Origin of the sequence: Ramlibacter sp. (assembly GCF_036676645.1) — a bacterium.
Classification (GTDB): domain Bacteria; phylum Pseudomonadota; class Gammaproteobacteria; order Burkholderiales; family Burkholderiaceae_C; genus Ramlibacter.
Genome location: NZ_JAKFCM010000099.1, coordinates 1 through 98,909, shown reverse-complemented (window position 1 = coordinate 98,909; position 98,909 = coordinate 1). Strand labels below are relative to the sequence as shown.

General features: G+C 71.2%; 86 protein-coding genes and 1 pseudogene. 44 read left to right on the top strand and 43 right to left on the bottom strand.

Going from position 1 to position 98,909, the window contains the following annotated elements:
* On the top strand, positions 1-1,081 hold a 1,081-nt coding region (locus tag V6M57_RS15115), incomplete at its 5' end, for a DUF3482 domain-containing protein (RefSeq protein ID WP_332815825.1).
* 18 nt (positions 1,082-1,099) lie between these two features.
* On the opposite strand, the gene V6M57_RS15110 is transcribed toward V6M57_RS15115, so the two are convergent.
* The 5 genes from V6M57_RS15110 to V6M57_RS15090 form a co-directional block, all read right to left on the bottom strand.
* Positions 1,100-1,285, bottom strand: coding sequence for a CsbD family protein (locus V6M57_RS15110; protein ID WP_332815824.1), 186 nt, complete (start codon positions 1,283-1,285; stop codon positions 1,100-1,102).
* Positions 1,286-1,392: 107 nt separating this feature from the next.
* Entirely contained in the window at positions 1,393-2,211 is an 819-nt protein-coding gene (locus tag V6M57_RS15105) for an alpha/beta hydrolase (protein ID WP_332815823.1), read from the bottom strand.
* Positions 2,212-2,330: 119 nt separating this feature from the next.
* Positions 2,331-3,503, bottom strand: a complete 1,173-nt coding sequence (locus tag V6M57_RS15100; RefSeq protein ID WP_332815822.1) for a hypothetical protein — start codon at positions 3,501-3,503, stop codon at positions 2,331-2,333.
* A gap of 20 nt (positions 3,504-3,523) precedes the next feature.
* The gene (locus tag V6M57_RS15095) at positions 3,524-4,336 is read right to left on the bottom strand and encodes a ferritin-like domain-containing protein (RefSeq protein WP_332815821.1); all 813 of its coding nucleotides are present in this window, start codon (positions 4,334-4,336) and stop codon (positions 3,524-3,526) included.
* 110 nt (positions 4,337-4,446) lie between these two features.
* A complete protein-coding gene (locus V6M57_RS15090) occupies positions 4,447-6,711 on the bottom strand; it encodes an ATP-dependent DNA helicase (protein WP_332815820.1) in 2,265 nt (754 codons plus the stop codon).
* A 104-nt stretch (positions 6,712-6,815) separates the two neighbouring features.
* Between V6M57_RS15090 and V6M57_RS15085 the strand changes: the two genes are divergently transcribed.
* The 7 genes from V6M57_RS15085 to V6M57_RS15055 all read left to right on the top strand — a co-directional run bounded on the left by V6M57_RS15085 (position 6,816) and on the right by V6M57_RS15055 (position 13,920).
* A complete protein-coding gene (locus V6M57_RS15085) occupies positions 6,816-9,722 on the top strand; it encodes a monovalent cation/H+ antiporter subunit A (protein WP_332815819.1) in 2,907 nt (968 codons plus the stop codon).
* The gene (locus V6M57_RS15080) at positions 9,722-10,066 is read left to right on the top strand and encodes a Na+/H+ antiporter subunit C (RefSeq protein ID WP_332815818.1); all 345 of its coding nucleotides are present in this window, start codon (positions 9,722-9,724) and stop codon (positions 10,064-10,066) included. The genes V6M57_RS15085 and V6M57_RS15080 overlap by 1 nt, the downstream gene beginning before the upstream one ends.
* Positions 10,067-10,124: 58 nt before the next feature.
* On the top strand, positions 10,125-11,828 hold the full coding sequence (locus V6M57_RS15075; RefSeq protein WP_332815817.1) for a monovalent cation/H+ antiporter subunit D: 1,704 nt from the start codon (positions 10,125-10,127) through the stop codon (positions 11,826-11,828).
* Positions 11,825-12,313, top strand: a complete 489-nt coding sequence (locus tag V6M57_RS15070) for a Na+/H+ antiporter subunit E (RefSeq protein WP_332815816.1) — start codon at positions 11,825-11,827, stop codon at positions 12,311-12,313. Before V6M57_RS15075 ends, V6M57_RS15070 begins: the two co-directional genes overlap by 4 nt.
* The gene (locus tag V6M57_RS15065; RefSeq protein WP_332815815.1) at positions 12,310-12,588 is read left to right on the top strand and encodes a K+/H+ antiporter subunit F; all 279 of its coding nucleotides are present in this window, start codon (positions 12,310-12,312) and stop codon (positions 12,586-12,588) included. The genes V6M57_RS15070 and V6M57_RS15065 overlap by 4 nt, the downstream gene beginning before the upstream one ends.
* Complete coding sequence (gene mnhG / locus V6M57_RS15060; protein ID WP_332815814.1) at positions 12,585-12,926, top strand: monovalent cation/H(+) antiporter subunit G; 342 nt, start codon at positions 12,585-12,587, stop codon at positions 12,924-12,926. Before V6M57_RS15065 ends, mnhG begins: the two co-directional genes overlap by 4 nt.
* Positions 12,927-13,029: 103 nt before the next feature.
* Positions 13,030-13,920 (top strand): universal stress protein, encoded by an 891-nt coding sequence (locus V6M57_RS15055; protein ID WP_332815813.1) that lies wholly within the window; start codon positions 13,030-13,032, stop codon positions 13,918-13,920.
* Between the two features lie 39 nt (positions 13,921-13,959).
* Here V6M57_RS15055 and V6M57_RS15050 read toward each other — a convergent pair whose 3' ends face one another.
* The 3 genes from V6M57_RS15050 to V6M57_RS15040 all read right to left on the bottom strand — a co-directional run bounded on the left by V6M57_RS15050 (position 13,960) and on the right by V6M57_RS15040 (position 14,968).
* Positions 13,960-14,205: a DUF6139 family protein gene (locus tag V6M57_RS15050; RefSeq protein WP_332815812.1), complete on the bottom strand. Its 246-nt coding sequence runs from the start codon at positions 14,203-14,205 to the stop codon at positions 13,960-13,962.
* Positions 14,206-14,231: 26 nt separating this feature from the next.
* Entirely contained in the window at positions 14,232-14,402 is a 171-nt protein-coding gene (locus tag V6M57_RS15045; RefSeq protein WP_332815811.1) for a hypothetical protein, read from the bottom strand.
* A 107-nt stretch (positions 14,403-14,509) separates the two neighbouring features.
* Positions 14,510-14,968: a hypothetical protein gene (locus tag V6M57_RS15040; protein WP_332815810.1), complete on the bottom strand. Its 459-nt coding sequence runs from the start codon at positions 14,966-14,968 to the stop codon at positions 14,510-14,512.
* Positions 14,969-15,078: 110 nt separating this feature from the next.
* On the opposite strand from V6M57_RS15040, the gene V6M57_RS15035 reads away from it, so the two are divergent.
* Positions 15,079-15,312, top strand: coding sequence for a hypothetical protein (locus V6M57_RS15035; protein WP_332815809.1), 234 nt, complete (start codon positions 15,079-15,081; stop codon positions 15,310-15,312).
* A gap of 28 nt (positions 15,313-15,340) precedes the next feature.
* On the opposite strand, the gene V6M57_RS15030 is transcribed toward V6M57_RS15035, so the two are convergent.
* Positions 15,341-15,592: a hypothetical protein gene (locus V6M57_RS15030; protein ID WP_332815808.1), complete on the bottom strand. Its 252-nt coding sequence runs from the start codon at positions 15,590-15,592 to the stop codon at positions 15,341-15,343.
* Between the two features lie 128 nt (positions 15,593-15,720).
* On the opposite strand from V6M57_RS15030, the gene V6M57_RS15025 reads away from it, so the two are divergent.
* The gene (locus tag V6M57_RS15025; RefSeq protein WP_332815807.1) at positions 15,721-16,533 is read left to right on the top strand and encodes an exodeoxyribonuclease III; all 813 of its coding nucleotides are present in this window, start codon (positions 15,721-15,723) and stop codon (positions 16,531-16,533) included.
* A 15-nt stretch (positions 16,534-16,548) separates the two neighbouring features.
* A complete protein-coding gene (locus tag V6M57_RS15020) occupies positions 16,549-16,923 on the top strand; it encodes a hypothetical protein (protein ID WP_332815806.1) in 375 nt (124 codons plus the stop codon).
* A gap of 31 nt (positions 16,924-16,954) precedes the next feature.
* Here V6M57_RS15020 and V6M57_RS15015 read toward each other — a convergent pair whose 3' ends face one another.
* Positions 16,955-17,518 carry a DUF924 family protein gene (locus V6M57_RS15015; protein WP_332815805.1) on the bottom strand — a complete coding sequence of 188 codons (564 nt, stop codon included), beginning with the start codon at positions 17,516-17,518 and terminating at the stop codon, positions 16,955-16,957.
* 75 nt (positions 17,519-17,593) lie between these two features.
* Between V6M57_RS15015 and V6M57_RS15010 the strand changes: the two genes are divergently transcribed.
* Entirely contained in the window at positions 17,594-17,878 is a 285-nt protein-coding gene (locus V6M57_RS15010) for a hypothetical protein (RefSeq protein WP_332815804.1), read from the top strand.
* 424 nt (positions 17,879-18,302) lie between these two features.
* Here V6M57_RS15010 and V6M57_RS15005 read toward each other — a convergent pair whose 3' ends face one another.
* Entirely contained in the window at positions 18,303-19,199 is an 897-nt protein-coding gene (locus V6M57_RS15005; protein WP_332815803.1) for a CoA transferase, read from the bottom strand.
* A gap of 37 nt (positions 19,200-19,236) precedes the next feature.
* Positions 19,237-20,427, bottom strand: coding sequence for a 4-hydroxybenzoate 3-monooxygenase (gene pobA / locus V6M57_RS15000; RefSeq protein WP_332815802.1), 1,191 nt, complete (start codon positions 20,425-20,427; stop codon positions 19,237-19,239).
* 135 nt (positions 20,428-20,562) lie between these two features.
* Here pobA and V6M57_RS14995 point away from each other — a divergent pair, with 135 nt between their 5' ends.
* The 7 genes from V6M57_RS14995 (at position 20,563) to V6M57_RS14965 (ending at position 26,679) form a co-directional block, all read left to right on the top strand.
* On the top strand, positions 20,563-21,318 hold the full coding sequence (locus V6M57_RS14995) for an IclR family transcriptional regulator domain-containing protein (protein ID WP_332815801.1): 756 nt from the start codon (positions 20,563-20,565) through the stop codon (positions 21,316-21,318).
* 120 nt (positions 21,319-21,438) lie between these two features.
* On the top strand, positions 21,439-22,080 hold the full coding sequence (locus tag V6M57_RS14990) for a peroxiredoxin (protein ID WP_332815800.1): 642 nt from the start codon (positions 21,439-21,441) through the stop codon (positions 22,078-22,080).
* 53 nt (positions 22,081-22,133) lie between these two features.
* A complete protein-coding gene (locus V6M57_RS14985; RefSeq protein WP_332815799.1) occupies positions 22,134-23,126 on the top strand; it encodes a sulfate ABC transporter substrate-binding protein in 993 nt (330 codons plus the stop codon).
* A gap of 29 nt (positions 23,127-23,155) precedes the next feature.
* Positions 23,156-24,049 carry a sulfate ABC transporter permease subunit CysT gene (gene cysT, locus V6M57_RS14980; protein ID WP_332815827.1) on the top strand — a complete coding sequence of 298 codons (894 nt, stop codon included), beginning with the start codon at positions 23,156-23,158 and terminating at the stop codon, positions 24,047-24,049.
* A 1-nt stretch (position 24,050) separates the two neighbouring features.
* Complete coding sequence (gene cysW / locus V6M57_RS14975; protein ID WP_332815798.1) at positions 24,051-24,932, top strand: sulfate ABC transporter permease subunit CysW; 882 nt, start codon at positions 24,051-24,053, stop codon at positions 24,930-24,932.
* Between the two features lie 97 nt (positions 24,933-25,029).
* A complete protein-coding gene (locus V6M57_RS14970) occupies positions 25,030-26,124 on the top strand; it encodes a sulfate/molybdate ABC transporter ATP-binding protein (RefSeq protein ID WP_332815797.1) in 1,095 nt (364 codons plus the stop codon).
* Positions 26,125-26,160: 36 nt separating this feature from the next.
* Positions 26,161-26,679: a disulfide bond formation protein B gene (locus tag V6M57_RS14965; RefSeq protein WP_332815796.1), complete on the top strand. Its 519-nt coding sequence runs from the start codon at positions 26,161-26,163 to the stop codon at positions 26,677-26,679.
* A gap of 16 nt (positions 26,680-26,695) precedes the next feature.
* Here V6M57_RS14965 and argA read toward each other — a convergent pair whose 3' ends face one another.
* A complete protein-coding gene (argA, locus tag V6M57_RS14960; RefSeq protein ID WP_332815795.1) occupies positions 26,696-28,045 on the bottom strand; it encodes an amino-acid N-acetyltransferase in 1,350 nt (449 codons plus the stop codon).
* A 98-nt stretch (positions 28,046-28,143) separates the two neighbouring features.
* On the opposite strand from argA, the gene hrpA reads away from it, so the two are divergent.
* From hrpA to V6M57_RS14940, 4 genes and pseudogenes are all read left to right on the top strand, one after another.
* Entirely contained in the window at positions 28,144-32,166 is a 4,023-nt protein-coding gene (hrpA, locus tag V6M57_RS14955; protein ID WP_442968835.1) for an ATP-dependent RNA helicase HrpA, read from the top strand.
* On the top strand, positions 32,166-33,383 hold the full coding sequence (locus V6M57_RS14950; protein WP_332815793.1) for an MFS transporter: 1,218 nt from the start codon (positions 32,166-32,168) through the stop codon (positions 33,381-33,383). The genes hrpA and V6M57_RS14950 overlap by 1 nt, the downstream gene beginning before the upstream one ends.
* A 102-nt stretch (positions 33,384-33,485) precedes the next feature.
* Positions 33,486-33,728, top strand: coding sequence for a hypothetical protein (locus tag V6M57_RS14945; protein ID WP_332815792.1), 243 nt, complete (start codon positions 33,486-33,488; stop codon positions 33,726-33,728).
* 105 nt (positions 33,729-33,833) lie between these two features.
* Positions 33,834-34,903 (top strand): annotated as a pseudogene (locus V6M57_RS14940) (3'-5' exonuclease).
* A 322-nt stretch (positions 34,904-35,225) separates the two neighbouring features.
* Here V6M57_RS14940 and V6M57_RS14935 read toward each other — a convergent pair.
* The 7 genes from V6M57_RS14935 to V6M57_RS14905 all read right to left on the bottom strand — a co-directional run bounded on the left by V6M57_RS14935 (position 35,226) and on the right by V6M57_RS14905 (position 43,710).
* Positions 35,226-35,654: a DUF1850 domain-containing protein gene (locus tag V6M57_RS14935; protein ID WP_332815791.1), complete on the bottom strand. Its 429-nt coding sequence runs from the start codon at positions 35,652-35,654 to the stop codon at positions 35,226-35,228.
* On the bottom strand, positions 35,654-37,690 hold the full coding sequence (locus V6M57_RS14930) for a TRAP transporter permease (protein ID WP_332815790.1): 2,037 nt from the start codon (positions 37,688-37,690) through the stop codon (positions 35,654-35,656). Before V6M57_RS14930 ends, V6M57_RS14935 begins: the two co-directional genes overlap by 1 nt.
* Positions 37,691-37,705: 15 nt before the next feature.
* Positions 37,706-38,665: a TAXI family TRAP transporter solute-binding subunit gene (locus V6M57_RS14925; RefSeq protein WP_332815789.1), complete on the bottom strand. Its 960-nt coding sequence runs from the start codon at positions 38,663-38,665 to the stop codon at positions 37,706-37,708.
* 181 nt (positions 38,666-38,846) lie between these two features.
* The gene (upp, locus tag V6M57_RS14920) at positions 38,847-39,476 is read right to left on the bottom strand and encodes a uracil phosphoribosyltransferase (RefSeq protein WP_332815788.1); all 630 of its coding nucleotides are present in this window, start codon (positions 39,474-39,476) and stop codon (positions 38,847-38,849) included.
* Positions 39,477-39,582: 106 nt separating this feature from the next.
* Positions 39,583-40,851, bottom strand: coding sequence for a URC4/urg3 family protein (locus tag V6M57_RS14915; RefSeq protein WP_332815787.1), 1,269 nt, complete (start codon positions 40,849-40,851; stop codon positions 39,583-39,585).
* Positions 40,848-42,116 (bottom strand): GTP cyclohydrolase II, encoded by a 1,269-nt coding sequence (locus tag V6M57_RS14910; RefSeq protein ID WP_332815786.1) that lies wholly within the window; start codon positions 42,114-42,116, stop codon positions 40,848-40,850. The genes V6M57_RS14915 and V6M57_RS14910 overlap by 4 nt, the downstream gene beginning before the upstream one ends.
* An 85-nt stretch (positions 42,117-42,201) precedes the next feature.
* Entirely contained in the window at positions 42,202-43,710 is a 1,509-nt protein-coding gene (locus V6M57_RS14905; protein ID WP_332815785.1) for a helicase HerA-like domain-containing protein, read from the bottom strand.
* A gap of 76 nt (positions 43,711-43,786) precedes the next feature.
* Here V6M57_RS14905 and V6M57_RS14900 point away from each other — a divergent pair, with 76 nt between their 5' ends.
* The 8 genes from V6M57_RS14900 (at position 43,787) to rng (ending at position 50,831) form a co-directional block, all read left to right on the top strand.
* Positions 43,787-44,515, top strand: coding sequence for a YebC/PmpR family DNA-binding transcriptional regulator (locus V6M57_RS14900; RefSeq protein WP_332815784.1), 729 nt, complete (start codon positions 43,787-43,789; stop codon positions 44,513-44,515).
* On the top strand, positions 44,512-45,792 hold the full coding sequence (gene purD, locus V6M57_RS14895; RefSeq protein WP_332815783.1) for a phosphoribosylamine--glycine ligase: 1,281 nt from the start codon (positions 44,512-44,514) through the stop codon (positions 45,790-45,792). The genes V6M57_RS14900 and purD overlap by 4 nt, the downstream gene beginning before the upstream one ends.
* Positions 45,792-46,703: an oxygen-dependent coproporphyrinogen oxidase gene (gene hemF / locus V6M57_RS14890; protein WP_332815782.1), complete on the top strand. Its 912-nt coding sequence runs from the start codon at positions 45,792-45,794 to the stop codon at positions 46,701-46,703. Before purD ends, hemF begins: the two co-directional genes overlap by 1 nt.
* Complete coding sequence (nadD, locus tag V6M57_RS14885; RefSeq protein WP_332815781.1) at positions 46,700-47,308, top strand: nicotinate-nucleotide adenylyltransferase; 609 nt, start codon at positions 46,700-46,702, stop codon at positions 47,306-47,308. Before hemF ends, nadD begins: the two co-directional genes overlap by 4 nt.
* The gene (gene rsfS, locus V6M57_RS14880; protein ID WP_332815780.1) at positions 47,308-48,039 is read left to right on the top strand and encodes a ribosome silencing factor; all 732 of its coding nucleotides are present in this window, start codon (positions 47,308-47,310) and stop codon (positions 48,037-48,039) included. Before nadD ends, rsfS begins: the two co-directional genes overlap by 1 nt.
* Entirely contained in the window at positions 48,036-48,503 is a 468-nt protein-coding gene (gene rlmH / locus V6M57_RS14875; protein ID WP_332815779.1) for a 23S rRNA (pseudouridine(1915)-N(3))-methyltransferase RlmH, read from the top strand. Before rsfS ends, rlmH begins: the two co-directional genes overlap by 4 nt.
* Positions 48,504-48,714: 211 nt before the next feature.
* A complete protein-coding gene (locus V6M57_RS14870; protein ID WP_332815778.1) occupies positions 48,715-49,317 on the top strand; it encodes a Maf family protein in 603 nt (200 codons plus the stop codon).
* Positions 49,318-49,346: 29 nt separating this feature from the next.
* Positions 49,347-50,831, top strand: coding sequence for a ribonuclease G (gene rng, locus V6M57_RS14865; RefSeq protein ID WP_332815777.1), 1,485 nt, complete (start codon positions 49,347-49,349; stop codon positions 50,829-50,831).
* A gap of 21 nt (positions 50,832-50,852) precedes the next feature.
* Here rng and V6M57_RS14860 read toward each other — a convergent pair whose 3' ends face one another.
* The 5 genes from V6M57_RS14860 to galE are packed head-to-tail and all read right to left on the bottom strand — an operon-like array spanning position 50,853 to position 56,841.
* A complete protein-coding gene (locus V6M57_RS14860) occupies positions 50,853-51,677 on the bottom strand; it encodes a glycosyltransferase family 2 protein (RefSeq protein WP_332815776.1) in 825 nt (274 codons plus the stop codon).
* Complete coding sequence (locus V6M57_RS14855; protein WP_332815775.1) at positions 51,674-52,981, bottom strand: O-antigen ligase family protein; 1,308 nt, start codon at positions 52,979-52,981, stop codon at positions 51,674-51,676. Before V6M57_RS14855 ends, V6M57_RS14860 begins: the two co-directional genes overlap by 4 nt.
* A gap of 29 nt (positions 52,982-53,010) precedes the next feature.
* Positions 53,011-54,105, bottom strand: coding sequence for a glycosyltransferase family 9 protein (locus tag V6M57_RS14850; protein WP_332815774.1), 1,095 nt, complete (start codon positions 54,103-54,105; stop codon positions 53,011-53,013).
* 10 nt (positions 54,106-54,115) lie between these two features.
* On the bottom strand, positions 54,116-55,879 hold the full coding sequence (gene msbA / locus V6M57_RS14845; RefSeq protein ID WP_442968833.1) for a lipid A export permease/ATP-binding protein MsbA: 1,764 nt from the start codon (positions 55,877-55,879) through the stop codon (positions 54,116-54,118).
* Entirely contained in the window at positions 55,843-56,841 is a 999-nt protein-coding gene (galE, locus tag V6M57_RS14840) for a UDP-glucose 4-epimerase GalE (RefSeq protein WP_332815772.1), read from the bottom strand. The genes msbA and galE overlap by 37 nt, the downstream gene beginning before the upstream one ends.
* A gap of 77 nt (positions 56,842-56,918) precedes the next feature.
* On the opposite strand from galE, the gene V6M57_RS14835 reads away from it, so the two are divergent.
* From V6M57_RS14835 to V6M57_RS14815, 5 genes are all read left to right on the top strand, one after another.
* Positions 56,919-57,743: a glycosyltransferase family 2 protein gene (locus V6M57_RS14835; RefSeq protein ID WP_332815771.1), complete on the top strand. Its 825-nt coding sequence runs from the start codon at positions 56,919-56,921 to the stop codon at positions 57,741-57,743.
* On the top strand, positions 57,733-59,016 hold the full coding sequence (tolB, locus tag V6M57_RS14830) for a Tol-Pal system beta propeller repeat protein TolB (protein ID WP_332815770.1): 1,284 nt from the start codon (positions 57,733-57,735) through the stop codon (positions 59,014-59,016). Before V6M57_RS14835 ends, tolB begins: the two co-directional genes overlap by 11 nt.
* 33 nt (positions 59,017-59,049) lie before the next feature.
* Positions 59,050-59,586 (top strand): peptidoglycan-associated lipoprotein Pal, encoded by a 537-nt coding sequence (gene pal, locus V6M57_RS14825; RefSeq protein ID WP_332815769.1) that lies wholly within the window; start codon positions 59,050-59,052, stop codon positions 59,584-59,586.
* Between the two features lie 89 nt (positions 59,587-59,675).
* The gene (ybgF, locus tag V6M57_RS14820; RefSeq protein WP_332815768.1) at positions 59,676-60,446 is read left to right on the top strand and encodes a tol-pal system protein YbgF; all 771 of its coding nucleotides are present in this window, start codon (positions 59,676-59,678) and stop codon (positions 60,444-60,446) included.
* Positions 60,446-61,240 (top strand): tRNA threonylcarbamoyladenosine dehydratase, encoded by a 795-nt coding sequence (locus tag V6M57_RS14815; RefSeq protein WP_332815767.1) that lies wholly within the window; start codon positions 60,446-60,448, stop codon positions 61,238-61,240. The genes ybgF and V6M57_RS14815 overlap by 1 nt, the downstream gene beginning before the upstream one ends.
* Before the next feature lie 43 nt (positions 61,241-61,283).
* On the opposite strand, the gene V6M57_RS14810 is transcribed toward V6M57_RS14815, so the two are convergent.
* Together V6M57_RS14810 and prmB are read right to left on the bottom strand one after the other, a co-directional pair.
* Complete coding sequence (locus tag V6M57_RS14810; RefSeq protein ID WP_332815766.1) at positions 61,284-63,224, bottom strand: ABC-F family ATP-binding cassette domain-containing protein; 1,941 nt, start codon at positions 63,222-63,224, stop codon at positions 61,284-61,286.
* A 77-nt stretch (positions 63,225-63,301) separates the two neighbouring features.
* A complete protein-coding gene (prmB, locus tag V6M57_RS14805; protein WP_332815765.1) occupies positions 63,302-64,168 on the bottom strand; it encodes a 50S ribosomal protein L3 N(5)-glutamine methyltransferase in 867 nt (288 codons plus the stop codon).
* 128 nt (positions 64,169-64,296) lie between these two features.
* On the opposite strand from prmB, the gene V6M57_RS14800 reads away from it, so the two are divergent.
* Positions 64,297-65,862 carry a methyl-accepting chemotaxis protein gene (locus tag V6M57_RS14800; RefSeq protein ID WP_332815764.1) on the top strand — a complete coding sequence of 522 codons (1,566 nt, stop codon included), beginning with the start codon at positions 64,297-64,299 and terminating at the stop codon, positions 65,860-65,862.
* A gap of 89 nt (positions 65,863-65,951) precedes the next feature.
* Here the strand turns inward: V6M57_RS14800 and dapE are convergent, their stop codons facing one another.
* The 4 genes from dapE to dapC are packed head-to-tail and all read right to left on the bottom strand — an operon-like array spanning position 65,952 to position 70,366.
* Positions 65,952-67,133 carry a succinyl-diaminopimelate desuccinylase gene (gene dapE, locus V6M57_RS14795; protein ID WP_332815763.1) on the bottom strand — a complete coding sequence of 394 codons (1,182 nt, stop codon included), beginning with the start codon at positions 67,131-67,133 and terminating at the stop codon, positions 65,952-65,954.
* Between the two features lies 1 nt (position 67,134).
* The gene (locus V6M57_RS14790; RefSeq protein ID WP_332815762.1) at positions 67,135-68,295 is read right to left on the bottom strand and encodes a PilT/PilU family type 4a pilus ATPase; all 1,161 of its coding nucleotides are present in this window, start codon (positions 68,293-68,295) and stop codon (positions 67,135-67,137) included.
* A 38-nt stretch (positions 68,296-68,333) separates the two neighbouring features.
* Positions 68,334-69,158 carry a 2,3,4,5-tetrahydropyridine-2,6-dicarboxylate N-succinyltransferase gene (gene dapD / locus V6M57_RS14785; RefSeq protein ID WP_332815761.1) on the bottom strand — a complete coding sequence of 275 codons (825 nt, stop codon included), beginning with the start codon at positions 69,156-69,158 and terminating at the stop codon, positions 68,334-68,336.
* Complete coding sequence (gene dapC, locus V6M57_RS14780) at positions 69,155-70,366, bottom strand: succinyldiaminopimelate transaminase (protein ID WP_332815760.1); 1,212 nt, start codon at positions 70,364-70,366, stop codon at positions 69,155-69,157. The genes dapD and dapC overlap by 4 nt, the downstream gene beginning before the upstream one ends.
* Before the next feature lie 195 nt (positions 70,367-70,561).
* On the opposite strand from dapC, the gene smc reads away from it, so the two are divergent.
* The 3 genes from smc to ligA all read left to right on the top strand — a co-directional run bounded on the left by smc (position 70,562) and on the right by ligA (position 77,413).
* Positions 70,562-74,077 carry a chromosome segregation protein SMC gene (gene smc, locus V6M57_RS14775; RefSeq protein ID WP_332815759.1) on the top strand — a complete coding sequence of 1,172 codons (3,516 nt, stop codon included), beginning with the start codon at positions 70,562-70,564 and terminating at the stop codon, positions 74,075-74,077.
* A gap of 205 nt (positions 74,078-74,282) precedes the next feature.
* Entirely contained in the window at positions 74,283-75,329 is a 1,047-nt protein-coding gene (locus tag V6M57_RS14770; RefSeq protein WP_332815758.1) for a cell division protein ZipA C-terminal FtsZ-binding domain-containing protein, read from the top strand.
* Between the two features lie 26 nt (positions 75,330-75,355).
* Complete coding sequence (gene ligA / locus V6M57_RS14765; RefSeq protein ID WP_332815757.1) at positions 75,356-77,413, top strand: NAD-dependent DNA ligase LigA; 2,058 nt, start codon at positions 75,356-75,358, stop codon at positions 77,411-77,413.
* Between the two features lie 52 nt (positions 77,414-77,465).
* On the opposite strand, the gene V6M57_RS14760 is transcribed toward ligA, so the two are convergent.
* The 10 genes from V6M57_RS14760 to V6M57_RS14715 form a co-directional block, all read right to left on the bottom strand.
* Positions 77,466-78,104, bottom strand: a complete 639-nt coding sequence (locus tag V6M57_RS14760) for a hypothetical protein (RefSeq protein WP_332815756.1) — start codon at positions 78,102-78,104, stop codon at positions 77,466-77,468.
* A gap of 112 nt (positions 78,105-78,216) precedes the next feature.
* Positions 78,217-78,861 carry a response regulator transcription factor gene (locus V6M57_RS14755; RefSeq protein ID WP_332815755.1) on the bottom strand — a complete coding sequence of 215 codons (645 nt, stop codon included), beginning with the start codon at positions 78,859-78,861 and terminating at the stop codon, positions 78,217-78,219.
* Between the two features lie 37 nt (positions 78,862-78,898).
* A complete protein-coding gene (locus V6M57_RS14750; protein WP_332815754.1) occupies positions 78,899-80,209 on the bottom strand; it encodes a sensor histidine kinase in 1,311 nt (436 codons plus the stop codon).
* A gap of 2 nt (positions 80,210-80,211) precedes the next feature.
* The gene (locus tag V6M57_RS14745; protein WP_332815826.1) at positions 80,212-81,312 is read right to left on the bottom strand and encodes a chemotaxis protein CheB; all 1,101 of its coding nucleotides are present in this window, start codon (positions 81,310-81,312) and stop codon (positions 80,212-80,214) included.
* Between the two features lie 10 nt (positions 81,313-81,322).
* Positions 81,323-83,470, bottom strand: coding sequence for a hybrid sensor histidine kinase/response regulator (locus V6M57_RS14740; RefSeq protein WP_332815753.1), 2,148 nt, complete (start codon positions 83,468-83,470; stop codon positions 81,323-81,325).
* 26 nt (positions 83,471-83,496) lie between these two features.
* A complete protein-coding gene (locus V6M57_RS14735) occupies positions 83,497-85,134 on the bottom strand; it encodes a methyl-accepting chemotaxis protein (protein WP_332815752.1) in 1,638 nt (545 codons plus the stop codon).
* 14 nt (positions 85,135-85,148) lie between these two features.
* On the bottom strand, positions 85,149-85,700 hold the full coding sequence (locus tag V6M57_RS14730) for a chemotaxis protein CheW (protein WP_332815751.1): 552 nt from the start codon (positions 85,698-85,700) through the stop codon (positions 85,149-85,151).
* Positions 85,697-87,073, bottom strand: a complete 1,377-nt coding sequence (locus V6M57_RS14725) for a CheR family methyltransferase (RefSeq protein WP_332815750.1) — start codon at positions 87,071-87,073, stop codon at positions 85,697-85,699. The genes V6M57_RS14730 and V6M57_RS14725 overlap by 4 nt, the downstream gene beginning before the upstream one ends.
* Complete coding sequence (locus V6M57_RS14720; RefSeq protein ID WP_332815749.1) at positions 87,066-87,506, bottom strand: chemotaxis protein CheW; 441 nt, start codon at positions 87,504-87,506, stop codon at positions 87,066-87,068. The genes V6M57_RS14725 and V6M57_RS14720 overlap by 8 nt, the downstream gene beginning before the upstream one ends.
* Positions 87,507-87,662: 156 nt before the next feature.
* Positions 87,663-88,076, bottom strand: a complete 414-nt coding sequence (locus V6M57_RS14715; protein WP_332815748.1) for a YbaN family protein — start codon at positions 88,074-88,076, stop codon at positions 87,663-87,665.
* A 134-nt stretch (positions 88,077-88,210) separates the two neighbouring features.
* Here V6M57_RS14715 and V6M57_RS14710 point away from each other — a divergent pair, with 134 nt between their 5' ends.
* Both V6M57_RS14710 and def read left to right on the top strand, forming a co-directional pair.
* On the top strand, positions 88,211-90,379 hold the full coding sequence (locus V6M57_RS14710) for an FUSC family protein (protein ID WP_332815747.1): 2,169 nt from the start codon (positions 88,211-88,213) through the stop codon (positions 90,377-90,379).
* Entirely contained in the window at positions 90,376-90,915 is a 540-nt protein-coding gene (def, locus tag V6M57_RS14705; protein ID WP_332815746.1) for a peptide deformylase, read from the top strand. Before V6M57_RS14710 ends, def begins: the two co-directional genes overlap by 4 nt.
* Positions 90,916-90,939: 24 nt before the next feature.
* Here def and V6M57_RS14700 read toward each other — a convergent pair whose 3' ends face one another.
* The gene (locus V6M57_RS14700) at positions 90,940-93,576 is read right to left on the bottom strand and encodes a [protein-PII] uridylyltransferase (RefSeq protein ID WP_332815745.1); all 2,637 of its coding nucleotides are present in this window, start codon (positions 93,574-93,576) and stop codon (positions 90,940-90,942) included.
* A 3-nt stretch (positions 93,577-93,579) separates the two neighbouring features.
* On the bottom strand, positions 93,580-94,383 hold the full coding sequence (gene map, locus V6M57_RS14695) for a type I methionyl aminopeptidase (protein ID WP_332815744.1): 804 nt from the start codon (positions 94,381-94,383) through the stop codon (positions 93,580-93,582).
* Positions 94,384-94,506: 123 nt separating this feature from the next.
* On the opposite strand from map, the gene purL reads away from it, so the two are divergent.
* Both purL and V6M57_RS14685 read left to right on the top strand, forming a co-directional pair.
* Positions 94,507-98,499 (top strand): phosphoribosylformylglycinamidine synthase, encoded by a 3,993-nt coding sequence (purL, locus tag V6M57_RS14690; protein WP_332815743.1) that lies wholly within the window; start codon positions 94,507-94,509, stop codon positions 98,497-98,499.
* A 75-nt stretch (positions 98,500-98,574) separates the two neighbouring features.
* Complete coding sequence (locus V6M57_RS14685) at positions 98,575-98,823, top strand: hypothetical protein (protein WP_442968832.1); 249 nt, start codon at positions 98,575-98,577, stop codon at positions 98,821-98,823.
* Positions 98,824-98,909: the final 86 nt, after the last annotated feature.

Genomic DNA, 98,909 nt, shown 5'->3' with positions numbered 1-98,909 from the left:
GCAGGCCGCCCTGGTGCTGGCGGGCGCCCCGGCGGCGACACGCGCGGACGTGCTGCTGCTGGCCTGCGGGCAGCCCGGCGAGCTGGACGCGTGGACCGCCTGGCTGCAGCACGGCTCGTCGCCGGCGCTGCTGCTGGCCGCCGAGGGCTGCGAGTCGGCCTGTGCCGCGCTGCTGCGCCGCGCCCCCGCCGGCGGCGAGACGCTGCCGCTGGCGGCCCTGCCCACCTGGCGCGAGGACGCCCGGCTGCGGGCCGCGATCGAGCGGCTGCTGCCGCCCTGGAAGGCGGCCGGCGCGCAGCGGCTGTGGGTGGTGTGGGAAGAGCGCGCCCATGCGAGGCTGGTCGAATCCATGCGCCTGCTGGCGGCGGAAGTCGCACAGGCCGCGCGCGACAGCGAGGAACTGGGCACGCGGCCGACGGGCGTGCGCCAGCTGGTGGTGCGGGAGGAGCGCGAAGCCGGGCAGGCGGCCCGCCGGCAGGCGATGGCCGCGCTGCTGGCGCGGGTGCGCGAACGGCAGGCGGGCGGCGACGCGCGCCTGCGCGAGCTGCACGGGGTGGACGCCGCAGGCGCATCGTCGCCGGAGCCGCACGAGTTGCCGGAGCGTTTTCGCATCGAGCAACCCGTGCACGAACCCCAGGCCGGCCTGGCCGGCGCCGCCAGCGGCGCCGCGATGGGCGCCGCGGTGGACCTGATGACGGGCGGGCTGACCCTGGGCGCGGCCAGCGCGCTCGGCGCGCTCGTGGGCGGCGGCGCCGCGCTGGTGGCGGCCGCGTGGAAGAACCGAGGTGCGCAGGCGCCCGGGCAGTCCACGGTGGCCCTGAGCGACGAGATGCTGCAGGCCCTGGCCAGGGCCGTGCTGCTGCGCTACCTGGACGTGGCGCACCGCGGCCGCGCGGCGGCCGAGCCGGATCTCTGGCGCACCAAGGTCGACGCGGCGGTGGGCGCCGAGCAGCAGGCGCTGCAGGCGTTGTGGCCACGGCTGCGCGTCGAGGGCAGCGAAGCCGACGCCACCGCCGCCCTCGCCGGGCTGCTGGAGCGGCTCGGCCTGCGCGTGCTGGGCGAACTCGGCGGCGCCGTGTAGGGGCTGTGCCGGCGTGCCCTAGGGCTTGCGCACGATCTGGTCGACGCCTTCCTTCAGGTCGCCGACCTTCTTCTGGACCTTGCCTTCCTGTTCGCGCGCATGGCCGCGCGCTTCCTGCTCGCGGTCGCCGCGCAGGCGCCCGGCCTGCTCCTGGGTTTCACCGGCCGCTTCCTTCAGCTTGCCCTTGACCTGGTCCTTCTTCATGGCGGACTCCTTCCGTGCAGTGGAGGCCAGCACGGTAAGCCGACCAGGGCGCGGCGCAAGCAAGAGCAGGGCGGGCGAACGCGTCCGTGCAGGCCTACAACGGCCGCTCAGCGGACCGCCGCGGCCTCGACCGTCGCCCGGATCCAGCGCACCGCTTCGTCCGCGCAGGCCATGGGCGCGCCCAGGTGGTCGGCGCGCGGCTCGTACAGGCGGTTGGCCGGATGCGGCGGCAAGCCTTCCCACAGTTCACGCTTGACCTTGCGCAGGTTGGCCAGGTCGCGCGTGGGGACCGCCAGCAGCACCGGCGTGCCCGGCCGCAGGCGCCGCCAGACGGCACGCCAGTTCATCGCACCCTCCGGGTCGAACCAGCTGACGTAGGCGGACGGCACGGCGTGCGGCAGGTCGTAGCGGGCCGGGCTCACCACGTCCGAGTCCTGCAGCACCATCGGCTCGTCGCCGCGCCCGGCGGCGATCCGTTCGCGGGCCCGGGCCAGCTGGTCGGCGAGCGGCTTCATGTCGCTGCCGCCATTGGGCGCGATCGCCACCAGGGCGTCGACCGGCACGCGTCCCGCCATGTGGGCCGCGAAGAAGCCGCCCAGGCTGAAGCCGGCCACGACCAGCCGGGTGGCGCCGTCGCGCCGCAGTGATTCCAGCGCGTCCTGTACGGTGCGCTCGGCGGCCGCCACCGGCCGGCTGAACGCACGCGGTCCGCCGTAGGGCAGGTCGGGCGTGAGCACGCGCCAGCCGGGCTGGCGCAGCCGCGCGGCCAGCGCCGCCATGCTCTCGCCGGTGGCGCCGATCCCGTGCAGCAGCACGATGCCGATCCGGTGGGCCGGATCGGCGACGGCGGTCGGCTGCGCGGGCACGGCCGGGGCGCGACCGAAAAGGCCGGAGAGCAGCAGGGCGGTGAGGGTGCGACGGGGCATGTCCACGGCAGGGTGTCCGGCAAGAACCCGCCCGCGCAGCCGGGGCGGCGCGGGCCGTTCCGCAACCTTACCCTGGCCTGCACCACCGTGGCCGCGCCGCCGATGGCCCGATCAGGCCATCACGTCCCGACCGGTTCGCGCATCAGCTCGGTGCCCGGCGTCCAGCTCCAGGTCGCCGCCACCGTCTCGGAGGGCGACCCGCCCGCATTCACCGCCTTGCGGTAGTCGAGCGAGGAGCGGCCCTCCTGCGATTCGTCGACGAATTCGGTGCCGCGCTTGCGCAGCTGGGTCTCGCTCTCGACCACCTGCCGCACGAATTCGCGCTGGCTGCTGAACTGGATGAAGGGCGGCAGCCGGCCGTCGCGCAGCAGTTCGGCGGCGTCGCGCCGCTCGGTGTCCTCGAACAGGCGCAGTGCCGCCTGCAGGTGGCCCAGCTCGTAGTCCAGGAACCGCTCCCACAGCGCCTTGACGCGCGGATTGCCCTCCTGCTGCAGGCAGGCGGCGTAGTTCCAGACTTCGCAGACTTCGCCCAGCACCAGCTTCTCCAGCGGCGTTTCGTTCGGGTTCAGCATGGAGCCGTAGTGGGTGATGTGCTGCGACTCCACGCTGGCGATCTCGGCATAGAGCTGGCGCGCCAGCGGATCGGCGAACACCGGCCCGATGTTCATGTAGTAGTCGTGGGTCTGGTACTCGCCGCCGGTGAGGGTCAGCGCGTGCAGCTTGGTCGCCAGTTCCGCGTCGGCGCCATAGGGCTCCAGCAGCTCGTGCTCGGGCGCGCGGTGGTGGAACAGCGTCGCGCGCGCCGGCACGATGTCGGTGTAGCCCTGGGTGATGTTGTTGGCGTCCTTGCCCTCCAGCCGGTCCAGCAGGGCGCTGTAGCGGTACAGGTGGTCGAAGTCCTCCAGCAGTGCGTAGCGGTAGCCCTGGGCCAGGTAGGGGTCCGGCTCCAGCTGGGCCACCGAGGCCGTGACCTCGATCGCGGTCTGCTCGTAGCCGATGGTGGTCTCGATCGGCGAGTGGTCGGCGCCGATCAGCCAGTTGATGGTGGTGGCCTGGTGCTGCTCCACCCGCATCAGCTCGGCCAGCAGTGGCCGCGCGGCGCCGTCCTGGCAGCGGATGCCGACCTGCTTGGTGCGCAGCGAATCCAGCTCCAGCCCGTTCATCAGGATGATGCGCACGCGGGTGAATGCGTCGTCGTCCAGCTTGCTGATCGGCTGGCCGACCATGTCTTTCCAGCTCATTCGCTGGCGCTGCAGCGGCGTGCCCTTGTCCTTCAGGAGGTCGATGGCCATGGCGAATCCTTTCCTGCCCGTCAAACGGCCGGTGTCCCGGCACCTTCGGCCAGCAGGGAGGCCAGCCAGCCGCGGATCGTGACCAGGTGCTCCTGCTCCTGCGCCAGCGCGCCCAGGAAGCGGCCGGCCAGCTCCGACTGGCCGGTCTGCTCGGCCAGCTGGATCAGCAGTTCCCAGCCGGCGTTGTCGGTCAGCTCCGCGCTGAGCATCGCGTTCAGGCACTGCGCCAGCGTCGTGCGCGGGTCGGTCATCACCTGCATCAGCCCCATCGAAGCCGTGGCGATCACGTCGGCGCACGGTGTCTGCGCCGTCGGGTCGCCGCCGATCTCCTGCATCGCGACGCACAGCAGCCGGAAATGCTCCAGCTCCTCGGAGCGGATGCGCTGCAGCGTCTGCGCCGGCGCTTCGCCCAGGACCGGCGCGAGCACCGCCATGCCCTGCGCATGGGCGACCTCGTGCACCTTCTCGGCCGGAGGCAGGACATCGCCGGCCTGCTGTGCAGCCGCTTCGTACTTGGCCAGCAGCGCCTCGTACAGGCGCACGCCGGCGCGCTCGAACGCGATGCGTTCCCCCACCTTGTCCATCAGCAGGCCGGGCGACCCGCCCTTGAGCCGTCCCAGCGCCGCCTTCGGCTTGCCGTCCAGGCCCACCGGCGGCGGGATCGATCCCAGCGGCTCCGACTGGTGGATGTACAACAGGCGCTCGGCCTCGGCCGCGCCGGTGTCGATCGGCACCGGCGGCATCAGTTCATTGACGGCATCGGTCATCGCCTGGGTGCCTTGCGCCGAAGCGGTGGCGCCGGTGCGATTGAGTCCGGGGAGGGTGGCTTGCATGGAGGGAATCCTTGGGGTCCGGCAAAGCCACGATCTTTGGCCGGGCTGCCGCGCCGGCCTGTAGGACGGCTGCCTTGTTTCCCATCGCCGATCGCGGCGGCCCGGCAACCTCAGGCGGGCTCGAGCGACACCCGCCACCACGCCGGCAGCAGGGCGCGCACTTCCGGCCGGGCGAAGCGATCGTCGATCAGCACCACGGTCCCGCGGTCCTCGCGGGTGCGGATCACGCGGCCGGCGGCCTGCACCACCTTGCGCAAGCCGGGGTACAGGTAGGCGTAGTCCCAGCCGGCGCCGAAGCGGCGTTGCATGCGGCGGCGCATCTCTTCGTTGACCGGATTCACCTGCGGCAAGCCCAGCGTGGCGATGAAGGCGCCGACCAGCCGGTCGCCGGGCAGGTCGATGCCCTCGCCGAAGCTGCCGCCCAGCACCGCGAAGCCCAGCGCCTGCCCGCCCGGCACGAAGCGATCCAGGAACTCGCGCCGCTGCGCTTCGGGCATGGACGGCGACTGCTCGAACAGCGGCCAGCGCGGCTGCCGTTCGCGCACCGCCGCGGCTACCCGGCCCATGTAGTCGAAGCTGCTGAAGAAGGCCAGCCAGTTGCCGGGCTGGGCCAGCCATTGGCGCGCGATCAGGTCGGCGATCGGCTCCACCGAGCGCTCGCGGTGCTGCCAGCGGGTGGAGATGCCGCGCACCAGCCGCACGCTCAGCTGCTCGGCCGCGAAGGGCGAGGGCACGTCGATCCAGGCGGCCGTGTCGGGCAGGCCGAGCATGTCGCGATAGAAGGCGTCCGGCGCGAGGGTGGCCGAGAACAGCACGGCCGACTGGGCGTCGCGAAAGCGGGGGCCGAGGAAGGGTGCCGGCACCAGGTTGCGGATGCAGGGCAGGGCCTGCGGCCCGCGCGGTCCGGGCCGCAGCGTCAGGTCGAACACCGAGTGCTCGCCGAACGTCTCGGCCAGCCGCAGCATCGCGAGCGCATCGAACCAGAACTGCTGCAGGCGCGGCGCCGGCTCATGCGGCGCCTCGGCCAGGTGGTCGGCGATCGCGGCCGAAGTGTCCTGCAGCGCATCGAACCAGTCGTCCGGCAGCGCCTCGTGCACCGCATAGGGCTCCTGCTGCGAACTGGCGAGGGCATCCCATGCGCGCGCCAGCCGGCCGAGCGCGCGCCTGACCCTCGGCGGCGCCTTCGGCCGCAACGCCTGCAGGTCGGCCGGGTCCATCCGGGCGGAATACATCTCGCGCCCGCGCTCGACCAGGTTGTGCGCCTCGTCGACCAGCAGCGCGGCCCGCCAGCCCTGCTCCTGCGCCAGGGCATGCAGCAGCGCGGACCCGTCGAACCAGTAGTTGTAGTCGCCCACCACCACGTCGGCCCAGCGCGCCAGCTCCTGCGAGAGGTAGTAGGGGCACACCGAGTGGGCCAGGGCGAGCTCGCGCAGCGGCGGGTGCGCCATCGGGCCGCCGGCCAGTGCCGCGGCCCGCGCGGCCGGCAGCCGGTCGTAGAAACCCCGGGCCAGCGGACACGATTCGCCGTGGCAGGCCTTGTCCGGGTGCTCGCAGGCCTTGTCGCGCGCGACCAGTTCCAGCACGCGCAGGGGCGCCCCCGCACCCGTGCCGGCGATGCCCTCCAGCGCGTGCAGGGCCAGTTGCCGGCCCGGTGTCTTGGCCGCCAGGAAGAACAGCTTGTCGATGCGCGCACCCGGCATCGCCTTGAGCACGGGGAACAGGGTGCCCACGGTCTTGCCGATGCCGGTCGGCGCCTGCGCCAGCAGGCAGCGGCCGTTCGTGGCCACGCGGTAGGCGGCTTCGGCCAGCTCGCGCTGGCCGGGTCGGAACACCTCGTGCGGGAAGGCGAGGGCGGCCAGGGCGGCATCGCGGCCTTCGCGGTGCGCCACTTCCTGGTCGGCCCAGGCCAGGAAGCGCGCGCACAGGTCCTCGGCGAAGGCGCGCAGCTCATCGCGGTGGTGCCGCGCCTCGATTCGCGTTTCCTGCTGCCGCCCCACGTCGTAATAGACCAGCGCGATGTCCAGCGATTCGATGCCGCGCGCCTCGCACAGCAGCCAGCCGTAGACGCGTGCCTGCGCCCAGTGCAGTTGCCGGTGGTTGGCCGGCTGGCGCGCCAGGTCGCCGCGGCAGGTCTTGATTTCCTCCAGCCGGTTGCGCGCCGGGTCGTAGCCGTCGGCGCGGCCGCGCACCCGCAGCCGGGCGAACGAGCCCTCCAGCGCGACCTCCCGCTCGTAGCCGGCGCCGCGCGCGCGGGTGACCGCCGCATGGCCGGCGATGCCCTCCAGCGCGGTCGGCGCCGGCGTGAACCGCAGGTCCAGGTCGCCCGCCTTGGCCGTGAACTCGCACAGGGTCCGGACCGCGACGGTGTACTGCATGGGAGCCGGATGGTAGCAATCGGTGGCCATGCCCATGGCCCGCCATCCACCGTGCCTCGCGGCCGCTCCCGGCGCCATCACCACCGTCCACTACACTCGAATGGATGTCCTTGGGGTGGGTGCTTCTGCTTCCGTTCGTCGGCAGTGCGGTGGCCGCCGTGCTGCCCACCCGCGCGCGCAACCAGGAGTCGCTGCTCGCCGCCGCGGTGGCGCTGGCCACCGCATTGCCGCTGGCGATGCTGTTCCCGCAGGTGGCCGACGGCGGCGTCGTCAGCCAGCGGATCGCCTGGATCCCCAGCCTCGGGATGGACCTGCTGATCCGGGTCGACGGCTTCGCCTGGATGTTCGCGATGCTGGTCACCGTCATCGGCGCGCTGGTGGTGGTGTATGCGCGCTACTACCTCTCGGCCGACGATCCGGCGGCCCGCTTCTATTCGCTGCTGCTCGCCTTCATGGGCTCCATGCTGGGCGTGGTGCTCTCGGGCAACCTGGTGCAGCTGGTGGTGTTCTGGGAGCTGACCAGCCTGTTCTCCTTCCTGCTGATCGGCTACTGGCACCACCGCAAGGAGGCGCGGCGCGGCGCGCGCATCGCGTTCGTGGTCACCGCCACCGGCGGGCTGGCGCTGCTGGCCGGCGTGCTGCTGATCGGGCAGGTCGTCGGCAGCTACGAGCTGGACGAGGTGCTGCTGGCCGGCGAGCGGATCCGCGCGCACGAGTGGTACCCGCTTGCGGTCACCCTGGTCCTGCTGGGTGCGCTGACCAAGAGCGCGCAGTTCCCCTTCCACTTCTGGCTGCCGCACGCGATGGCGGCGCCCACGCCCGTGTCGGCCTACCTGCACTCGGCCACGATGGTGAAGGCCGGCGTGTTCCTGATGGCCCGGTTGTGGCCGGTGCTCGCCGGGACCGACACGTGGTTCTGGATCGTGGGCGGCGCCGGCGTCGTCACCCTGCTGCTGGGCGCGTATGCGGCCATGTTCCAGAACGACCTGAAGGGATTGCTGGCCTACTCGACCATCAGCCACCTGGGCCTGATCACGCTGCTGCTCGGCCTCAACAGCACCCTGGCAGCCGTCGCGGCGGTGTTCCACATGATGAACCACGCCACCTTCAAGGCCTCGCTGTTCATGGCCGTGGGCATCATCGACCACGAGACCGGCACCCGCGACATGCGCCGGCTGGACGGCCTGTACCGCTACATGCCGGGCACCGCCACGCTGGCCATGGTGGCCTGTGCCGCGATGGCCGGCGTCCCGCTGCTCAACGGCTTCCTGTCCAAGGAGATGTTCTTCGCCGAGACCGTGTTCGTCCAGGGCCAGCCCTGGGTCGAGAGCGCGCTGCCGGTCGCGGCCACCCTCTACGGCGTGTTCGCGGTGGTCTATTCGCTGCGCTTCGGCCACGACGTGTTCTTCGGGCCGCCGCCGAACTGCCCGCGGGTGCCGGAGGAGCCGGTGCGCTGGATGCGGGCGCCGATCGAGCTGCTGGTGCTGGCCTGCCTGACGGTGGGCATCCTGCCCAACTGGGCCATCGGCGACGTGCTGCGCGCGGCGGCCGACCCGGTGGTGGGCGGCAAGCTGCCCGCCTTCAGCCTGGCGATCTGGCACGGCTTCACGGCGCCGCTGGCCATGAGCCTGGCGGCCATGCTGGGCGGCATCGCGGTGTACCTGGCGTTCGCCCAGCGCTTCAAGCAGCGTGGCTCGCGCCGGGCGCCGCTGATCGGCGCGCTGGACGGCAAGCGCCTGTTCGAGGTGGTGCTGGCCCAGCTCACCCAGGCGGCGCGGCGCGCGATCCGGCTGACCAGCAGCCGCCACCTGCAGACGCAGGTGCTCTGGATGCTGGTGATCGCAGGCGCCGCCGGCCTGGGGTCCACCCTGCTGGTGCCGCTGGAGTGGGGCTTTCGCGAGCGCGTGCCGGCCACGCCGGAGTTCGTCGTGCTGTGGTCCATCGGCGCCGCGGCCGCGGTGGGCGCGGCCTGGCAGGCCAAGTTCCACCGGCTGGTCGCGCTGATGCTGCTCAGCCTGGTGGGCCTGGTGCTGTGCCTGACCTTCGCGTGGTTCTCCGCGCCCGACCTCGCGCTCACGCAGCTGGCGGTGGAGGCGGTCACCGCGGTGCTGTTCCTGCTCGGCCTGCGCTGGATGCCCAAGCGCATCGCGCTGGACGACCCGCGCACGCGCTGGCGCGCCCAGTGGCGGCGCCGGCGCGACTTCGTGCTGGCGGTGCTGGCCGGCGCGGGCCTGGCGGCCCTGTCGTATGCCATGCTCACGCGCAGCGCCCCGCAGAGCATCTCGCCCTTCTTCCTCGCCCGGTCGCTGCCGGAAGGCGGCGGCACCAACGTGGTCAACGTGATGCTGGTGGACTTCCGCGCCTTCGACACGCTGGGCGAGATCACCGTGCTGGGCATCGTCGGGCTGACGGTGTTCGCGCTGCTGCGGCGGTTCCGGCCCCCGCGCGAGGTCAGCGAGCTGCCGCCGCAGCAGCAGGCGGCGCGGGCGGCGCCGGCCACCGACCTGCACGTGGCGCCGCCCGACGAGGACGGCAACCCGCACGGCTACCTGCTGGTGCCCGCGGTGCTGGTGCGGCTGGTGCTGCCGATCGCCATCGTGGTGGCGGTGCACCTGTTCCTGCGCGGGCACAACCAGCCGGGCGGGGGGTTCGTCGCCGGCCTGGTGGTGGCCATCGCCTTCATCGTGCAGTACATGGTCGGCGGCACCCAGTGGGTCGAGGAGCGCGTCAACCTGCGGCCGCCGCGCTGGATCGCGTGGGGACTGCTGCTGGCCGTCGCGACCGGGCTGGGCTCGCTCGGCTTCGGCTACCCGTTCCTGACCACGCACACTGCGCACGTGCACCTGCCGCTGGTGGGCGAGGTGCATTTCCCCAGCGCGACGCTGTTCGACCTGGGCGTGCTGGCCGTGGTGGTCGGCTCGACCCTGCTGCTGCTCACGGCGCTGGCCCACCAGTCGCTGCGCGCGCGGCGCCGGCCGGCCCGCGCCGCCGACCGGGAGGAGGCCGCCTGATGGAAGTCGTCGTCTCGCTGGCCATCGGCGTGCTGGTCTCGGCCGGCGTCTGGCTGGTGCTGCGCCCGCGCACCTACCAGGTGCTGATCGGGCTGTCGCTGCTGTCCTATGCCACCAACCTGTTCATCTTCAGCGTGGGCAGCCTGTCGCTCGACCGGGAGCCGATCGTCAAGCCGGGCGTGCCGGCCGACCTGCTGCACTACACCGACCCGGTGCCGCAGGCGCTGGTGCTCACGGCGATCGTGATCGGTTTCGCCACCACCGCGCTGTTCCTGGTGGTGCTGCTGGCGCTGCGCGGGCTGACCGACAGCGACCATGTCGACGGGCAGGAGGAGCGCCCATGACCGCCCGGCCGCCCGGCGGAGGCGCCCGCGCCGCGGTGCGCGGCTCGGAGGCTTCCCGATGAACCTGCCGGAGCCGGCCCACCTGGTGGCAGCGCCGATCCTGCTGCCGCTGCTGACGGCGGCGCTGATGGTGGGCATCGGCGAGCGCCGCTGGATGTTCAAGGCCGGGCTCAACGTCGTCTCGATGCTGGCCAGCCTCGGGCTGGCGGTCTGGCTGCTGGCGTGGCTGCACGCCGACGGCCGGCCCGGCGCGTCCGGCGTGTACCTGCCCGGTAACTGGCCGGTGCCCTTCGGCATCGTGCTGATGCTGGACCGCCTGTCCGGCCTGCTGCTGGTGCTGGCCGCCTGCGCGGGGCTGGCGTCGCTGCTGTTTTCGCTGGCGCGCTGGCACCGCGCCGGCGTCTGGTTCCACCCACTGCTGCAACTGCAGCTGATGGGCCTGAACGGGGCCTTCCTGACCGCCGACCTGTTCAACCTGTTCGTGTTCTTCGAGGTGCTGCTGGCCGCCTCCTATGGCCTGCTGCTGCACGGCGGCGGCGGCCTGCGCGTGCGCGCCGGGCTGCATTACATCGCCGTCAACCTGCTGGCCTCGCTGCTGTTCCTGGTCGGGGTGGCGCTGGTCTACGGCGTGACCGGCACGCTGAACATGGCCGACATCGCCAGCAAGCTGCCCTCGGTGCCGGCATCCGACCGCGGACTGCTGCATGCCGGCGCTGCGCTGCTGGCGGTGGCCTTCCTGGCCAAGGCCGCCCAGTGGCCCCTGAACTTCTGGCTGCCGCCGGCCTATTCCGCGGCCAGTGCGCCGGCCGCGGCCATGTTCGCCATCCTCACCAAGGTCGGCGTGTACGCGGTGCTGCGGCTGTGGACGCTGTGCTTCCCGGCCGGCGCGGGCGAGTCGGCCCACTTCGGCGGCAGCGTGCTGATCTGGGGCGGACTGGCGACCGTCGGCTTCGGTGCGTTCGGCATGCTGGCCTCGCACCAGCTCGGCCGGCTGGCCGGCTACTCGGTGGTCGCGTCGTCCGGCACGGTGCTGGCGGCGATCGGCTTCGACCGGCCGGCGCTGACCGGCGGCGCCCTGTTCTACCTGGCCAGTTCGGTGCTGGCCGGCGCCGCCTTGTTCCTGCTGGGCGAGCTGGTCGAACGGGCGCGCGAGGCCGAGGTCGATCCCCCCCGCGCCGACACCCTGGTGGGGCGGCTGCCCATGTTCGGGGCCGAGCCGCCCCAGGACGTCAACCTGGACGACGAACAGGTGGCGCTGATCGGCCGCGTGATGCCGGCTGCCGTGGCGTTCCTCGGCCTGGCCTTCCTGCTGTGCACCCTGGCGCTGGCCGGACTGCCGCCCCTGTCCGGCTTCGTCGGCAAGATGGCGATGCTGTCCGCGCTGCTGGAGGACGGTCCGGTCGTGGGCTCCGGCCCGGCGGCCGGCTGGACGCTGTTCGGCCTGCTGTTCGTCTCGGGACTGTTCGCCGCGATCGCGCTGACCCGAGCCTTCATCGGCCACCTCTGGGCACCGCAGGGGCGCCGGCCACCGCAGCTGCGGCTGGCCGAGGCGCTGCCGGTCGCGCTGCTGCTGGGCGGCGCCGTCGCGCTGGTGGTGCGCGCCGAGCCCGCACTGGCCTACATGCGCGCCACGGCGGCCGACCTGCACGAGCCGCAGCGCTACATCTCGGCGGTGCAGTCGGCGCGCCAGGTGCGAGGCCCCGGCGAACCGCTCGGGTGGCAGTCGCGGCGTCCGGCGCCGGCGCGGGAGGGCGGCTCGTGAGGCGCTGGTTCCCGTCGCTGCTGCTGTCCGCGGCGCTGTGGGCGCTCTGGCTGGTGCTCAACGAGAGCGCCGGCCCGGGACACCTGCTGCTCGGGCTGGTCATCGGGCTCGCCGTGCCGGTGCTGGTGGCGCCGCTCAAGCCCGCCGGCGGTCCGCTGCGCAAGCCGCTGGTGCTTGCCCGGCTGATCCTCACCGTCGGCCACGACGTGGTCCGGTCGGCGCTGGAGGTGGCCGGCGGCGTGCTGCGATCGCGCCGGCGGCCGCCGCGCGGCGGCTTCGCGACGATTCCGCTGGACCTGCGCGACCCGTTCGGGCTGGCGGCGCTGTCCATGATCACCACCGTGGTGCCCGGGACCGTGTGGTCGGAACTGGCCTCCGACAACAGGACCCTGCGCCTGCACGTCTTCGACCTGCCCGACGAGGCCGAATTCGTCGCGTTCTACAAGGACCGCTACGAGCGCCCGCTCAAGGAGATCTTCGGATGAGCAGCCTGTTTGCACTGGCGATCGGCGCGACCCTGGTCCTGTACGCGCTGGCCATCGTGGTCGCTTCGCTGCGCCTGGCCCGCGGCCCGCGCGCGCAGGACCGGGTGCTGGCACTGGACTTCATCTACGTGGTGGCGACGCTGGCCATGCTGGTGCTGGCCATCCGCTACGACAGCAGCATGTACTTCGAGGCCGCGCTGCTGATGGCCCTGTTCGGCTTCGCCAGCTCGGCCGCGATGGCCAAGTTCCTGCTGCGCGGGGAGGTGATCGAATGAGCGTGATCGAGGCCCTCGTGGCCCTGCTGCTGCTGGCCAGCGGCGCGGTGACGCTGGTCGGCGCGCTGGGCCTGCTGCGGCTGCGCGACTGCTTCCTGCGCATGCACGCGCCGTCGCTGGCCTACACGCTGGGCAGCTGGGCGGTGGCGCTGGCCTGCGTCCTGCACTTCAGCTTCGGCGAAGGGCGCCTGTCGCTGCACGTCTGGGTGGTGGTCATCCTGTTGTCGATCACGGCGCCGGTCACCACCGTGCTGCTGGCCCGCGCGTCGCTGTTCCGGCAGCGGCGCGCCGGTGACGACCTGCCGCCGCCGCTGGGCCAGCGCGAGGACGCGCCCTGACCGGCGCCGGCCCCGGCCGGGTCCTTTGCGGGAACAATCGGCAGCGGTGCGTCGACGCGGCGGCATGCGGCCTGCCCGGCACCCCTCACCGGAGAACCGAATCATGGATGCCATCGCCCAGGTGCTGGCCGCAACCGACTTCTCGCACGACAGCCGGCTGGCGGCCCGGCGCGCGGCCCGGATCGCCGCGGCGCAGGGTGCCGCGTTCGGACTGCTGCACGTGGTGGATACCGGCATCTGGAGCGGGCTGCGCGACCTGCTGGCGATGAAGCGCGATCTGCACGAAGCCGTGGTCGAGCAGGCGCGGATCCAGCTGGCCGTGCAAGCCGGGCAGATCGTGGACGAGGGGCACGGCGTGGCGGTTCACCAGCACCTGCGCGAAGGCGATCCGCTCCAGGAGGTGAAGCAGCAGGCCGCGGCAGCCGACCTGCTGGCGGTCGGCGCCCGCGGCAGCCATGCCTTCCGCGAACTGGCGCTCGGCACCCTGGCGGACCGCCTGTCGCGCGGCGCCGAGCGGCCGCTGCTGGTGGTGCGCAACGAGCCCGCCGCCGACTACGCCGACGTGCTGGTACCGGTGGACTTCTCCGAGTCCTCGCGCGAGGCCGTGCGGGCTGCGCAGCGTTTCGCGCCCGGCGCCACCTTGCACCTGCTGCATGCCTTCGACCTGGCGGAAGAAGGCAAGCTGCTGACGGCCGGCGTCAGCGACGACGCGATCGTCGCGCACCGGGCACGTGCCCGCGACGAGGCCCAGGCAGCCATGGATGTCCTGCAGCTCGAACTGGGCAGCGCCACGCGCACCACCACCGCCGTGTGCCCCGGCGACATCCGCGTGGTGATGCTGGACGCGGCCCGCGACCACGGCTGCGAAGTGATCGCGCTGGGCAAGCAGGGGCAGTCGCGGCTCGGTGACCTGTTCCTGGGCAGCGTCACGGCGTGGGCACTGGCGCACGCGCAAGCCGACGTGCTGGTCGTGCCCCGGGCGGCCTGGGCGTAACGCCGCCTGCGTCGGGCTGGCCCCGGCTGCTGCGGGGCCTCAGTCGCTGGCTTCCAGCTGGTGCTGGACGCTGGTGATCGCGTAGCCTTTCTCGCGGATCTGCCGGCCCGGGTGCTCGATCTGGTACTCGGCGATGCAGGACGACTCGGCATCCAGTTCCAGGTTGTTGGCCACCACGCGCCAGTCCACGTTGGTGACTTCCTGCGGGATCATCTGCCCCGCCGGCACGGCCATGAAGGAAAGCTTGTGCTCCGGCTCGGGCCGGCGGTAGATGTCCAGTTTCATGGGGTCTCCTTCTCGCTGTCGACGGCTCAGCCGCCCTGGTGCGGCCGCTTGCCGGGATTCTTCTTGTTGCGCGTGCGGGTGCCGCGCTCCAGGCTGACCTTCTGGCCGATCCCCCGTTTGGGCGGCGTGTAGCCGGCGCTGGCGGGCGGCGGCGGCGTGGCGCGGCGGTCGGCTTCGGTCACGATCTTCTTTCCCATGGATGGGCTCCTTGGCGGGCGCAACGCTCCCATTGCGCCATGCCGGCCGCGCTTTGCGCGTAGGCCTGTTCTTGCGATCGCTGTCAGCCGCCGCTGCCGTGCGCCGCTCAGGGGCAGCGCACCACGTGGCCGCTGGTGACGCAGGCGCCCCCCGGTCCGATCAGCAGCGGACCGGACCGGTTCAGCCGGGTGCCCTCGCTGGTCCAGCAGCCCGCCGCATCGCAGGAGGTCACCACCGGCGGCTGCTCGATGGCCACTGGTGGCGGCGCTGGCGCGGCAACGGCTGCGGGGGGCGGCACGGGCGGCTCGACCACGGGTGGCGGCACCACCAGGGGCGGCTGGGCCGTCGGCGCCGGTCGCTGCGCCTCGCCCTGGCCGCCCAGGCAGGCCTGCGCGGCCTCGCGCCGGATCGCTTCCACGTCGTCCCGGCCCGCGGTGGCACGCGCTGCCTGCAGGGCCGCCAGGCTGCGGCCGCAGGCAAACGATTTGAGCGGATCGGCGGCCAAGGCGGCCCCCGCGCCCGGAAAGGCGAGGGCGGCCAGGGCCAGCAGCAGGACGGGGCTCACGGTCCGGATTGGAGCGCGCGCCGTGCCGGTGGGTTCTGCCGCACCCTCCTACGCGAGGGCGCTGGCGCTGCCTACTGCCTTGTCGTGGCCCGGCGTGCACCATGGCCGGCATGCGATGGTTTCGCCGCAAGGACACCAGCCCCACGCGCGCCAAGCTGGGCAGCCGCGGCTGCGACACGCCGCCGGCCCGGCCGGACGCCGGCGAGAACAGTGCCAGCACCCTCATCGAAGCGCCACAGGGGCCGGACCGCAACCGCCTCGATCCTCACGACTTCCCGGACGGCGGCGGCAGCGGTGGCGCCGAGGCGTACCGGCGCGGCCAGCGCAAGCCGGCCGTGCGCTGAAGGCCTCCCGGCGCCTCGGCCGCCGCGCTCACGGCCGGGAGCGCTGGTCCGGATCCTTGACGAAGCCCGCCTGGTTCTCGTCCTTGCCGGGGCGCGCTTCGCCTTCGGCCGTGGCGCGATCCGTGGCGGGTCGGTCCGGGTCCGAGCGGTCGCGCGGGGTGCCGTCGGCGCCCACTCGCGGGTCCAGCCCTTCCATCGTGCCGTCGTTGCGGGCCGCTTCGCCGAGCAGGTCGTCCTGCGCCGAAGGGACGCTTTCGCGCGGTTGCTTGGGTTCAGCCATGGGTGTCTCCCGTAGTCGCCGCCACTCTAGGCCGAGGCGCTGCGGCGCGCAGTAGGACGCCGCCCTTCCTCAAGGCGCGGTCCTACGGCCGCGCAGGGGCCTGCGCGCCATCATCGCAAGCCCTTGCGATGAAGATCGCCACGTACAACGTCAACGGCATCAAGAGCCGGCTGGCCAACCTGCTGGAGTGGCTGGACCGTGAACGGCCCGACGTGGCCTGCCTGCAGGAACTCAAGGCGCCGGACGAAGCGTTTCCCGCGGCCGCCGTCCGGGAGGCCGGCTACCACGCCCTGTGGAGGGGGCAGCGTTCGTGGAACGGCGTGGCCATCCTCAGCCGCACGCCGGCGCTGGAGATCCGCCGCGAGCTCCCGGGCGACCCCGCCGATGAACAGAGCCGCTACCTGGAAGCGGCCGTGGACGGGCTGGTGATCGCCTGCCTGTACCTGCCCAACGGCAACCCGCAGCCCGGCCCCAAGTTCGACTACAAGCTGGCCTGGTTCGAGCGGCTGATCGCGCATGCCGCCGGCCTGGTGGGCGGCGAACACCCGGTGCTGGTCGCGGGCGACTACAACGTGGTGCCGACCGACTTCGACATCTACGACCCGCGCTCCTGGCGCAAGGATGCGCTGCTGCAGCCGCAGACGCGGGCCTGCTACGAGCGCCTGCTGGGCCAGGGCTGGACCGATGCGATCCGGCACCGGCACCCCGGCCAGCCGGTGTTCACGTTCTGGGACTATTTTCGCCAGCACTGGGAACGCAACGCCGGCCTGCGCATCGACCACCTGTTGCTCAATCGCGTGCTGGCGCCGGCGCTGGCCGAAGCCGGCGTGGACACCTGGGTGCGCGGCCGCCCGCGCGCGAGCGACCACGCGCCGGCCTGGGTGCGGCTGGACCTCGTGCCGACCGCGCCGGGTGCGCGCCAGGACGACCGATCCCCCTGAGCCAAGGAGATTCGCATGCCGACCATCCTCGCAGCCTTCGACGACCGTCATTCCGCGCAGCTCGCCCTGCACGAACTCGCGCGCCATGGCATCGCCCGCGACGACATCCACATCGAGCACGACCTGGAGCGCCTGAAGACGGCCGAGCGCGCCCACAAGGAAGGCGACGAGTCCTTCCTCAAGGCGCTGGGCGGGGTATTCGCGGACCTGGTGCGCAACACCGTGAACCACCACCAGATGGATGTCGTGACCGAGGCGATGGAGCGCGGCGCGACGGTGCTGGTGGCACGCACCCCCGACGCGGACCTGGCCGAGCGGGCCGCCGTGCTGGTGCGCCAGGCGGGCGCCTTCAACGTCGGCGTGCAGGGGGCGGCCGCCCATCCGCAGTGACAGGCCCACCCCGAAGCCGCCTCCCGGCCGCTCAGCCCGCGAAGCCGCCGCCGTCCAGGAACGCCAGCTCCTCGTGCGTGCTGGGCCGGCCCAGCAGCGGATTGCGGTGCGGGAAGCGGCCGAAGCGGGCCACGATGTCGTGGTGCTCGCAGGCGTGCGGCTCGGCATGGGTGCCGCGCGCCAGCGCCATCGCGCGCAGCTGGTCCGGCAGCCACTCGGAGTGCATGTAGGGCAGGTAGAAGAAGTTGCGCAATCCCAGGTCGGCCACCTCCCGGTCCTGGCCGCCCGCCAGCGCCTGGTGGGCCACCGTGCGCGCCAGCGCGTCGGTCGCGTACATGCGCGCGCTGCCGCGGAAGGCGTTGCGCGGGAACTGGTCCAGCAGCACCAGCAGCGCCAGCGAGCCTTCGGCGGTGGCGCGCCAGTGCCTGAGTTCGCCGCGCGCCGCGGCCTCGTGCGAGGCCAGGAAGCGCTCGCGGAATGCGCGGTCGAAGGCCTCGTCCTTGCGGAACCAGCGGTCCGGGCCGGCGGCACGCCAGAACCCGACCACCTCGGCAGGGCTGGCGATGGCGGCGAGTGCAGCGGTCATGCGGGCCATGGTATCGGCCCGGGCCTACACCCTGTGCGGTTGCGGGCTCCTAGAGTGGGCCGGACCACCGCAACAGGAACGCCCATGAGCAGCACCAGCATCGGCCGCGGCCCGGCCCACGGCAGCAACGAGAACCACGAAGCCGATCCGACCCACAGGACCCTGGGTGAGGACGCCAACCAGCAGCAGGCCCCCGCCGGTTCCGACCTGCTCGACCAGGCTGCGCCCGACGTGCCGGCGGGCGTCAAGGGCGGCAAGCCCAGGCCCGGTGTCGCAAAGGGGCCGCAGAGCTACCCGGACGGTCCCAACGTCGAAACCAGCCCCTGGGAGCTGGACGCCGCACGCGGCAAGCCGCCCCGCGAACAGTAGGCGCACGGTCCAAGGCGGTACTGGCTGACTGGCGCTTGCGCACGTACCATCGGCGGAGCTGCCACCGACCTCCGCCTTGAGCGTCACCCACCGAGTACCTGCGGGAGCGCGACAACGGCGACTTCGTCGCCGAGTCCGCGATCGGCTTCGTCCCGGGCCGGCTCGTGAGCTATGCCAGCGTCCGCGAGGCACCCCTGGTGATCGCGCGGGCGGTCGACCGGGACGAGCTGCTGGCGCGCTGGCGGGCCACGGCGATGGCGGCCGGCACCGGGCGGGGCCTGCCGCAGGTCTACGGCCCTGCTGCAGCAGCTGGACGGCCAGGTCGATATCGACAGCCGGCCGGGCGAGGGGGCCACCATCCACCTGCTGCTGCCGGCCTTGGAGGGCGAAGCCGCGGCCTGATCGGCCTTGGTGGCCGCCGCCGCTACGCCGGCGCCAGCGTGTGCAGCGGCAGGTCGTGCTCGGTGGCCAGCCGGTCCAGTTGCTCGCGGGTCTGGCCCGCCAGGAACCGGGCGATCGCCTCGTGCGTGGCCGGTGCGAACATGGCCTTCATGTCCGACACGCCCACCCCGGCCACGGCGCACAGCGCCGCCGCGAAGTGCGGCTCCAGCGCCGCCACCGCCACGCGGCCGTCGGCGCAGGGATAGACGCGATAGCCCGCGTGCGCGCCGCCGACCGCACCGGTCGGCTGCGTCAGCCCCCATCGCCGCGGCAGCGCCAGGTAGCCGGCCGCATCCGCCAAGGCGACTTCGAAGTAACGGCCCCGCGGGTGCACGTCGCCCGAGCCGGCGTAGCGCTCGGCCTGCAGCAACGCCGCTTGCAGCACGGCTTCGCTGGCCATGAGGGAGCCGGCCATGTCGGCGAACAGGGTGGCGGGCAGGGCGGTGCCGGTGACCAGGCCGTTCTCGGCGAGGTAGGTCAGGTCGTGGCCCGGCACCTCGGCGGCGGCCCCCGGGCCGCCGACGATGGCGACCTGGCACAGCGAGGGGTAGCGCGCCTGCAGCTGCGGCCAGTCCAGCCCCAGCTTCTTCATCGCCGAGGGCCGGAAGGACGTGAGCAGCACGTCGGCCCTGGCCAGTTCGCGGTGGACCACCGCCTGGCCCTCGCCGGTCTTGAGGTCGGCCTCCAGCAGCTTCACGCCCTCGTGCAATTCGTCGTAGGCCGCTCGGTCATAGTGCCGCATCGGGTCGCCCGAAGGCGGTTCGATCTTGGTGCAGCCTGCGCCCATGCGTCGGCAGCGCATCAGCGCGGCCGGGCCGGGCAGGTTGAGCGCGAGGCTGAGGATGCGGACTTGCGCGAGCGGGCGGGGGCGGGCGGTCATGCCGCGAGGCTAGCAGAGCCGGCGGCGGCGCCCCCGGCTATCGATCGGCGAAATCCAGTGGCAGTCCGACGTAGTTCTCGGCGATGGTGCGCGAGCCGGCCTCGCTGTGCACCAGGTAGTCCAGCTCGGCTTCCTGCAGCTTCTGGCCGATCTCGCCCTGCTCGGGGAAGCGGTGCATCAGGCTGGTGAACCACCAGGAGAAGCGCTCGGCACGCCAGATGCGGCGCAGGCAGCGTTCGGAGTAGCCGTCGATGCCGGCCTCGCTCTTGTCGCGGTAGTACTCGATGAACGCGCCCGACAGGTACTTGACGTCGGTGGCGGCCAGGTTCAGGCCCTTGGCGCCGGTGGGCGGCACGATGTGGCCGGCGTCGCCGGCCAGGAACAGGCGCCCGAAGCGCAGCGGTTCGGTCACGAAACTGCGCAGCGGCGCAATGCTCTTCTCGATGCTGGGGCCGGTGACCAGCTGTTCGCGCGCCTGCGGATCCAGCCGCAGCCTGAGCTCGTCCCAGAACGCCTGGTCGGACCACTCCTCGACCTTGTCGGTCAGCGGCACCTGCAGGTAGTAGCGGCTGCGCGTGTGGCTGCGCATCGAGCACAGCGCGAAGCCGCGCGGGCTGTTCACGTAGATCAGCTCCTCGTGCACGGGCGGCGTTTCGGACAGCACGCCCAGCCAGCCGAAGGGATAGACCTTCTCGAACTCCTGGATGGCCTTGCGCGGCACCGAGGCGCGGCACACGCCGTGGAAGCCGTCGCAGCCGGCGATGAAGTCGCACTGGATCTCGTGCGTCTGGCCACCGTGGCGGTAGGTGACGCGCGGGCGCTTGGTGTCGAAGTCGTGCACGGCGACGTCCAGCGCTTCGTAGACCGTCTCCAGGCCCTCGGCCTTGCGGGCGTCCATCAGGTCGCGGGTGAGCTCGGTCTGGCCATAGACCATCACGTTCTTGCCGCCGGTGAGCCAGTTCATGTCGATGCGGTGGCGCTCGCCCTGGAACAGCAGGTCGATGCCGCCGTGCACCAGCCCTTCGCGGTGCATGCGCTCGCCGACGCCCGCTTCGTCCATCAGGTCGATGCAGACCTGCTCGAGGATGCCGGCGCGGATGCGGCCGAGCACGTACTCGCCGGTGTGGCGCTCGAGGATGATGTTGTCTATGCCGGCCTTGTGCAGCAGCTGGCCGAGCAGCAGGCCCGAGGGACCCGCACCGATGATCGCGACCTGGGTTTTCTTCATGGCTGATATTTGTCAAGGAGAACGGGGCGCAGCTTAGGCCCGCGGCGGCGGCAGGGGCAGGGGCGCAGCGCCGCCTTTGTGCGATCATTGCGCGCACTGCGCGATGATCGCGCAGCCATCCGGAGTGCCGCCCCCGTGATCGCCCGCGCCGATTTCATCGAAGGCATGGCCAAGGGCATGGCCGTGCTGGAAAGCTTCGACACCGAACGCCAGCGCCTGAACGCGACCCTGGCGGCCCAGCGCGCCGGGCTGACGCGGGCGGCGGCCCGGCGCCACCTGCTGACCCTGGCCCACCTGGGCTACCTGGAAACCGATGGGAGCTGGTTCTGGCTGGCGCCCAAGGTGTTGCGCTTTTCCGGCAGCTACCTGGCCTCGGCACGGCTGCCGCGGGCCGTGCAGCCGACCCTGGACAAGCTGGCCGCGCGCACCGGCGAGGCGTTCTCGGTGGTGGTGCTCGATGGCGACCAGGTGGTGATCGTCGCGCGCAGCGGGCCGACTCGCCTGCTGGCCTACGGCCTGCACCTGGGCGCGCGGCTGCCGGCCCATGCCACCTCGACCGGCCGCGTGCTGCTGGCGGCCAAGCGACGCGCCGAATTCGCCGCGTGGCTCAAGGGCCGGGAGCTGCCGCGCCTGACCGCCAATACCGTGGTCGAGCCCAGGAAGTTGCGGCAGATCATCGAGCTGGTGCGCCAGCAGGACTGGTGCGTGGCCAGCGAGGAGCACGAGCTGGGCGTGCACGCCGCCGCGGTGCCGCTGCGCAACCTGGAGGGCGTGGTGGTCGGCGCCCTCAACGTGGTGACCCGGCGCGAGCGCGTGCTGCAGCCGTCATTCGGCCGCGAGATGCTGCCGCTGCTGCAGGAGGGGGCGCGGGAAGCCCGGCCGCTGGTCTGATCCCACTGCCGCGCGTGCAGGCATGGGGGCGGCCGCTCATATGCAAACAACAAGAGATTCGTTGGGTTTTCATAACCCAACCACCACAATTTAGCTTCCCCTTATACGAACGGAGAAGCCATGACGACGCTGCGACTGGGCGATACGGCCCCCGATTTCCGGCAGGACTCCACCGAGGGCCCGATCGATTTCTACCAATGGGCGGGCGACGCGTGGGTGGTGCTGTTCTCGCACCCGGCCGATTTCACGCCGGTGTGCACCACGGAACTCGGCAAGACCGCGGCGCTGGAGAAGGATTTCGCCCAACGCGGTGCCAAGGCCATCGCGGTCAGCGTGGACCCGATCGACTCCCACCACGGTTGGGTCAAGGACATCAACGAGACCCAGAACTGCACGGTCAACTTCCCGATCCTGGCCGACGCCGACCGCAAGGTGGCGACGCTGTACGACATGATCCACCCCAACGCGTCGGCCAACGCGACGGTGCGCAGCGTCTTCATCATCGACCCGAAGAAGACGATCCGCGCCACCATCACCTACCCGGCCAGCACCGGGCGCAATTTCGACGAGATCCTGCGCGTGATCGATTCGCTGCAACTGACCGACAACCACAAGGTCGCCACCCCGGTGAACTGGCAGGACGGCGACGAGGTCGTCATCGTGCCCAGCCTGCAGGACCCGGCCGAGATTGCGCGGCGCTTTCCCAAGGGCTACCGCACGGTCAAGCCCTACCTGCGCCTGACGCCGCAACCGAACCGCTGACCTCCCCATCGTTTTTCCTTCCAGCGGGGCCGAACCGGTCCCGCATCCTTCCCATGAAATCTCTCAAGACCGCAGTGGCCGTTCTGGCCCTGGCGGCCAGCGGGTTCGCTGCCGCCCAACAATCCCTGCTGAACGTCTCCTATGACGTGGCGCGCGAGTTCTACAAGGACATCAACGCCGCCTTCGTGCCGTACTACAAGAAGCAGACCGGCCAGGACGTCAAGGTCGAGCAGTCGCACGCCGGCTCCAGCGCGCAGGCGCGTGCCGTGGCCGACGGCCTGGCGGCCGACGTGGTGACCATGAACACCACCACCGACATCGAGTTCCTGGCCGAGCGCGGCGTGGTCGCCAAGGACTGGGCCAAGCGCTTCCCGGACAACGCCGCGCCGACCTCGTCGACCATGCTGTTCCTGGTGCGCGAGGGCAATCCCAAGGGCATCAAGGACTGGGACGACCTGCTGCGTCCCGACGTCAAGGTCATCGTGGTCAATCCCAAGACCGGCGGCAACGGCCGCTACGCCTACCTGGCGGCCTGGGGCTACGTGAAGAAGAAGGGCGGTACCGACGCCCAGGCGCAGGAGTTCCTGTCGAAGCTGTACAAGAACGTGCCGGTGCTGGCGCGCGGCGGCCGCGACGCCACCAGCGCCTTCCTGCAGCGCAACACCGGCGATGTGCTGATCACCTTCGAGTCCGAAGTCGAGTCCGTGAACCGCGAGTTCGGCAAGGGCAAGGTGGACGTGGTCTATCCGTCGATCAGCATCATTGCCGAGAACCCGGTGGCGGTGGTCGAGCGCACCGTCGCCAAGAAGGGCACCGCCGACCTAGCCAAGGCCTACCTGAACTTCCTGTACACCGAAGAGGCGCAGGAGATCGCGGCCAAGCACTCGATCCGCCCGCGCAACGAGAAGGTGCTGCAGCGGCACGCCCAGACCTTCAAGCCGGTCAAGCTGTTCTCGGTGCAGGAGCTGTTCGGGTCCCTGTCCGAAGCCCAGAAGGTGCACTTCAACGACGGCGGCCAGTTCGACAAGATCTACACGGTCAGATGACGAATGACTTGGCCGCTGGCGCGGCCGGGATGACGAATGGCGGCGCTGGCCGCCCGGGCTTCGGGCACAGCGGGGTCGTTCGTCATTCGTCATCGCGCCGCAGAGCGCAGCGTGTGCTGCCCGGCTTCAACCTCACGCTCGGCTACACGCTGCTGTACCTGAGCCTGATCGTCCTGATCCCGCTGTCGGCGCTGGTGATCAAGACCTTCGGCATGAGCGGGGAGGCGTTCTGGGCCGCCGTGACTTCGCCCCGCGTGCTGGCGTCCTACCGGCTGACCTTCGGGGCGTCCTTCCTGGCCGCCGCGATCAACGTGGTGTTCGGCTTGCTCGTCGCCTGGGTGCTGGTGCGTTATTCCTTCCCCGGCAAGAAGATCGTCGATGCGCTGGTCGACCTGCCGTTCGCGCTGCCCACCGCCGTGGCCGGCATCGCGCTCACCGCGCTGCTGGCCGGCAATGGCTGGATCGGACAGTACCTGGAGCCGCTGGGCATCCAGCTCGCCTTCAACCCCAACGGCGTCGTGATCGCGCTGATCTTCATCGGCCTGCCGTTCGTGGTGCGCACCGTGCAGCCGGTGCTGGAAGACACGGAGCACGAGCTGGAGGAGGCCGCCATGTGCCTCGGCGCGACGCGCTGGCAGACCTTCGCCAAGGTGATCCTGCCGTCGATCCTGCCGGCGCTGCTGACCGGCTTCGCGATGGCCTTCGCGCGCGCGATCGGCGAGTACGGCTCGGTCATCTTCATCGCCGGCAACATGCCCATGGTGTCGGAGATCACGCCGCTGGTGATCATCGGCAAGCTGGAGCAATACGACTATGCCGGCGCCACCGCGGTCGCCACCGTGATGCTGGTGATGTCCTTCCTGCTGCTGCTGGTCATCAACGCCCTGCAGTCGTGGCAGCGCAAGCGGGCGGGGGGCCAGTGAAATGACGGCCCTGACCAACCGCCGCGTCATCACCACCGAGGCGAACTGGGTGCGACGGGCCCTGATCGCCGGCGCGCTGGCCTTCCTGTTCCTGTTCCTGGTGCTGCCGCTCGCGGCCGTCTTCACCGAGGCCCTTCGCAAGGGCTGGGGCGCCTACCTCGAAGGCCTGGCCGATCCGGCCGCCTGGTCTGCGATCCGGCTGACGCTGATCACCGCCGCGATCGCCGTGCCCCTGAACCTGGCGTTCGGCATCGCGGCCGCCTGGTGCATCGCCAAGTACGAATTCCGCGGCAAGGCCTTCCTCACCACGCTGGTGGACCTGCCGTTCTCCGTGTCGCCGGTGGTGGCCGGCCTGACCTACGTGCTGGTGTTCGGCGCGCAGGGCTGGCTGGGCCCGTGGCTGGAGACGCACGGCATCAAGGTCATCTTCGCGGTGCCCGGCATCGTGCTGGCAACCATCTTCGTCACCTTCCCGTTCATCGCCCGCGAACTGATCCCGCTGATGCAGGCCCAGGGCAACGAGGAGGAGCAGGCCGCCATCGTGCTGGGCGCGAACGGCTGGCAGACCTTCTGGCACGTGACGCTACCCAACATCAAGTGGGGGTTGATCTACGGCGTGATCCTGTGCAATGCGCGGGCCATGGGCGAGTTCGGGGCGGTCTCGGTGGTGTCGGGCCACATCCGCGGCCAGACCAACACCATGCCGCTGCACGTGGAGATCCTCTACAACGAATACCAGTCGGTCGCGGCGTTCTCGGTGGCGTCGCTGCTGGCGCTGCTGGCGCTGGTCACGCTGGTGATCAAGAGCGTGGCCGAGTGGCGCCAGGAGCGCGCCATGGCCGCCACCGCTGAACTGCCGCCCGAGCGGCCAACCGGAGCCTGAGACTTTGCGAACCCTATTCCGCGCTGAAGGGCAGGACGGTGGCATCGGCCACCCTGGACGGACCGGCCAGCGCAGCGATCCCCGAAAGACTGAAGCCATGAGCATCGAAATCCGCAACGTCAGCAAGCAGTTCGGCGCCTTCCAGGCGCTGCGCGACGTGTCGCTGGACATCGAGTCCGGCGAGCTGATCGCGCTGCTGGGCCCGTCCGGCTGCGGCAAGACCACCCTGCTGCGCATCATCGCCGGGCTGGAAACGGCCGACGCGGGCAGCATCCTGTTCGCCGGCGAGGACACGACCGACGTGCACGTGCGCGAGCGGCAGGTCGGCTTCGTGTTCCAGCACTACGCGCTGTTCCGGCACATGACCGTGTTCGAGAACGTGGCCTTCGGCCTGCGCGTCAAGCCGCGCAGCCAGCGCCCGGGCGAGGCGCAGATCCGGCAGAAGGTGCACGAGCTGCTGGGACTGGTGCAGCTCGACTGGCTGGCCGATCGCTTCCCGGCGCAGCTGTCGGGCGGCCAGCGCCAACGCATCGCGCTGGCGCGCGCACTGGCGGTGGAGCCCAAGGTGCTGCTGCTGGACGAGCCCTTCGGCGCGCTGGACGCCAAGGTGCGCAAGGAACTGCGCCGCTGGCTGCGCCGGCTGCACGACGAGCTGCACGTGACCAGCATCTTCGTCACCCACGACCAGGAAGAGGCGCTGGAGGTGGCCGACCGGGTGGTGCTGATGAACGCCGGCCAGGTCGAGCAGGTCGGCTCGCCGCAGGAGGTCTGGGACCACCCGGCCAGCCCCTTCGTCTATGGCTTCCTGGGCGACGTCAACACCTTCCACGGCCGCGCCCACCAGGGCAAGGTGCACCTGGAGGGGCTGCAGCTGCCTTCGCCCGAGCACGCCGACGCCCAGAACGCCAAGGCGTTCGCCTATGTGCGGCCGCACGACCTGGACGTGCAGCGCTACGTGCCGGGCGCTCGCGGCATCGTGGCCGAGCTCACGCGAGCCATCGTGGTCGGTCCGATCGCGCGGCTGGAACTAACGCCGTCCGAGGAAACCCAAGCAGGCACCCTCGTCCGCCAGGACGCGGTGATCGAGGCGCAGATTCCTGCGCAACAATTCAGGGAGTCGGGCTTCAAGGAGGGCGACACGCTGGTCGTGACGCCGCGCCGGGCCCGGGTGTTCGTGGAAGGCGCGGCCTGAGGCAAGGGGCCCGGCGCCCCGCTCAGGAGAAGAGTCGTGTTCGATTGGTTGTTCGCGGCGCCGCGCCGCACCCTGGCCCTGGTGTTCGCCGCCTGTGCCGCCATGCTGGGATTCGCGCTGTACCTGCAGCACGTCGTCGGGCTGGAGCCCTGTCCGATGTGCATCGTGCAGCGCTATGCGCTGATTGCCGTCGGCCTGTGCGCCGGCGTGGCGGCCGCCATCCCGCGGCGCGGAGCCTGGATCGCGGGCAGCGTGCTGGGCCTGCTGGCGGCCGGCTTCGGCGCCTTCGTGGCGGCGCGGCAAAGCTGGCTGCAGTGGTACCCGCCCGAGATCGTGTCCTGCGGGCGCGACTTCTACGGGATGATCGAGACCTTCCCGCTCAAGCGCGCCGTGCCCATGATCTTCCGCGGCAGCGGCGACTGCACCAAGATCGACTGGACCTTCCTGGGCGGCTCCATCGCCAACTGGTCGTTCGTGGCCTTCGTGGCGTTCGCGCTGGTGTTCCTGGGGCTGATCGTGCGCTCGCTGCGCGGACCGCGGCTGGCGGCGGCCTAGGAGAAGACAGCGTTTTTCAGGTGAGCCGCTTCACGAACACCATCGAGCGCCGGTCCCAGTTGTACTTGCGCTTGCGCGCGTCCGGCAGCCAGTCGGGCTCGACCTGCACGAAGCCGCGCTTGAGGAACCAGTGCATGGTGCGGGTGGTGAGCACGAAGATGCTCTCCAGGCCCATGGCGCGGGCGCGCTGCTCGATGCGCTTGAGGATCTTCTCGCCGTCGCCCTGGCCCTGGCTCTGCGGCGACACGGTCAGCGCCGCCATCTCGCCGGTGCGCGCCTCGGGGTAGGGGTAGAGCGCCGCGCAGGCAAAGATCACGCCGTCGTGCTCGATCAGGCTGTAGTTGGCGATGTCGCGTTCGATCTCGTTGCGCTCGCGGCGCACCAGGGTGCCGTCGCGCTCGAAGGGCTCGATCAGCTGCAGGATGCCGCCGACGTCGTCGGCGGTGGCCTCGCGCAGGCTCTCCAGCTTCTCGTCGATCACCATGGTGCCGATGCCGTCGTGCACGTAGATCTCCAGCAGCAGCGAGCCGTCCACCGCGAACGGCAGGATGTGGCTGCGCTCGACGCCCGCCTTGCAGGCCTTGACGCAGTGCTGCAGGTAGAACGCGGTGTCGGTGGGCTGCTGCGCATTGGGCAGCGCCGCCAGCAACTGCTCGGCGGCTGCCAGCGGCAGCTCGGTGTCGATCGGGTTGTCCTCGGCCTCCGGCTCGCCGGGACGGATGCGGATGCCGGGGATCTCGGAGAGGAACAGCAGCTTGTCGGCCTGCAGCGCGATGGCCACGCTGGTGGCGACTTCCTCCATGTTCAGGTTGAACGCTTCCCCGGTCAGCGAGAAGCCGAACGGCGAGATCAGCACCAGCGCGCCGAGGTCGAGCGATCGGTGGATGCCGGCCACGTCGACCTTGCGCACCAGCCCGGTGTGCTGGAAGTCCACCCCGTCGACGATGCCGACCGGGCGGGCCGTGATGAAGTTGCCGGAGATCACGCGCACGGTGGCACCGGCCATCGGGGTGTTGGGCAGCCCCTGGCTGAACGCCGCCTCGATCTCGAAGCGCAGCTGGCCGGCGGCCTCCTGGGCGCTGTCGAGCGCCACGCCGTCGGTGATGCGCATGCCGTGCGAGTAGCGCGCGGCGTGGCCCTTGGCCTTGAGCTGTTCGTTGACCTGCGGCCGGAAACCGTGCACCAGCACCAGCTTGACGCCCATGCTCTGGATCAGCGCCAGGTCCTGCGCGATCGCCTGCAGCTTGCCCGACGCGATCGCCTCGCCCGCGATGCCGACCACGAAGGTCTTGCCGCGGTGCATGTGGATGTAGGGCGCGACCGAGCGGAACCAGGGCACGAAGGTGAAATTGAAGACGGTGGACATCGGCTCGGGGCGGACGGGGCGCGGGCGGCGGGGTAGCGGGAAAGTGTACGGTACGCGCCGGCCGATAATTGCGGGCTTTGCGCCGCCGCGCGCAGAGCCTGCCCTTGTCAGCCACCCCCCGCATCACCTTTCCCGAATCGCTGCCCGTGTCGGGCAAGCGCGACGAGATCGCGCGGGCGATGGCTGCGCACCAGGTGGTGATCGTGTGCGGCGAGACCGGTTCGGGCAAGACGACGCAGCTGCCCAAGATCGCCCTGGCCATGGGCCGGGGGGGCCTGAATGCGAAACCGGGCGAGAAGGGCCGGCTGATCGGCCACACGCAGCCGCGCCGTATCGCCGCCTCCAGCGTGGCCCGGCGCATCGCCGAGGAGCTGGAGACGCCGCTGGGCGAGGTGGTCGGCTACAAGGTCCGCTTCCAGGACCGGCTGTCGCGCGACGCCTCGGTCAAGCTGATGACCGACGGCATCCTGCTGGCCGAGACCCAGACCGACCCGCTGCTGCAGGCGTACGACACGCTGATCATCGACGAGGCGCACGAACGCAGCCTGAACATCGACTTCCTGCTCGGCTACCTCAAGCAGCTGCTGCCGCGCCGGCCCGGCCTGAAAGTGGTGGTGACCTCCGCCACCATCGACGCCGAGCGCTTCGCCGAGCACTTCGCTTCGGCGAAGGGCAAGGCGCCGGTGATCTACGTCTCCGGCCGCATGTACCCGGTGGAGCAACGCTACCGGCCCTTCGAGGAGACGCGCGAGTACGGGCTGGACGAGGCCATCGCGGATGCGGTCGATGAACTGTGGCAGGGCCGTCCGGCGCCGGGCCGCCCCAAGCCGGACGGGGCCCCCTCGGGGGGCAGCGGCGACGCGCAGCGCGCCGCGTGGGGGCCAGGACTGGCGGGCGACATCCTGGTCTTCCTGCCCGGCGAGCGCGAGATCCGCGAGGCCGCCGACCACCTGCGCAAGCACCTGTCGCACAGCCCCTTGACGCGCAACGCCGAGGTACTGCCGCTGTTCTCGCGGCTGTCGCAGGCCGAGCAGGACCGCATCTTCGAACCCCACGCCGGGCGCCGCATCGTGCTGGCCACCAACGTGGCCGAGACCTCGCTCACGGTGCCGGGCATCCGCTACGTGATCGACGCCGGCACCGCCCGCGTCAAGCGCTACAGCTACCGCAGCAAGGTGGAGCAGCTGCTGGTGGAGCCGGTCAGCCAGGCGGCGGCCAACCAGCGCGCCGGCCGGTGCGGCCGGGTGGCCAACGGCATCTGCATCCGCCTGTACGACGAGCCGGACTTCCTGAAGCGCCCGCGCTTCACCGACCCGGAGATCCTGCGCTCCTCGCTGGCCGGAGTGATCCTGCGCATGAAGGCGCTGCACCTGGGCAACGTGGAGGACTTCCCCTTCATCGAGCCGCCGCCGCGGCGCGCCATCACCGACGGCTACCAGCTGCTGGGCGAGCTGGGCGCCGTGGACGACAGCAACGAGCTGACCCGGGTCGGCAGCGAGCTGGCGCGCCTGCCGCTGGACCCGCGCGTGGGCCGGATGATCCTGGAGGCGCGCGAGCGCGGCGCGCTGGCCGAGGTGCTGGTGATCGCCTCGGCGCTGTCGGTGCAGGACGTGCGCGACCGCCCGCTGGAGCTGCAGGCCCAGGCCGACCAGCAGCACGCGAAGTTCGACGACGAGAAAAGCGAGTTCTCCGGCTACCTGCGCCTGTGGGAGTGGATCCATGCGGCCCGGGGCGGGGGCGCGGACGGGGCCGCCGGACCCGCCCACAAGCTCTCCAACCGCCAGTACGAATCCCTGCTGCGCCAGAACTTCATCAACGTGCGCCGGGTGCGCGAGTGGAAGGACATCCACACGCAGCTGCACACCGTCGTCGCCGAGCACAAGTGGCGGCTCGATGCGCAGCCAGCCGGCTACGAGGCGGTGCACAAGTCGATGCTGGCCGGCCTGCTGGGCAACATCGGCTGGAAGATGGAGGACGGCGCGGCCAACCCGTCCACCGGCGCGCGCGGCGGGCCGGCGCAGTCGGAGTACCTGGGCGCGCGCGGCATCAAGTTCCATCGCCACCCGGGCGCCCACCTGAAGAAGCGCCCCGGCCGCTGGATCGTCTGCGCCGAGCTGGTGGAAACCACCCGCCTGTTCGGCCGCGGCATCGCCAACATCGAGCCGCAGTGGATCGAGGAGGTGGCCGGGCACCTGCTGCGCAAGCAGTTGCTGGATCCGCACTGGGAGCGCAAGGCCGCAGAGGTGATGGCGCTGGAGCGCGCCACGCTGTACGGGCTGGTGATCTACAGCGGCCGCCGCGTGCCCTTCGCGCGGGTCGACCAGCAGGGCGCGCGCGAGGTCTTCATCCGCGAGGCCCTGGTCGCGGGCCAGTGGGACACCCGGCTGCCGTTCCTGGCCGCCAACCAGAAGCTGGTGCGCCAGGTGCAGGAGCTGGAGCACAAGTCGCGGCGGCAGGACGTGCTGGTGGACGAGGAGCTGATCTACGCCTTCTATGACCAGCAGCTGCCTGCCGACGTCTACAACGGCCACACCTTCGAGGGCTGGTACCGGACGCAGGGCCGCGCCAACCCCAACCTGCTGCGGCTGACCCGCGAGGAGCTGATGCGGCACGAGGCGGCGGGCATCACCACCGACGCCTTCCCCAAGGTGATCCGGCTGGGCGGCGTGGACTGCGCGGCCGCCTACCTGCACGAGCCGGGCGACGCGCGCGACGGCCTGACGGTGACGGTGCCGCTGTTCGTGCTGAACCAGGTGAGCGAGGAGCGCGCCGAGTGGCTGGTGCCCGGCATGCTGAAGGACAAGCTGCAGGCCCTGCTGAAAAGCCTGCCGCAGAAACCGCGCTCGCGTTTCGTGCCGCTGCCGGAGTCGGCGGCGCAGCTCGCGGCGGAACTGTCCACCCCCGAGCGCTGGGCCGTCGGTTCGCTGCTGGATGCGCTGCTGAAGATGGTGCGCGAGCGCACCTCGCTGGACGTCCGGCGCACCGACTTCAAGCTGGACATGGTGCCGGCGCACCTGTTCATGAACGTGCGCGTGGTGGACGAGCACGGGCGGCAACTGGGCATGGGCCGCAACCTCGGGGCCTTGAAGGCGGAGTGGGGTGTGCAGGCCAGGGGAGCCTTCCAGGCGCTGGCGGGGTTGAAGCCCGCCGCTCCTGCCGTCGCCGGGCAGTCGCCCGCTGCCGCCGGCGGGACAGGCCAGGGCAGGGGGGAATCGGTGCACGCCAATGCCCCTCGGTCCAGCCCTCAGGGCGCCCGCCAACAGGCCGACGCGGCCCACCGCCACACCAGCTGGTCCTTCGGCGAGCTCCCCGAGCTGATGGAGGTGCGCAAGGGCGCCACCACCCTGATCGGCTTCCCCGCGCTGGTCGACGAAGGCGACGCCGTCGCCATCGAGGTTTTCGACGAGCCCGAGGTCGCTGCCGCGAAGCACCGCATCGGCTTGCGCCGCCTGTTCGCGCTGCAACTGAAGGACGCCCTCAGGTACCTGGAGAAGAACCTTCCCGACCTGCAGAAGACGGCCGTGGCCTACATGCCGCTGGGCACGCAGGAAGAGCTGCGCCGGCAGATCATCGACGTGGCACTGGACCGCGCCTTCCTGCTCGACCCGCTGCCCGGCGACGAAGCCACCTTCCGGCGCCGGGCGGAGGAGGGCCGCGGACGGCTGACGCTGATCGCCAACGAGGTGGCCCGGCTGGCCGGCGCCATCCTTGCCGAGTACACCGCGGCCGCCCGCAAGATCAAGGACACCCGGGGCCATCCGGATGCCACCGCCGACGCCACGCAGCAGCTGCAGCGCCTGGTGCCCAAACGCTTCCTGCAGGACACCCCCTGGCCGGCGCTGCAGCACCTCCCGCGCTACCTCAAGGCCATCGTGCTGCGCCTGGACAAGCTGCGGACCGACCCGACCCGCGACGCCGCCCGCATGGCCGACATCAAGCCGCAGGAGCAGCGCTACTGGCGCCTGGTGGCCGAGCGCAAGGGCCAGGTCGACGAGCGCATGCAGGATTTCCGCTGGCTGCTGGAGGAGCTGCGCGTCAGCCTGTTCGCCCAGGAACTGCGCACGCCGCAGCCGGTGAGCGTCAAGCGGATGGAGAAGGTGTGGGCCCAGGTGAACAGCTGATGCAGGACCGGACGACCGCCGCCGCAGCACCGCGCAGGAGCCCGCTGGTCCTGATGGCCATCCTGGTGGCGCAGCTGGCCTTCGGTCTGCTCGCCATGACGATCTGCCTGCCTTCGATGCAGGACTGGCCGGCGACGTTCGGCGCCAGCCAGGCGGCGGTGCAGCTCACCTTCAGCGGCTTCGTGGCGGCCTACGGCGGCATGCAGCTGGTCTACGGCCCGGTATCCGACCGCATGGGCCGCAAGCCGGTCCTGCTGATCGGACTGTCGGTCGCGCTGGTGGGCTCGCTGATTGCGGCGGTCGCGCCCGACCTGACCGTGCTGACGATCGGCCGCGTGCTGCAGGGCGCCGGCAGCGCCGCCGGCATGGTCACCGGCCGCGCCATGGTGCAGGACCTGTTCGAAGGCGTCGAGCGCACGCGTGCCATGGCCTTCATCGGCATGAGCATGGGCGTGGTACCGCCGCTGTCCACGCTGGTGGGCGGGCAGTTGCACGTGCAGGTCGGCTGGCAGGCCAACTTCGTGCTGCTCGTCCTGCTGGCGCTGGTGTTGATGGTCGCGGCCTGGCGCGGCCTGCCCGGCCGTGCGCCGCAAGCCGGAACGTCGACCGGTGCGCTGCGCCAGCTGCTTGCCGGCTATGTCGAACTGGCGCGCCAGCCGGCGTTCCTGCTCCATGTGATGCTGCTCTCCTCGGCGGCGGCGACCTTCTACACCTTCCTGGGCGGCACGCCGCTGGTGCTCAAGGCCTACGGCGTTCCGCCCGAACAGCTCGGCTGGTACATCGGCGTCATTCCCGTCGCCTACATCTTCGGCAACCTGATCACCACCCGCCTGGCCCACCGCAGCAGCGACGCTTTCATCGTGGGGTGGGGCCAGGCGCTGACCATCGCCGGCCTGTTGATCGTCGTGGGCCTGGGCCTGGCCGGCGTGCGCCATCCGCTGGCCCTCGCGCTGCCCCTGCTGCTGCTGGGTGTCGGCCACGGGCTGCTGGTGCCGCCCACGCTGATCGGCACCGTGGGCCTGATCCCCGCGCTCGCCGGCTCGGCCGCTGCGGTCGCGGGCGTGTCGCAGCAAATGCTGGGCGCGTTCGGCGGCTTCATCGTCGGCCTGGTGCCCAACGAGGGCCAGACCAACCTCGGGCTGATCATGCTGGGCTGGACGCTGATGGGCCTTGGCGCCTATCTGCTGCTGCACGGCAAGGTGCTGCGCCGGCGCTGACCCGGGCAGCCCGTCACCGGCTTTCGCCGTCGGCATTCGATGACGCGCGGCGCGCATCCCGCGCACTAGGATGCCCGCGACTTCCAACCGATCGGAACCCACGTGAACGACACCCTGCTGCAGCGCTGGAAGCGCTATGACGAGAACCGCTCCGGCTTCACCGGCGAGCACTGGCTGGTGCTCGCGGCCGGCATCGCCACCTGGCTGGCGACGCGCCGCCACCGCTCGTTGGCCGTGCGGCTGGCCGGCTCGGTGCTCGGCACCCTCGCCGTCGCCCGTGCCGCCACCGGGCGCGAGGTGCCGCCGAAGATGCTGCGCTACCTGCCGTTCGCGGACCGGCATTGAGGCCGCAACAGGCGGCCTCTCGCTTACCGGTGTTGCCCATGGGGGGATCCGCCTTGTCACAACTGCACACATCTTCGATGATGCGCAGCAAGGAGAGGCAAGGCAGTGGCAGTACTCATACCCGCACTGGGCGCGTGCGTGTCGCGCATGACGTCCGGTGAAAGGCGGCTGGCGGAGCGGCTCGAACAGAAGCTGGACGACGACTACCTGCTCTGGTACGACGTCCCGGTCGGACCGAAGCAGACCTATCCCGACTTCGTCGTCATCCATCCTCGGCGCGGTGTCCTGATACTGGAAGCCAAGGATTGGCGGCTGGAGACCGTCAGGAAGGCTACCCGGCAGTATTGGGAAATCATCGACAGCGCGTCGGGCCAGGTGTCGAGCGCCGCCAGATTCCTTCGGGACAGTACCAGGCCGTGCTGATCGACGAGGGCCACGACTTCCGGCCCGAGTGGTTCAAGCTGGTGGTCCAGATGGTCGACCCGCAGACCAACAGCCTGCTGGTGCTCTACGACAGCGCCCAGAACATCTACCAGAAGCGCAAGGCCAAGGGGTTCAGCTTCAAGAGCGTCGGTATCCAGGCTGCCGGGCGCACCACCATCCTGCGCATCAATTACCGCAACACCCGCCAGATCCTTCGGACCGCGAACCTGGTTGCCGCCGAATTCCTGCAGCCGGAAGCCCAGGACGAGGACGGCGTGCCGCTGGTGCAGCCGGTGAGCTGCGGACGAGACGGGCAGGAAGCGCTGGTCGTGCGCCTGCCCAGTCCGCGCGATGAGCCGGCGACGCTCGCGCAATGGTTGACCGCGGCCCACCAGGAGGGCCATGCCTGGGGCGACATGGCCGTGCTGTGTCGCGACAAGCACGGTGTCGAGAGTTGCGGCAGGTCACTGGCGTCGCGCAGGGTGCCGCACCAGGTGCGCAAGAGCCGAAGCGACTTCGATCCATTGGCCGATTCGGTCAAGGTGATGACCATGCATGCCAGCAAGGGATTGGAGTTCCCGGTCGTGGCTCTTTCGGGGGTCGGGCGGATGCCATACGCGAACATGGAAGTCGAGGACGAGGCCCTGCTGTTCTACGTGGCAGCGACTCGGGCGACGCACCGCCTGATGGTGCCTGTCGCAGGAGACGGGGCATTCGGGGCAGCGCTCGCGGGAGCAGGCGTGCCGCACTGAGGCCGGCCATCCAGGCTCCGCTTGGTGGTGCCTGGATGAGCCTTTGGTGATGGCCGCCGGGCAGGATGTGCGATCGGCTGGGCCGATCACGACGTTGAGCGGCGCGGGCGCTGCCGGTCGGCCAGGTCTCAGCCCCGGGGCTGTGGACTCGCCGTGTCCTGGAGCGGGTCCTCCGCCGGCATCAGCACGGCCAATAAGTCCGATGTCGTGCGCAGGATCAGGTCGGCGCGGATTGCGCGTGTGGGCCGGATCGATGCCGCGCGCGCGGATCGCCTGTAGCCGCGCACGCAAGCGGGTGAGCGGCACGTCCAGGCCGAGTTTGCTAGCGCAGGCGCCCTGGCTGGGCGGGCATCTCGCAGGGCCAAAGCCGGGTGACGCCGCCATCGGCCGCAAGCAGGTCCTGCAGTGGGCGGCAGCGGCCATCGACGCACCAGTCGTAGTCGGCCGCGAAGGGCGAGCGCGTCAGGTGCAGCTCTTCCAGCGGCGGCGTGGAGGGGCGATACACGTACCAGCCATCCCGCAGCACCGCGCCGGCCGGCGGTTCCATGCCGGCACCCGAGCCACGGATGCGCGCGTCGCGTGCGAGCAGGCGCAGGCCTCGCGGCGTGCGCTCGACGGCGTAGTCCTCCTCCCAGCGCGTCTTTTCGATGGAATGGGTCCAGGCCAGGGTGAAACGCGTGGCCGGCACCTGCACCGGGTCGGCCGTCGAGGCCGCAAGCGCCAGGCAGACGCCGGCGAGCACGGCGGACATCAGGCTGCGCGGCTGCTGCCCACCGGGCGCGTGCGGCCGGCGCGGGTCCGCCACCCATGCCAGGCCAGGATCAGCCCGGTGAGCACCAGGCCGACCTGGTCGGTCCAGGGTGCAGCCGCCACCAGGAAGCAGGCCGAACCGATGCAGGCTGCCCGCTCCAGCCAGTTCAGGGGCGCGAACAGGTAGCCGATGGCGCCGGCCCCCCACAGCCCGATGGCCACCAGCGCCTTGAACACGATCCAGGCCACCGCCAGCACCCCGCCGCCCTGCAGCATCAAGGCAGGGTCATAGACGGCCATGTAGGGGACGATGAACCCGGCGATGGCGATCCGTACCGCATGCAGTCCGATCTTCAGGCCGCCCTCGCGCGCGATCGGCGCTGCGGCGAAGGCGGCCAGGGCCACCGGCGGCGTGAGGTCGGCCATGATGCCGAAGTAGAAGACGAACATGTGCGACACGATCAGCGGCACGCCCAGCTTGAGCAGCACCGGCGCGGCCAGCGAGCTGGTGATGATGTAGTTGGGTATCGTCGGGATGCCCATGCCCAGCACCAGGCAGGTGAGCATGGTCAGTACCAGCGCCAGCAGCAGGCTCTTCTCGCCCAGGCCGATGACATAGCCGCCCATCTCGGCTGCCACGCCGGTGAGGTTGATGATGCCGATGATCACGCCCACCAGCGCGCAGGCGATCGCCACCGGCAGCGAATGCCGTGCACCGTCGGCGAGCGCCGCCAGGGCCACGCGGCGCGCGTCCTGCCCGGTGCGCCGGGCGTAGGTGGCCGCCACCAGCAGGGCCGCGAGGACGAAGAAGGTGCCGACGCCGAACTGGAAGAAGCCGCCGCAGGCGATGGCCAGCAGCACCCAGAACAGCATGCGCAGGCCCAGGCTGCGCACGCCGGTGAGCACGGCTGCGCCGAAGATCAGGATCACCGTCAGGCCCAGCCCCACGGTGCCCGAGAACAGCGGCGTGTAGCCCGAGAACAGCAGGGCCACCAGCCCGACTAGCGGCAGCAGCAGGTACCAGCGCTGCCGCACTGCGGCCCAGGGGTTGGGGCAGTCCTCCTTCGCCAGGCCGAGCAGCGACTTGCGCCCGGCCTCCAGGTGAACCATCCAGAATGCCGTGATGAAGTACAGCAGGGCCGGGATGACGGCGGCCTTGCAGACCTCGATGTAGGGGATGTTCAGCGTCTCGGCCATGATGAACGCGACCGCGCCCATGACCGGCGGCATGATCTGCCCGCCCATGCTGGAGGTGGCTTCCACGCCGCCGGCGAAGGCGCTGGAGTAGCCGAAGCGCTTCATCAGCGGGATGGTGAACTGCCCGGTGGTCACCACGTTGGCCACGCCCGAGCCGTTGATCGTGCCCATCAGCCCCGAGGAGATCACCGCCACCTTGGCCGGCCCGCCGCGTGTGTGGCCCACGGTGCCCAGCGAGAAATCGGTGAACAGGGCGATCATGCCGGCCTGCTCGAGGAAGGCGCCGAACAGGATGAACAGGAAGATGTAGGTGGACGACACGTAGGTGGGCGTGCCGTAGATGCCCTCGGTGCCGAACGAGAGCGTGCTGACGATCTGGTCGAGCCCGAATCCGCGGTGCGCCAGCGGGCCCGGCAGGTATTCGCCGAAGGCACCGTAGGCCAGGAAGATGCCGCAGATCAGCGGCAGCGCCCAGCCCATCATGCGCCGCGCGGCCTCGAACACCAGCACCAGCGAGACCACGCCCACCACCCAGTCCCAGCGGTTCAGCTCGCCGGCGCGCAGCGTGAGGTCGGCCTCGAAGATCCAGTGGTAGAAGCTGGCGGCGAAGCCCGCCAGGCCGAGCGCCCAGCCGAGCGGGCGCCAGCCGTCCGTGCCGCCGCGCCAGCCCGGGTACAGCGCGAACACCATCAGCAGCACGAAGCCGACGTGGATGGCCCGCACCACCTGGCTGGACAGCGGGCTGAAGGCCGCGGTGATGATCTGGAACGAGGAGAACAGCAGCGCGACCCAGAAGATCGCGCCGCGCAGCGCCTGCGGCTGCTCGTCGGCGGCGGACATCGGCGGGGCGGCTCCCTACTTGACCAGGCCGACTTCGCGGTAGTACCGCTGCGCGCCCGGGTGCAGCGGCACCGGCATGCCCTTGACCGCGTTCTCGCGCTTGATCGCCTTGGCCGCGTTGTGGGCCGCGTGCAGCGTGTCGAGGTTGTCGTACAGCGCCTTGGTCATCTGGTAGGCGACGTCGTCGGACACGCCGGAGTGGGTGACCAGGAAGTTGGGGATGGCCGCAGTGGGCACATCCTTGGCCTGGCCGGTATAGGTGTTGGCCGGAATGACGGCGGGCTGGTAGGCCTCGTCGCCCACCTTGGCCACCACATCGGCGGGCACCGGCACCACCACGATCTGCTGCGAGGAGGCCAGGTCGCGGATGGAGGCCACGCCCAGGCCGGCCGATTGCAGCGTGGCGTCGAGCTGGCGGTTCTTGATCAGCTCGACCGACTCGCCGAACGGCAGGTACTCCACCTTCGCCAGGTCCTTGTAGTCCAGGCCGGCAGCCTTGAAGATGGTGCGCGCGTTCAGTTCGGTGCCGGACTTGGCGGCGCCCACCGAGACCCGCTTGCCCTTCAGGTCGGCCAGTGTCTTGATGCCCGAGTCGGCGCTGGCGACGATCTGGATGTAGTTGTTGTAGGTGGCCGAGAGGCCGCGCAGCTTGGTCAGCGGCGTGTTGAAGCCGGCCTCGGCGTTGCCCTTGTAGGCGTCGGACAGGGCGTCGGCCAGGGTGAAGGCCAGTTCGCCGCGGCCGGCCTGCAGCAGGTTGAGGTTCTCGGCCGAAGCCTTGGTCACCTGCGCGGTGGCCTTGGCGTTCGGGATCGCCTTGGCATAGATCTGCGAGAGCGCGACGCCCAGCGGGTAATAGACGCCGCTCTGGCCGCCGGTGAGGACGTTGACGAACTTCTGCTGCTGCGCCAGGCCTGCGCCGGCGGCCAGCGCCGCCACGAGACCGAAGACCACGGCGATTCGGCGGGACTTCTGCATGAACTGTTCTCCTTCGATGGCTTGTTGGTTCGGGCATCCGCGCCCTGGAGGCGAATGCTTCGGGGATGGTAAGCACGGATGGGTCCGATCCCGGCCGGGCCGACCCCGGAATTTCCCTTGGGTCAGCGAGCGGGGGAGCGGCGCGAGGGCGGACGACGAGGTTCGGCTTGGCCTCGCCTCGTCACTTCGTCCCGAAAATGCGGTCCCCCGCGTCGCCCAGGCCCGGCAGGATGTAGCCGTGCTCGTTGAGCTGGCGGTCGATCGCGGCGGTGTAGATGGGCACGTCCGGGTGGGCGCGCTGCATGGCCTGCACGCCCTCGGGGCAGGTCAGCAGGCAGACGAACTTGATCGATCGGGGCTTGAGCTCCTTGAGCCGCTCCACCGCCGCGATGGCGGAGTTGCCGGTGGCCAGCATGGGGTCCACCACGACCACGTCGCGCTCGTGCATGTCCTGCGGCATCTTGAAGTAGTACTCGACGGCGACCAGCGTCTTGGGGTCGCGGTACAGGCCGATGTGGCCCACGCGCGCGCCGGGCACCACGTTGAGCATGCCGTCCAGGATGCCGCTGCCGGCGCGCAGGATGGACACGAACACCAGCTTCTTGCCGTCGATGACTTTTCCGGTCATCTTCTCCAGGGGCGTTTCGACTTCGATCTCCTGCATCGGCATGTCGCGCGTGACCTCGTAGGCCATCAGCGAAGCCAGCTCGCCCAGCAGGCGCCGGAAGCTGTTGGTGCTGGCCTCCTTCTTGCGCATCAGGGTCAACTTGTGCTGGACGAGCGGGTGGTCGATCAGGTGGACTTGGGACATGGCGAGGCGTGTTCGGGGGATTGCCGAATATAGCGATGCGGGGCGCGCCGGCAGGCGGCGGGCGCGTTGCGCCGGACCCCGGCCTGCGCGCGCGGGTGGTGAAGCGTCAGAACACCGTCCCGTCGCTGTGCACCAGCAGCGGCGGCTGGCCGTTGCGGGCGCGCTGGGCGAGTTCGCGGCCGGCAGCCCAGGTACCGCCCTCCAGCACGGCGGCCAGCGGCATCTGCTCTTCCGGCAAGGACAACTCCGAGCGCACCAGCCCCGCCAGCTCGTCGATCAGCGCCACCGTCAGCGCGCGCCACTCGACGATGATCTCGTCGCCGGGATGCCAGAGCGGGTGCGCCGCGTCGGGCTCGCGCAGCCGCAGCACGCCGGTGTCGAGCAGCAGCCCGCCGTTGCGGTACTCGGGCAGGGCGGTGAGTTTCTCGATGCCGCGCAGCTTGACCCCTGCCCAGTGGAAGGGTTCCAGCAGCGAGTAGGTGAGCCACTGCGACAACTTGTGGAACGGCACCCAGCCATCGGAGAGCGCGTCGCCGCGCACCGCGTGGTGCTGCCAGACGTCGCCCAGCGGCACGCCGCCGATGCTCGTGCCCAGCGGCCAGATGCCCGACAGGGTCTGCAGGATCTGCGACAGCAGGTCGTGCACCTCCAGGTCGGCGGAAGGGGCGATGCCGCCCTCCGCGCCGATGAACCAGTCGAACAGGCCGGACGGTCGACCCGGGTCGCCGAATACCTCGGGCTGTTCGCGCAGCGCCTCGCCCAGCCGCCGCAGCAGCACGGCGCGCCCCTCCAGCCCGACCAGCGGGTTGGCCTCGCTCACCTGCAGCACCTGGGCCAGCCGGTCGGTCACCAGCGACCTCAGCCCCTCGGAATCGGCCTGCAGCGGGTGCAGCGTGTCGCTGGAGAACATGCCGCCCATGAAGGCATGGAAGCTGGCCACGGCCAGTCCTTCGGAGCGGGCATAGGCCCGCCCGTCGGAGGGGTCCGTGTAGCGCCAGTCGCCGCCGGCCCCGGCATCGAGCAGCACGCTGACCACCGTCAGGTCGATCAGCGCGCGCGCGCGGGTGGCCTCGGGCGCGTCCGCGAGCCGTTCCTCCAGCTGGCGGCGCCGGTCGACGCCGCCGGCCTCCAGGTGGCGCCAGCGGCTGTGCAGCGGCACGTGCAGCTTCGGATAGCGCCGGCGCGTCACGGCGGCCACCTCGGCGGCGGCGGCCCGCAGGCGTCCTTCGTCGACGGTGAACCAGTCGGACTGGCCGATCCGCGCGCGGTCCAGCAACTGGCCACAGCGCTCCCGGACGGTGACGGTGGAACGCAGGATGGAAGCCGCGACCTCGGCCTGCGAGCGCTGCTGGACGAACTCGTTCTCGGCGCTCATTCCAGGCCCCTCCCGCGGGTGGCCTTCAGCTGCTGCGCGTCGGGCACGAGGCCGGGGGTGAAGTAGCCGGCCGCCATCTTGGCGTCCCTCTCCACCCGGGCGTCGGCCGGGATCAGCTCGTCCGGGATGTTCACGCGCTCCCCCACCTCGATGCCCGAGCCGGTGATGGCGTCGAACTTCATGTGGCTCATGGAGACCAGCCGGTGGATGCGGCGTACGCCCAGCCAGTGCAGCACGTCGGGCATCAGCTCCTGGAAGCGCATGTCCTGCACGCCGGCCACGCACTCGGTGCGCGCGAAGTACTGGTCGGCGGTGTCGCCGCCCAGCTGGCGCTTGCGCGCGTTGTAGACGAGGAACTTGGTCACCTCGCCCAGCGCGCGGCCTTCCTTGCGCGAGTAGGCGATCAGGCCCACGCCGCCGCGCCCGCCGGCCTCCTTCGGCTGCGCGCCCCGCACGCACTCCTCGATGGCATGCGTCAGGTACGGCCGGCAGGTGCAGATGTCGGAGCCGAACACATCGGAGCCGTTGCACTCGTCGTGCACCCGTGCGGTGAGTTCCACCCCCGGGTCGGCCAGGTCGCGCGGGTTGCCGAAGATGTAGAGGGTCTGCCCGCCGATGGGGGGCAGGAACACGTCCAGGTCGCCGCGCGTGACCAGTTCCGGGTACATGCCGCCGGTTTCCTCGAACAGCACGCGGCGCAGTTCGGCCTCGGTGCAGCCGAAGCGCCGCGCCACGCCGGGCAGGTGCCAGACCGGCTCGACCGCGGCCTTGGTGACCATGGCGGCGCCGGTGGGCAGCAGCAGCCGGCCGTCGGGCGCCAGGCGGCCCTTGTGCACGGCCTCGATGATCTCCGGCAGGATCACGTGCGCCTTCGTGATGGCGATGGTGGGTCGGATGTCCAGGCCCAGGCCGATCTCCTCGGCGAACACTTCCGCCACCCGCGCGCCCCACGGGTCGAGGCTGACGATGCGGCCCGGATCGCTCCACTGCGGGTAGGGACCGATCGTGTCGGTGGGCGCGGTATTGGTGAGGTCGGCCCGATGGCCGCGGGAGAGGGCGCCTGCCGCCACCGCCAGTGCGCGGTACACGCTGTACGAGCCACTGTGGGTGCCGATCGCGTTGCGGTGCGTGCGCGAACTGGTGGTGCCCACGACCGGGCCGCGCTCGGCCGGATTGGCGGCACCCCACCGGATGGCGGGGGCGCCGGCGCCACCGGCGTGCGAGGTCAGGCGGATGTGCCGCGGCGATGGGCTGTGGGGCGACATGGCGGGCTCCTCAAAGAGGCGACTGTAGCCCGCGCTGCCGGTGCCGTGGGCCGCGTGCGGCCATCCGCCGCGCGGCGGCGCAGCTCTAGCGTCTGCGGCCGCCCAGCAGGCCGCCCAGCACGCCGCGGATGATTTCGCGGCCGACGGTGCTGCCCATGGTGCGCACCGCAGACTTGGCCATGGCTTCCACCATGCCCTCGCGCCGCCCGCCGCGCGGCCCGGTGGAGCCGAACAGGATGTCGCCCAGCCCGCCCATGCCGCTGCCGGTGGCCTTGTCGGTGGCGCCGCCGCCGGCCGACGAAGCCGGGGAGGGCGCCTGTTCGGCCCTGGCCTTGAGCTTCTCGTGGGCGGATTCGCGGTCCTGCGTCTGGTCGTAGCTGCCGGCCACCAGCGAGCTGGCGAGCAGCGCCTGGCGCTGCTGCGGCGTGATCGGCCCGATCTGGCTGCCCGGCGGGATCACGTACACGCGCTCGGTGAGGCTGGGCCGGCCCTTCGCGTCCAGCAGGCTGACCAGCGCTTCTCCAACCGCCAGCTCGGTGATCGCGGCCTCGATGTCCAGCCCCGGCTTGGGCCGCATGGTCTCGGCGGTGGCGCGGACGGCCTTCTGGTCGCGCGGGGTGTAGGCGCGCAGCGCGTGCTGGACCCGGTTGCCCAGCTGCGCGAGCACGCTGTCCGGGATGTCGATCGGGTTCTGCGTCACGAAATACACGCCCACGCCCTTGGAGCGCACCAGCCGAACGACCAGTTCGATGCGTTCGACCAGCACGGCCGGCGCGTCCTTGAACAGGAGGTGCGCTTCGTCGAAGAAGAACACCAGCTTGGGCTTCTCGGGATCGCCGATCTCGGGCAGCGTCTCGAACAGCTCGGACAGCATCCACAGCAGGAAGGTGGCGTACAGCCGGGGCGAACTCAGCAGCTTGTCGGCCGCGAGGATGTTCACCACCCCCTTGCCGCCTACCGTCTGCATGAAGTCGGCGATGTCCAGCATCGGCTCGCCGAAGAAGCGGTCGCCGCCCTGCGACTCGATCTGCAGCAGGCCGCGCTGGATGGCGCCCACGCTGGCGGCGCTGATGTTGCCGTACTCGGTGCGGAACTGCGCCGCGTTGTCGCCCACGTGCTGCAGCATGGCGCGCAGGTCCTTCAGGTCCAGCAGCAGCAGGCCGTTGTCGTCGGCGATCCTGAAGACGATGTTGAGCACGCCGGCCTGGGTGTCGTTCAGGTCCAGCATGCGCGCCAGCAGCAGCGGCCCCATGTCGGACACGGTGGCGCGCACCGGATGCCCCTGCTCGCCGAACACGTCCCACAGCGTCGCCGGGCAGGCGGCCGGCTCGGGCATGGGCAGGCCGCGCTCCTGCACCACCTGGGCCATCTTCGCGGGCATGGCGCCGGCCTGGCTGATGCCGGTGAGGTCGCCTTTGACGTCCGCCAGGAACACCGGCACGCCGATGCGCGAGAAGCTCTCGGCCAGCGTCTGCAGCGTCACGGTCTTGCCCGTGCCGGTGGCCCCGGTGACCAGGCCATGGCGGTTGGCCAGGCCCGGCAGCAGGAAGCATTCGGTGTCGCCGTGCTTGGCGAGCATCAAGGGTTCGGCCATAGGTCAAAAGTAGAATGGGGACTGCAGCAATATAGCAACGCGTCGCGCGTTGCGGGGACCGAAAGAAGGAAGCCAAGTGGCCGGACACAGCAAATGGGCGAACATCCAGCACCGCAAGGGCCGGCAGGACGAAAAACGCGGCCGGGTCTGGACCCGGGTGATCCGCGAGATCATGGTCGCCGCCCGCCAGGGCGGCGGTGACCTCAACGCCAACCCGCGCCTGCGGCTGGCGGTCGACAAGGCCAAGGCTGCCAACATGCCGGCCGACACCATCAAGCGCAACATCGACAAGGCCACCGGCAACCTCGAGGGGGTGAGCTACGAGGAGATCCGCTACGAGGGCTACGGCATCGGCGGGGCCGCCGTGATCGTGGACACCATGACCGACAACAAGGTCCGCACCGTGGCCGAGGTCCGGCACGTGTTCAGCAAGTGCGGCGGCAACCTGGGCTCGGAAGGATCGGTCGCGTTCCAGTTCCGCAACGTCGGCCAGCTCATCCTGGCGCCCGGCACCAGCGAGGACAAGGTCATGGAAGCGGCGCTGGAAGCCGGCGCCGAGGACGTGATCAGCGAGGAGGACGGCGCCATCGAGGTGCTCACCGCGCCGGCCGACTTCGAGGCGGTCAAGGCGGCGCTGGAAGCCGCCGGGCTGAAGCCGGAGGTGGCCGAAGTCACCCTGCGGCCGGAGAACACGATCGAGCTCGACGGCGAGGACGCCGCCCGCATGCAGAAGCTGCTGGACATGCTGGAGGACCTGGACGACGTGCAGGATGTGTTCCACAACGCGTCGCTGCCCTCCGAATGAAAGTCCTGGTCATCGGCGGCGGCGGCCGCGAGCACGCGCTGGCCTGGAAGCTGGCGCAGTCGCCCCGGCTGCAGGCGGTCTACGTGGCGCCCGGCAACGGCGGCACGGCGCTCGATCCGCGACTGGAGAACGTGCCCGTCACCGACATCGCCGCGCTGCGCGACTGGGCGCTGGCGCAGAAGATCGCGCTGACCGTGGTCGGCCCCGAGGCGCCGCTGGCCGCCGGGGTGGTCGACGAATTCCGCGCCCACGGGCTGCGCGTGTTCGGGCCCACGAAAGCGGCGGCGCAGCTGGAAAGCTCGAAAGCCTTCTCCAAGGCCTTCATGCAGCGCCACGGCATTCCCACCGCTGCGTACCAGGCGTTCAGCGATGCCGCCGCCGCCCATGCGTACGTCGACCGCACCGGAGCGCCCATCGTGGTCAAGGCCGACGGCCTGGCCGCCGGCAAGGGCGTGGTGGTGGCGATGACCGCCGCCGAAGCGCACGAGGCGATCGACTTCATGCTGCTGGACAACCGGCTGGGCGTGAGCCACAACGAGGGCGGCGCCCGGGTGGTGATCGAGGAGTTCCTGACCGGCGAGGAAGCCAGTTTCATCGTGCTGTGCGATGGCCGCAACGTCACGCCGCTGGCCAGCAGCCAGGACCACAAGCGCCTGCTCGACGGCGACGCCGGCCCGAACACCGGCGGCATGGGCGCCTACTCGCCGGCGCCGGTGGTCACGCCGGCGGTCCATGCGCGCGCGATGCGCGAGGTCATCCTGCCCACGGTGCGCGGCATGGCGGCCGACGGCGTTCCCTACACCGGCTTCCTGTACGCCGGCCTGATGGTCGACCGGGAAGGGCGGATCAGGACGCTGGAGTTCAACTGCCGCATGGGCGACCCCGAGACACAGCCCATCCTGATGCGGTTGAAGTCCGACCTGTACGAGGTGCTGATGGCCGCGACCGGCGGAACGCTGGACCAGGTCGATCTGCAATGGGACCGCCGCACCGCCCTGGGGGTGGTGATGGCGGCCGGCGGCTACCCGCTGGACCCGCGCAAGGGCGATGCCATCAGCGGCCTGCCGCGCGAGACCGCCGACACCATGGTGTTCCACGCCGGCACTGCGATGAAGGATGGCCGGCTGGTCACCAGCGGCGGCCGGGTGCTGTGCGTCACGGCGCTGGCCGACAGCGTCCGGGCGGCGCAGCAGCGCGCCTACCAGGCCGTGCAGGGCATCCGCTTCGAGGGCGCCCAGTACCGCCGCGACATCGGCCACCGCGCCGCCCACGCCTGATGCAAGCCATAGACACCGTCCGCAGCTACCTGCTCGACCTGCAGCAGCGCATCACCGAAGCCTGCACGGCCATCGACGGCACGCCTTTCCTGGCCGATGCCTGGGAGAAGGCGCCCGGCGAGCCGCTGCAGGGCAATGGGCTGACGAAGATCCTGGAGCAGGGTCCGGTGCTCGAGCGCGCCGGCTGCGGCTTCTCGCACGTGCGCGGGACGCGCCTGCCACCCTCGGCCACCCAGCATCGCCCCGACCTGGCCGGGGCTCCGTTCGAGGCGCTGGGCGTATCGCTCGTGTTCCACCCGCGCAACCCGTATGCGCCGACCGTGCACATGAACGTCCGGATGATCTCCGCGGCCCCTGCCGGCGCGGCGCCGGCCTTCTGGTTCGGCGGCGGCATGGACCTCACGCCCAGCTACGGGTTCGAGGAGGATGCGGTGCACTTCCATCGCGTGTGCAGGCAGTCGCTGGAGCCGTTCGGCGCCGACCGCTATCCGCGCTACAAGCAGTGGTGCGACGAATACTTCTTCCTGAAGCACCGCAACGAGGCCCGCGGCATCGGCGGCATCTTCTTCGACGACGTGTCGGACCTCGGCTTCGGCGGCGGCTTCGCGCTGGTCCGCTCGGTGGGGGACGCCTTCCTCGATGCGTACCTGCCCATCCTGCAGCGGCGCAAGGACACGCCGCATGGCGAGCGCGAGCGCGCCTTCCAGCTGTACCGCCGCGGGCGCTACGTGGAGTTCAACCTGGTCTGGGATCGCGGCACCCACTTCGGGCTGCAATCGGGCGGGCGCACCGAGTCCATCCTGCTGTCCATGCCGCCGCAGTGCAGCTGGGCCTACCGGCACGAGCCCGAGCCGGGCAGCCCCGAGGCCGAGCTCTACACCCGGTTCCTGCCGCCGCGGGAGTGGGTTTGACCACGGCTGCCCGCCGCCTGGGCGTGTTCGGCGGCGCCTTCGATCCGCCGCACCTCGCGCACGTCGCGCTGGCGCGCGCCGCCATCGACCAGCTTCGCCTGGACGAGTTGCGGGTGTTCCCGACCGGGCAGGCCTGGCACAAGTCGCGCGCCCTGTCGGCCGGCGAACACCGGCTGGCGATGGCGCGAGAGGCATTCGGCGGGCTGCCGCAGGCCGTGGTCGACGACCGCGAACTGCGCCGCGCAGGGCCCACCTACACCGTCGACACGCTGCGGCAGCTGCGTGCGGAGCACCCGCAGGCCGAGCTGCTGCTGGTGATCGGCGCCGACCAGGCCGAGGCCCTGCATAGCTGGCGGAACAGCGATGACATCATCCGCCTGGCCACGCTGGCGGTGGCCGCCCGCGCGCGGCCGGACCCGGATGCGCCGCCGTTCGACGCCTCGACCCTGCCGGGCGGCCGCCACGTGGCCGTCGAGCTTCCGGCCATGCCGGTCAGCGCCACGCAGATCCGCGCGCGCGTGCAGGCCGGGCAGGACATCGCCCAGCTGGTTCCGGCGGGCGTCGCAAGTTATATTGCCCGGCACCACCTCTACTCCAGGACCTGATGACCCAAGCCAGCAGCGCCAAGAAGGACACCCAGCGGCTCCAGCGTGCCATCGTCGATGGCCTGGAAGACGTGAAGGGTCAGGACATCCTGGTCTTCGACACCGAGCACCTCTCGCCACTCTTCGAGCGGGTGATCGTGGCTTCGGGCACCTCCAACCGGCAGACCAAGGCACTGGCCGCCAGCGTGCGCGATGCGGTGCGCGAGGCCGGCTTTCCCAAGCCGCGGGTGGAGGGGGAGGAAAACGGCGAGTGGATCATCGTCGACTGCGGACCCGCCGTCGCCCACATCATGCAGCCGGCCATCCGCAACTACTACCACCTCGAGGAGATCTGGGGCGAGAAGCCGGTGCGGCTGAGGCTGGGCGCGCCCAAGCCGGCCGCGGCGGCACCGGCGCCGCGCAAGGAGGCGGCTGCGCCGGCGAGCCTCAGGCGCAGCAGCGCCGCCAGGGCGGGTGCGGCGCAGGCCGCCAAGCTCGACGGCAAGGCTGCACCGGCGAAGAAGGCCACGGCCAGGCCGGCTGGCGCCAGGGCTGCAGCAGCAGCAGGGAAGGCGGCGCCGCAACCGGCTTCCGCCCGGTCCGCCGCCGGCAAGACGGCAACTGGCCGGGCCACGCCCGCAAAGGCGCCCACGCGGTCCGCGGCCAAGTCCGCATCCGCCACGCCGCGCAAGGCGGCCGGCAAGACTCCCGCCCGCAAGTCGGCTGCCCGGTCGCCCGCCCGCAAGGCATGAGGCTGCTGGTGGTCGCCGTGGGCCAGCGCGTGCCCGACTGGGCGGCCGCGGCCTGGGACGACTACGCCAAGCGCTTTCCGCCTGAATTGCGCGTGGAGCTGAAGGCCGTCAAGGCCGAGCCGCGCGGCTTGCGCAACGTGGACCAGCTGCAGGCCGCCGAGCGCGATCGCATCGCGGCGGCGATCCCGCGCGGGGCCCGCGTGGTGGCGCTCGACGAGCGGGGGACGGCGCTCTCGACCCAGGCACTGGCGGCCCGGCTGAAAGGCTGGCAACTCGACGCGGCCGACGTCGCGCTGGTGATCGGAGGGCCGGACGGCCTGGCCCCCGACTTCCGGGCCGCCGCCCATGAGCGCATCCGCCTGTCGGACCTGACCCTGCCGCATGCGATGGTGCGGGTGCTGCTGGTCGAGCAGCTGTATCGGGCCTGGTCCGTCAATGCCGGGCACCCGTACCACCGTGAGTAGGGGTTCGTCCCGTGCGGGCTCCGGTCATCCCGGCGCACTCATGCCATCCCGGCGCACTCATGCCATCCCGGCGCACTCATGTCATCCCGGCGCACTCATGTCATCCCGGCGAAAGCCGGGATCCATCACCCGCCCTCTGCATACGCTCCCTGGTTGCTCCGGCGCCGGGGGATCGATGGCCGATCCAGCCCGCAATGACCCGAGCCGGGCCGTGACTGCCTTCATCTACCTCGCCTCCCAGAGCCCGCGCCGCCGCCAGTTGCTCGGCCAACTCGGCGTCGCGCACGAGCTCCTCTTGCCCGACCCGGACGAAGACACCGAGTCGATCGAAGCCGTGTTGCCGAACGAGGCGCCGGCGCACTATGTTCGCCGGGTCACCGCCCTCAAGCTCGATGCCGCCCTGCAGCGGCTGCAGCGCCGCGGCCTGCCGGCGGCGCCAGTGCTGTGCGCCGACACCACGGTGGCCCTCGGGCGCACGATCTACGGCAAGCCGGCCGACGAAGCCGATGCCGCCCGCATGCTGCGCGAGCTGTCCGGCAGCACCCATCGTGTCCTCACCGCAGTGGCCATCCGGCAGGGACGCACGGTGCGCGAAGCGCTCAGTGATTCGCGCGTGACCTTCGCGGCCCTTTCGCCGCGACGGATCCGCGACTACGTTGCCACCGGCGAGCCCATGGGCAAGGCAGGCGCCTACGCCATCCAGGGCCGGGCCTCCGCTTATATTTCCCGCATCAGCGGCAGCTACTCCGGCATCATGGGGCTGCCGATGCATGAGACCGCCGTCCTCCTCCGCGCCTTCGGCTACCCCATCTGACCCCGCCGCCCAGCCCCTAGCCCCACCGCATGCAGCAGGACATCCTGATCAACTGGTCCCCGCAGGAGACCCGCGTCGCCGTCGTCGAGAGCGGCGCGGTGCAGGAACTGCACGTCGAGCGCACGCTGGAGCGCGGGCTGGTCGGCAACGTCTACCTGGGCAAGGTGGCGCGCGTGCTGCCCGGCATGCAGTCGGCCTTCATCGACATCGGCCTGGAGCGCGCCGCCTTCCTGCACGTGGCCGACCTGCACGGCTCGCGCCCGCACGAGGAGCACGGCAACGGCCGCCAGGGCCAGCCGCCGGTCCCGATCGAGAAGCGGGTGTTCGAGGGCCAGCCCCTGATGGTGCAGGTGATCAAGGACCCGATCGGGACCAAGGGCGCGCGCCTGTCCACCCAGATCAGCATTGCCGGCCGCCTGCTGGTGTTCCTGCCGCAGGACGAACACGTGGGCGTGTCGCAGAAGATCCCGCACGAGCAGCGCGATGCGTTGCGCAGCCGCCTGCAGGCACTGGTGGGCACGCCGGCCACCGGAGGCGGCGGAGGCTTCATCCTGCGCACCAACGGCGAGGACGCCAGCGATGCCGAGCTGGCGGACGACATCGCCTACCTGCGCAAGACCTGGTCGCGCATCCGCGAGGCCGCCACCCGGCAACCGCCCGGCTCGCTGCTGCACCAGGACCTGAGCCTGCTGCAACGCGTGCTGCGCGACCTGGTGACCGAGGAAACCCAGACCATCCGCATCGATTCGCGCGAGCAGTTCGCGCTGCTGCAGGCCTTCGGCCGCGAGTTCATGCCGCAGGCGGCCGAACGCCTGCAGCTGTACAAGGGCGAGCGGCCGATCTTCGACCTGTTCAACATCGACGAGGAAGTCACCCGCGCGCTGGGCCGCCGGGTCGACCTGAAGTCGGGCGGCTACCTGATCGTCGACCAGACCGAGGCGCTGACCACGGTGGACGTCAACACCGGCGGCTTCGTCGGCGCGCGCAACTTCGACGACACCATCTTCAAGACCAACCTGGAGGCCGCGCATGCCATCGCGCGGCAACTGCGCCTGCGCAACCTCGGGGGCATCATCATCGTCGACTTCATCGACATGCAGCGCGAGGACCATCGCGACGCCGTGCTGGCCGAGTTCCGCAAGCAGCTCGCGCGCGACCGGGTCAAGACCATGTCGGGCGGCTTCTCGCAGCTGGGCCTGGTGGAGATGACGCGCAAGCGCACCCGCGAGTCGCTGGCGCACATGCTGTGCGAGCCCTGCCTGTCGTGCCAGGGCGCCGGCCAGGTGCGCACCGCGCGCACCGTCGCCTACGACATCCTGCGCGAGATCCTCCGGGAAGCGCGCCAGTTCAACCCGCGCGAATATCGCATCGTCGCCTCGCCCAAGGTGGTGGAGCTGTTCCTGGACGAGGAAAGCCAGCACCTGGCGGGCCTGTCGGACTTCATCGGCAAGCCGATCTCGCTGCAGAGCGAGAGCAGCATGGGGCAGGAGCAGTACGACATCGTGCTGCTGTGACCGTGGGTGGGCCACCCGCGGCTAGCGCCAGCGGAACTCCCCGTCCACCCGCTCGCCGTGCAGCGTGGCGCCGAAGCGTGCCAGTTCCTGCTCGCGCCAGGCGGCCTCCTGTTTCCTGCGCCGCACCTTCGCCAGCTTGCGCCCGAGGAAGGACTGCCCCAGCAGCTTGTAGCTGTCGCGCGCGCTGAGCCCCTGCTTCTGCGACAGGCCGCGCTCGCGTTTGAGCGCGGTGAGCGTGATGGAGCCGAAGTGGTGCAGCCAGGACGAGCCGACCACGCCGGTGCGGATGCCGGCCAGAGCCAGCTCGTGGAAGAACAGGGTGTCCTCGTAGCCCCAGAGCCTGGGCGTGGCGCGGAAGTAGCCCACCTGGTCCCACACGCAGCGGTGGATGGCCATGCAGACGGCGTGCCGGGCGCCATGGCGCACCGCGCTGCGCATGCGGGCACCGGTGCCGGCGACAAACGCTTCCAGGTCATAGTCGAGCGCGCCCTCGATGAGGGCCGGCGAGACCACCTTCAGGTCCTCGCGCCCGGCCGCCTCCAGCAGGCCGTCGAGCCAGCCCGGCGTGACCACGACGTCGTTGTTCATCACCACGGTCCAGTCGGCCTGCAGCGCCAGCGCGCCCTGGTTCCAGGCGACGCCGCAGCCCAGGTTCTGTCTGTTGAGCACGAGCGCGCCCAGCGGCAGGCCGGCCAGGTAGTCGCGCGTGCCGTCGGTGGATCCGTTGTCGATCACCACCAGCCGCTTCAGGTCGAAGCCGGTGCGCACCAGGCTGTCGACGCACTGGCGCGTGTAACCGACCTGGTTGTAGCAGGCGAAGGTGACGGCCACGGTCGGTGTGCTCATGGGTCATCCCGGCGGATGGCACCGGCCGCGAACACCGCCACCAGCAGCGCGTAGAACGAGGCGGCATGGATCAGGTTGATCACCTCGGTGCTCGCGCTGGCCGTGAGGTAGCCGATGACCACCACCAGTCCGAAGTAGCCGTTGATGCGGCGCCCGCGGTCGGCCGAATGGGCGGCACGCGCGAAGATCCAGAGCGGCACCAGGAACAGGAGCAGGCGGGAGGCCAGTCCCACCACGCCCATCCTCATCATGGCCTGCAGGAACTCGTTGTGGCCGCCGCTCTGGACGAAATAATGATCGAGGAGCGGCGTGTAGAAGGGGGCGACCGCCGCCACCGTCTTCAGGTCGGGCAGGCTCTCGTAACCCCAGCCGGTCCACGGATGCTGCAGGAAGAGAGCCCAGTTGGCACGGAACAGGGAAATCCTCAGTCCGACCGAGCTGTCCCGCGAGCTGCCGTCCAGGTAGCTGCGGATGTCCCTGCCGATCTCATCGATCCGGATCCGGACCGTGTCCGAGGCCAGGTAGACGGCAAGGCAGGCGAGCGCCACGACCGCAATCGCCCCGGCCATGCTGCGGGCGGACCCGCGATGGCGCATTCCCACCAGCCACAGGACCAGCAGCACCGGGGCCATGACCCAGCCGGTGCGCGATTCGGTGCCCACCGAGATGGCCAGGGCCGCGCCCAGGGCCACCAGCTTCAGCCACTGCAGTGCGAGCGGATCCCGCCCCCACGCATGGAGGGAGTAGAGGCACAGGAACCCCGCGATCATGATGTGCTGCGACAGGAACAGCGGATCGATGAAGTAGGTGGCGAACCGGTCCACGTCCCAGAAGTATTGCCGGGAGGCCGGCACGAGGAAGATCATGGCCGCGCAGGACAGCACCGCCACCGGGACGGCCAGCGCCAGCACGGGTGCGGCATCGAGGCGCCGGCTCGCCAGGTACAGGAGGACCGCGAAGGCCAGGAGCATCCGCACCGGGCCATCGAAGTACCGCGGCACCAGCTCCTGGTGGCTCGCGGCCACGATCAGCACCGCGACCAGGGGCGATGCCAGCGCGAGCAGCATCCAGCGCACGTCGGCCTGGCGCAGCAGGGACCGCACGGCCTGCGGGTGCCTGACACAGTGGACCAGGGCCACGATGCCCGCCACGACCAGGAGGGCGTTGAGCCAGCCGCGCAGCACGAAGTAGCCGCCGACGGCCAGGGCCGGCAAGGCCAGGAACAGGCGGTCGGGGAGGCTGGGAGGATCTGCGGCGAACGGCGGGAAGCCGGAATCGGCTCGCGCGTGCGGGCTCGAAGACATGGAAAACGGGTGATTGCGCGCCCGGTAGTCTACCCGTTGCTCCTGCGGCTTCCGGTGAGCAGCCGCAGCGCCTGCGCCAGCACCTGCCCGGAGGTGATCGCCAGCAGGCAATCGCTGCGGCTCTGCAGGTGGTTCTCGCAGCCGGCCCGACCGCAGGGCACGCAGGGCAGCTCGGCCTGGATCAGGGTGACGTTGCCTTGCGACTGGACCGGGGCCCGGCGCAGGAACTGCACGGGCGCCTCGGACGCCGTGGCCGGCCAGGGCGCCCAGCGCTGCGGATTGGTGGGGCCGAAGACGGCCAGGGTCGGCACGCCGGTCGCGGCCGCGAGGTGCGACACGGAGGTGTCGGGGCCGATGTACAGCGCCGCGCGGGCCAGCAGGCCGGCCAGCTGGTTGAAGTCGAGCCGGCCCGACACGTCCAGCAGGTGCGGCGGGGGCGCCAGTTCGCGCAAGGGCGCGATGCATGCCTGGTCGCGCGCGCCGCCGCTGCCGGTCAGCACCACCTGATGGCCGCGTGCCAGCAGGGCACGGGCCAGCTCCGCGAATTTCTCCGGTGCCCATTGCTTGTACGGCCACATCGAAGGGGCGTGGATCACCACTGCGTCCGGGCGCAGCAGCCGCTCGATGTCGTCCGGCAGGGGAGTGGCCGGCGGCGGTATCACCTTCACCGGGCCGCTGCCGCTGGCTGTCCAGGGCGCCAGCAGGCGCAGCTTCTCGTCCACCACGTGCTCGCTGGCGAGGTCGCCCTGGCTGACGACTGCATGGCCCAGCAGCAGGCGCTTCCACCAGTTGCTGGCGTGCCGCGGGGGCAGCAGGCCGCTGCGCTCGCGGGCGGCGAGGCAGGCGATCAGGTGCGCGCGGTCCGATGCCTGGGTGACCAGCGCCAGGTCGTAGCGGCGCCAGAGGCGGCCTGCCAGCCGGGCGAATCCGGCCAGACCCAGCCTGGCGGGCGTCTCGATCAGCTGGTTCAGGTCGGGGTTGCCGCGCAGCATCCCCAGCGTGCCGGCGAAGCCGATCACGTCGATGCACGCCCGCGGCCAGCGGGTGCGGGCGGCGCGGATCAGCGGGGTGGTCAGCAGCACGTCGCCGATCTGGCGCGTCGCGACGACCAGGATGCTGTTCATGGCGGCCCGCTCACCCGGCTCCCTGCTGCAGCGCATGCAGGTGCGCGTACAGTCCGCCGCGCGCCAGCAGCTCCAGGTGCGTACCGGTTTCGGCTACGCGTCCCTGCTCCAGCACCACGACCTGGTCGGCGTGCTCGATGGTGGAGAGCCGGTGGGCGATGACGACGGTGGTGCGCCCGGCCATCAACCGCTGCAGCGCCTCCTGCACCAGGCGCTCGGAGGCTGCATCCAGCGCCGAGGTGGCTTCGTCCAGGATCAGGATGGGCGCATCCTTGTACAGCGCGCGGGCAATGGCCAGCCGCTGGCGCTGGCCGCCCGACAGCTCGGTGGCGTTGTGGCCGGTGACGGTGTCCAGTCCTTGCGGCAGGGAGTCGACCAGCTCGGCGAGGTTGGCGCCTTCCACGCAGCGCTGCAGCCGCCGTGGATCGACCGGCGCGTCCATGGTGATGTTGCTGGCCAGGCTGCCGTTGAACATCACCACGTCCTGGCTGACCAGTGCGAACTGGTCGCGCAGCGCCTGCAGCTGCCAGTGCGCCACGTCCTCGCCGTCCAGCAGCACCGCGCCGCCGTCGGGCACCACGAAGCGCGGCAGCAGGTTGGCCAGGGTGGTCTTGCCCGAGCCGGAAGGCCCCACCAGCGCCACGGTCCGGCCGGGCTCCAGCACCAGGCTGATGCGGTCCAGCGCGGGCGCGGCGTCGCCGCGGTAGCGGACCGTGACGTCGCGCAATTCGATGCGCCCGAGCGCGCGGCCGGGCGCGTGCGTGCCGCCGGATTCGGCGGGGGTGTGCTCGATCAGGTCGATGGCGCGCTGCACGCCCGCCAGTCCGCGCGCGATCGGGCTGGCCGCTTCCGACAGCCGCTTGATCGGCGCGATCAGCATCAGCATGGCGGTGATGAAGGAGGCGAAGGTGCCAATGGTCAGGCCGTCGCGCGACTGCCACAGCGCGATCGAGATCACCGCCGACAGCGCCGCAGCCGCCAGCATGTGGGTCAGCGGCGTGATCGCGGCCGACGCCACGGCCGACTTCATGGCCAGCCGGCGCAAGCCGGCGCTGAGCCCGGCGAAGCGGCTGGCCTGCGCCTGCTGCGCCCCGTGCAGGCGCACCACGCGCACCGCCAGCGCGTTTTCCTCGACCACGTAGGCCAGGTCGTTGGTGGCGGTCTGGGCGCTGCGCGCGATGCGGAACAGCCGCCGCGACAGCGTGCGCATGATCAGGGCCACTCCCGGCACGATCAGGAACACGATCAGCGTGAGCTGCCAGTTCAGGTACAGCAGGTACACCAGCAGCGCGAGCAGCGCCAGGCTGTCCTTGACCAGCCCCATCACCGAGTTGACCAGCAGCATCGCCCCGTTCTGCACCTCGAACACCACGGTGTTGGACAGCGTGGTGGCGTTCTGCTGCGAGAACAGCGACAGGCGTGCGTCCAGCAACCGGTCGAACATGGCCTTGCGCAGGGCGAGCAGTCCGTCCTGCGCGATGCGCGCCAGCGCCAGGTCGGCGATGAAGCCGGCGGCGCCGCGCACGGCGAACAGCAGCAGCAGGGTGGCCGGCACCATCCAGATCGCGATGCCGCCGGGCTGGAACCCCCGGTCCAGCAGCGGCTTGATCAGCGCCGGCACCAGCGGCTCGAGCGCGGAGGACACCACGGTGGCCAGCGCCGCGATCGCCCAGAAGCGCCTGCTGACGCCGCCGAAGTACGGCGCCAGCCAGCGCACGGCGGCGAGATCGATTCCCGTCACGCTGCCCGCTGCGCCTGCAGCTTGCGCTCCCATTGCCAGGCGTCGGCAATGATGGTGTCCAGGTCTTCGTACTGTGGCGTCCAGCCGAGCTCGGCCCTGGCCTTCGCGGCATCCGCCACCAGCACCGGCGGGTCGCCGGCGCGCGGGGGGTCGTCGCGCACCGGGATCGGGTGGCCCGTGACGCGGCGCGCCGCTTCGACCACTTCGTTGACGGAATGGCCCCGGCCGGTGCCCAGGTTGTAGACGCCGGTGGGCGCGCCGGCGTCGAGCCGGCGCAGCGCGGCGAGGTGGGCGGCGCACAGGTCCTGCACGTGGATGTAGTCGCGCAGGCAGGAGCCGTCGGGCGTGGCATGGTCCGAGCCGAAGCGCGAGACGAAGGCCCGGCGGCCGGAGGCGACCTGCAGCACCAGCGGGATCAGGTGCGTCTCGGGTTCGTGCCGCTCGCCAAGGCTGCCGTCCGGGTGCGCGCCGGCGGCATTGAAGTAGCGCAGCGAGATCGAGCGCAGGCCATGCGCCTGGCCGTAGTCCTGCAGCGCATGCTCCACCGCCAGCTTGCTGTGGCCGTAGGGATTGATCGGGCGGGTCGGGTGGTGCTCGGGAATCGGCACTTCCACCGGGTTGCCGTAGGTGGCTGCGGTGGACGAGAAGATGAACTGGCGCACGCCGTGCTCCAGCATCGTGTCCAGCAGGTCCAGCGTCTGCACCAGGTTGTTGCGCCAGTACTTGCCCGGCTGCGACATCGATTCGCCCACCAGGCTGGAGGCGGCGAAGTGCATCACGCAGCGCGGCTGCGCGCTGCGCAGGACGGCGCCCATGAAAGCGCGGTCGCCCAGCTGGCCCAGGTGCAGTTCGGCGCCGCCGACCGCGTCGGCATGGCCGGTGGCGAGGTTGTCCACCACGACCGGGCGATAGCCCTGGTCGGCGAGCATGCGGACCATGTGCGACCCGATGTAGCCGGCGCCGCCGACGACCACCACGGCCGGGAGTCTGTCCATGGGTGCAATAATCTTTTGGAACAGCGGGCGATTATGCCGTGGCCTCCCGGCCGGCCGGCCCTTCCGCGCCCCCGCGCATGCCATCCCTTTCCGTCATCGTCATCACCCGCAACGAAGCCGGCAACATCGGCCGCTGCCTGCGCTCGGCGCGATTCGCGGATGAGCTGGTCGTGGTCGACTCGGGCAGCATCGACGGCACCGCGGAACTGGCGCGCGGGCTGGGCGCGCGCGTCGTGGTCACCGGCGACTGGCCCGGCTTCGGCCCGCAGAAGAATCGCGCGCTGGACCTGGCCACGGGGGACTGGGTGCTGTCGCTCGACGCGGACGAGGAGATCACGCCGCCGCTGCAGCGCTCCATCGTCGCCGCCATGCAGGACGGGATGCACGACGCGTACAGCATCGGGCGCCGCTCCAGCTATTGCGGCCAGTACATGAAGCACTCGGGCTGGTACCCGGATCGCGTGGTGCGCCTGTTCCGCCGGGACCGGGGCCGTTTTTCCGGCGACCTGGTCCACGAACGGGTGCGGGTCGACGGCTCGGTGGGGCGGCTGGATGGCGACCTGCTGCACGAGAGCATGCCCACGCTGGAGTCCGTGATCGACAAGATGGATCGCTACTCCAGCGCGGGTGCGCAGGCGCTGCACGACCAGGGCGTGCGGGGGTCGCTGGGCAAGGCGCTGGGCCATGCGCTGTGGACCTTCCTGCGCACGTACTTCCTGCGCCGCGGCTTCCTGGACGGGAAGCTCGGGTTCGCGCTGGCGGTGTCCAATGCCGAGGGCACCTGGTACCGTTACCTGAAGCTGTGGCTGCTGCAGCGGGGGATAGGGCAGGGAACTCCGGCGCAACGCCCGAACCTCATGGGTTCCTCGGCAAACACAAGGAGAGTGGAAGATGGTTCGTGACTGTTGGCGGCGCCGGCAGGTGATCGCGGCGCTCGGCGTCACCGCCGCCGTGCCGTCCTGGGCCCAGTTCCGGGTCGAAGTGACCGGCGTCGGCCTGACGCAACTGCCCTTTGCCATCGTTCCTTTCCGCGGCGAGGCCGGCAGCCCCGAAAAGATCTCGGCCATCATCCGCGCCGACCTCGAGCGCAGCGGCCAGTTCCGCGCGATCGAGCCGCCGGTCAACCTGGTGATGGACGAGACCAGCCGCCCCGACGTCACGCCCTGGCGGCAGGCCGGCTCCGATTCGCTGGTCGCGGGCAGCGTGACCCGGCTGGCCGACGGCCGCCACGACGTGCGTTTCCGGCTCTGGGACGTGGTGCGCGGGCAGGACCTGGGCGGCCAGAGCTACGCCGTCACGCAGGGCGACCTGCGCCTGGCGGCGCACCGCATCGCGGACTTCATCTACGAGAAGCTGACCGGCGAGCGCGGCATCTTCTCCACGCGCATCGCCTACGTCACCAAGGGCGGGCCGCGCTACAACCTGTGGGTGGCCGATGCCGACGGCGAGAACGCCCAGTCGGCGCTGGCCAGCCCGGAGCCCATCATCTCGCCGGCCTGGTCGTCCAACGGCGCGCAGCTCGCCTACGTCTCCTTCGAGTCGCGCAAGCCGGTGGTCTACGTGCACGAAGTCGCCACCGGCCGGCGCCGGCTGCTGGCCAACTTCCGCGGCTCCAACAGTGCGCCGGCATGGGCGCCCGACGGCCGCACGCTCGCCGTCACCCTGAGCCGTGAAGGCGGCTCGCAGCTGTACACGATCGACGCCGGCGGCGGCGAGCCGCGCCGCCTGACGCAGTCGGCCGGCATCGACACCGAGCCGGTCTACGCGCCCGATGGCCGCAGCATCTATTTCGTCAGCGACCGCGGCGGAGCGCCGCAGGTCTATCGCATGCCGGTGACCGGCGGCTCGCCCCAGCGGGTCACGTTTACCGGCAGTTACAACATTTCGCCATCCGTCAGCCCCGACGGCCGGTGGCTCGCCTACGTCTCGCGCGTCCAGGGGCAGTTCAAGCTGCACGTGATGGAACTCCCCAGCGGCAATGGCGTGGCCATCACCGACAGCACGGCGGACGAGAGCCCCAGCTTCGCCCCCAACAGCCGCCTGATCGTCTACGCCACGCGCCAGAATGGCCGCGAAGCCCTCATGACCACCACGCTGGATGGCAAGATCAAGGCTCGGCTGGCAGGCCAGGGCGGCGACATCCGCGAGCCCGACTGGGGCCCGTTCCAGCGCTGAACACCCGAACACTTCGATCTGGAGGACAACTTGATGACTCTTCGCACCCTCATCGGCCTGTTGCTGGCCGCCTCGCTCGCCGCCTGCAGTTCCGGCGTCAAGCTCAATGACGTCCCGGTGGAAGACCGGCAGCCCGCCGTGGTCGCGCCGGGCGCCGGCGGCAGCACCGGTCCGGCCACGCAAAGCCAGGTCGCGCCGGTCGATGCGGACCCCGCGAGTGCCAACAAGGCCGGCCCGGCCAACGTGCAGCGCATCATCTTCTTCGACTACGACAGCTACGCGATCAAGCCCGAGGCGCAGCCGCTGGTCGAGGCGCATGCCCGCTTCCTGCGCGCCAACCCGCAGCGCCGCGTGGCCCTGGAGGGCCACACCGACGAGCGCGGCGGCCGCGAGTACAACCTGGCGCTCGGCCAGCGCCGCGCCGAAGCCGTGCGGCGCGCGCTGGGCCTGCTGGGCGTCAACGACAACCAGATGGAAGCGGTGAGCTTCGGCAAGGAAAAGCCCGCGGTGCCCGGCAGCGATGAATCCGCCTGGTCGCAGAACCGCCGGGTCGAGATCAGCTACCGATGATGCAAGCCCTGTCATTCGCGCCCGTGCCGTCGCGAAGGCCGGTTCCGCGGGAATCCGCGACGACGTACCGCTCCGCCCCGGCGTGGTGGATGTCGCTGCTCGCACGCGTGCTGGCCGCCGGCGTGCTGCTGGCGCCGCTGGCCGGCCACGCCGCGCTGTTCGAGGACGACGAGGCGCGCCGCGCCATCCTGGAGCTTCGCCAGCGCCTGGACGCGCAGCGCCAGGCCGGCGAGCGCCAGGCCCAGGACCTGCAGCGCGCCACCGAGGAGAACGCGCAGCTGCGCCGCAGCCTGCTGGACCTGCAGGCCCAGATCGACGCGCTGAAGAACGAAGTGGCGCGGATGCGCGGCCAGGACGAACAGCTCACGCGCGACATCGCCGACATGCAGCGCAGCCAGAAGGACGTTGCCGCCGCCGTGGAAGAGCGCCTGCGCAAGATCGAGCCGAACAAGGTCAGCGTCGACGGCCGCGAGTTCATGGCCGACCCGAACGAGCAGCGTGACTTCGACGCCGCCCTCGCCATCTTCCGCAAGGCCGACTTCCCGGCGGCGCAGGCGGCCTTCGCCGAGTTCCTCAAGCGCTATCCGCAGAGCAGCTACCGCCCCTCGGCGCTGTTCTGGCTGGGCAACGCGCAGTACGCCAACCGCGACTACCGCGGCGCGCTGGGCAACTTCCGCGCGCTGCTGCAGCAGGCGCCCGACCATGCGCGGGCGCCGGAAGCGGTGCTGTCCATCGCCAACTGCCAGATCGAGCTGAAGGACAACGCCGGCGCGCGCCGCACGCTCGACGACCTGGTCAAGGCCTATCCGCAATCGGAGGCGGCGGTGGCCGCGCGCGAGCGGCTCGCCCGCCTGCGCTGATGCAGCACGCGCTCGACCCCGGGACGGCCGACCTCGACCGCCGCTTCTCGGGACTGGAGCGCCTCTATGGCGTGCAGGGCGCCGCGGCCCTGCGGAAGGCCTGCGTGGCCGTGGTCGGCATCGGCGGCGTGGGGTCCTGGGCCGCCGAAGCGCTGGCGCGCAGCGGCATCGGCTCGCTGGTGCTGGTGGACCTGGACCACGTGGCCGAGTCCAACATCAATCGGCAGGTGCACGCACTGGACGCCACGATCGGGCAGGCCAAGGTGCTGGCGATGCGCGAGCGTATCGCGCAGATCCATCCCGGCTGCCGGGTGCACTGCGTCGAGGACTTCGCCGAAGCCGGCAACTGGCCCGGGCTGCTGCCGCGCCCGGTCGATGCGCTGATCGACGCGTGCGATGAAGTCAAGGCCAAGGTGGCGCTGGCCACGTGGGCGCTGCAGTCCGGGGTGCCGTTCATCGCCTGCGGTGCTGCCGGCGGCAAGCGCCTGGCGCACAAGGTGGATGTCGACGACCTTTCACAGGTCACCCACGACCCCCTGCTCGCGCAGGTGCGCTACCGGCTGCGCAAGTTCCATGGCGCGCCGCGCGAGGGCCGCCGCATCGGCGTCCCCTGCGTGTTCAGCCGCGAGGCGGTGGCGCCGCCCGATCCGTCCTGCGACATCGCCGGCGACGGTTCGCTCAATTGCCACGGCTACGGCTCCGTGGTGGCGGTCACGGCCACGTTCGGGCAGTGCGCGGCGGGTTGGGTGCTGGACCGCATGGCCAGCCAGCGCCGGTTGTCGGCCACGACCTGAGCCGGCCGGCCGGCCGGGTGCCAGGGACACCGATCGGCTCCGTTCAGCCGGCGGATTCGATGGCCTCGATCTCGCCCGACAAGGACAGCCAGCGCTCCTCGGCCGCTTCCAGCGCCGCCACGGCCTGCTTGAGGCGCTTGCCGGATTCGGCGATCTCCGCGGGAGCGAGCAGCGTGGCCATGCGCGACTCCAGCGACCGGATCTCGGCCTGCAAACGGCTCATCCGGTGTTCCGCCTCGGCCAGCTCCTTCTTCAGGGGGCGGGTGCGGACCGCGAGTTGCTGGCGGGCAGCGGCATCGATGCGTCGCTGCTCCTGCGGCTTTCCGGCGGGAGCGGGCCGCGGGGTGGCCGCAGGCGTGGGAGCGGGCGCCGCCTCCACCCGGGCGGCCTCGCGCAGGCGCCTGGCCTCGTCCAGCAGGTAGCGCTGGTAGTCGTCCAGGTCGCCGTCGAACGGCGCAACGCGGCCTGCGCCGACCAGCCAGAACTCGTCGCAGACCGAGCGCAGCAGGGCGCGGTCGTGGCTGACCAGCAGCACGGTGCCCTCGAACTCGTTGAGCGCGACCGCCAGCGCCTCGCGCGTGGCCAGGTCCAGGTGGTTGGTCGGCTCGTCCAGCAGCAGCAGGTTGGGGCGCTGCCACACGATCATGGCCAGCACCAGCCGCGCCTTCTCGCCGCCGCTCATGGTGCCGACCGCCTGCGCCACCATGTCGCCGCTGAAGTTGAAGCTGCCCAGGAAGTTGCGCAGTTCCTGCTCGCGCGCCGGCGGACCCACGTCGCGCGCCAGCCGCACCATGTGCTCCAGCGGGTTGCTGTCGGGGGACAGCACGTCCAGCTCCTGCTGGGCGAAGTAGCCGATGTGCAGGCCCTTGCCTTCGGTGATCGTGCCGCCCAGCGAGGGGATCTCCCGCGCGATGGTTTTCACCAGCGTCGACTTGCCCTGGCCATTGGCGCCCAGGATGCCGATGCGCTGGCCGGCGAGCACCGAGCGGTTGACGCCGCGCAGGACGACCTTGTCGCCGTACCCCAGCACCGCATCCGAGATCGCCAGCATCGGGTTGGGCAGGTTGGCCGGCTCCTTGAACTCGAAGCTGAACTCGGCTTCGGCCAGCACCGGCGCGATCTTCTCCATGCGCTCCAGCGCCTTGACCCGGCTTTGCGCCTGCTTCGCCTTGGTCGCCTTGGCCTTGAAGCGGTCGATGAACTTCTGCAGGTGGGCGATCTTTTCCTGCTGGCGCGCGAAGGCGGACTGCTGCTGCTCCAGCTGCTGGGCCCGCAAGGTCTCGAACGCGCTGTAGTTGCCGCCATAGCGGGTCAGCTTCTGGTGGTCGATGTGCAGCGTGACGCCGGCCACTGCGTCGAGGAATTCGCGGTCGTGGCTGATCACGATCAGCGTGCCGGGGTAGCGCTGCAGCCAGGACTCCAGCCAGACCAGCGCGTCCAGGTCCAGGTGGTTGGTCGGCTCGTCCAGCAGCAGCAGGTCGGACGGCGCCATCAGCGCGCGGGCCAGCTGCAGGCGCATGCGCCAGCCGCCGGAGAAGCTGTTCACCGGCTGCGAGAGCTCGTGCACCTTGAAGCCCAGGCCCAGGATCAGCGATTGCGCGCGCGGCACCGCATCGTGCTCGCCGGCGTCGGCCAGGTCGGAATGCGCCTGCGCGATCTGCATGCCGTCGCCGGCCGCTTCGGCCTGCACCAGCGCCGCGCGCAACGCCATCAGCCGGGTGTCGCCGCCCAACACGAAATCGGTCGCGCTCTCGCCCGTCTCCGGCATGTGCTGCGCGACCTGGGACAGCTGCCAGTGCGCCGGCATCGAGAACTCGCCGGCATCCTCGTGCAGGGCGCCGGTGAACAGGGCGAACAGGCTGGACTTGCCGGCGCCGTTGCGCCCGACCAGGGCCACCTTTTCGCCGGGGTTGAGCGTGACCGATACCTGGTCCAGCAGCACCTTGGCGCCGCGGCGCAGGGTCAGGTTGCGCAGCGTGATCATCGAATGTGGGTCCGGAAATGGGCGAGGGCGCCGACGCGCCCCCGCAGGTCATGATCGGGCGCCTGGCGCCCAGGCCGTCATTGTCGCACCAGCGCCTGCCGGGTGAGCAGCAGCACCTGGTCGGCGCCGGCGCTGGTGTCCAGCCAGACCGCCTCCAGGCGCGGGAAGGCGCGCTCGAAGTGTTCGCGCTCATTGCCGATCTCCAGCACCAGCACGGCGGCTTCGCCCATGCGCGAGGGTGCGTCCTGCAGCAGGGTGCGGATGAAGTCCATGCCGTCGGCGCCGCCGGCCAGTGCCAGCAGCGGCTCGGCGCGGTATTCGGCGGGCAGGGCCGCCATGCTGGCGCTGTTGACGTAGGGCGGGTTGCACAGGACCAGGTCGTAGGGTCCGGTCAGCGCGGACAGGCCGTCGGACCGCAGCAAGCGGATGCGGTCCCGCAGGCCGTGCTTGCGCACGTTGATGTCGGCCACCGCCAGCGCGTCCGGCGACAGGTCGGCGGCATCGACCTGCACTTCGGGCCAGGCCATCGCCGCCAGCACCGCCAGGCTGCCGTTGCCGGTGCACAGGTCCAGCACCCGGCGCGTGTGCTCGCCCAGCCACGGGTCGATGGTGCCTTCGGCCAGCAGCTCGGCGATGAAGCTGCGCGGCACGATGGCGCGCTCGTCCACGTAGAAGGGCACGCCCTGCAGCCAGGCTTCGCGCGTCAGGTAGGCCGCCGGCTTGCGGCTGGCGATGCGCTCCTCGACCAGGGCCTGCGCCTGCTCGCCGCGCTCGGCGTCGACTTCATCCCGCTCGTGGTCGTCCAGGCCGTCCAGCGGCAGGCCCAGCTTCCACAGGACCAGCCAGGCGGCCTCGTCGAAGGCGTTGGCGGTCCCATGGCCGAAGGCGACGTCGGCTTGCTGCAGGCGGCGGGCGCAGTCCGCCACGAGTTCGAGCAGGGTCATGCTCCGATTATCCGGAGCAGAACCCCGGTCGGCAGGCGGGGCGAGTTGCACGGATTGCCGAGTTCCACGGCTGTGCTTATCCTGCCCTGGCAGGCGGCGCCGTGACCCCTGCAGTACAGGAGCGGCCCATGAGTGCCTACGCGATCCATCCCCCCGATGCCCCGGCGCGCACGCCGGTGCGGCTGTCGCTGGACCCCGGTTCCGCCCTGGCGCGCAGGTTCCCGCTACGCGCCAAGCTGGCCTTGCTGGCCGCCGTGGCCATCCTGCCGTACGTGGCTGCGCTTCCGGCGCTGGCCGCCAGTGGCGCCTGGGCGGCGCTCGGGCTGTGCGTGGCCGCCGGCGTGGCCCTGCCGTACCTGTGCTGGTCGTTCCATCGCACCTTTGCCGATAGCGTGGCGGGCCTGCTGCGTTTCATGCGGGACATCGAGCAGGGCCGGCTCGATGGCGTCGGGCAGGTGCAGACCGGGCGCGACCTGGCCGAGATCGCACAGGGCCTGTCGCGACTGGCCACCGGCCTGTCGGCCATCGTCGCGGACGTGCGCACCAGCGCCGCACTGGTCGAGCAGGCGGGGCACACGCTGGCGCGCGGCCACCGCGACCTCGCGGCCCGCACCGAGCAGCAGGCGGCCAACCTGGAGGAGACTGCCGCCAGCGTGGAGCAGCTCGAATCGACCGTGCAGCAGAACGCACGCGCCGCCCAGCGGGCCGATGCCGAGGCAGGACGGGTGCGCGCGGCCGCGGAGGGGGGCTCCGCCTCCATGGATGAAGCGGTGGGCTCGGTGGGCGCCATCCAGAACGACACGCAGCGCGTGCGTGAACTGGTGGCCATCATCGACCACGTCGCCTTCCAGACCAACGTGCTGGCCCTCAACGCCGCGGTGGAGGCGGCCCGGGCGGGCGAGCGGGGGCGCGGCTTTGCCGTGGTCGCATCGGAGGTGCGGCAACTGGCGCAGCGCTGCGCGCAGGAGGCGCGGCAGATCCGCGAGCTGGTCGAGACCTCGGCCAGCCACGTCGATGACGGCGTCAAGCGCATCCGTTCGGCCGGCGGCGAGATCGCCTCGATCGTCGCCGCGGTGCGCGGCATGGCCGAGCAGGTCACGCAGATCTCCAGCGCCAGCGCCGAACAGGGCGTCGGGCTGGGGGAGATTTCCAGGGCGGTGCGGCACCTGGACGCGATCACCCAGAGCAACAACGCGATGGTGGAAGAGGCCGCCAGCCAGGCGGTCGCCCTGCGCGAGCGGGCCCGCAGCCTGTCGCGCGCGGTGGCCCACTTCACCCTGATGCAGGGCACGGCGAGCGAAGCCTTCCAGTTGGTCGCGCGGGCCAAGCAGGCGTTCGAGCGGATGCCGCGCCAGGACTACCTGCGCGCCCTGACCGATCCACGCAACGGCTTCTTCGACCGCGACATGTACGTCTTCGCGCTGGACGCGCAGGGCACCTACCTGGCCTTCGGCGGCAACCCGGACAAGGTCGGCACCCGCGTGCAGGACATTCGTGGCGTGGACGGCAACGCGCTGCTGGCGGCCATCGTGCGGCAGGCCGAGCAGGCGCCCGGCTGGGTGGAGTACGACATCGTGAACCCGGTCACCCGGCTGGTGCAGCCCAAGATGTCCTTCGTGGTCAAGCTGGGCGAGCTGTACGTGGGCTGCGGCGTCTACAAGTCCCTGCTGCGGCCGGACGCAGCCGCCCGGTAGCCCGGCGTCGGCGCCGACAACCGCCATGTCATCGCGGCCTCGAGCCGCAATCCATCGCCTGTCGTTCGAGTCCGCGCGGCCGTGTGCACTCAGCCAGGTCGGCGCCGGCTTTCGCCGGGGGGACAGGCACTCGCCAGCAGCTCGATCGTGCGCCGGTAGATGTCCTTCAGCGGCTCGATCTGGTCGACCGGGATGTGCTCGTCGATCTTGTGGATCATGCGGTTGACCGGGCCGAACTCCACCACCTGCGGGCAGATCCGCGAGATGAAGCGGCCGTCGCTGGTGCCGCCGGTGGTGGACAGCTCGGTCTCGATGCCGGCCACCTCGCGGATCGCCTGCTGCATGGCGCCCACCAGTTCGGCCGGCCGGGTCAGGAAGGGCAGGCCGCCCAGGGTCCAGTCGATCCGGTAGTCCAGTGCGTGCCGGTCCAGCACCTCGTGCACGCGCTGCCTCAGCCCGTCGGGCGTCGATTCGGTGCAGTAGCGGAAGTTGAAATCCACCGCCAGGGTGCCCGGGATCACGTTGGTCGCACCGGTGCCCGCCTGGATGTTGCTGGCCTGGAAGCTGGTGGGCGGGAAGAAGTCGTTGCCGCGGTCCCACTCGATCGCGGCCAGCTCGGCGAGGGCCGGCAGCGCCAGGTGGATCGGGTTCCTCGCCAGTTGCGGGTAGGCGATGTGGCCTTGCACCCCGAGCACCGTGAGCCGGCCCGACAGGCTGCCGCGGCGGCCGTTCTTGATCATGTCGCCCAGGCGCTCCACCGAGCTGGGTTCGCCCACGATGCACCAGTCCAGCTTCTCGCCGCGCGCCTTGAGCTGCTCACAGACCACGACCGTGCCGTCGACGGCCGGGCCTTCCTCGTCGCTGGTGATCAGGAAGGCCAGCGAGAGCGCCGGCTCGGGGTGGGCGGCCAGGAATTCCTCGACGGCCACCACGAAGGCCGCAAGGGAGGTCTTCATGTCGGCGGCGCCGCGGCCGTACAGCTTGCCGTCGCGGTGGGCCGGCATGAACGGGTCGGTGCTCCACTGCTCCAGCGGGCCGGTGGGCACGACATCGGTGTGGCCGGCAAAGACCAGGGTGGGCGCGCCCGGCTCGCCCGAAGCGAGCTTGGCCCAGAGGTTGGTGACGCGGAAGTCCGCCGGGCCGCTGGTGATGGTTTCGCAGTCGAAGCCCAGCGGCGCGAGGCGCTCGCGAATGAGTTGCTGGCAGCCGCCGTCGTCGGGCGTGACGGAGCGGCGCGAGATCAGCTGCTCGGCAAGGTAGAGGGTTTTCACCTTAGTGCTTGACGTCCAGCGTGATCTCCGTGAACGACGGCTCGTCGGCCAGGTCTTCCTCGCTGGCGCCTTCCTCCGGCCGGGCCGCGCCGGCCCCGGCGCCGAAGTCGTTCTGCAGGCGCCACTGCAGGTTGGTGGGCGAGTCGGCGTTGGCGATGCCTTCTTTCCTGTCCACCACGCCGTCGACGATCAGCTGGGCGATGGCCTGCTCGAAGGTCTGCGAGCCTTCGGCCATGGACTTCTCCATGGCTTCCTTCACGCCGGAGAAGTCGCCCTTCTCGATCAGTTCGGACACCAGCTTGGTGTTGAGCATGACCTCCACCGCCGGCGCGCGGCCGCCGTGTACCGTGCGCAGCAGGCGTTGCGACACGATCGCCTTGAGCGCCGCGGCCAGGTCGCCCAGCATGGTGGGCCGCACTTCCACCGGGTAGAACGACAGGATGCGGTTGAGTGCCTGGTAGCTGTTGTTGGCGTGCATGGTGGCCAGGCACAGGTGGCCGGATTGCGCATAGGCGACAGCGGCCGACATGGTTTCGCGGTCGCGGATCTCGCCCACCAGGATGACGTCCGGCGCCTGCCGCAGCGCGTTCTTGAGGGCGACCGCCATCGAGGCGGTGTCGGTTCCCACTTCGCGCTGGTTGACCACCGACTTCTTGTTCCTGAACAGGAATTCGACCGGATCCTCGATCGTCAGGATGTGGCCGGACGCCCTCTCGTTGCGGTAGTCCATCATGGCTGCGAGCGTGGTGCTCTTGCCGGCGCCGGTGGAGCCCACCATCAGCAGCAGTCCGCGCTTTTCCATGATCAGGTCGCCCAGGATCATGGGCACGTTGAGCGACTCCAGCGGCGGGATCTCGGTGGTGATGAAGCGGATCACCGCGGCGTAGGTGCCGCGCTGGCGCATGGCGGAGAAGCGGAAGTTGCCCACGCCCTCGATCGCGTGCGCCATGTTCAGCTCACCGGTCTCTTCCAGCTCGGTCATGCGCTTGGCCGGCAGCACCTCGGCCAGCAGCGCCCTGGGTGCGTCGGCCGGCAGCAGCTGGTTGTTGATCGGCACGCACTGGCCGTTGATCTTGATCAGCGCCGGCGCGTGCGCCGACAGGTAGACGTCCGACGCCTTCTTGTCGCCCATCAGGCGCAGGATCCGCTCCATCGTGCTCATCGGGCTCGCTCCGCTCGCAGGGGACCAGGGGCCAGGGACTAGGGCCGGAGCAGGTCGTTCAGCGAGGTCTTGGCCCGGGTCTGGGCGTCGACGCGCTTGACGATGATGGCCGCGTACAGGCTGTACTTGCCGCCGTCCTTGGGCAGGCTGCCGGAGATCACCACCGAGCCGGCCGGCACCCGGCCGTAGCTGACCTCGCCGGTGGCGCGGTCGTAGATCGGGGTGCTCTGGCCGATGTACACCCCCATGGAGACCACCGAGTTCTCCTCGACGATCACGCCTTCCACGATCTCGGAGCGGGCGCCGATGAAGCAGTTGTCCTCGATGATGGTCGGGTTGGCCTGCAGCGGCTCCAGCACGCCGCCCAGGCCGACGCCGCCGGACAGGTGGACATTCTTGCCGACCTGCGCGCAGGAGCCCACCGTGGCCCAGGTGTCCACCATGGTGCCCTCGTCGACGTAGGCGCCGATGTTCACGTAGCTGGGCATCAGCACCGCGCCCCGGGCGATGTAGCTGCCGCGTCGAGCCACGGCCGGCGGCACCACCCGCACGCCGGTGGCGGCCATCTCTTCGGGCGACAGGTGGGCGAACTTGGTGGGCACCTTGTCGAAGAAGGCCAGCTCGCCGGCCTTCATCAGTGCGTTGTCCTTCAGGCGGAACGACAGCAGCACCGCCTTCTTGATCCACTGGTGCACGGTCCACTGGCCCACGCCCTGGCGCGTGGCCACGCGCAGGCGCCCGTGGTTCAACTCGGCGATCACGTGCTCGACCGCCTCGGTCACTTCCCTGGGCGCACCCTGGGGCGAGAGGCTGGCGCGGTTGTCCCAGGCGGTGTCGATGGTCTGCTGCAGGTGTTGGGTCATGTCGGGGAAAAGTTCTTCTGGACGAATTGGACGATGCGGTGCGCCGCTTCCAGGCACTCGGCGCCTTGCGCCACCAGGGCCATGCGCACGCGGCCGGCGCCGGGATTGTGGCCGCCGCTCTCGCGGGCAAGGAAGCTGCCCGGCAAGACCGTCACATTGTATTGAGCCAGCAGCTCGCGGGCGAAGCCGGTGTCGTCGCCGCCGGGCACGCCGGCCCACAGGTAGAAGGCGGCGTCCGGCAGGCGCACGTCCAGCACCGGCGCCAGCACCGGGGTGACCTGCTCGAACTTGCGCCGGTACTCGGCGCGGTTGTCGGCCACGTGCTGCTCGTCGCCCCAGGCGGCGATGCTGGCGGCCTGCACCGGCGGCGCCATCGCGCTACCGTGGTAGGTGCGGTACAGGGCGAAGGCCTTGAGCAGCTGCGCGTCGCCGGCGACGAAGCCGCTGCGCAGGCCGGGCACGTTGCTGCGCTTGGACAGGCTGGTGAAGGCCACCAGCCGGGGAAAGCCCGTGCGTCCCAGCTGGGCGGCGGCTTCCAGGGCGCCCAGCGGCGGCTCGTCGCGGAACCAGATCTCGCTGTAGCACTCGTCGGAAGCGATCACGAAGCCGTGCCGGTCGGACAGCTCGAACAGCTTGCGCCACTCGGCCAGCGGCATCACGGCCCCCGTGGGGTTGCCCGGCGAGCAGACGTAGACCAGCTGGGTGCGGGTCCAGGCCTCGGCCGGCACGCTGTCCCAGTCGACCGCGAAGTTGCGCGCCGGGTCGCTCGGCGCGTAGTACGGCTGCGCCCCGGCGAGCAGGGTGGCGCCCTCGTAGATCTGGTAGAAGGGATTGGGGCAGACCACCACCGCATCGCGGGTCGGATCGACCACCGCCTGGGCGAACGCGAACAGCGCCTCGCGCGAGCCGTTGACCGGCAGCACCTGGGTGGCCGGGTCCAGGTCCAGCCCGTAGCGGCGCTGCAGCCAGCCGGTGAAGGCTTCCCGCAGGGCGGGCGTGCCGACGGTGGGCGGGTAGCCGGCCAGGTCGGTGCCGGGGGTTTCGAGGGCCGCTTCGAGCGCCCGCTTGATGAAGGCCGGCGTCGGGTGCCTGGGCTCGCCGATGCCCAGGCTGATCGGCCGATACGCCGGGTTGGGGGTCACGCCCGCGAACAACTGCCGCAGCCGCTCGAACGGGTAGGGCTGCAGGCGGGCCAGGAGGGGGTTCATGGGGGGCGATTATCGGGTCGCGCACCGCGGGTCCGCCCTGGCGGCGGGCGGGTGGGCGCGTTACCAGCCGTTGCGCCTGTGCGGTGCCCGCGCGTGGGCCAGGGTGCGAACCGCTCAGTTAACATTCCCCGTCCGCGATGGTGGCCCTGGCGGCGGTGGGCCACCGGCGAAAGTGTTCCAAGACAGGTAGCTCGCGTGCGTCTCAGTTCCATCAAGCTTTCCGGCTTCAAGTCCTTCGCCGAACCCACCAACTTCATGTTGCCCGGCCAGCTGGTCGGGGTGGTGGGGCCCAACGGCTGCGGCAAGTCCAACATCATGGACGCGGTGCGCTGGGTGCTGGGCGAGTCGCGCGCCTCCGAGCTGCGCGGCGAGTCCATGCAGGACGTGATCTTCAACGGCACCACCAGCCGCAAGCCGGCCTCGCGTTCGTCGGTGGAACTGGTGTTCGACAACGCCGACCACCGCGCCGGCGGCCAGTGGAGCCAGTTCGCCGAGATCGCCGTCAAGCGCGTGCTGACGCGCGACGGCACCAGCAGCTACTACATCAACAACCAGCCGGTGCGCCGGCGCGACGTGCAGGACGTGTTCCTGGGCACCGGCCTGGGGCCGCGCGCCTACGCCATCATCGGCCAGGGCACCATCAGCCGCATCATCGAGTCCAAGCCGGAGGAGCTGCGGCTGTTCCTCGAGGAGGCCGCCGGCGTGTCCAAGTACAAGGAGCGCCGTCGCGAAACCGAGAACCGGCTGTCGGACACGCGCGAGAACCTCACCCGCGTCGAGGACATCCTGCGCGAGCTGAACGCCAACCTCGACAAGCTGGAAAAGCAGGCCGAGGTGGCCCAGCGGTACAACGCGCTGCAGGCCGACGTGGCCCTCAAGCAGCAGCAGCTGTGGTTCCTGCGGCGGGCGGAAAGCGAGGCCGACCAGGCCCGCATCAAGGCCGACGCCGACAAGGCGGTGAACGACCTCGAGTCGCGCGTCGCCGACCTGCGCCACGTCGAGAGCGAGCTGGAGACGATCCGGCAGGCGCACTACGCGGCCGGCGACCAGGTCAACCAGGCGCAGGGGCAGCTGTACGAGGCCAGCGCGGAAGTGGGCCGGCTGGAAGCCGAGATCCGCTTCGTCGTGGAAGGCCGCCAACGCGTGGAGCAGCGCCTGCAGCAGCTCAAGGAGCAGACGGTGCAGTGGGCGGCGCGCCGTGACGATGCCGCCGCGGAGATCGAAACCCTGGCCGCGCAGGCGGTGGATGCCGAGGAGAAGGCCACGCTGCTGGCCGCCCAGCTGGAAGAGCAGTCGATGGCGCTGCCGGAGCTGGAAGAGGCGCTGCGCGCGGCCCAGGCCCGGTCGGGGGAGCAGCGCGCCTCGGTCGCTCAGGTGCAGCAGCAGATCCAGGTGCTGGCCGCCGACCAGCGCAACATCGAGGAGCAGAGCCGCCAGTTGAACCAGCGGCGCGAGCGGCTGGTGGCGGACCGCAGCGCCCTGGCCGCGCCCGACGAGCAGCGCCTGGCCAACCTGCAGTCGCAACTGGCGACGGCGCAGGAAGCGGCCGAGACGGCCGACGCCCGCCTGCACGAACTGCAGGAACAGGTGCCGCAGCTGGACGAGGACCGCCGTGCGCGGCAGCAGGCCGTGAACGCCGAAACGCACAAGCAGGCCGACCTGTCGGCCCGGCTGGAGGCCCTCAAGGCACTGCAGGAAAAGGTCCGGACCGACGACAAGCTCAAGCCGTGGCTGGCCCGGCACGGACTCGATGGCCTGCAGGCGCTGTGGAGCCGGATCCACGTCGAGCAGGGCTGGGAAAACGCGCTGGAGGCCGTGTTGCGCGAGCGCCTGTCCTCGCTGGAGGTGTCGCGGCTGGAGATGGTGCGGTCCTTCGCGGACGACGCTCCGCCGGCCAAGCTGGCCTTCTACAGTCCGCCGCAGGCCGCTGCGCCCGAAGCCGCAGGCGAGCTGCCGCGCCTGTCGGACCTGCTGCGCCTGGGCGACGCCGGCCAGAAGGCGCTGCTGGCCGACTGGCTGCACGGCTGCTACACCGCCGCCAGCTTCGAGGAGGCGCTGGCCGCACGCGACAAGCTCAAGCCCGGCGAGGTGGTGTACGTCAGCACCGGCCACTGCGTCGGCCCGCACAGCGTCAGCTTCTACGCCCAGGACTCCGAGCGCGCCGGCCTGCTGGCCCGGCAGCAGGAAATCGAGAACCTGGGCAAGCAGTTGCGCGCCCAGGCGCTGATCACCGAGGAGTCGCGCTCCGCACTGGTGCGCGCCGAGGCCGCGTACACCGATGCGTCGCAGCGGCTGGTATCGGCCCGTCGCGAGGCGCAGGAAACCCGGGACCGTGCCCACGAACTGCAGGTCGAGACCCTGCGGCTGACCCAGCTGGCCGAGCAGACCCGCGCCCGCGGCGAGCAGATCGCCGCCGACCTGGCCGAGGTCGATGCGCTGCTGGAGGAACTGCAGGAGCGCCGCGTCACCGCCGAAGGGAAGTTCGAGGAACTGGACATGCAGCTGGCCGACAGCCAGGAGCGCCATGCCCAGCTGGACGAACGCGTGATCGAGGCCGAGCGCAAGCTGGCGCAGGCGCGCGAGCAGCAGCGCAGCCTGGAGCGGCAGGCGCAGGAGGCGCAGTTCGCGCAGCGCTCGCTGGAGGCGCGCCGCGCCGAGTTGCAGCGGGCCATCGAGACCGCATCCCAGCAGGCAGCGGGCATCGCCGACGAAGAGGCCCGCGCCCGGGCCGAACTGGAGCGCCTGACCGACGCCGCCGCCCAGGCCGGCCTGCAAAGCGCGTTGTCGCTGAAGGCCGAGCGCGAGCAGGCGCTGGGGGCCAGGCGAAGCGAGTACGACGACCTGACCGCCAAGCTGCGCGCCAGCGACGAGCGCCGGCTGAAGCTGGAGCGCGAGCTGGACCCGCTGCGCCAGCGCATCACCGACCTGCAGCTCAAGGAGCAGGCGGCCCGCCTCGGGCTGGAGCAGTACAGCCAGTTCCTGGCCGAGGCCACCGCGGACCTGGAAGCGGTGGCCCGGTCGATCGAGGACGGCAACGTCCGGCTCAGCGGCCTGCAGGGGGAGATCGACCGGCTGCACCGCGAAGTGACCAGCCTCGGGGCCGTCAACCTGGCCGCCCTGGAGGAGCTGACCACGGCGCGCGAGCGCAAGCAGTTCCTGGACGCGCAGTCGGCCGACCTGAACGAGGCGATCACCACGCTGGAAGACGCCATCCGCAAGATCGACGGCGAGACGCGCGAGCTGCTGGCCGGTACCTTCAACACCGTCAACGAGCATTTCGGCCGCATGTTCCCGGAGTTGTTCGGCGGCGGCAACGCGAAGCTGGTGATGACCGGCGAGGAGATCCTCGATTCCGGCGTGCAGGTGATGGCGCAGCCGCCCGGCAAGAAGAACCAGACGATCCACCTGCTCTCGGGCGGCGAGAAGGCGCTGACCGCCATCGCGCTGGTGTTCGCGATCTTCCAGCTCAACCCGGCGCCGTTCTGCCTGCTGGACGAGGTGGACGCGCCGCTGGACGACGCCAACACCGAGCGTTACGCCAAGCTGGTCACCCACATGAGCAAGGAGACGCAGTTCCTGTTCATCAGCCACAACAAGATCGCGATGGAGATGGCCGAGCAGCTGATCGGGGTCACCATGCAGGAGCAGGGCGTCTCCCGCATCGTGGCGGTGGACATGGAATCGGCGGTCTCGATGGCGGAGGCCGCATGACGCTGCGCGCACCCACCCATGTCATCCCGGCCCCTGTCATCCCGGCCCCTGTCATCCCGGCGAAAGCCGGGACCCATCTCCCGCGCCTTGAACATGCGATGCGGTCGACGGTTGTCCGGAGAGGGATGGCGGGTCAGGCCCGCCATGACATGGCAGCGAGCCAGGCCGGCTCCGACCACCGCTGCAGGAACCGCGGGGCGACTTTGTGAGCGGCTTCACCTTCGGCCTGGCCATCCTCGGCGCCCTGGTGCTCGCCGCCGTGGTGGGCTGGAATGCCTGGAGCACGCGCCGGCTGGCGCCGCGCCAGGCGGCGCTGGCCGAGCGGGTGGAACCCGGCGAAGCCGCCGCGCCCGCGCCCGAGCCGCTGGAGCCGGTGTTCGATGACCGCGAAGAGGCTCCCTTGTCCTTGCCCGTGCCCGTGCCCGAGCGCAAGCCCGGCCTCGATGCCTTGATCGACGCGATCGCACCGATCGCCATCGATGCGCCGGTGCCGGGCGAAGCCGCGCTCGCGGCCCTGCCGGGCACCCGCCGTGCCGGCAGCAAGCCTTTCGCGATCGAGGGCCTGAACGAGGCCACCCAGCAGTGGGAGACGCCGCAGGCCGGGCAGCGCTACACCGCGTTCCAGGCCGGCGTGCAACTGGCCAACCGCACCGGCGCCTTGAACGAGATCGAGTTCTCCGAGTTCGTGGTCAAGGCCCAGGCGTTCGCCGATGCGGTCAATGGCGCGCCGGAGTTCCCCGAGATGCGGCACGAGGTGGCGCGGGCCCGCGAGCTGGACCAGTTCGCCGGTGGCCACGACGCGCAACTGGGCTTCACGCTGCGGGCCCGCCAGGCCGCCTGGAGCCCCGGCTACCTGCACCAGCACGCCGCCCGCTTCGGCTTCGTCACGGGCGCGATCCCCGGCCGCATGGTGCTGCCGGCGGTGCAGGCAGGCCATCCGCCGCTGTTGGTGCTGGCGTTCGACAGCCAGGCAGCGATGGCCGAAGACCCGGAGCAGACCGCCATCCGCGAAGCCACGCTCAGCCTGGACGTGCCCCAGGTCCCGCGCCACGAGCAGCCCTTTGCACGCATGCGCGACGCCGCCATGGGCCTGTCCGCCAGCCTGGACGGCGTGATCACCGATGACAACGGCCGCGAGATCCGGCCGGAGGCGCTGGACGTGGTCGGCGCCGACCTGGAACTGCTCTACGACACGCTGGAGTCGCGCGACCTGGCAGCCGGTTCGCCGCAGGCGCGGCGGCTGTTCGGCTGACGCGGCGTTTTGCTAAGGTCGCGGGCATGACCGCATCGCCCAAGGTGCAGGAGCGCATCGACGCGCTGCGCGAGCTGCTGCACCACCACGCCCACCGCTACTACGTGCTCGACGAGCCGGAGATTCCGGACGCCGAGTACGACCGCCTGTTCCGCGAACTGCAGGAACTGGAGGCGCAGCACCCCGGACTGGCCAGCCCGGATTCGCCGACCCGGCGCGTGGGCGGCGCCGTGCTGGAGGGCTTCGCCAAGGTGCGGCACAGGGTGCCCATGCTGTCGATCCGCACCGAGACCGACATCGAGGCCAGCGGTGCCCGCGCGTTCGACGCCCGGGTGCGGCGCGAGCTGGGCCTGGCCGAAGGCGATCCGCCGGTGGAGTACGTCGCCGAACTGAAGTTCGACGGCCTCGCGATCAGCCTGCGCTATGAGCGGGGCGTACTGGTGCAGGCCGCCACTCGCGGCGACGGCGAGGTGGGCGAGGATGTCACCCAGAACATCTGCACCATCGGCCAGATCCCCCTGCGGCTGCATGGCAGGGGCCTGCCGGCGGTGCTGGAAGTGCGCGGAGAGGTCTACATGCGGCGCGACGACTTCGAGCGCCTCAACGAGCAGCAGCGCGAGAAGATCGCCCGCGGCGAGAGGAACGAGAAGACCTTCGTGAACCCGCGCAATGCCGCGGCCGGTGCAGTGCGGCAGCTGGACCCGGCCATCGCGCGCCGGCGGCCGCTCAGCTTCTTCGCCTACGGGGGAGGCGAGATCGCCGCAGGCCCGGCATTCGCCACGCAGCACGAATTCCTGGAGGCGCTGCGCGGCTGGGGGCTGCCCGTCTCGCGCGAGACGCGCATCGCCCACGGCGCCGAGGAACTGGTGGCCTTCCACCAGGACATCGGCGCCCGGCGCGACCAGTTGCCCTACGACATCGACGGGGTGGTCTACAAGGTCGACAGCTTCGCGCTGCAGAAGCGGCTGGGCTTCGTCACCCGCGAGCCGCGCTGGGCCGTGGCCCACAAGTTCCCGGCGCAGGAGCAGCTCACCACCGTGGAGTCCATCGAAGTCTACGTCGGCCGCACCGGCAAGCTGACGCCGGTCGCCCGGCTGGCGCCGGTGTTCGTCGGTGGCGTCACCGTCACCAACGCCACCCTGCACAACGAGGACGAGGTGCGGCGCAAGGACGTGCGGGTGGGCGACACGGTGATCGTGCGCCGGGCCGGCGACGTGATCCCGGAGGTCGTGGGCGTGGTGCACGCCGCGGCCGGCGAACGCGGCGCGGTCTTCACCATGCCCCGGCATTGCCCGGTCTGCGGCAGCGAGGCCGTGCGCGAGGAAGGCGAAGCCGACCATCGCTGCACCGGCGGGCTGGTCTGCGGCGCCCAGCGCAAGCAGGCGATGCTGCATTTCGCCCAGCGCCGCGCCATGGACATCGAAGGCCTGGGCGAGAAGCTGGTCGACCAGCTGGTGGACGCCGGTATCGTCAGGACCGTGCCCGACCTGTACCGGCTCGGCCTGGCCAACCTGGTGGCCCTGGAGCGGATGGGCGAGAAGTCCGCCCGGAACCTGCTGGCCGGCCTGGAGCAGTCCAAGCGCACCAGCTTGCCGCGCTTCCTGTTCGCACTGGGCATCCGCCACGTGGGCGAAGCGACCGCACGCGACCTGGCCAGGCACTTCGGCCGGCTCGACGCCATCATGGACGCGAGCACCGAGCACCTGCTGCAAGTGCCCGATGTGGGTCCCATCGTCGCCGAGAGCATCCACACCTTCTTCGCCCAGCCGCACAACCGCGAAGTGGTCGAGCAGCTGCGCGCCTGCGGCGTGCATTGGGAGGAGGGCGAGCCGGTGGCGCAGGCGCCCCGGCCGCTGGCCGGCAAGACCGTCGTGCTCACCGGAACGCTGCCGACCCTGAGCCGCGACGAGGCCAAGGACCTGCTGGAGGCCGCCGGTGCCAAGGTGGCGGGATCGGTGAGCAGGAAGACCCACTACGTCGTTGCCGGCGCCGAGGCCGGCAGCAAGCTGGACAAGGCGCAGGAGCTGGGCGTGCCGGTGCTGGACGAGGAGGGGCTGCGGCGGCTGCTGGCCGGCAACGGGTAGGGCCGGGTTCCCGGCAACAGCAGTCGCCCGGACACCCCCAGAGGCGTCTCCCTCAGGTGAGCCCGAGGCCGGCGAAGGTGCTGAGCTCGTCCGAGCTGTCCGGCGCCAGCGTCAGCGTCACTTCCGCCACCGTATCGCCCTCGAATTCCGCCAGCGCGATGCAGCTGCCCAGCTCGTCTTCGGCAATGCAGTCGTCGATCACGCCGTAGAGGTCGGGACACACCTGCACGGTGCCCGGCGCCGCGCGGGCGGCGAGGGCCTTGACCCGGGCACGTTCCCGGCCAAGCAGGAGGAGGAAGCGGTTGCCGTCCGCCTGCCCGCGCGCGACGTTGCAGCGGCCCCGCAACAGCCCCATGCGCAACCGGGCGCGCGAGGTCCGGCGTTGCAGCGCGAGGGCCATGCGCAAACCCGGCTTCGGACGGGAGAAGCTGATCATGGCAAAGCCATCATCGCTGGGATCGATGCAACCGCCGTAGGAGGCGGCCAGCTGGGACAGCGTGGCCTGCACGGCCTGGGGCGACAGCGGCCCGGCCTCCGGCATCTGCACGCACAGCACGCTGCGGGTCGCGGTGCCGAATTCGGCGGTGCCGCTGCCCTGCTGCAGGCTGCTCCAGACGCTGGTGGGGAAATGGCGCTGGATGCGGCCGGCGAACTCGTCCAGCAGCTGGGTCTTCTCTTCGGTGGCCGTCATGGTTCACTCGCTTGGCAATCGGTGAACCGATGACATCACGCGGCCCGGCGCGTTCGATAAGGAAATTGCTTCCGCGGGGTACCGGGAAGCAACGTACGGCAGAGCGGCCAGCCTAGACCTGCACCAGTCCCTGTCGCACCGCGTAGAGGGTGAGGCTGGCCACGTCGTTCAAGCCCAGCCGCTCCATGATGCGCGAGCGGTGCACATCGACAGTCTTGGAACTGAGTCCGAGCTCGAAAGCGATCTCCTTGGAGGCCTTGCCGCTGGCCAGCAGGGTCAGGATCTCGACTTGGCGTTCGGTGAGCAGGTCTCGCACCCCAGGCTCGGCGGGTTCGAGCAGGCGGCGTGCGATCCCGCCCTCGAAGTAGCTTCCGTTCGCCATCAGGCTGTGCAGCGCGGCGGCCAGCTCGAAAGCCTGCGCGTTCTTGCGCAGGTAGCCGGCGGCACCGCAGGCGACGGCGCGCTTGATCGTCTCGACCGAGTCCTGCATTGACAGCACGAGGACGCGCATTCGCGGGAAGCGTTGCCGGATGAGCCCGATCGCCGTCATGCCGTCCATGCCCGGCATGGCCAAGTCGGTGATCGCAACGTCGGGCTGCACCGATTCCAATACCGCCAGCAGCTCCTTGCCGTCGCTGACGTCGGCCAGCACCTGCACGCCGGGGATGGATGTGAGCAGGGCGCGGATGCCGGCGCGGACCAGGTCATGGTCTTCGGCCAGTACGACCCTCACGGCCGGGGGCGTGGCGGGCATCATGGCTGTCTCCGGCCGCCGGCCGTGGCGATGGATGTGGTCATGGCTTTTCCTCCTTGTGATCCTGCTGGCCCTGCGCGAGGCCCAGGCTGAATCGGAAGCGGGCGCCCCGGTTGGGGGCGGCTTCGGCCCAGATGCGGCCGCCGTGCAGCGTCACGATGCGCTGCACCGTTGCGAGCCCGACACCGAATCCCTCGAATTCATCGGCCCGGTGCAGGCGCTCGAAGGGCTTGAACAGCCGGTGCGCGGACGACATGTCGAAGCCCGCGCCATTGTCGGCCACCCAGAACACGGGCTCGCCGTCCAGCTGCTCCACGCCGAAGGCGACCTGGGCATCGCTGCACTTGCCGGTGAACTTCCACGCGTTCGCCAGCAGGTTGGTCAGGGCGATGCGCAGCAGCCGCTCGTCGCAGAAGGCCGGTGCCCGCTCCACGCAGTCGAAGCGGACCTGGCGCTGGGCATGCGCGCCGGCCAGCGTGCCGGCCAGCTCGCGCGCGAGCTGAGCCAGGTCGATCTCGGTGCGCGTGACGCGGGCACGGTCGATGCTGGAGAGGTACAGCACGTCCTCGACGATGCGCCGCATGCGTTCGGTCTCCTGCCCGATCGCACCGAGGTAGCGCCGGACGTCGGGCGCCAGGTCCGCGGCGTACTTGCGCATCAGCATGGAGCTGAAGCCGCCGATGGTGGCCAGCGGCGAGCGCAGGTCGTGCGACACGGTGTGGCCGAAGGCCTGCAGCTGTTTGTTGGCGTCTTCCAGCTCCGCGGCGCGGGCCGCCAGCTGCAGGTTCAGCGACTGGACCTCCTGCTGGCGCTCGCGCAGCTCCTCGTTGGCCTGCACCGCCTCCTGGTAGGAGGAGAACAGCAGGTCCAGCATTTGCTCGCGCCCGGCCATGACTGTGCGCCGCCGGCCGCCGAGGACGATGTCCACGCCCGGGCTTGCCGTGCCCGCCGAGCGCAGGGCGCGGTTGGCCAGCAGGAATTCGAAGCGGGCCACCAGCGTGGCGGCGTCGAACGGCTTGCGCAGCAGCGTGTCGGCGCCGCAGTCCAGTGCCCTGATGATGTCATCGACTTCGCGCAGGGAGGTGACTATCATCACCGGCACGTCGCCGAGGTCGGGATCGGCCTTCATCGCCCGGCACAGCTCGTAGCCGTTCATGCCGGGCATCACGATGTCGGTGACGACCAGCGCCGGCCGGACGCGGCGGGCCGCCTCCAGCGCCTGCGCGCCGTCGGGGGCCACGGTCACCTCGAAGCCTTCTTCGGTCAGCGACTGCCGCAGCAGTTCGGCCTGGGTGGGGCTGTCCTCCGCCACCACGATGTGCTGGCTGTGGCTGCCTGCGGGTTCGTCCATGCTCATAGGCTCAATCCGGCTATCCCCGGGAGCGTCGCGGCGATCGCTTCGGGCGCCATCACGTAGTCGGCGCCCCCACAGCGGATCGCCTCGCCCGGCATTCCATGCACCACCGAGGAGGCGGCATCCTGCGCGAAGGTGATCGAGCCCGAGTCGCGCATGAGCTTCAGCTCGGCGGCCCCGTCCTTGCCCATGCCCGTCAGCAGGATGCCGATCGCGCGGCCCGGGTAGTGGGTGGCGACCGAGCCCAGCAGGCGGGCTACCGCGGGCCGGTGGCCGTTGACCAGGGCGCCCGTCTCGAAGGCCAGCCGCAGCGAAGGCTCGACGCTCAGGTGCGCTCCATCGGGCGCCAGGTGGATCCAGCCGGCCTGCAGCACGTCGCCGAGTTCCGCGATCCGGGGCTTGAGTGCGCAGGATCGCGAGAGCCACTCGGCCATGCCGCGGACGAATCCGCCTGCCATGTGCTGCACCACCACGATGGGTAACGGGAAGTCGGCCGGCAGGCTGCCCAGCAGCTGCTTGAGCGCCACCGGGCCGCCGGTCGACGCGCCGATGGCCACCAGTTCGAAGCGACGCCGGGCATCCGAGGGCGCCAGCACGGGGCGCCACGCCGGCGCGTGGGGTGCGGCCGGGTGCGGCCGGCGCGGGGTGGGCGCGACGGTGGCCGCCGGCTGGCCCGGCGCTGGGGCCCAGCGCCGGACCACCTTCAATTCGGCCACCAAGCGGATCTTGTTCAGCAGTTCGTCCAGCCTGCGGCGTTGTTCGGGGTCGGACCCGTCCCCCGGATCGCCCACGACCGCCATCGCCCCGGCCTCCAGCAAGGCGAAGGCCTGGCGCGATTCCTGCGGCTCGGTCGCGGTCGCCACCACGACGATCGGCGTGGCCCGGGCCTGCATCAGCCGGCGGGTGCAGGCCAGGGCTTCGGGCGGCGAGCCGCCCTGGTCGAGCACGATCACGTCCGCCCGGCGCCGGGTGGCGAGTTCGACCGCGTCCTCCGCCGACCCGGCAGAACCGGCCACGTGCATCGGCGGCGCGGCGTCGATCAGGGCGCGCAGCTGCTGCTGCCGTTGAACCGATGTCGCGAAGACCAGCACCCGCACCATGGTGGCCACCTCAGGCCAGCTCCGTGATGGCCTGGAGCAGGTTGCCCTGGTCGAAGCCGCGCTTGACGATGTAGGCGTTGGCGCCAGCGTCGGCACCGCGTTCGCGGTCGGCCGGCGAACCCAGCGAGGTCACCAGCACCACCGGCAGGTGGGCGAAGGCCGGGTCGCGCCGGATCGCCCGGGTGAGGCCGATGCCGTCCAGCCGCGGCATCTCGATGTCGGAGACGACCACGTCGAAGCGGCCGGCCCGCAGCTTCTCCAGCGCCTGGGCGCCGTCGACCGCCACTTCGACGCTGTGGCCGGCCAGTTCGAGGATGTTCTTGAGCAGGGTGCGCGAGGTGATCGAGTCTTCCGCCAGCAGCACCGACCGGCCCTGGCGGCGGGCCTGGATGCGGGCTGGTTCGGCGCTGGCGGTGCCGGTCAGGGCCATGCGGACCAGCTCCGGGACGTTCAGGATTGGCGCCAGGCAGCCGGGCCGCACGACCGCGGCGCCGATGACCATGGGGGTACGGCCGGCGGCGGCGTCGATCGGCTTGCCCAGTACTTCCTGCTCGCCGCCGATCGCGTCCATCGTCACCGCTAGGCGCTGGTGGCCGGCGACCAGGACCAGGCAGGCAAGCCGCTCGGGCGGGTCGGCGGCTGCGGGCAGGCCCAGCAGGGCGGCCAGGCTCACCAGCGGCAGGTCGGCGTCGCCCAGCGGCAGCACCTGGCGCGCGCCCAGCCGGCGCGGCGCGTCCGGGGCCAGCCGCAGGCAGCGCTCGATCCGCTGGGTCGGCACGAGCAAGCTGCGCCCGGCCACCTCCACCTCCACCGCACGGTAGGTGGCGAGCGAGGGCATCAGGACGATCACGAACGAGGTGCCTTGCCCGGCCTGGGAGCGGATGCTGACCGTGCCCCCGAGGCGCTCGATGGTCTCGCGCACGATCGACAGGCCCAGGCCGCGGCCGGAGACCCGGGTGAGCTGGTCCGAAGTGGAGATCCCGGAATTGAACACCAGCGTCAGCAGGGCGTCGGGATCCTGTTCCTCGGGCAGGGGCAGGTCCAGGTCCTTCGCCGCCTGCGCCAGTCGCGTGGCATCGATGCCGGCCCCGTCGTCCGCCACGGTGAGCTCCACCCGGCCGCCGCTGCGGGCCAGGACGCGCAGCTCGACCAGGCCACGGGCCGACTTGCCGCCGGCCAGCCGCTGGGCGGGGGGCTCGATGCCATGGTCGATCGCGTTGCGCAGCAGATGGACCAGCGGCCCGCGCAACTCCTCGAGCAGCCGGCGGTCGATCTCGACGGCCTGCCCGCTCATACGCAATTCCACCTCCTTGCCCTGGCTGCGCGCCAGCTCGCGCACGGTGGCCACCAGGAAGGGATGCATCGAGCCGATCGGCAGCAGCAGCGTCGCCTTCACGTTGGCCAGCAAGGCATCCACGGTGCCGGCCCATTGGCGCTGCTCCTGCCGGGCCTGCGCCTGCAGCGCGCGCAGCTGCGACTGGTGCTGGTCCCAGTCCTGCACCGCTTCCGGATGCGACGCGCCCCAGCGTGAGCGGAAACGGTCCGACGAGGCCAGTGCCGCCTCCAGTTGCGCCAGCTGCTGGGCCGCGCCGGCCTTGGCGGCCGCCAGCTCCTCGACCTGGTACAGCAGCCGGGCCAGGCGCTCCACGCCGATGCGCACGGTCGGTTCGAAGTGCGGCGCTTCCGTGGCCGCAGGCGGAGGCGGGGCGGGTGTCGAAGCGGGCGTTTCGGGGGCTGCGGTCGCTGGAGCCGGCAGCGGGCCGTCCTGCTCGAGCCGCTCCAGCCGTGGCAGCAACTCGGCCATGGCGCCCGGCGGGCCGGTCCGCTCCACCAGCACCCGGGCGAGGGCCGCCACCGTGTCCTGCAAGGCGTCGGCCAGCTCCATCGACCAGGCCAGGCGGCCGCGCTGCACGCCGGCCAGCAGGTTCTCGGCCGCGTGGCAGACCGATTCCACCAGGTGTTCGCCTACCGCGCGCGCCGCGCCCTTGAGGCTGTGGGCCGAGCGGAACAGGGCTTCGAGGGGCTGGCCCGCTTCGTTCCCGCCGCCCGCCTGCTCGAGCTGCGCCAGGCACACTTCCATCCTGCGGACGTGCTCGACCGCCTCGGCCTGGAAGATGGCCGCCAGCTTGCGATCGAAGTGCGGATCAAGACTGGGCATGGCGCAGCAGGGTGCAGCGGATCGGGCTAGACGCGGAACTGTTCCACCACGCCCTTGAGCCGCAGCCCGAGGTTCTTCAGCTCGTGCGCCGCCGCCTCGCTCTGCCGGCTGGCCGCCACGTTCTGCGCACTGGCCTGGTTGATGTTCTGCATCGCGTAGGCGACCTGATCCATGCCGATCGCCTGCTGCTGGGCCGAGGCGGCGATCAGGGCGGCGTCCTGGGCCGACTCGACGATGGTATCGGTCGTCGAGCGGATCGAGCGGGCCGCCTTTTCCGACAGCTCGACCCCGGAACTGACCGCCTTGCCAGCCTGTTCCATGTCCAGCACTGCCGCGCTGGTCGCCTTCTGGATGTCGCCGAGCAGGGCGCGAACCTGCACGGTCGCCTGCTTGGACTGTTCGGCCAGGCTGCGGATCTCCTGCGCCACCACCCGGAAGCCGCTGCCTTCCTCACCAGCGCGGGCGGCCTCTATGGCCGCATTGACCGACAGCAGGTTCGACTGGTCGGCCAGGTCGCTGACGGTGGCGATGATCTCGCCGATGGCCGTGCCCTGGTCGGCCAGCCGGATCACGCTGCCGGCCATGGAGTCCATCTGCTGGCGGATCTGCTGCATCGCCTGGATCGATTCCTCCATGGCCCGCAGGCCGGCCTGCGAGGCCTCGACCGAGCGCTGGGCGGCGCCCTGCACGTGCGCCGCCTTGTCGGAGGCCACCTGGGCCGTCTGCTTGACCTCCTCGGCCGTGGCCGAGGTTTCGGCCACGGCGGAAGCGGTCTGGGCGGAACTGGCGGAGACCTGCGCCGTCGACGCCGAGATCTCGCTGGCCGAGGAGCCCAGCACGCCGACCCCGTCGCTGATTTCGCGCATCATCTGCCGCAGCCGCTCGACCATCTGGGCGAAGGTGCGGCTGAGCACGCCCATCTCGTCCTTGCGCGGAAGCGTGCGCAGTTCCACCGTGAGGTCGCCAGCGGCGATCCGCTCGGCGGCTTCCGACAGCTCGCGCAGGGGACCGGCCAGCATCCGGGTGAGCAACACGGTCAGGGCCAATCCGCCCAGCATCGCCATCGCGGCGATCACGACCAGCCAGCGCATCGCGTTGGTGGCCTGCCGCTCTGATTCGGCCACCGCCTCTGCGGCGCTGCGGGTGGCGTGGGCGATCAGCTGGTTGACCAGGGCCCCCATCTGCTGGTCACGCGGCAGCTGCACCCCGGTGAACAGCTCGCGCGCCTCGTCCGTGCGGCCCTGGTCCAGCAGCGGCAGGATCTGCCGTTCGCGCAACTGGATGGAGGCCTCCCGGATGGCGTCGAACTCGCGCAGAAGGTTGCGCTTGCCCTCGATGCTGCCCTTGCGCGCGGCGACCCGTTGCAGTTCCGCCCCGACCTCGCGGCTCTTGGCCGCGATCCGGTCCTGCAGGTGCTCCTTGCGCACGTCCTTGCTGGCGACCATGAGCAGCGCCATGCTGGCGTTGATGGCGTTCTGTTCTGCGCGGATGTCCTTGAGGTCGACCACGGTCGCCATCTCGACGTCCACCAGGTCGCGCTGCGACTGCCGCATGGCCGACAGCGCCAGGTAGGCGAACACGATGGCCGCCGCCGCGCACAGGCTGGTGAGGGTGAAGGCGATGAACAGCTTGGTTCGGGTGGGGAGGTTCAAGTAGCCCTGCATCGGCGGATTTCCTGTCATTTGGAGTGGTGGGGTGGAGGGCCCGGGGGCATGGCGGCGGCATGGCCTGGCAAGGCCAGCAGGCGTTCGCCGTCGAGAACGACGAGACCTCCGGCGGTCACGCCGCGGACGATGTCCGGCCGCCAGTCGTGCAGGGGCTGGCCGCGCCGCACCGCCTCGTCGGGGACGACGGGCGACATCCCGTGGACCGCGATGATGGCGACGCCGAACTCGGCCTCGTGGCGGCCGAGCACCAGCAGCAGGCCGGGCGCGGGCGACCGGTCCGGCCCGTCGGCGACCAGGCCGGGCATGTCGATCACGGGCAGCATGCGGCCGCGCAGCTGCACCAGTCGCACCGAGCGCTGGCCGGGCAGCGGCACCGGCTCCTGCAAGGGCCGGACCTCGCGCACCCAGCGCAGTTCCAGCGCGCAGCGATGGCCGGCCACGCTGAAGTCGAGCATCTCCACACCGCCGGCGCGCGCCGTCGTGCGCGGGCGGGCCAGCGCGCGGGCCCGCTGGCGCAGCACCGTCGCCTCCAGCGAGGGGTCCATCTCGTCCTCCGGCTTCACGTTCCCGCCTCGGTGTTCCGGATCACGCCTTCGAGCTCGCCGGCGGTCAGGCCGCCGCTGCCCTCGAGGGGATGGTCCGGTGCGCAGCGGGCCAGCCGGCTGCGGGCCTGCGCCAGGTGGCGGCGGCCGGCCTGCGTCTCGCCCTGCCGAAGCGCCAGGCTGCCCAGGGTGAACCGGGCCAGCACGTGGTCCGGATCGAGGTAGAGCGTGCGCTGCAGGGCGGCCATCGCCTCGTCGATGGCGCCGCGCTCGTGCAGGATGGTGGCCAGCAGGTGGGTGGCTTGCGGATCCAGCTTGTCCTGCTCGATCGCCAGCCGGCACAGCTGCTCGGCACGGACGAGGTCGCCGGCGTCGGCATGGCCGCGCGCCTGCAGCACCATGGAGACGGTGGGCATCGGCTCCATCGGCGCCGGCTCGCTGGAGGCCGACGGCACGGGCGGGCGCGGGTGCGGAACCCGCCGAATACCTGGCAGGCTCACCCCCAGGGGGTGGGCGGGCTCCAGGGAGGCGACATCCCGGGATGCGGCGTCCGCGCGGCGCAGCGCGGTCAGCCCGCCCGTGATTTCGGGCGCCAGACCCGGCAGGCCGGGGCGCGGCAGTTCCACCGCGCCCGTGACCAGCCAGCCGCCAGGGACCAGTGCGGCACCCAACCGTTCCAGCACCGCCCGCGCCCGGGCCGGCTCGAAGTAGATCAGGACGTTGCGGCACAGGACCAGGTCCATGGACACGGTCTGTGAGGCAGCGGACGGATAGCCTTCGCCGGCGAGGTTGAGGCGGGCGAAGCGGACCAGGCGGCGCAGCTCCGGGGCGACCTGGACCCCGCCGTTGGCGCCGGGATGGAGCCATTCGCGCACCCGCGGCGGCACGCCGCTACGCATCGACCAGCGGCCGTAGCGGCCGGCGCGCGCCTTCCGTAGCGCGGACGCGTTGAGGTCGGTGGCCAGGATGGAGATGTTCCACTCGCGCCAGTCCGGCAGCAGGCTGGCAACCAGCATGGCCAGCGACCAGGCCTCCTCGCCCGTCGAACAGGCGGCGCTCCACAGCCGCAGGTGGCGCGAGCCGTCGCGGCGCGCAGCGATCAGCGGCCTAAGCACGTGCGTCGCGAGGTCGTCGAAGACCTGCGGGTCGCGGAAGAAGTAGGTCTCGCCGATGGCCAGGCATTCCGCCACCACCTGCCAGTCGCCATCGGCCAGTCGCGACGACAGGATGGCATCGGCGCAAGCCTGCGCATCCGCCAGTCCCAGGCGCGCGGCGGCTGCAGCCAGGCCGCGCTCGAGGTCGGGCAAGCGGCGCGAACCGAAGTGCAGCCCCAGGCGCGACTCCAGGGGGCGGCTGACGCTGGCCCAGGGCAGGGTGGTGGCCGTGTCAGCCATGGTTGGAAAGGGCGAAGGCCGCGGCGCGCTCCAGGGCGAGCATGTTGCGAAGGTCCTGCAGCAGGAGCGTGCCGCGTTCGTCGGCAGCGACGCCGCGCAGGCCGAGCGCACGCAAGCCGACCGAGTCGCCATGCGCGACCGAGCGCGGGACCAGGGTGCCTATCACCTCGTCGACCCGGAAGGCGCAGCGCGCGTCCGCCCGCGCGAGCAGGAAGCGGTCGCTGGCACGAATGGGTTGTGCCGGCAGGCCCAGCATCCGGTGGGTGTCGAACAGCGCGACCGGCTCACCGGCGACGTCGATGGTGCCGATCAGGCAGCCGGGTGCAGCGGGCACCTCTCGCACGGCAACCGCGCGGATGGCGTGGTCGATGTCGTGAAGCGGGAAGCCCACGCGCAGGTCGCCAACGGCGGTTTCGATGTAGACGTCGTTCAATGACCGGGAGGGGGGCGGAGGTCGCCCCGGCTGTGGCGTGAATGGTAGAGGCATTGCCCCCTGTTGCACAGTGCAGACATTCACCTAGTACCAATCGCGTACGGCGGCCGGCGCGACCTGCGGCCTGCGAGACGGGGTTGCCGCCCCCCCCCCCGGTCAGCCAGGCTCGGGAAACGATTCCGGCCTCTGCCAGAGCCAGGCCAGCACGCTGGCGATGATGGCGATCGCCAGCAGGATGAACCAGCGCGGCCCCACGGACACCAGCATGATCGCCGAGCTGGCCGCCATCAGTACCGTGGCCAGCCACTTGGACTTGCGTGCCACCACGCCGCCGCGCCGCCAGTCCGTGATCGCCGGTCCGAACCGGCGGTGGTTCTCCAGCCATTGCAGCAGCCGGGGCGAACTGCGCGCTGCGGCCCAGGCCGCCAGCAGGATGAACGGAACGGTGGGCAGCACCGGCAGGAAGATGCCGACGATGCCCAGGGCCAGGCTGACCAGCGCCAGCGACAGGAAGAACCAGCGCGCGGCGCGCGTCGGCATGGGGCGGGTGCCGGCGGAAGGTTCGGCCATGCCCCGATTGTGAGGGCGCGCGCTTACCATCGGCCAGCCAATCCCGGAGCCCCGCCATGTCCATTGATGCTGCCGCCGCCCGCCCGACGCAGCCGCACGACCCCGCTGCGGGCGTCGTGCGCTGAGGAGCCGGCTTGGCACCCGCACTGCGCACCGCACTCGGCCACCATGTCCTGAACGGCATTTCCGCCGCGCTCGGGCTGCTGCTGGTGGCGGTGCTCGCGCGCGTCGCCGGCGATGCCTGGGCCGCATCGATCGCGGTCGTCGGTGCGATCGTCTGCATCCCGCCGGACACGGCGGCGCCGCTGCGCGGCAAGCTGCTGCACCTGCTGCCGGCCGCGCTGTTCGGGATTCCGCTGTTCGTCGCGACGCAGCTGCTGATGCCGTATCCGCTGCAGCTGGCATTGCTGCTGGTACCGGCAACCTTCCTGGCCTTCCTGGCCGGGGCCTGGGGACGCCGCGGCGCGCCGCTGGCCATCTCGTTCATGTTCGCGATGGTGTTCTCGATGGCCGTGCAGGCCGGCAGCGGCGTCGACTGGGCGCTGGTGGCGGGCGGCTGGTTCGCGCTGGGCGCGGCCCTGTACATCGCCTGGGCCGTGCTCGCCAACGCCGTGCTCAATGGCCGCTACCGGGCGCAGATCGTTGCCGACACCCTGTTGGCCATGGCCGCGCTGATGCGCACCCAGGCGAGCCAGTTCGCGCCGCGGGTCGATGTGGCCGCCGGTCGTTCGCCGCTGATCGGCCGCCTGATGCGCCAGCAGGCGGCGCTGGCCGAACAGCTGCAGGCGACGCGCGACCTGGCACTGGAGGCGCCGCGCACCCCCCGCCGGCAGCAACTCGCCGGGATGCTGCTGCACATGCTGGAGATGCGCGACCACCTGCTGGCCAGCGAGCTCGACCTCGAATCGCTGCGGGCCAGCCCCGGACAGGCCGATGCCCTGGACGGCCTTCGCCGCTGGCTCGATGCACTGGCCGGAGCCATCGAGGGCCTCGCCGATGCGCTGCTGCTGGGCCGGTCGCCGCCGCCCTTCGACGTCGCCGATCCGCGCGAAGGGGCCGGATCGGGCGCGGCCGAGACGTCCGCGGCCGCGCTGGCCCGCGCCCTGGGCAACCGGGTCGGCCGCCTGCACGACGAGGCCGGGCAACTGGTAGCCCTGGCGCGCGGCGAGGTGGTGGCCGACGTGGCCGTGGTGCGATCGGCCTGGCGGCTGTTCGTCAGCCCGACCAGCTGGTCCTGGAAGCCGTTGCGGGCGCTCTGGCGCTGGGATGCCCCGCCGCTGCGGCATGCCGTGCGGGCGGCCCTGGCGATCGCCTGCGCCTATGCGCTGACCTTCATGCTGCCCTGGCGGGCGCATGGCTATTGGCTGCTGCTGACCATCGTGGTGGTGCTGCGCGGCAGCCTGGCGCAGACCCTCGAGCGCCGCAACAGCCGCGTGGCCGGCACCGTCTTCGGGTGCATCGTTGCCGGCGTGCTGCTGTGGGCCGGCGTGCCGGCCTGGGCGATGCTGGCCACGGTGGCCGTGGCGCAGGCACTGGCCCACGCCTTCGCCCTGCGCAACTACCTCGTCACGGCGGTGGCGGCCACGGTGCTCAGCCTGCTGCAGGCCCACATGCTGGGCGGCGGCGCCGGCCCGGTGTTCGACGTCGCAGAGCGCATGGCGGACACGGTGCTGGGGGTGGCGATCGCCTGGCTCTTCGCCTACGTGCTGCCCAGCTGGGAGCGCGGGCAGCTGCCGGCCCTGGTGCGGCGCACGCTGGACGCGCAGGGGCGCCACGCACGCGAGGCGCTCGGGCTCGCGCAGCTCGATGCCGCCGACGACGAGCCCGAGCTGGCCTGGCGGCTGGCCCGCCGCGAGGCCTACGACAGCCTGTCGGCGCTGGTCCAGGCCACGCAGCGCGCCCTGGTCGAGCCGCGGGCGGTCCGTCCGCCGCTGGTGGCACTGGAGCGGCTGCTGGCCCACAGCTACCTGCTGCTGGCGCAGCTGACGGCCGCCAAGACCGTGCTGCTGCGCCGGGAGCGGCTGGATCCCGGGCGTCTGCGGCCCTCGCTGCAGGCATCGGTCGAATCCCTGGTGGGGATGCTGTCGGCACCGGCCGCCGCCGGGCCGCCCGACCCTGCCGGCTCCGAGGCGCAGCCGGAGCTGCCGCCGGTGCCCCGGGGCGGGCACGACGATCTCACGCCCTGGGTGCTGCGCCGGCTGGCGCTGGCGGAGCGCGCCGCGCACGAGGTGCAGCGCGACGCCGGCGCGGTGCTGGCCGAACTGGCGCCGCGCGGACCGGCGCGGCTATCCTTGCCCACATGACCGTCCGAGAGATCCTGAAGATGGGCGACCCGCGCCTGCTGCGCGTGGCCCAGCCCGTGACCGCCTTCGACACCGACGAGATCCACCAGCTGGTGGCCGACATGTTCGACACCATGCGGGCCGCCAACGGCGCCGGGCTGGCCGCGCCGCAGATCGGGGTCGACCTGCAGCTGGTGATCTTCGGCAGCGACGCGCCCAACCCGCGCTACCCCGATGCGCCGCGGGTGCCGCGCACCGTGCTGCTCAACCCGCAGGTCACGCCGGTCGGCGACGAGGAGGAAGAGGGCTGGGAAGGCTGCCTGTCGGTGCCCGGGTTGCGCGGGCTGGTGCCGCGCTGGAAGGCGATCCGCTATGCCGGCTTCGACCCGTTCGGCGACCCCATCGATCGCACCGTCGACGGCTTCCACGCCCGCGTGGTGCAGCACGAATGCGACCACCTGGCCGGCAAGCTCTATCCGATGCGGGTGCGTGATTTCAGCCAGTTCGGCTTCACCGAGGTGCTGTTCCCCGGGATGGACGCCGGCGAGGACGACTGAGCCGCACCGCGTCGTGCGGCGGCGTCAGGGCTCCAGCGCCTGCAGCAGCTCGGTCTCGATCTCGATCTGCCCGCGGTTCTGCTGCAGCTCGGCGCCATCCACCAGGAAGGTGTCTTCCACCCGCTCGCCCAGGGTGGTGATCTTGGCCAGCTGCAGGTTGATGCGATGCTTCGCCAGCACCAGGGCGATCGAATAGAGCAGCCCCAGCCGGTCGTTGGCCGAGATGGCCAGCAGCCAGCGCTGGGCGCGCTCGTCCGGGGTGAGCTGCACGCGCGGGGTGATCGGGAAGCTCCTGACGCGGCGCGACACCCGGCCGCGGCTGGGCGGCGGCAGCGGGCCGGCGCGCTCCAGCGTCTGCTCGAGTCCGGACTCCACCATGCTCGTCAGCTCGCGGTAGTGCTCGGGCAGCATCGGCGTGACCACCTGGAAGGTATCCAGCGCGTAGCCGTTCGTCGCCGTGTGGATGCGCGCGTCCAGGATGGAGAAGCCGGCGTGGTCGAAGTAGCCGCAGATGCGCGCGAACAGGTCCGGCTGGTCGGGCGCGTACACCAGCACCTGCAGGCCCTCGCCCACGGGTGACAGCCGGGCGCGCACGATCGGCCGGGCGGCGCCCACGTGGCGCGACAGGTGGCGCGTGTGCCAGGCGATCTCGCCGGCGTCATGGCGCATGAAGTAGCCCACGTCCAGCGTGTCCCACAGCCTGCGGTGCGCCTGGTGCGGCAGCGCGAACAGCTGCAGCTGTACCAGCGCCTCGCGCTTGCGCGCCTCGATCTCGGCGGCCGGGTCGGGCGTGTGTCCGCCCAGCGCGCGCAGGGTGGCGCGGTACAGGTCCTCCAGCAGCTTGCCCTTCCAGGCGTTCCACACCTTGGGGCTGGTGCCTCGGATGTCGGCCACCGTCAGCAGGTACAGCGCCGTGAGCGTGCGCTCGTTGCCCACCCGGGCGGCGAACGCGGCGATCACGGCCGGGTCGCTGAGATCCTCCTTCTGCGCGATGTGGCTCATGGCCAGGTGCTCGCGAACCAGGAACTCGACGAGCCGGCAGTCCTCGGGCTCGATGGCGTGCTGCCGGCAGAACTGGCGCACCTCGCGCGCGCCCAGCTCCGAATGGTCGCCGCCGCGGCCCTTGGCGATGTCGTGGAAGAGGGCGGCCAGGTACAGCACCCAGGGCCGGTCGAAGCCGGCCGCCAGCTGCGAGCAGAACGGGTACTCGTGGGCGTGCTCGGCGATGAAGAAGCGGCGCACGTTGCGCAGCACCATCAGGATGTGCTGGTCCACCGTGTAGACGTGGAACAGGTCGTGCTGCATCTGCCCGACGATGCGGCGGAATACCCACAGGTAGCGTCCCAGCACCGAGGTCTGGTTCATCAGCCGGAAGGCGTGGGTGATACCCGAGGGCTGCTGCAGGATCGCCTTGAAGGTGGCGTGGTTCACCGGGTCCTTGCGGAAGCCGGCGTCCATCACGCCGCGCGCGTTGTACAGGGCGCGCAGCGTCCGCGCCGACAGGCCCTTGGCGCCGACGGTGGTCTGGTAGACCAGGAAGGTCTCCAGGACCGCGTGCGGATGGCGCTCGTACAGGTCGTCGCCGGCCACTTCCAGCATGCCGGCCTTCATCGAGAAGCGGTCGTTGATCGGCACCGGCTCCTGGCCGCTGGGCGACAGCCGCTCCTCGATGTTGAGCAGCAGGATCTGGTTGAGCTGGGACACCGCCTTGGCGGCCCAGTAATAGCGCTTCATCAGCGCCTCGCTGGCGCGCTGCAGGATGCGGCCGCCGGCGGTGCTGGCCCGGTAGCCGAAGGTTTCGGCCACGGCGGTCTGCAGGTCGAACACCAGCCGGTCCTCGCGGCGGCCGGCGATCGCGTGCAGGCGGGCCCGGATCAGGCGCAGCAGGGCCTCGTTGCGCTCGAGTTGCTGCGCCTCCAGCGGCGTCGCGAAACCGTTGGCCGCCAGCTCCGGCCAGCTGGCGCCGAAGCCGGCCGCCCGGGCCACCCACAGGATCACCTGCAGGTCGCGCAGGCCGCCGGGCGATTCCTTGCAGTTGGGCTCCAGCGCGTAGGGCGTGTTCTCGTAGCGCGTGTGGCGCTGGTGCATCTCCAGCGTCTTGGCCACGAAGAAGGCGCGCGGGTCCATCGCGCGGGCAAAGCGCTCGCGGAACTGCTCGAACGACGCGCCGTCGCCGGCCAGCCGGCGCGCCTCCAGCAGCGAGGTCTGGACGGTCACGTCGGCGGCGGCCATGTCCAGGCACTCCTGCACCGTCCGCACGCTCGAGCCAATCTCCAGCCCGCTGTCCCAGCACCGGCCGATGAAGGTCTCCAGCCGCTGCCTGAGGGCGGGGTCCTGCTCCGGCTCGGCGCCGTCCGGCAGCAGCACCAGCACGTCCACGTCGGAGTGCGGGAACAGCTCGCCGCGGCCGTAGCCGCCCACGGCCAGCAGGGCGATGCCGCGCGGCAGCTGCGCTTCGCGCCAGAGGCTCTGCAGCACGAGGTCGACATGGCGCGCCAGCCGACGCAGCACGGCGCCGACCGAGCGGGTTGGGCGCGCCGGGTCGAGCAGGGCTTCGTCGATCGCGGACTTCTGCGCTTGCAGCCGTTCGCGCAGGACCGCGGGCAGGGAAGGGTCATTCTCCGCGGGAGCAGGCTCCGCCGGGGAATGACGGGAAGGCATGGCTCAGCCGTGGACGAAGGCCGGCGGCGGCGGGCTGCCGGCCGACAGGGTCAGCACCTCCCAGCCCGACTCGGTGACCAGCACGGTGTGCTCCCATTGCGCCGAGAGCGAGTGGTCCTTGGTCACGATGGTCCAGCCGTCGTTGCCCAGTTCCTTCACTTCCTTGCGGCCGGCGTTGATCATCGGCTCGATGGTGAAGGTCATGCCGGGCTTGAGTTCCTCCAGCGTGCCGGGCTTGCCGTAGTGCAGCACCTGCGGCTCTTCGTGGAAGTTGCGGCCGACGCCGTGCCCGCAGAATTCGCGCACCACCGAGAAGCCGTTGCGCTCGGCGAACTGCTGGATGGCCCAGCCGATGTCGCCCAGGTGCGCACCCGGGCGGACCTGCACGATGCCGTGCCACATCGCCTCGTAGGTCAGGTTGACCAGGCGCCTGGCGGCGATGGACGCCTCGCCCACCACGAACATGCGGCTGGTGTCGCCATACCAGCCGTCCTTGATCACCGTGACGTCGACGTTGACGATGTCGCCCTTCTTCAGCGGCTTGTCGTTCGGGATGCCGTGGCAGACCACGTTGTTGACCGAGGTGCACAGCGAGGCGGGGTAGGGCGGGTAGCCCGGCGGCTGGTAGCCCAGCGTGGCGGAGGTGGTGCCCTGCTTGCGCATGCACTCGGCAGCCAGCAGGTCGATCTCGCGGGTGGTGAGGCCGGGCTTGATGTGCGGGGTGAGGAAATCCAGCACCTCGGCCGCCAGGCGGCACGCCGTGCGCATGCCCCGGATGCCTTCGGCGTCCTTGTACGTGATGCTCATGGGCCGAATTATTCCAGAGGGGGTGCGCCGCCGCAGGCGTAGGGACCTCGGCCGGTAAAATCCGGGACCTCCGGCGCCGCCCCAGTCAGCGGCGGCGCCCCCCGTTTCCCAACAGGTTTCACAGTGACCCTGCACATCACCGAGTTCGAGGGCGGGCGCGCGCTCAGCCCCTTCCGTGTCCGGCAACTGCTGCCCCGGCTGCAGGCGGTGCACGACAGGGCCATCGGGCTGACGGCGCGTTTCGTGCACCTGGCCGCCTGGGCGCAGGCGCCTTCGGGCGCCGACCGCGAGCGGCTGGCCGCGCTGCTGGCCCCTGGCGAGCCGTTCGACGGCGATGCCGCCGGCACGCTGTTCGTGGTGACGCCGCGGCTGGGCACCGTCTCGCCCTGGGCCTCCAAGGCCACGGACATCGCGCACAACTGCGGCATCCCGGTCCGGCGCATCGAGCGCGCGGTCGAATACCGGGTCACGCTCAAGTCGTCGCTGCTGGGCAAGGCGGCGGAGCTGTCGGCTGCCCAGCGCGAGGCCATCGCTGCGCTGCTGCACGACCGCATGACGGAGAGCGTGCTGCCCGATCGGGACTGCGCGCACCGCCTGTTCACCGAACTGGCGCCCACGCCCATGGAGCCGGTGGACGTGCTGGGACGCGGCCGCGGCGCGCTGGAGCACGCCAACGCCCGGTTCGGGCTGGCGCTGGCCGGGGACGAGATCGACTACCTGCTGGCCGCCTTCCGCGGGCTGGGCCGCAACCCGACCGACGTCGAGCTGATGATGTTCGCGCAGGCCAACAGCGAGCACTGCCGGCACAAGATCTTCAATGCCGCCTTCACCATCGACGGGGTGCCGCAGGACAAGAGCCTGTTCGGCATGATCCGCCATACCCACCAGTCGCACCCGCGGCACACGGTCGTCGCGTACTCGGACAACGCCGCGGTGATGGAAGGCGCGGCCGTCGAAGCCTTCCGGCCGCTGCGCGGCGATGGTCCTTCGGCCTACCGGCGCCAGCCGGCGCTGCAGCACGTGCTGATGAAGGTGGAGACGCACAACCACCCGACGGCGATCTCGCCCTTCCCGGGTGCGTCCACCGGCGCGGGCGGCGAGATCCGCGACGAGGGCGCCACCGGGCGCGGCGCGAAGCCCAAGGCCGGACTGACCGGGTTCTCGGTTTCGCGCCTGTGGGACGACCCGAACGGGCGCCCGGCGCACATCGCCAGCCCCCTGCAGATCATGACCGAGGGGCCGCTGGGCGGCGCCGCGTTCAACAACGAGTTCGGCCGGCCCAACCTGCTGGGATACTTCCGCGAGTACGAGCAGGTGGTCGACGGGGTGGTGCGCGGCTACCACAAGCCGATCATGATCGCGGGCGGCCTGGGCAGCATCGAGGCCGGCCAGACGGCCAAGGAGCGCTTCCCGGCCGGCACGCTGCTGGTGCAGCTGGGCGGGCCTGGCATGCGCATCGGCATGGGCGGGGGCGCGGCCAGCTCCATGGCCACCGGCGCCAACGCGGTGGAGCTGGACTTCGATTCGGTGCAGCGCGGCAACCCGGAGATCGAGCGCCGCGCCCAGGAGGTCATCAACCACTGCTGGTCGCTGGGCGATGCCAACCCGATCCTCGCGATCCACGACGTGGGCGCCGGCGGCCTGTCGAACGCGTTCCCGGAACTGACCCACGACGCCGGCCGCGGTGCCCGCTTCGACCTGCGGCGCATTCCGCTGGAGGAATCCGGCCTGGCCCCCAGGGAGATCTGGTGCAACGAGAGCCAGGAGCGCTACGTGCTGGCGATCGCGCCAGCCTCGCTGGAGGGCTTCCGCGCCCTGTGCGAGCGCGAGCGCTGCCCATTCGCGGTGGTCGGCGTGGCGACCGAAGAGCGGCAACTGGTGGTCGGCGAGGTCGACCTGGACGGTGACGGGCAGGGGTCGCTCGCCGTCGACATGCCGATGGACGTGCTGCTCGGCAAGCCGCCGAAGATGCATCGCGACGTCCGCTCGGTGCAGCGCACCTCGCCGCCGCTCCAGCTCACCGGCGTGTCCCTGCAGGACGCTGCGATCAAGGTGCTGTCGCATCCCACGGTGGCCTCCAAGCGCTTCCTGGTCACCATCGGCGACCGCACGGTGGGCGGCCTGTCGCACCGCGACCAGATGGTCGGGCCCTGGCAGGTTCCGGTGGCCGATTGCGCGGTCACGCTGGCCGACTTCGCGGGCTTTGCCGGCGAGGCCATGAGCCTGGGCGAGCGCACGCCGCTGGCCGCCACGGATGCGGCCGCATCGGGCCGCATGGCCGTGGCCGAGGCCATCACCAACCTGCTGGCCGCGCCGATCGAGCTGCCGCGCGTCAAGCTGTCGGCCAACTGGATGGCGGCCTGCGGCGAGCCGGGCGAGGACGCCGCGCTGTACGAAACCGTCAAGGCGGTCGGCATGGAACTGTGTCCGGCGCTGGGCATTTCCATTCCGGTCGGCAAGGACAGCCTGTCGATGCGCACGCAATGGCAGGACGCCGGCGGGGCGAGGAAGGTGACCTCGCCCGTCAGCCTGGTCGTCACCGCCTTCGCCACCCTGGCCGACGTACGGGGGACGCTCACGCCGCAGCTCGACGCGCAGCAGGAGACGACGCTGGTGCTGGTCGACCTGGGCAAGGGCCGCCACCGCATGGGCGGCAGCATCCTGGCGCAGGTGCTGGAGCAGCCCGGCGGCGAGGTGCCCGACCTGGACGACCCGCAGGACCTGGTCCGGCTGGTGGACGCGGTCAACGCGCTGCGTGCGCAGGGCCGCATCCTGGCCTACCACGACCGCAGCGACGGCGGCTTGCTGGCGGCGGCTTGCGAGATGGCCTTCGCCGGCCACGTGGGCATCGCGCTGAACGTGGACCTGCTGGTCACCGAAGGCGACGGCATCAGCGACAGCCGCGCCGAGTACGGCGACGCCAAGAACTGGGCCGGGCAGGTCGGGGCGCGGCGCGAGGAGCTCACGCTCAAGGCCCTGTTCAGCGAGGAACTCGGCGTGCTGCTGCAGGTGCCCAGCGCCGAGCGCAACGCCGTCATGCAGGTCCTGCGCGAGCACGGCCTGTCCCGGCACAGCCATTTCGTGGGCCAGACGCGGCCAGCTTCTTCCCCGATCGACTTGGGCAAGGGGGAGGTCCGGGTCTGGCGCGACACCAAGGCCGTGTTCAGCGCCGGGCTGGCCGACCTGCACCAGGTCTGGGACAGCGTCAGCTGGAAGATCTGCCAGCAGCGCGACAACCCCGAAGGCGCCGATGCCGAGCATGCCGCCGCCGGCGACCCGGGCGACCCCGGCCTGCAGTTCGCACCCGCCTTCGACCCGCAGGAGGACGTCGCCGCGCCCTTCCTCAACCTGGCCCGGCCGCGGGTGGCGATCCTGCGCGAGCAGGGCGTCAACTCGCACGTGGAGATGGCGTACTGCTTCGACCTGGCCGGCTTCGAGGCGGTCGACGTGCACATGACCGACCTGCAGGCCGGCCGCGCCGAGCTGCCGCAGTTCCAGGGCTTCGTCGCCTGCGGCGGCTTCAGCTACGGCGACACCCTCGGCGCCGGCATCGGCTGGGCGCGCAGCATCACCTTCAATCCGCGGCTGTCGCAGCAGTTCCAGGCCTTCTTCGCCCGCACCGACACCTTCGCGCTGGGCGTGTGCAACGGCTGCCAGATGATGGCCGAGCTGGCCGACATCATCCCGGGCGCGCAGGCCTGGCCGCGCTTCACCACCAACCTCAGCGAGCGCTACGAGGCGCGACTGTCGCAGGTGGAGGTGCTCGATTCGCCCAGCCTGTTCTTCGCCGGCATGGCCGGCAGCCGCCTGCCCATCGTGGTGGCGCACGGCGAGGGCTACGCCAACTTCGCCCGCCGGGGCGACCCGGAGCGCGCGATCGCGGCGATGCGCTACGTCGACCACCACGGCCAGCCGACCGAGACCTACCCGCTCAACCCCAACGGCAGCCCGGGCGGGCTGACGGCCGTGACCACGGCCGACGGCCGCTTCACGGCCATGATGCCGCACGCCGAGCGGGCCTTCCGCAACATCCAGATGTCGTGGACGGGGGGCGACCGCAGCGCCTTCAGCCCCTGGCTGCGGATCTGGCGCAACGCCCGGAAGTGGGTGGGCTGAGCCGTCCAGCCGCCAATGCCCCACTGGGGTAGGTCCCGATAGGAGAGGGCGGCCCGGCCCGCGTCGAATGCCGGGATGCCGTCCCTGCCTTCGCCTGCCCCGGAAAGACTGGACCCACCGGCCGCGCGGGCGCCGACGCGGCAGCTGCGAGCCCTCGGCTGGCGCGACCCCTTCCGCTGGCTGGGCCTGGGTGCGAAGGACCTGCGCGCGGCGCCCGGCATCTCGCTGTTCTACGGCTTGTGCTTCTGGGGCATGGCGCTGCTGCTGGGCGCCGTCTTCCGGCGCATGCCCATCAGCGCTAACCTAAAGCAATTCGAATGCTGACCCGTTGCAGCGATCGTCGGCGCGGCGGCTCCGCCAGCCGATGGCGCACTCGACGCCAACTGGCAATCGCGTCGGTGAGGCGAAGG

Bases quoted from the DNA above. Each gene is read 5' to 3' on its own strand.
- V6M57_RS14815 (WP_332815767.1), top strand. From the start codon at position 60,446: ATGCAGCACGCGCTCGACCCCGGGACGGCCGACCTCGACCGCCGCTTC.
- V6M57_RS15015 (WP_332815805.1), bottom strand. From the start codon at position 17,518: ATGGCCCGCATGACCGCTGCACTCGCCGCCATCGCCAGCCCTGCCGAG.
- V6M57_RS14755 (WP_332815755.1), bottom strand. From the start codon at position 78,861: ATGATGCCCGCCACGCCCCCGGCCGTGAGGGTCGTACTGGCCGAAGAC.
- V6M57_RS15025 (WP_332815807.1), top strand. From the start codon at position 15,721: ATGAAGATCGCCACGTACAACGTCAACGGCATCAAGAGCCGGCTGGCC.
- pal (WP_332815769.1), top strand. From the start codon at position 59,050: ATGACTCTTCGCACCCTCATCGGCCTGTTGCTGGCCGCCTCGCTCGCC.
- V6M57_RS15055 (WP_332815813.1), top strand. From the start codon at position 13,030: ATGGATGCCATCGCCCAGGTGCTGGCCGCAACCGACTTCTCGCACGAC.
- V6M57_RS15030 (WP_332815808.1), bottom strand. From the start codon at position 15,592: ATGGCTGAACCCAAGCAACCGCGCGAAAGCGTCCCTTCGGCGCAGGAC.
- V6M57_RS14735 (WP_332815752.1), bottom strand. From the start codon at position 85,134: ATGCAGGGCTACTTGAACCTCCCCACCCGAACCAAGCTGTTCATCGCC.
- V6M57_RS15010 (WP_332815804.1), top strand. From the start codon at position 17,594: ATGAGCAGCACCAGCATCGGCCGCGGCCCGGCCCACGGCAGCAACGAG.
- map (WP_332815744.1), bottom strand. From the start codon at position 94,383: ATGAGCATCACGTACAAGGACGCCGAAGGCATCCGGGGCATGCGCACG.
- V6M57_RS15065 (WP_332815815.1), top strand. From the start codon at position 12,310: ATGAGCAGCCTGTTTGCACTGGCGATCGGCGCGACCCTGGTCCTGTAC.
- rng (WP_332815777.1), top strand. From the start codon at position 49,347: ATGCAGCAGGACATCCTGATCAACTGGTCCCCGCAGGAGACCCGCGTC.
- V6M57_RS14930 (WP_332815790.1), bottom strand. From the start codon at position 37,690: ATGTCCGCCGCCGACGAGCAGCCGCAGGCGCTGCGCGGCGCGATCTTC.
- V6M57_RS15105 (WP_332815823.1), bottom strand. From the start codon at position 2,211: ATGCCCCGTCGCACCCTCACCGCCCTGCTGCTCTCCGGCCTTTTCGGT.
- V6M57_RS14855 (WP_332815775.1), bottom strand. From the start codon at position 52,981: ATGTCTTCGAGCCCGCACGCGCGAGCCGATTCCGGCTTCCCGCCGTTC.
- V6M57_RS14985 (WP_332815799.1), top strand. From the start codon at position 22,134: ATGAAATCTCTCAAGACCGCAGTGGCCGTTCTGGCCCTGGCGGCCAGC.
- V6M57_RS14800 (WP_332815764.1), top strand. From the start codon at position 64,297: ATGAGTGCCTACGCGATCCATCCCCCCGATGCCCCGGCGCGCACGCCG.
- V6M57_RS15020 (WP_332815806.1), top strand. From the start codon at position 16,549: ATGCCGACCATCCTCGCAGCCTTCGACGACCGTCATTCCGCGCAGCTC.
- mnhG (WP_332815814.1), top strand. From the start codon at position 12,585: ATGAGCGTGATCGAGGCCCTCGTGGCCCTGCTGCTGCTGGCCAGCGGC.
- V6M57_RS14745 (WP_332815826.1), bottom strand. From the start codon at position 81,312: ATGGTGCGGGTGCTGGTCTTCGCGACATCGGTTCAACGGCAGCAGCAG.
- V6M57_RS15050 (WP_332815812.1), bottom strand. From the start codon at position 14,205: ATGAAACTGGACATCTACCGCCGGCCCGAGCCGGAGCACAAGCTTTCC.
- V6M57_RS15075 (WP_332815817.1), top strand. From the start codon at position 10,125: ATGAACCTGCCGGAGCCGGCCCACCTGGTGGCAGCGCCGATCCTGCTG.
- V6M57_RS14810 (WP_332815766.1), bottom strand. From the start codon at position 63,224: ATGATCACGCTGCGCAACCTGACCCTGCGCCGCGGCGCCAAGGTGCTG.
- V6M57_RS15090 (WP_332815820.1), bottom strand. From the start codon at position 6,711: ATGCAGTACACCGTCGCGGTCCGGACCCTGTGCGAGTTCACGGCCAAG.
- V6M57_RS15095 (WP_332815821.1), bottom strand. From the start codon at position 4,336: ATGCAAGCCACCCTCCCCGGACTCAATCGCACCGGCGCCACCGCTTCG.
- ybgF (WP_332815768.1), top strand. From the start codon at position 59,676: ATGTCGCTGCTCGCACGCGTGCTGGCCGCCGGCGTGCTGCTGGCGCCG.
- V6M57_RS14715 (WP_332815748.1), bottom strand. From the start codon at position 88,076: ATGGCCGAACCTTCCGCCGGCACCCGCCCCATGCCGACGCGCGCCGCG.
- V6M57_RS15085 (WP_332815819.1), top strand. From the start codon at position 6,816: ATGTCCTTGGGGTGGGTGCTTCTGCTTCCGTTCGTCGGCAGTGCGGTG.
- V6M57_RS14835 (WP_332815771.1), top strand. From the start codon at position 56,919: ATGCCATCCCTTTCCGTCATCGTCATCACCCGCAACGAAGCCGGCAAC.
- V6M57_RS14750 (WP_332815754.1), bottom strand. From the start codon at position 80,209: ATGGACGAACCCGCAGGCAGCCACAGCCAGCACATCGTGGTGGCGGAG.
- galE (WP_332815772.1), bottom strand. From the start codon at position 56,841: ATGGACAGACTCCCGGCCGTGGTGGTCGTCGGCGGCGCCGGCTACATC.
- rsfS (WP_332815780.1), top strand. From the start codon at position 47,308: ATGACCCAAGCCAGCAGCGCCAAGAAGGACACCCAGCGGCTCCAGCGT.
- V6M57_RS15080 (WP_332815818.1), top strand. From the start codon at position 9,722: ATGGAAGTCGTCGTCTCGCTGGCCATCGGCGTGCTGGTCTCGGCCGGC.
- def (WP_332815746.1), top strand. From the start codon at position 90,376: ATGACCGTCCGAGAGATCCTGAAGATGGGCGACCCGCGCCTGCTGCGC.
- ligA (WP_332815757.1), top strand. From the start codon at position 75,356: ATGACCGCATCGCCCAAGGTGCAGGAGCGCATCGACGCGCTGCGCGAG.
- V6M57_RS15005 (WP_332815803.1), bottom strand. From the start codon at position 19,199: ATGACCGCCCGCCCCCGCCCGCTCGCGCAAGTCCGCATCCTCAGCCTC.
- V6M57_RS14700 (WP_332815745.1), bottom strand. From the start codon at position 93,576: ATGCCTTCCCGTCATTCCCCGGCGGAGCCTGCTCCCGCGGAGAATGAC.
- V6M57_RS15100 (WP_332815822.1), bottom strand. From the start codon at position 3,503: ATGGCCATCGACCTCCTGAAGGACAAGGGCACGCCGCTGCAGCGCCAG.
- dapC (WP_332815760.1), bottom strand. From the start codon at position 70,366: ATGAACCCCCTCCTGGCCCGCCTGCAGCCCTACCCGTTCGAGCGGCTG.
- dapD (WP_332815761.1), bottom strand. From the start codon at position 69,158: ATGACCCAACACCTGCAGCAGACCATCGACACCGCCTGGGACAACCGC.
- cysT (WP_332815827.1), top strand. From the start codon at position 23,156: ATGACGAATGGCGGCGCTGGCCGCCCGGGCTTCGGGCACAGCGGGGTC.
- V6M57_RS14740 (WP_332815753.1), bottom strand. From the start codon at position 83,470: ATGCCCAGTCTTGATCCGCACTTCGATCGCAAGCTGGCGGCCATCTTC.
- V6M57_RS14950 (WP_332815793.1), top strand. From the start codon at position 32,166: ATGCAGGACCGGACGACCGCCGCCGCAGCACCGCGCAGGAGCCCGCTG.
- rlmH (WP_332815779.1), top strand. From the start codon at position 48,036: ATGAGGCTGCTGGTGGTCGCCGTGGGCCAGCGCGTGCCCGACTGGGCG.
- V6M57_RS14850 (WP_332815774.1), bottom strand. From the start codon at position 54,105: ATGAACAGCATCCTGGTCGTCGCGACGCGCCAGATCGGCGACGTGCTG.
- V6M57_RS14925 (WP_332815789.1), bottom strand. From the start codon at position 38,665: ATGCAGAAGTCCCGCCGAATCGCCGTGGTCTTCGGTCTCGTGGCGGCG.
- V6M57_RS15045 (WP_332815811.1), bottom strand. From the start codon at position 14,402: ATGGGAAAGAAGATCGTGACCGAAGCCGACCGCCGCGCCACGCCGCCG.
- V6M57_RS14905 (WP_332815785.1), bottom strand. From the start codon at position 43,710: ATGGCCGAACCCTTGATGCTCGCCAAGCACGGCGACACCGAATGCTTC.
- cysW (WP_332815798.1), top strand. From the start codon at position 24,051: ATGACGGCCCTGACCAACCGCCGCGTCATCACCACCGAGGCGAACTGG.
- upp (WP_332815788.1), bottom strand. From the start codon at position 39,476: ATGTCCCAAGTCCACCTGATCGACCACCCGCTCGTCCAGCACAAGTTG.
- tolB (WP_332815770.1), top strand. From the start codon at position 57,733: ATGGTTCGTGACTGTTGGCGGCGCCGGCAGGTGATCGCGGCGCTCGGC.
- V6M57_RS14790 (WP_332815762.1), bottom strand. From the start codon at position 68,295: ATGAGCACGATGGAGCGGATCCTGCGCCTGATGGGCGACAAGAAGGCG.
- V6M57_RS14725 (WP_332815750.1), bottom strand. From the start codon at position 87,073: ATGGCTGACACGGCCACCACCCTGCCCTGGGCCAGCGTCAGCCGCCCC.
- V6M57_RS14970 (WP_332815797.1), top strand. From the start codon at position 25,030: ATGAGCATCGAAATCCGCAACGTCAGCAAGCAGTTCGGCGCCTTCCAG.
- argA (WP_332815795.1), bottom strand. From the start codon at position 28,045: ATGTCCACCGTCTTCAATTTCACCTTCGTGCCCTGGTTCCGCTCGGTC.
- V6M57_RS14910 (WP_332815786.1), bottom strand. From the start codon at position 42,116: ATGTCGCCCCACAGCCCATCGCCGCGGCACATCCGCCTGACCTCGCAC.
- pobA (WP_332815802.1), bottom strand. From the start codon at position 20,427: ATGAAGAAAACCCAGGTCGCGATCATCGGTGCGGGTCCCTCGGGCCTG.
- V6M57_RS14685 (WP_442968832.1), top strand. From the start codon at position 98,575: ATGCCGTCCCTGCCTTCGCCTGCCCCGGAAAGACTGGACCCACCGGCC.
- purD (WP_332815783.1), top strand. From the start codon at position 44,512: ATGAAAGTCCTGGTCATCGGCGGCGGCGGCCGCGAGCACGCGCTGGCC.
- prmB (WP_332815765.1), bottom strand. From the start codon at position 64,168: ATGACCCTGCTCGAACTCGTGGCGGACTGCGCCCGCCGCCTGCAGCAA.
- V6M57_RS15035 (WP_332815809.1), top strand. From the start codon at position 15,079: ATGCGATGGTTTCGCCGCAAGGACACCAGCCCCACGCGCGCCAAGCTG.
- msbA (WP_442968833.1), bottom strand. From the start codon at position 55,879: ATGGGAGCGCAAGCTGCAGGCGCAGCGGGCAGCGTGACGGGAATCGAT.
- V6M57_RS14990 (WP_332815800.1), top strand. From the start codon at position 21,439: ATGACGACGCTGCGACTGGGCGATACGGCCCCCGATTTCCGGCAGGAC.
- V6M57_RS14760 (WP_332815756.1), bottom strand. From the start codon at position 78,104: ATGACGGCCACCGAAGAGAAGACCCAGCTGCTGGACGAGTTCGCCGGC.
- V6M57_RS14915 (WP_332815787.1), bottom strand. From the start codon at position 40,851: ATGAGCGCCGAGAACGAGTTCGTCCAGCAGCGCTCGCAGGCCGAGGTC.
- V6M57_RS14860 (WP_332815776.1), bottom strand. From the start codon at position 51,677: ATGAGCACACCGACCGTGGCCGTCACCTTCGCCTGCTACAACCAGGTC.
- V6M57_RS15110 (WP_332815824.1), bottom strand. From the start codon at position 1,285: ATGAAGAAGGACCAGGTCAAGGGCAAGCTGAAGGAAGCGGCCGGTGAA.
- V6M57_RS14935 (WP_332815791.1), bottom strand. From the start codon at position 35,654: ATGTCCGCCGTGCTCGCCGGCGTCTGCCTGGCGCTTGCGGCCTCGACG.
- hemF (WP_332815782.1), top strand. From the start codon at position 45,792: ATGCAAGCCATAGACACCGTCCGCAGCTACCTGCTCGACCTGCAGCAG.